This window comes from Luteibacter rhizovicinus DSM 16549, assembly GCF_001887595.1.
Taxonomy (GTDB): domain Bacteria; phylum Pseudomonadota; class Gammaproteobacteria; order Xanthomonadales; family Rhodanobacteraceae; genus Luteibacter; species Luteibacter rhizovicinus.
In genome coordinates this window covers 509,940-621,439 of sequence record NZ_CP017480.1, presented here as the reverse complement: position 1 = coordinate 621,439, position 111,500 = coordinate 509,940, and the positions used below count along the sequence as shown (strand labels likewise).

The window sequence follows — 111,500 nt, the reverse complement described above, 5'->3', positions numbered from 1 at the left end:
ACGGCGGAGCTGAAGCTTCCGGCGATCGTCAAATCCGGCGATCGTCGCGAGCCTTTCGACGAACACAAACTGCGCGTCGGCTTCGAGCGCGCGTTGCAGAAGCGCCCCGTCGCCAGCGACGCGGTGGACGGCGCCGTGCGCGCCGTGGTCAACGACCTGCGTCGCTGCGGCGAGCGCGAAGTTCCGTCGCGACAGGTGGGTGAACTGGTGATGCGCGAGCTGAAAGCGCTCGACCAGGTCGCCTACGTGCGTTTCGCCTCCGTGTACCGTCGGTTCGAAGACGTCCATGCCTTCCGCGAGGAGATCGAGAAGCTCGAACGCGACCTGCCGTCGCTCGAGGGTCTGCAACTGCCGCTGCTCGACGCAGCCAGGCGCGGGCGCAAGAGCTGACCATGTCGCGGCCGTTCTTCCCCGCCATGGACCACGTACACATGGCGCACGCCCTGCGCCTGGCCGAGCGCGGCCTGCATACCACCCAACCGAACCCCCGCGTGGGCTGCGTCATCGCGCGCGGCGACACCGTGCTGGGCACCGGCTGGCATCCGCGCGCGGGACAACCGCATGCGGAAATTTTCGCGCTTCGCGAAGCGGGTGACGCCGCACGCGGCGCCACCGCTTACGTCACCCTCGAACCCTGTGCCCACCACGGCCGGACACCGCCCTGCGCCGACGCCTTGATCGCCGCGGGTGTCGGTCGTGTGGTGATCGCGCACGAAGACCCCTTCGACAAGGTCGACGGCGCCGGCATCGCGAGGCTGCGCGACGCGGGCATCGGCGTACAGGTAGGCCTGATGCGTGACGCCGCGCGCGAGCTGAACATCGGTTTCTTCAGTCGTATCGAACGGCAACGTCCCTGGGTACGTGTGAAGCTGGCGATGAGCCTGGACGGGCGCACCGCGCTCGCCGACGGCTCGTCGAAGTGGATCACCGGTGACGCGGCGCGTGCCGACGTACAGCGTTGGCGCGCCCGTTCATCGGCGATCCTTTCCGCGAGCGGCACGGTGCTTGCCGACGACCCGCACCTCACCGTACGGCTGCCGGAAGGCGAGGCCTTCGTGCCGCCGTTGCGTGCGATCGTCGATACGCGCCTGCGTACGCCGGCAGGCGCACACGTGCTGGACGACAGCGCCCCGACCGTGCTGTTCCATGCGGACGATGCGTCAGTGCCCACGCACCTGTCCGGGGTACGTCGCGCCGCCATTCGTCGTGACGATGGCGGTGGCCTCGATCTTCGCGCAGTCCTTCACTGGCTGGCACGCGAGGACGTCAACGAAGTGCATGTCGAGGCCGGGCCGGTGCTCTGTGGCGCGCTACTCGCCGCGGGCCTGGCCGACGAGCTGCTCGTCTACATCGCGCCGATCCTGCTGGGTCATACCGGCCGCCCCATGCTGAACCTGCCGCCGCTGGACGACATGGCCTCGCGCTGGAAGCTGCACACCGTGGACCGCCGCCAGGTCGGCGACGATATGCGCCTGCAGCTTCGCCCCACCCGGTGAGTACGCTGTCCCACGTGCGTTGGGGCATCATCGGCTGCGGCGCGGTGACCGAGGTCAAGAGCGGTCCGGCGTTCTCGAACGTGCCCGATTCCTCCCTGGCCGCGGTGATGCGCCGTGACGGCGACAAGGCGCGTGATTACGCTCAACGCCATGGGGTGCCGCGTTGGTACGACGACGCGGCGGCGCTCATCGCCGACCCGACCGTCGACGCCGTCTATATCGCCACACCGCCTTCGAGCCATCGCGACTACGCGCTGATGGCGATCGCCGCCGGCAAGGCGGTGTACGTCGAGAAGCCGATGGCGATCGACCACGCGGAATGCATGGCGATCGTCGAGGCGGGCAGGGCGGCCCGCGTACCGGTGTTCGTCGCCTATTACCGCCGTATGCTGCCGCGGTTTCGCCGGATCGCGGCACTGCTCGCCGAAGGTGCCATCGGCACGCCGCGACTGGTCAACGTGCTCCTCCATCATCCTTTCGAGGCGCGCTACCAGGACCCGGCCAACCTGCCGTGGACCGTACGCCCCGAGCTGTCCGGTGGCGGGATCTTCGTCGACATCGGCTGCCACACGCTGGACATCCTCGATTTCCTGCTCGGTCCGATTGTCCAGGCGCGTGGCATGGTCTCGCACCAGATGGACGCCTATCCGGCCGAGGACACCGTGGCCATGGCCTTCGCGTTCGGCTCGGGTGTGCTCGGCACAGGGCTGTGGAATTTCTGCGCGGACCGGCGGGAGGATCGGGTCGAGATCGTCGGTGACCGTGGTCGGCTGGTTTTCGCCACCTTCGGCGAAGAGGCCATTCGCCTCGAGGCCGGCGGCCATGTGGAAGACATCCTTTTGGCCAATCCCCGGCACATACAACAGCCATTGATCGAATCCATCGTGGCCGAACTCACCGGAAAGGGCGTGTGTCCCTCGACGGCCGAGAGCGGCGCGCGGACGAACTGGGTGATGGACCAGGTGCTGAAAGCCTGACGGGGGTAGGCCGATTTATCGGCGATGGGTGCTTGCCCTGACCTGGCCCGCTGCCGCGGGTTCGCCGATGAATCGGCTCCTACACAGGGCGGGTGGGTTCGGTTGTTGCAATTGGGCTGGCGGACCCCATGCTATTCTTCGCCGGCCGGTTTCCCTTGGGGAACCAGTCTCCACAGCGTCTTCAGGGCGGGGCGAAACTCCCCACCGGCGGTAGGTTTCCGCAAGGAAACGAGCCCGCGAGCGCTTCCGGTTTCGGCCGGAAGGTCAGCAGATCCGGTCCGATGCCGGAGCCGACGGTTACAGTCCGGATGAAAGAAGACGGCGATCGCACGTTCCCCTGGGGGACGCTCGACGCCATGCGCCTTGGGGCGTTTTTCGCTCATTACCGCGGGAAACGTTTCATGAAAAACCAGATCGCCATCGTGCTCTCCCTGCAGGGAGGCCACTGACATGTTTACCGGCATCATCCAGGCCGTCGGCCGCATTGCGCGGCTGGAACCGCGTGGTGGCGACGTACGCCTCGTCGTCGATACGGCGGCACTCGACATGGCCGATGTGGCCCTTGGCGACAGCATCTCGGTCTCCGGCGTCTGCCTGACCGTGATCGACTTCGACGCGACGAGCTTCGCCGCCGACGTCTCCAATGAAACCCTCGCCCACACTACGCTCGGCAAGCACAAGGCCGGCGACACCGTGAATCTGGAAAAGGCGCTCCGCCTTGCCGACCGCCTCGGTGGCCACCTGGTTTCCGGCCATGTGGACGGGGCGGGCAAGGTCGTCTCCGTCGTTCCGGACGGCCGCTCGCTGCGCTGGACCTTCGAGGTACCCAGTGACATCGCGCGCTACATCGCTCACAAGGGCTCGGTCTGCATCGACGGCACCAGCCTCACCGTGAACGAAGTCAACGGCAATCGCTTCGGCGTGAACCTTATTCCCCATACGGTGGAACACACGACGTTCGCCGCGCGTCGCCCCGGCGACGGCGTGAACATCGAAGTGGACGTGGTCGCCCGTTACATCGAACGCCTGCTTTCCGCTGGTGACACCCCGCGCCTCGACGAGGCCTTCCTGAAGCAACACGGCTTCGTCTGACCCGGACCTCCCATGCCTTTCAATACGATTCCCGAGATCCTCGAAGACTTCCGCCAGGGCCGCATGGTCGTCATCCTCGATGACGAAGACCGTGAAAACGAAGGCGACATCGTCATGGCCGCCGAGAAGGTGCGCCCGGAAGACGTCAACTTCATGGTCCGCGAGGCACGTGGCCTGCTGTGCCTGACGCTGACCGAAAAACACACGCGGCAGCTCGGCCTCAAGCCGATGGTCAGCGACAACAACTCGCCGTACCACACCAACTTCACCGTCTCGATCGAAGCGGCGGAAGGCGTCACCACGGGCATCTCCGCCCACGACCGCGCGCGCACCATCCAGGTCGCCGCGGCGGCCGATGCGAAGCCCGCCGACATCACCATGCCGGGGCACATCTTTCCGCTGACAGCGCAGGCCGGTGGCGTCCTCAGCCGGGCCGGGCATACGGAAGCCGGTTGCGACCTGGCCACCCTGGCGGGCATGCAGCCCTCGTCGGTGCTGATCGAGATCCTGCACGACGACGGCTCGATGGCACGCCGTCCGGAGCTGGAGATCTTCGCCGCGAAGCATGGCCTGAAGATCGGCACGATTGCCGACCTGATCCGCTACCGCCTCGAGACCGAGAAGACGATCGAGCGCGTGCACGAAGAAGACGTGGACACCGAGTTCGGCCCGTTCAAGCTGGTCGCCTATCGCGACGGTATCCGTCGCGGCCTGCACTTCGCCCTGGTCCGTGGCGATGTTGCCAACGGCGAGCCCGTGCTGACCCGCGTGCATGTGCGCAATACGCTGTCCGACGTGCTCCACCTCAAGCGCGACGATCTCGGCCAGACCGTCACCGAGGCGCTGCGCAAGATCGACGCGGAACAGCGCGGTGTCCTGGTGGTGCTTTCCGGCGAAGACACGCCGGACGCGCTGCTGGCGCGGCTCAGGCGTGACGTGGCACCGATGCCGGCACCGAAGGACGACCAGGAATGGCGCCAGACCGGTCTCGGTGCGCAGATCCTCGCCGACCTGGGCGTGAAACGACTCCGCGTCATCGGCACCCCGCGTAAGCTGGTCGGTATCGCGGGCTTCGGCCTGGAAGTGGTGGAGCAGGCCGGTTGATGACCCCGACATACGATATTCGCCTGATCGCTCCTTCCGGCTACCCGCACAACCCCGAAGCCATGGCTCGCGGCATCGCGCGACTGGAAGAGGCTGGCCACACGGTGCAGGGCAAGGACGTCCTCGAGCGCCGCCAGCTCCGTTTCGCGGGCAGCGATGCCGAGCGCGCCGCGGACATCAATGCGCTGGCCGATACGTCGAAGCCCTTGCCCGATGTGGCCCTGGCCATTCGGGGTGGCTATGGCGCGCATCCGTTGTTGCCGCTGCTCGATTACGAGGGGTTGCGCGACCGCCTCGGCGCTGCGCCGCTTGCCCTTGTCGGGCACAGCGACTTCACGGCCCTGCAATGCGCGCTGTTCGCCCGGAGTGGCCTGGTGACCCTGGGTGGGCCGATGCTGGGCGCGGATTTCGGTGCGCCCGAACTCGATGCACAGACCTGGGCACACTTCTGGGACACGCTGGCGGCCGACGAAGGCCGCGCCACATGGGCCACGGCGGATGCCGTCGACCTGGACGTCGAGGGGACGGTATGGGGTGGCAACCTGGCCATGCTGACCAGCCTCATCGGGTCGCCGTTTTTCCCTGAGATCGATGGGGGCATCCTCTTCGTCGAGGACATCGCCGAGCCGGCCTACCGGGTCGAGCGCATGCTCTACCACCTGGTCCACGCCGGCGTGCTGGCCCGGCAGAAGGCCCTGGTCATCGGCGATTTCACCAGCTACCGGACCACCGAATACGACAACGGCTACGACCTGGACGCCACCTTCGAGCGGATCGCCGCCGTGGTGGGCATCCCTATCGTCCGTGGGCTGCCGTTTGGCCACGACGCCGCCAAGTTCACCCTGCCTTTTGGTGCCCCGGGACGGCTGGTTGTCGCCGATGGGACCGCCGTGCTTACCTTCAGCGGCCACCCCAGGCCGAAAACCCCGTAAAATAACCGGCCGCCAGCGGCCCGCCCGCCACAGGACTACCCATGAAGATCATCGAAGGCGATTTCGCCACCCCCAAGGGCCGTTTCGCCATCGTTGCCGGCCGTTTCAATGCGTTCGTCGTCGAACCCCTGGTCGAAGGCGCGCGTGACGCGCTGGTTCGCCACGGTGTGAAAGAAGACGCGATCGACCTGATCCGCGTGCCCGGCGCGTTCGAAATCCCGCAGGCCGCCTACAAGATCGCCGGCTCCGGCAAGTACGCCGCCGTGCTCGGCCTGGGCGCGGTCATCCGGGGTTCGACCCCGCATTTCGACTACGTCGCCGGCGAAGCCGCCAAGGGTCTCGGCCAGGCCGCGTACGCTTCCGGCGTGCCGGTGTCGTTCGGCGTCCTCACGACCGACAGCATCGAGCAGGCGATCGAGCGCGCCGGCACCAAGGCCGGCAACAAGGGCGTGGATGCGGCCATGGTCGCGATCGAGATGGTCAACCTCTACGCGAAGCTCGGTAAATGAACAACACTCCTCCGCACGGCATCGACCTCGCCGCCCGTTCGCGCGCGCGTCGCCGCGCCCTGCAGGCGCTGTACGCCTGGCAGATCGGCGGCAGCAAGATGGGTAACGTCATCGAGCAGTTCCGTCACGAGCAGGACATGGTCGTGGCTGACCTCGAGTACTTCGAGGACATCCTGCGTGGCGTGGAAAAGCACGTGAAGGAACTCGACGACGGCATCAAGCCGTTCGTCGATCGTGAAGTGTCGCAAATCGATCCCATCGAGCTGTCGGCCCTGCGCATGGGTGCCTACGAGCTGAAGTACCGCCCGGACGTGCCATATCGCGTGGTCATCAACGAAGCCGTCGAGGCGACCAAGCGCTTCGGTGCGGATCATGGCCACAGCTATGTGAACGGTGTGCTCGACAAACTCGCGACGCATTGGCGTACGGCCGAGAAGCGATCCTGATCATGCCGCGAATCCTCGCGGGCTAAGGAAGCTGCATGGAATTCGACCTGATCGACCGCATCCGCCGGCATACGGACGTCCACCGCGACGACGTACTGACCGGCATCGGTGACGACGCCGCCGTGGTCGCCGTCCCGGCCGGCCGCGAACTGGCGGTTGCCGTGGACACCCTCGTCGAGGGGGTCCATTTTCCCGTCGGGACCGCTGCCGCCGATATCGGCTGGAAGGCGCTTGCGGTAAACCTGTCCGACCTCGCGGCCATGGGCGCGACGCCGGCCTGGGCTCTGCTGGCGCTCACGCTGCCGGATAGCGACGAAGCTTTTGTCGATGGCCTCGCACGCGGGTTCGCCGAACTGGCGACACCGCTGCGTCTTGCCCTCATCGGTGGCGACACCACGCGTGGCCCCTTGACCGTCACGGTGGTCGTGCATGGCTTCACCGCGCCGGGAGACGCGCTGCTGCGTTCCGGCGCGCGGGCAGGCGATGCGATCATGGTCACCGGTACGCTCGGCGACGCCGCCGCCGGCCTTCGCTGCCTTGCCGAGGCGGACGCCTCGCCGTACGCGGCACTCATCGAACGTCTCAACCGGCCAACGCCACGGGTGGCCGCCGGGAACGGTCTGCGTGGCATCGCCACGGCGTGCATCGATGTTTCCGACGGGCTCGTCGCCGACCTCGGCCACATCTGCAAGGCCAGCGGTGTCGGTGCGGAAATCGATGCCGCCATGCTGCCACGTTCGTCCGCGCTCCTCACCCATTTCGAGGATGCCGACACGATCGACTTCGCGCTGTCCGGTGGCGACGACTACGAACTCTGCTTCACCGTGCCGGCCGATCGCGCTGGCGAAGTGTCGGCCAACATGGCCCGCCTCGGTGGCGGTGCGACACGCATCGGGCGCATCGTGGAAGGTGCCGGCGTGCGCGTGCTCGGCCTCGACGGTGCGGAGATGGTGCTGTCGCGCGCTGGCTGGAACCACTTCGTCGCATGAGCACGAAATACGTCCTCGATCCCGCAGACCGCCGTCGCCTGATGGCGTCGCCGGCGGGGTGGATCGCCTGCGGTTTCGGATCGGGCTTTGCGCCGAAGGCGCAGGGGACGTTCGGTTCACTCGCCGCTATCGTGCCTTGGTTGCTCCTGCGCGGCCTTTCCGTGCCCGCGTGGATCGCTGTCATCGTCGTCGCCTTCGTGATCGGTGTATGGGCCTGTCACGTGGCCGGGCGCATCCTTGGCGTCGACGATCATCGCAGCCTGGTGTGGGACGAATTCGTCGGGCTCTGGATCACGCTCCTGCCCGCGCTGGTTGCACCGTGGTGGGCCGTCATTCTCGGCTTTGCCCTGTTTCGTCTTTTCGACGTGTGGAAGCCGTGGCCGATCGCGTGGTTCGACCGACGCGTGAAAGGCGGCCTCGGCGTCATGCTCGATGATGTGATTGCCGGACTTTTCGCCGGCATCGTCCTCTATCTGGTCCTGTTGATCGTTCGCTAAGGAATCGCCATGGAATACCGTCGCCTGGGTTCAACCGGCCTGAAGATTTCCGCGCTGTCGTATGGCGCGTGGGTCACCTTCGGGCGCCAGGTCGGCCGCTCCGAAGCGCGTGACCTGATCGCGCTGGCCTACGACAACGGGGTCAACTTCTTCGACAACGCCGAGACGTACAACGCAGGCGATGCTGAGCGCTTGATGGGCGATGTGATCGCCGACCTGCGCTTGCCGCGCGATGCGTACTGCGTGTCGAGCAAGGTGTATTTCGGTGCCGTTACCGATCCGAAACCAACGCAGCGCGGTCTTTCTCGCAAGCACGTTTTCGACGCCTGCCACCAGGCACTCGAGCGGCTTCGCGTCGACTACCTGGACATGTACTTCTGCCATCGCCCCGACCCGGATACGCCGGTGCTGGAAACCGTGTGGGCGATGGATACGCTGATTCGCCAGGGCAAGGTGCTCTACTGGGGCACGAGCGAATGGCCGGCCGAGCTCATCGCCGAAGCGCATCGTGTCGCCCGCGACAACCATCTCATCGCGCCGTCGATGGAGCAGCCGCAGTACAACCTGCTGCATCGTGAGCGCGTCGAGCGCGAGTACGGATCGCTGTACGAGCAATACGGCATGGGTACGACGATCTGGTCGCCGCTGGCGTCGGGTCTGCTCACCGGCAAGTACAACGACGGCGTGCCCGGCGATTCGCGGCTCGGGCAACCCGGCAACGCGTGGTTGCGCGATGCGCTTCTTGAAGACGACGGTGCGAAGTTGAAGGCGGTTCGCGCGCTGGCACCGATTGCTGCCGACCTCGGTCTGCCGATGGCGCGCTTCTCGCTCGCCTGGTGCCTGAAGAATCCGCACGTTTCGACCGTCATCCTCGGTGCGAGCAAGACGGCGCAGCTGGAAGAAAACCTGAAGGCGCTCGACGCGGTCGCGTTGTTCGACGATGCCGTGATGCGCCGGATCGACAAGGCCCTGACCGCGTCCTGACCGCGTCCTGACCGTGTTGTTGGCTGTTGTGGGAGCCGATTCATCGGCGATCCCGCGGTAGCGGGCCAGGTTACGGCGAGCACCCATCGCCGATGAATCGGCTCCCACAGTCGCCGATGAATCGGCTCCCACAAGACCTCTACATATCGCCGTAGAGGGCTTGCAGCGCCGCAATCGCGGCGAGGCCGGCGGTTTCGGTACGCAGGATGCGCGGACCGAGCTTCAGTCCGATGAAACCGGCGGCATCCAGCGCCGCGCGATCGCGCTCGCCGAATCCACCTTCAGGGCCGATGGCGAGGATGGCGGTGCCGCTCAGCTGGAGTTCGCCGGGACGCTTCGCGCCCTCGGGCAGCAAGGCCAGACGCATGGGGCCGCCTTCGCCCAGTGAACCGAGCCACGCCGCCAACGGCTGGGCCGCCTCGATCACCGGCACGCGCGCCCGGCCCGATTGCTCGCACGCGCTCGACGCCACCGCGCGCCAGTGAGCGAGTCGCTTTTCGCTGCGGGCGGCGTCCAGTTTCACTTCCGAGCGTTCCGTCAGGACCGGGACGATGCGGGCGATGCCGAGCTCGGTTGCCTTCTGCACGATCAGGTCCATCTTCTCGCCGCGGGCGACGCCCTGGACGAGGGTGAGCGACAGGGGCGATTCGTTGGCGACCACACGGCCTTCGCCGACCGAGGCGACCACCTCGCGCTTGCCGACCGACGCCAGCGTCGCGTCGAACTCCATGCCGTCGTCGCCAGCAAACAGCACCACGGGCGCGCCGACCTCCATACGCAGCACGCGGGCCACGTGCTCGCCGGCCTGGGCGGGCAGGGTGACCTCACGGCCACTGGCCAGCGGCGTGTCAACATGGATGCGGATCGTTCGCATGAATGAGTCTCGTGTCACGGAATGTCCATTGTAGCGAGCGGCGGGCCTCGCTATCGTCAAGCTATTCACGACGGAGCCGCGTGCATGCCGATCGCCTGGTACTTCGATTTCGTTTCCATGTTCAGCTGGCTGCAGTGGCCGGCGGTGCGCGAGCTGTGCAAGACCCGGGACGTGTCGCTACGGCCGATCCTGTTCGGTGCCCTGCTCAAGCAGATGGAGCAGCGCGGCCCGGCGGAGATCGACGGCAAGCGCGAGTTCACTTACCGCTATGCCCTGTGGCGGGCGCGCCAGGCCAATGTGCCGTTGAGGTTTCCGCCGACCCATCCCTTCAATCCGCTGCCGGCCCTGCGGCTGTGCATCGCGGCGGGCGGCACCGTCGAAGCGGTGGGTGCGATCTTCGAATGGATCTGGGCCCACGGACGCGCGGCGGATACGGCGGAGGCCCTTGCACCCCTGGCGGCCTCGCTGGGGATCGCCGATGTGCGTGCCGCGTTGTCGACGCCCGAGGTCAAGGCCTCGCTGCAGGCCAACTTCGAGCTGGCCATGCAGCAACGGGTGTTCGGCGTGCCGACGCTGGCCATCGGCAGCGAATTGTTCTGGGGTGCGGACGCCCACGATTTCGCCATGGACTTCCTCGCTCATCCCGATCTGTTCGACGACCCGGAGATGGCCCGGCTGGGCGATCTCCCGGTGGGGCTGTCGCGTATCTAGCGCACGGCCTTTTCGATGCCCGCCATCGCGGTCTCGACCATGAAGTCGATCTCGCGCTCGGTGATGACGTAGGGCGGCATGAAGTACACGATGTTGCCGAGCGGCCGCAGCAAGGCGCCGTGCTCGAGTCCATGGCGATAGACGCGCAGGCCACGGCGATCCGCGGCGGGGAAGGGCGCGCGGGTCTTCTTGTCGGCGACCAGTTCGATGGCCGCGATCATCCCGGTCTGGCGGACGTCGGCGACATGCGGATGATCGACCAACGGGGCGATCCGCTTCGCCATATGCGCCGCGAGCACGCGATTGCGCTCGAGCACCGGGTCGTCGCGGAAGATCTTCATCGTGGCGGTGGCGGCACGGCAGGCCAGCGGATTGCCGGTGTAGCTGTGCGAATGCAGGAAGGCCTTGCCCGCCGCGTATTCGGCGTAGAAGGCCTGGTAGACATCGTTCGTGGTGACGACAGCGGAGAGTGCCATGAAGCCACCGGTCAGTCCCTTGGACAGGCACATGAAGTCCGGGGAGATACCTGCCTGTTCGCAGGCGAACAAGGTGCCGGTGCGACCGAAGCCCACGGCGATTTCGTCGGCGATGAAATGCACCTGGAACTCGTCGCAGAGTGCGCGCAGGCCGGTGAGGTACGAGGCGTCGTACATGCGCATGCCGCCGGCACATTGCACCAGGGGTTCGACGATGACCGCGCAGGTTTCGTGCGCGTGCCGTTCGAGCAGGCTGCGCATCTCGCCAAGGCGCCGTATCGCGATGTCCTTCGGTGTTTCGCCCGGCTCGCCTTCGTAGGTGTCGGGCGAGGGCGCCAGCTCCGGCGTCAGCAACAGGGGCGCATAGGTCTTGCGGTAAAGCGCGACATCGCTGACCGAGAGGGCACCCAGTGTCTCGCCGTGGTAGCTGCCGGTGAGCGCGATGAAGCGGGTCTTCTCGCCATGGCCCTGGTTGAGCCAGTAGTGGAAGCTCATCTTCAGCGCGACTTCGATCGCGGCCGAGCCGTTGTCGGCCAGGAAGACGCGATCCAGACCCTTCGGGGTGATCCGGACCAGCTCCTCGGCGAGTTCGACCGCCGGTTCATGCGTGAAGCCCGCGAAGATCACGTGCTCGAGGCGGTCGAGCTGGTCTTTCAGGGCGGCGCCGATGCGCGGCTCCGCGTGCCCGAACAGGTTGGTCCACCAGGAACTGACGGCGTCGAGGTAGCGTTTGCCATCCGCGCCGACCAGCCATGCCCCTTCGCCGCGTACCACGGGTACCATGGGCAGGGTTTCGTGGTCGTGCATCTGGGTGCACGGGTGCCAGAGGACGGATCGGTCGCGCGCGACGAGCGTGTCGGCTGCCGGTGGAGCGAAAAGGGCATCGGTCATCCGCCCATGATCTCCCCCTGCCGTCCGGTCCTCAAGTCGCAGGTGAGGTGATCGTTTGAAGTGTTTTCGTCGGATCGGCCTGGTCGTCGTCCTGCTGGCGTTCGCCGCCGGCCTGTTCTACTGGTTCATGCCCGCCGGCGTGGCCGCATCCCTCCTGGCCCGCCGGGCGCACGGCTTCGTGCTCGGCGATGTCTCCGGCACCGTCTGGAACGGCCGTGCCGGCAAGGTCACCACCATCGACGGACGCGAGCTGGGGGCTTTGACCTGGCGTCTGGGTCGCGATGCGATCCTCGGACGTACGCATCTGGATCTGAACCTGGACGGCCGTGCAGGCAGGTTCCAGGGGCACCTGGAGCGGCCCGACCCGGATCACTCGATCTGGACCGGCATCGACTTCCGCCTTGATGCCGCGGCGCTGACCGGTCCGGCGCTGCCGCCAGAGCTCATTCCCGTCGGGGTCATCGAAGGCAAGGTGCCGCGCGCCGAACTGCAGGGTAACTGGCCCATCGCGCTGGACGCGGACGTGCTCTGGCGCGCCGCCGCGGTGAAGACGCCCGAAGGCCACATCACCCTGGGGAGCATCGCGCTCAAGGCGGCCAGCCAGGGCGGTATCCTGCGAGCGACCCTCGCGGACGATGGGCAGGGCTCGTTGCTGGTCCACGCAGCGCTCGCCGCGACTCCGCTGGGCTGGCGACTCGATGGTCGGCTGGTGCCGCGCATCGAGGACACGGCATTGTCCCATCTCATCGCGCGTTTCGGCCCGCTGGGCCGCGACGGCGCCGTCAATCTTCAACGCAAGGCGGGGCTCGCGCCCTCGATCACGACGCCATGACCGACACCCTCGACAAGGCCCTCGCCGCCGCCCGTGACGCCGCCGGCGCCGCGGCGGAGATCATCCTGCATTACTGGCGCACGGGAGTGGACGTCATCGTCAAGGGCGACGATACCCCGGTGACCGTTGCCGATCGCGAAGCCGAAATGGCCATCCGCGCGATCCTCGCCAAGGCACTCCCCGACGCGGGTATCTACGGCGAGGAGTACGGCGCGGACGATACGTCGCGCGAGTACGTCTGGCTGGTCGATCCGCTCGACGGGACGAAGAGCTTCGTTCGCCGGACCCCGTTCTTCTCGACCCAGATCGCGCTGATGCATCGAGGCGAACTCGTGCTTGGCGTCTCCTCGGCACCTGTCTACGGCGAGCGCATGTGGGCCGTGCGCGGACGCGGGGCCTGGCTCGATGGCGAGCCTGTCCGCGTTGCCGCCACGGCATCGATGACCGATGCCTCGATTTCCACCGGCAACGTCAAGACGCTCACGGCCGACGCGCGCTGGAACGCGCTCGGGGCCATGATTCGCGAGAGCAATCGCATTCGCGGATACGGCGACTTCTGTCATTACCACCTGCTCGCCCGGGGCGCGCTCGACCTCGTGATCGAGTCCGACGTGAATATCCTCGACATCGCCGCACTGGCGGTCATCGTGCGTGAGGCCGGTGGTGTCTTCACCGATCTCGACGGTGCGCCTCCCGGCCTGGAAACACGCAGCGTGCTGGCAGGGACGCCGGCCGTCCATGCCGCGGCACTGGCGAGACTGACCGGGGCTACAATCGACCGATGAACAAACGTCCGAAGATCCTGGCGACGCGCGACGCGCCCGACAGCCATTTCCGCCGCGTCGAAGAGGTGGACCTGGAATTCTCCAACGGCGAACGCCGTACCTACCAACGCCTCAAGGGCGGCGGCTTCGGCGCGGTCCTGATCGTCGCCATGCGCGATCCGGAAACCGTGCTTCTCGTGCGCGAATACGGCGTCGGCGTGGATCGTTACGAACTGGGCGTCCCCAAGGGTCGTCTCGATCGCGATGAAACCGCGGAGCAGGGCGCCGACCGCGAACTAAAGGAAGAGGTAGGCTTCGGCGCGCGCAAGCTGAAGATCCTGGGGACGCTCTCCTTATCGCCGTCGTACATGACCCACCTGGGTTACGTCGTGCTCGCCGAGGATCTGTACCCCGAGCGCCTGCAAGGCGACGAGCCCGAAGAATTGGAAGTGGTGCCCTGGCGCATGGACGCCCTGCACGAACTGCTCGCCCGCGACGATGTCACGGAAGGGCGATCCATTGCCGCACTCTTCATGGCCCGCGAGTACCTCGCCGGTCGCTACAAGCCAACGTGACCGCCGCACCCTGCGCTCGTTGGCTAGACCCCGTCTGCGCTATCGCGCAGCGCGCGGCCGAGGCGATCCTCGCCGTCTACGCGCAGGATTTCGAGGTCATCTGCAAGGATGACAACTCGCCGGTCACTGCCGCGGATCTCGCTGCGCAACGCGTGATCGAAGAGGGCCTGCGCGAACTCGCTCCTGGCGTGCCGGTGATTTCCGAAGAAGCGCTGGCGGCGCCCTGGTCCGAGCGTCGCACCTGGCGTCGCTACTGGCTGGTCGATCCGCTCGACGGCACGCGCGAGTTCGTCAAGCGCAATGGCGAGTTCAGCGTGAACATCGCGCTGATCGAGGATCATCGCAGCGTGCTCGGCGTCGTGCTCGCACCGGTCACCGGTGACCTCTACGCAGCAGCGCAGGGCTGCGGTGCGTGGCGGCAGAACTCGCCCACGGCCGAACGGGTCGCGATACGCGCGCGTCCCGCGACTGGCCTGCTCCGCGTGACGGGAAGCCGGTCGCATACGGGCGTGCGCGCGGCGACCCTGCTCGACCGCCTCGGCGAACACGAGACCTTTGCGCTCGGCTCGTCGTTGAAGTTTTGCGTCATCGCGCGCGGCGATGCGGACATCTACCTGCGCCTGGGTGCGACCTCGGAGTGGGATACGGCTGCCGCACAGTGCGTCCTGGAGGAAGCCGGCGGCGCCGTGCTCGATCTTGCCGGCCGACCATTTCGCTACAACACGCGTGATTCGCTGATCAATCCCGAATTCATTGCCTGCGGTGATACGTCCATCGACTGGGCAGCACGTCTCATCGATCCGGAGGACATCGCGTGACGCGACCCGTGGACGAACTCATCGCGATCATGGCGCGTCTGCGCGATCCGGAAAACGGTTGCCCCTGGGACGTGAAGCAGAGCTTCGCGACCATCGCGCCGTATACGATCGAGGAAGCGTACGAGGTCGCCGATGCGATCGATCGCAACGATATGGTCGACCTTCGCGACGAGCTCGGCGATCTACTTCTGCAGGTGGTGTTCCATTCGCGCATGGCCGAAGAGGCAGGTCACTTCGCCTTCGGTGATGTGGTCGCCGGCATTTGCGACAAGATGGTCCGTCGTCATCCGCATGTGTTCGAAGACGTCACGCACGAAAACCTGGCGGCGCAGTCGCGTGATTGGGATCGGCTGAAAGCCGAGGAGCGCGCAGCAAAGGGCGGTGAAGACGCCAGTGCGCTGGCCGGCATTTCGCATGGCCTGCCGGAGTGGCAGCGTGCGGTGAAGCTGCAGAAGCGCGCCGCCAACGTCGGCTTCGACTGGCCCGATCATCGGCCGGTGCTCGACAAGATCGTCGAAGAGATCGAAGAAGTCAGGCACGAGTTCGAGAACGGTGCCGACGAGGAGCGGCTCGCCGACGAAATCGGCGATGTGCTCTTTGTCGCGGCGAACCTGGCGCGGCATGCGAAGGTGGATGTGTCGCGTGCGCTGCGCGGAGCGAACGCGAAGTTCGAGCGCCGGTTTCGTGCGATGGAGGCGATCGCGGCGTCGGAAGGGCGGTCGTTGGCTTCCTATCCGCTCGCCGAGCAGGAAGCGTTGTGGGTTCGCGTCAAGCGCGAGGGCGGCTGAAAGCGCGCGGTGGCGTGGCCTTTGGCGCTGCGCGCCATCGCCGCTGAAGCGGCTCCCACACTAAGCCACGACACTGTGGGAGCCGCTTCAGCGGCGATGGGTACTCTCGATAACGCACAGAGAAACGGGGCCCCACGGCCCCGTTTCCGTTTCACGACGTACGTGACGCTTGGAACTTACTTGGCAGTGGAAGCCGGACCCGCCGCGGCACGCTGCTGCATGCGTGCCTTGAACGCCTCCATGTCCTGGTGACGCTTCTGGTCCTGGGCGAGGTTCTCGTCGAGGCTCTTGCGCAGGGTGGCGATCGCGGCGTCGGTGTTGGTCGGCTGCATCTGCGCACGAGCGAGGTGGCGGTAGGCGTAGTCGCGCACGCGCGGGTTCTGCGACTTGGCGAGAACCTCGTTGTACAACGCGGGCAGTTCCTTGCTGCGGCCGGTCATGACGTACAGGCGCTCGAGGCTGTGCAGGTCGCCGATGACGCCGCCTTGCTCGTGGCCGCGGCCGTGGCCACCCCATTCACCGCGGCCATGTTCGCCACCGCGACCGTCGCGGCCATCATGGCCCCACTTCGGGCCACCGGCGGGGGCGCCTGCCTGGGCGGAACGTGCGGACGGAGCGGACGGGGGCTGCGGGGCGGCATCCTGCGCGAACGCGAAGGCGGTGGAGCCGGCGAGGAGCAGGGAAGCGGCACTGGCGATCAGGGTCTTGCGTTGCATAGGTTGTCTCCCGGTTAGGTGGTGCACGGGGAAAAACGTGTCGCCTCGCCGCCGGTTGACCGGTCCGTTGCCTGCCGGTCAGCTTCGTGTGAAGAAATGAGAACGTTGCAACCCTTTCCGGGTGGCCGGCATCCATCACCGGTACACCGAATCACTACCGGAGCAAAATCATGCGCCACCTGATCCTCGCCGCCCTCCTTCTGGCGCCGGCCGCCGCCATGGCCGACAGCAGCGACTGCAAGTTCCACGCGGACCGCAACCTCGACCTCGATCTCTCCGGCGTGCGCAGCGTGACCTTCGTCACCAATTCGTACGACCTTCACGTGGAAGGGGGCGCCGCGGCGGGCAAGGGCACCGTGCATGGCAAGGCCTGCGCATCCAGCCAGGATGTCCTGGACACCCTCGTCGTCACCCAGCGGCGCGACGGCGACACCTTGCTGGTCGAACTGACCAGTGACCGCCACGGCGGCTGGGGTTTCGGTTCCCATTACAGCGACCTCAAGGTCGACGCGGCCGTGCCTTCGTCCATCCCGGTGAAGATCAACGTCGGTTCGGGTGAAGCGAAAGCCCGTGGGATCGCCTCGCTCGAATCGACCGTGGGTTCCGGCGAGCTCGAGGCCCGCGAGATCAAGGGCGCCGTCAGCACGACGGTGGGCTCGGGCGAAGCGACCTTCGAAAACACCGGCGCGGTCGATGTCAGCACGGTCGGCTCCGGTTCGCTCTCCGCGTCGGGTATCCATGGCGGCGTGCGCATCGCCACGGTCGGCTCGGGAGAAGCGAAGCTGCGCGACGTCACGGGTGATGTGAGCGTCGGCACGGTCGGTTCAGGCGAGATCGATGTCGACGGCGTCAAGGGCAACCTCACGGTCAACACCAAGGGCAGCGGCGACGTCTCGCAGCGTGGCGTCACCGGCAAGGTCGATGTGCCCCGCGATCGCTGAGGCGAGAGCGCCGTCGTTCCGCCGCGTCGCCGGGGCCTGCACGCCCCGGCGACGCGCGCACCCGATATGATCCAGCCCTGGCTGGTGGGATCCTATCGATGAAGTGGTTGCCCGAATCGTTGCGCGCCCTGCGCCGCGACGTATTCTTTCTCGTTCTTCTGGCGGTGCTGGTCCTGTTGGCCATCGCCAAGCCCGCGCGCATTCCCGACTGGCCCTCCCTCGTGGACTGGCCGACCATCGCCGCACTCGCCGGCCTGTTGTTGTTGACCAAGGCCGTGGAAACCAGCGGCGCGCTCCATGTGGCCGGCCACTGGCTGATCGAACGGACGTCGACGAGGCGGATTGCGGCGCTCGGACTGGTCGCTGCGACGGCATTGCTGTCGATGCTGCTCACCAACGACGTGTCGCTCTTCGTCATGGTGCCGCTGACCCTGAGCATGTGTCGTATCGCGCGCATGCCCGCGACGCGCCTGGTGGTCTTCGAGGCGCTTGCGGTGAACGCGGGATCGATGCTCACGCCGATCGGCAATCCGCAGAACCTGTTCCTCTGGCAGCAGTGGAACAACGGCTTCGGTGCCTTCGTCTGGGCCATGCTGCCCTTGGTGGCGATCGCGCTGGTCCTGCTGCTGGCAGTCACGGCACTGGCCTTTCCGGGCACGGCGCTCCAGGTGCACGAGGAGAACGAGCAAGGCGTCGACCGGTCGCTGCTGATCGTCGCTGCGGTGCTCTACGTGCCCTTCCTCTTCCTTGCCGATTTCCATCATGCGGAGTGGGGTTTGCTCGGCGTGCTGGCTGTGTTCCTTGTCTTTCGCCGTCGGATCATCGCGAGCATCGACTGGGGCCTCCTGCTCACCTTCGTGCTGATGTTCATCGACCTGCGCATGCTGGCCGGCCTCGACAGTGTGAAGCAGTTCCTGGGCGGCCTTGGGTTGGACCAGCCGTCGCATCTTTACGCAACGGGCGCACTCGCCTCGCAAGTGGTCAGCAATGTGCCGGCGGCGATCCTGCTTGCGGAATATTCGAAGGACTGGCGCACGATCGCCTGGGGTGTGAACGCCGGCGGCTTCGGTTTCGTACTGGGTTCGCTGGCGAACCTGATCGCCTTGCGCCTCCTCGGCGAGCGCAAGGCCTGGGCAACCTTCCATCTCTGGTCGTTGCCGTTTTTTCTGGTCATCGGGCTGATTGGCTGGGCGCTGCTCTGATAGATACATGTGGGAGCCGCTTCAGCGGCGAAAAGCCAACGGAGCGGTGACGCCGAGCGCTCAATCGCCGATAAATCGGCTCCCACATTTAAAGATCAGGCCTTGCGGTTGCCCTTGGCGCCGGTGTTGCTGTTGCCCTTGTCGAACTTCGCGATGAAATCGCGGACGTCCGGGTAGACCACATCGCGCCAGCGGCGGCCGCTGAAGATGCCGTAGTGGCCGGCGCCTTCCACGGTGATGTGCTTCTTCAGCTTCTTCGGGATGCCTTTGCACAGGCCGTGCGCGGCTTCGGTCTGGCCGAGGCCGGAGATATCGTCGAGCTCGCCTTCGATGGTGAGCAGGGCGGTGTTCTTGATCTTCGCCGGCAGGACGCGCTCGCCGTGCACGTCCCACGTGCCCATTGGCAGGCGATGTTCCTGGAACACCGTTTCGATGGTGTCGAGGTAATACTCGGCCGGCATGTCGAGCACGGCGTTGTACTCGTCGTAGAACTTGCGATGCTGCTCGGCGTCGTCGAGATCGCCCTTGCGCAGGTTCTCGTAGAAGTCCCAGTGCGACATGACGTGGCGGCTCGGGTTCATCGCCAGGAAGCCCGCGTGCTGCAGGAAGCCGGGATAGACCTCACGGCCCGCGCCGGGATACTGATACGGCACCTTGTGGATGAGCTGGTTGCGAAACCACGACAGCGGCCGCGTCGTCGCCAGGTTATCCACGCTGGTGGGGCTCTTGCGCGTGTCGATCGGCCCACCCATGAGGGTGAGCGTCAGCGGCGTGTCTTCACCGCGGGCGGCCATCAGCGAGACGGCGGCGAGCACCGGCACGGTGGGCTGGCATACCGAGACGACGTGGGCGCGATGGACGCCGACGTGGCGGATGAACTCTTCGACGTACGAGACGTAATCGGCCAGCGAGAATGAACCCTCGTCGGTCGGGATCATGCGTGCGTCGACCCAGTCGGTGATGTACACCTTGTGGTCGCGCAGGAGCGTGCGCACGGTGTCGCGCAGCAGGGTCGAGTGGTGACCCGACAGCGGCGCCACGACGAGGACCGCCGGATCGTTCTTCATGCGGTCGACCGTGGCCTGGTCGTCGGAGAAGCGCTTGAAGCGCTTCAGCGTGCAGAATGGCTTGGCCATCGCGACCTGTTCGACGATGGCGACGTCGTGACCGTGCGCTTCCACCGTGTGGATGCCGAACTCGGGCTTTTCGTACGCCTTGCCCAGCCGGAACATCAGCTCGTAGCCCGCGGCGGCGCGGTCGGCGCCAGGCATGCGGGCGAACGGGCTGGCGATATCGCCAAACATCTTCGCGCTCGCTTCAGCCCAGTAGGTCAGGGGGCTGAGCATCGAGCGTTGGAATTCGTGCATGAGATAGAGCATGCAGGGTCCGGGGGGCGGGGAGGTGGCGCATCATAACCACTTGCGCCGCGTCATGTGTAAAGCCCCTGTTTTTGCTCGATTTAAGCTTGGGTCTTGCGGCAGACCAGCAGGACTTCGTCCACGCCCGGCCCGGGCGCGAAGCCCGGCGTGAAGGCCAGGGGCTTCTGGAAGCGCACGCCGAGGGGCATGAAAACCTTGTTGTACCACCACATGGCGCGGGCCCGTTGATGGGTGAGGTACCACTGGCCGATGTCGAGCAGCTTCGAGGATTTGGGCTGCATGCCGTAGACCGCGCTGCGCTCGATGGTGAAGCCGTGCCGCGCCAGCAGGGCCCGGATAGCTTCGGGCTCGTAGCGACGGTAGTGGCCGACGAAGTCGTCGAAGGCGGTCCAGGCCTCGGGATGGAGGGGCACCGAGAGCAGCAGCCGGGCGCCGGGCTCGGCCACGCGCGCGAGTTCGCCCAGCGCGCCTTCGTCGTCGACCACGTGCTCGAGGATGTCGAACGCGCAGACGAAGTCGAAGCTGGCATCGCGGAACGGTAGCGCGCCGATCATGGCGTTGGCGACCCTGGCCCCGTGCCGGGACAGCTCGGCCAGGGCCGGCCGGCTGAGGTCGACGAACTGGGTGTCCGCCAGCGGGAGCCGCGGGCGCAGGCCGGGGGCGACTTCGAGCCGGCGGGAGGTCTGCGCCGCCAGTTCCGACACCAGGGGCCAAGTGTTGAAGCGGTCCGGTGCGAACAGCTTCGCTTCCGACCAGAGCGCGTCATAGAAGCGCTTGTTGCTGCCGATCAGGTCGGCGTCGGTGCGTGGGGCAGGTGGGCCCGAGGTAAAGGATGCGACAGTCATGCGGTACCTCGGGCGGTGGAAAACGGCGAATCAGCGTAGGCGGGCGAACTCGCGAAGCAGGGGCAGGCGACGCACGCGTACGGCCGTGGCACGGAACACCGCGTTGGCCAGGGCCGGCGCCGCCGAGGGCACGCCGATCACACTGGCGCCCGTCGGGTCGGCCGTCGAGGGCACGATGAGGGTTTCGATCTCGTAGGGCAGCGGCTGGGTGGTGGCGATCGGGTAATCGCGGAATCCCGTCTGCTGCACTTTGCCATCCTTGATCGTGATGGCGAGGTTGAGGGCGGTGGACAGCGCGTCCATGGTCGCCCCCTGCAGCTGGGCCTCGAGACCCAGCGGATTGATGGCGCGGCCGACATCGGCCACGCAGACCACGCGGTGGATATCGATGCCATCGGTCGTGGGAGCCACTTCGATCGCGTGCGCCACGTAGGCGCCGAAGACGTAGGCACAGGCGATGCCCAGGCCGTTTTCGCTGCGCAGCCAGCGGCTCCAGTCGATCTTGTCGGCAGCCAGCTTGAGCACATTGGCCATGCGCGCGGTGTCGATCGGGCCGCCGCGGCCGCTATAGGGCAACTGGCGTGCGTCGCCGAGCATGGCGAGGCGGAAGTCGAGCGGGTTGGCCTTTACGGCGTGAGCCAGCTCGTCGATGAAGCTTTCCGAGGCGAAGGTGGGCGTCACGTGTGGCGAGCCGCGCCATTCGCCACGGGCGAGCTTCGAATCCAGGGGATACCAGTCGCTGCGGAAGTTCGGCACCAGACCGGCCGGCAAGGCGTCCGCGACCAATTCGGACTGCCACAGGCGGTTGTCCGGCGTGGCACGGCCCACGAGGGCGGACGGGCTGGCCATGCGCTGGTGCCAGCCGACGATCTTCTTGCCCTTGTCGAGCGAGGCATTCAGGCGATGCACGGCCATGGGCCGGTAGTAGTCGCGGGCGAGGTCGTCGTCACGGGTCCAGAGGACCTTCAGCGGGCGATTCCGAATCGCGTCGTCTTTCTTGGCCAGGGCGATCGCCATCGCTTCGGCGATGTAGTCATGCTCGAGCCGACGGCCGAAGCCGCCTCCGCCGCGCGGCACCTGGATATCGATCTGGTCCGGGCGGAACCCGGTCATTCGCTGTACGACGGCATACGCCTGACGCGGCGACTGGGTCGCGGCGATCACGGTCACGCTGGTATCCGGGTCCAGGCGGACGACGCAGTTGGGCGTTTCCGCCGTCGCATGCGCCACCCACGGCTGGAAATACGTGGCCTCGAGCGCTCGCACCGCTTTCTTGCGCGCGACGGCGATGTCGCCGTCCTCGCGCACGATGGTCGGCGTGAAAGCATCGTCGCCGAAGCGTTCCAGGGCTTTCTGCTCGAGCACGGAAGCGGATGGTTCGGGGTTGTCCCCGGCCTTCCAGGTGGCCTTGAGGGCAGCCCGGCCGGCCAGGGCCGACCAGGTGTCCTGGGCCAGCACGGCCAGCGCCGGCGCCTGGGCGGTCGTGCCTGGCGCCTGGCCCGGCTCGGGCGTGATCTCGATGACGGCGTAGACGCCAATGATCGCCTTTGCGGCGTCGCGGTCCGCGGTATCGAGCGAGCCGCCGGGGTAGGGGCAGCGTGCAAGCACGGCGATCACGGGATTGCCGAGACTGTCGTCCAGCGCATAACGCAGGTTGCCCGTGACCACGGCCGTCGCATCCACGTCGCCCGCGGGCTTGCCGATCAGCGTGTAGCGCTCCGCCGGCTTGAGGGGGGGCAGGGTCGTCGGTGCGTCGATACCCGCAGCGGCGCTGGCGAGATCGGCATAGGAGATCTTGCGACCGTCGGCGGCGACGGCCATGCCGTCTTCTCCGCGAAGCTGGTCGGCAGGCACGCCGAGGCGCCGCGCCGCCGCCTGCAGGAGCAGCCACCGCGCCAGTGCACCAGCCTGGCGCAAATCGGCCCAGGCGGCGGGAATGCTGGTGCCGTCGCCGCTGCGCTGGCGACCGTAGAGGAAGCGTGGCTCGCCGTTACCCTGCTCGACCCCGAGGCCGAGCGGCTCGACGACGACACGGTTCCAGTCCGCACCCATTTCTTCGGCGATGATCCGCGCCAGCGACGTCGATGTGCCTTCACCGTTGTCCGGATCGCGTACGCCGATGAAGATGCGACCGTCCGCGGCGACGCGCAGGTACGGACCGACCTGGCTCCAGGCGTCGCCCAGCAAGGCAACCGGCGTGGGCCGGTCGAGTGCTTCGGCACTACCGATGCCAATCACCAGGGCGCCCGCGGTACCGGCTGCGTACCTCAGGAATCGGCGACGGGAAAGCCGGATTTCACCGCTCATGCCTTGGAATCCTTCATCGTGCCTGCGGCGCGCTTAATCGCCTTGCGGATGCGGCCATAACTGCCGCAGCGGCAGAGATTGCCGATCTTGTCGATATCCGCGTCCGACGGATTTTTCTGGCGCGAGAGCAGATCCACCGCGGCCATGATCTGCCCCGGCTGGCAGAAGCCGCACATGATGGCGTCTTCGTCGATCCAGGCCTGCTGCACGGGATGCAACTTGCCGTCCGCGTCCGCCAGCCCTTCGACCGTGGTCACGCGCTTGCCGCTCATCTTTTCCATCTTCGTCTGGCAGGCGGCGACCGCCTTACCGTCGACGATCACCGTGCAGAAACCGCAATCGCCCTGGTCGCAGCCGTATTTGGCGCCGGTGAGGCGAAGCACGTCACGCAGATACCAGAGCAGGGGCATGCCCGCCTCGCCGGTGTGGCGATAGCGTTTGTCGTTGACGATGAGGTCGATGCCTTCGCGTACGGGTGTCGCCGGTTGACTGGCGTCCTTGGTGGGGACGGGTACGGGAGACGTCGGGCCTTGCTGTGCCATCTGCTTTCCTCAGCTGAACCGAGCCATTGTGGCATCGGTGCCCTTGTTCAGCGAGTCACTTTACTGAACAGGCGTCGCCAAACCGCATACACCGGCAGGCCGGCGAGGACGACGAGGCAAACCACGCCTGCGCTGAGCGGCTTGTCCAGGCTGTAGGCCACGACCACGCCGATGACCGCCACGAGGAACAGCAGTGGCAGCAACGGATAGGCGGGCGTGGCGAAAACCGGGCGTTCCTTGCTGCGTCGGCGATACCAGAACAGCGTGGCGATGGTGACCGCGTAGGCGGCCCAGTCGCCAAAGGTGGCGAAGTCGAGCAGCTGGCCGTAGTTGGCGGCGAGAACCAGCACGATAGCCCAGGCCGAGAGCATCATCAGCGCGATGTTCGGCGTGCGGTAGCGCGGATGCAGCCGCGCCACGCTGCTGAAGAACAGGCCGTCCTGACCCATGACCTGGAGCACGCGCGCACCGGCGACCAGGGTGATGTTGCAGAAGCCCAGCGTGGAAATGGCGATGCCGATCGCGATCAGCTTGGCACCCGGCGCGCCGAACACGCGGCTCATCACATCCGCCGCGGGCGCATGGCTGTTGGCCAGCCCATCGTGGCCGAGGACGGCCAGGTATGCGTAGTTGACCAACACATAGGCGGTGATCACCACGAGCATGCCGACGACCAGGGCGCGCGGCAGGGTGCGCTGCGGATCGCGTACCTCGCCGGCGAGATTGTTGAGGTAGCTGAAGCCGGAAAAAGCGAAAAGCACCGGGAGCAGGGCACCGGCGAGCGAGCCGGTCACTTCCGTCGGGCTGCTGGCCAGCGCCTGCGTGCTGCGCGCGCCGGCGAAGGCCAGGCCCGTGACGACGAGCACGGCGATAGCGGCCAGCTTGAGGATGGCGAAGACGTTCTGCACCTGTGCGCCGAAGCGGATGCCGAACAGGTTGATGCCGGTGACGAAGACCAGGGCGCCGACCGCGAGCGGCTTGACCAGGTCGGGCGAGAGGCCGAATACGGAGGTCGCATAGCTACCGAAGATGGTCGCCACGGCGGCGGCGCTTCCGCTGTAGATCACCAGCAACATGGTCCAGCCGAAGAGGAAACCGGCCAGTTTGCCGAAGGCCTCGCGCAGGTAGACATAGCTGCCACCGGCTTCCGGCCGTCGCGCGCCCAGCTCGGCGTAGCAGAGGCAGCCGATCAGGGTGAGCAGGCCGCCCGCCACCCACAGGCCGAGCAGCAGCCAGCCCGAGCCGGTGCGCTGCGCGACGATGCCCGGATTGAGGAAGATGCCGCCACCGATAATGCCGCCGACGACGATCAGCGCGGCGTCCATCAGGGTCAGGCGGCGGGCGTATCCGGGATTTTCCATGGGGTGCGGGGGCCTTCGTATAAGAAATGAAATAATGCCATGTGGGAGCCGCCTCAGCGGCGATGAGGACATGTAGGAGCCGATTCATCGGCGAAAAGCCAAAGGAGCGGCTTAGCGGGGGAGTCCATCGCCGGCATGGCCGGCTCCCTCCGTGAGCCACGACCCTGCCCCCCCATTCAGCCCCACATTGCCTTTTTCGCGTTGCAGCGCAACACTTCGGGGGTTTTTCACTGCAAAGAATCCCGTGAGCGAAAACGCAAACGCGACGTTGCCCGACAACGCGCCCTGGATCGTCATGAAGTTCGGCGGCACCTCGGTGGCCACCGCCGCACGCTGGCGCAATATCCTCGAGCTGGCTGCCAGCCGCCGCGCCGAAGGCGCGCGCGTGCTGATCGTGGTCTCGGCCTTGTCCGGCATCACGGACGGCCTGAAACAGCTTTGCACGCATGCGGATTCAAAACGCCGCTCGGACGCGGCCGCCGCCCTGGCCGATCGCCACCATGCCCTGCTCGGGGAGATGTCCCTGGCGATGCCGGACACCCTCGGCGCACGCCTGTCCGACCTTTCCGGCCTCGCGGAAGCGGGCGCGGCCGAGTTGGGTGAGCTGGCCTGGCAGGCTCGCGTGCAGGCGCACGGTGAACTGATGTCCAGCGCGCTGGGTGCGGCTTTCCTCAGTGCCAACGGCTTGCCGACCGCCTGGCTGGACGCGCGGGAATGCCTGCACTCGGTGGCCCTGCCCAACCAGAATGAGCGCACGCGCCTGCTCTCGGCGATGGTCGAGCCGCATCACGATCCGGCCCTGTCCGCAGCGCTTGCCGCACGCGGCGAGGTCTTCATCACCCAGGGCTTCATTGCCCGGGACGAGGCCGGTCGTACGGTGTTGCTCGGTCGCGGCGGCTCGGACACCTCGGCGGCGTACTTCGGCGCGTTGCTGGCCGCGTTGCGGGTGGAAATCTGGACCGACGTGGCCGGCATGTTCAGTGCCAACCCCCGTCAGGTCGCTGGCGCGCGCCTGCTCCAGCGCCTCGATTACGAAGAAGCCCAGGAAATCGCTTCCACCGGCGCGAAGGTGCTGCATCCGCGCTGCCTCTCGCCACTGCGCGAGCCGCGCGTGCCTTTGTTGATCAAGGACACCAACCGGCCCGAACTGGAAGGCACCTCGATCGGTCCCGAGGTGCGTGAGCACGCGCCGAGCATCAAGGCGATCAGCGCGCGTAAGGGCATCACGCTGGTGTCGATGGAGTCGGTCGGCATGTGGCAACAGGTCGGCTTCCTCGCCGACGTGTTCGATGCCTTCAAGCGCCACGGCCTGTCGGTGGACCTGATCGGCTCGGCCGAGACCAACGTCACCGTATCGCTGGATCCCACCGAGAACCTGCTCGATTCCGACGCGATCGCTGCCTTGGCGGCCGACCTGGCCCGCGTATGTCGGGTGAAGGTGATTGCACCGTGCGCGGCGATCACCCTGGTCGGTCGCGGCATGCGTTCCATGCTGCATAAGCTGTCGGGCGTGCTGGCCGAGTTCGGCCAGTTGCGCGTGCACCTGATCTCGCAGTCGTCGAACAACCTCAACATCACCTTCGTCGTCGACGAAGACGTGGTCGACGACATGCTCCCGCGCCTGCACGAACTGCTGATCGGGGCCGGCGCCCTGCGTACCGACGACAGCATGGTCTTCGGACCATCCTGGCAGACGCTTTACGGTGCCGGCGATCCGGTACTGCCCGCCGCGGCGTGGTGGCAGGGTGAGCGCGCGAAGCTGGTGCAGCTGGCCGAAGAGCGCACGCCTCGCTACGTCTATCACCTGCCGACCGTGCGCGCGCAGGCGCGCCGCGTGAAGTCGCTGCGTGCGGTGGATCGCGCGCATTACGCGGTGAAGGCAAACACGCATCCGGGCATCCTGAAGGTCCTGGCCGAGGAAGGCTTCGCGTTCGAGTGTGTGTCGCCGGGAGAACTCGCCGCCGTGTCGGCCGTGGTGCCGGACGACGTCCCTCTGCTGTTCACGCCGAATTTCGCCGCGCGTCGCGATTTCGAAGCGGCCCTGCGGACGCGCGCGACGATCACGATCGATGCCCTGCATCCCATCGAACACTGGGGCGAGATGTTCGCCGGCCGCGAGATCATGCTGCGCGTGGATCTCGGTCGTGGTCTCGGTCACCACGACAAGGTGAAAACCGGTGGCACCGGCAGCAAGTTCGGTGTCCCCATCGAGCATCTGGATCGCTTCCTCCGCCTGGCGGACCTGGCCGGTGCGCGGGTGATCGGACTGCATGCCCACCTGGGCTCGGGCATCCTCGATGCGGCTCACTGGGGCGAGGTCTACTCGCAGCTCGCCTCGCTGGCGGAGCGCATCGGGACCATCCGCGTGCTCAACATCGGTGGCGGCCTGGGCGTGCCTTCGCATCCCGGTGAGACGGCGCTGGACATGTCGGCACTCGATCGCGTGCTCACGGCGGTGCGTCAGGCCTACCCGCAGTTCGACCTGTGGATGGAGCCGGGACGTTACCTCGTGGCGGACGCGGGCGTACTGCTGGCCAAGGTGACCCAGGAGAAAGAGAAGGGCGCCGGCATGCGCTATCTCGGCCTCGACACGGGCATGAACAGCCTGATCCGCCCGGCGCTGTACGATGCCTGGCACGAAATTACCAATCTCAGCCGCTACGGCGAGGCCGCCACCACGATGTACCAGGTGGTCGGGCCGATCTGTGAGTCAGGCGATATCCTCGGTTCGGACAGGCGTTTGCCCGAGTCGAAGGAGGATGATGTGGTGCTGGTGGCGCAGGGTGGCGCTTATGGCGCCGCGATGTCCTCTCGCTACAACCTGCGTGATGAAGCCGACGAGGTGCTCCTGCCGTGACCGATGTGACCCTTAAGGACAGCCCCATCGATCCGCGCGCAAGCCAGCGCTTTCGCTTCGTTCGCCATGGCTTTGCCGATGGCGTCGCCGAGCTCGTCTACGCCTTCGATGACGGTCCGGAACTGATCGAGCGCGTGACCTTCCCCGGTGCACCCACGGTGCCGGCGGAGCGCGAGGCCGCGTTCGCCGCCGCCCTGCGCCTGCTCCATCTCGTCGCCGGCGTCAGCTACTACAAGGCGGGTATCCCGGAGACGATCATCGTCGAAGGCGAGTCGCTCGATGAAGACAGCGCCTCGATGCTCGATGCGCTGTATTTGCACGGCCTGGCCGAGTTCGCCTATCGCAACCGGCTCGATCTGCGTTCCCGTATCGCCTTCCCGTTCGAAAGCAAGGCGGCCGCACGCGCGCCGGCGATCGGACTGCCGCGCCGCTCGCTGCTGCCGATCGGCGGCGGCAAGGATTCGGTGGTGGCCGTCGAGGCGGTGAAGTCGATCGGCGCCGATGCGACGGCGACCTGGGTCGGCAACTCGCCGCTGATCGCCGAGTGCGCGGCGCGGACGGGCTTGTCCACGTTGAATATCTCGCGCGAACTCGCCCCGGGGCTGTTCGAGCTCAATCGTCTTGGTGCATGGAATGGCCACATTCCCGTCACCGCGATCAACTCGGTGATCCTCACCGTGGCCGCGGTGCTGTACGGCTACGACTCGGTGGTCTTCGCCAACGAACGGTCCGCGTCCGTCGCGACCCTCGAGTACGAAGGCCAGGAAGTGAATCACCAGTGGAGCAAGGGCTTCGGTTTCGAGAAGACCCTGCACGACTACATCCACACGCATGTGGCCGCCGATCTCGACTACTGCTCGCTGCTTCGTCCGTGGTCCGAACTGGCGGTGACCAGTGCGTTTGCGCGCCTGGGCGGCGCGTATTTCGACGTCTTCTCCAGCTGCAACCGCAATTTCCGCATCCTCGGCCCCAAGCCGGCGGATCGCTGGTGCGGGCAGTGTCCGAAGTGCCATTTCGTCTTCCTCGCGCTGGCGCCGTTCATGGCCAAGCCAAGGCTGGTGTCGATCTTCGGGCGCAACCTGCTCGATGACGACGCGCTGGCCGGTGCGTTCGACGCGCTGCTGGAATACAAGGATCACAAGCCCTTCGAGTGCGTGGGCGAAGGTGCCGAAGCGCGCGCCGCGCTGGCTTCGCTGGCTGAGCGTCCGGAGTGGCGTGAGGATGCGCTGGTCTCCCGCTTCCGCCGCGAGATCCTGCCGCAACTCGATCGCGAGGAACTCGCACTGGAGCCGTGGCTGAAACCGGGTGCGTCGCATCTTGTGCCACAGCGGCTGCTCGGAGCGCTGGATGCATTGGGCTGATCTCGCAGGGCGACGGCTTGCCGTCTGGGGTTTCGGTCGCGAGGGTCGCGCTGCGCTGAATGCGCTGGCGCGGCACTTGCCGGCGCAGGCGGTCAATCTCTACTGCGCGGCGGATGAAGTCGACGCAGCCCGTGCCGCGTTTCCTGGCCTTGCCGTTCATGGCGTGGCGCCGGATGCCGAGGCACTTGCGTCGTATGACGTCGTCATCAAGTCACCGGGCATTTCCGCGTACAAGCCGGAACTACTCGATGCGCAGGCGCGCGGTACCCGCTTCACCTCCGGCACTGCGCTGTGGTTCGCTGGTCACCCGATGGCGAAGACCATCGCGGTGACGGGAACCAAGGGTAAGAGCACGACGTCGGCCTTGATCGCCCATCTCGCTCGTTCGATCGGGGTGCGCACCGCGCTCGTCGGCAACATCGGCCTTCCGTTGCTCGAGATGGACGACGATACGGCCGACCTCTGGGTGATCGAGCTGTCCAGTTTTCAGACGGCCGAAGCATCGGGCGTGAACCTCGGTGTCGTGACCAGCCTGTACGAAGAACATCTGGACTGGCATGGCTCGCGCGAGCGTTACGTCGACGACAAGCTAAAGCTGCTTGCTTCGTCGGAGGAGGTGCTCGTCAACGCGATGCAGCCTGCGCTGCTTGTCCGCGCTGCCGATCATCCCGCGTTGCATACCTTCGGGGATATCGCGCACTGGCATGTGGCGGACGGCTGGATTCGTCGTGGCGACGAAGACGTGATTCGCGCCGATCGTGTATCCGCTCCGGGGCTGCACAATGCGATCAATGCGTGTGCTGCGCTGGCAGCGCTCGAAATTATGGGCCTTGACGCTCGCGCCGCCGCGCCGGCCTTGTCGAGCTTTGCACCGCTGCCGCATCGCCTGCAGCCTCTGGGTAAACGTGACGGTCTCGACTGGATCAACGATTCGATCAGCACGACGCCATTGGCTAGCCTTGCTGCGTTGGAAACGGTCGGTAACGTGCGCACCGCGTTGATTGTCGGCGGTCACGATCGCGGACTCGACTGGGCGCCGTTCGTCGACGCCATGCGCCATCATGCGCCCGAAGCGATCGTTTGCCAGGGACGCAATGGGCCGCGGATCGCGGATGCGCTGGAGGCGGCGGGTGTGCCCAACGTCTATCGCGCGATGGATCTCGCGGCAGCCGTAGGCGCTGCGCGCGATGCGCTACGCGGCGATGGTGTTGTCGTGTTGTCGCCCGGTGCGCCGAGCTTCGATCAGTTTCGCGACTATGCGGAGCGTGGGAAGCGTTTTGCTGAACTTGCCGGCTTCGAATCCGACGCCGCGCATATTCTAGGTCTCGGCATCGGCTGATTGTTTATCGAGCGAGGCCTGGACAATCTCGGTGTGTCGCTACGTCCTCCGAGTACCTTCGCCTGCATAAGTCATGGGATGCCCTTCTTTAGTCTGGATGAACCATTCAGGAGGAAGGGCCATGAAGCGAAAGCGTTATTCGTCCGTGTGCGCGCTACTGGCGTTGTCGCTGCCAACGGCGGCTTGTGCTGGTTCAGTCATCGTCGATCCCCTTAGTGCCGGGACTGTCACTCAGGCGGCGCCCGTCGCGGGGTGTACCGAGGCACAGATCGGGCCAGCGTACGACGCGGTAGTGGAATCAAGCGCCATGACGGAATGTTTCCAGTTCGTCACGGAAGCGGCGGAGCAAGCCGCCAAGCTCAACGTGGTCGTCGCTGGACTCCCGGTGGATGGCGCGCACGATGTGCACCTGATCAGGGTCAATGATGACGGAACGACGGTGGCCGCCGCATCCGATGTCTCCGGCGGTACCTATTCACTGTTGCAAGCGATAGCGCCGCCTCTCACGCGTTGGCTGCTGATGCTCGGTGGTCAAGGCATTCAGCCGGGCGTTCCGTTCCAGTTTCAGGCGGAGGTCGTCGCGAACCCCGACATCTACGAGCCGAACGACACCCCGGAGCACCCCTCGGTTCTCAAGGGAAACCAGCATATCGAGGCCACGCTGGACTCGGCGTCCGATGTGGACCTCTACGTCGTCTCGGTAGGTAAGCAACAGTCGTCCGCCCGGCTGAGCTGCGGTGGATCAGGGGATGTCGTGTGCGAAGTTCTCTCGAGGGGCCGTTGGGTCGTTGTCCCACAGAGCGGGCCTATCGAGGTTTCCGCATCAATGACCGTTCCCCTGATTCTTCGTGCGCGATGGAAAGAGGGTAGTACACAGACGGTAGGGAGCTACACACTGCATACCTTCGATCCTGCATCACGGAGCATTATCGCCACTGCGGGCAGCAGTGAAAACATTAGTCACCTCGCTCCCGGTAAGGAGACGCCGTTCCCGGTGCCTGAAGGGGTGACGCCGGTCCCCGGAGGGGCAAATGCGGCGCGCCAGATCGATGTCACGGCGGTTGTTTTCGACAGTGACGAGACGACGCGTGCTCCCGCCGGAGAGCACGTTAGGTTGGTCGCCGTAGACTACGACCCCGCCACGAAGAGAAGGATCACTCTGGCGACGGTCGACGGTCTCACCAATGCGCGAGGCGAATTCAGTGCGCGGCTGCCTATAGGTCCATGCGCAGGCATTGGGATGGTGGGCCCCATCCGGATGAATCGCCCTTCCAATCATCCAGACTATTGGGACATTACTTACGTTCCCACTGCGTATGTCATGGCCTTGCTGGATGGCAAGAGTGCCACGGTCTCGGCTTCGGCTTTCCAGCATGTCTGCCAGGAGACATATCGGGCATATCGGAAGCCTCTGGATCTTGCGAAGCCTCGGAAACATCGTCCATGACGAGGATCGATGCCACGACCTTGTTTCTCTCGATGCGGGCGGCGCCAGAGATGGCGCCGCAAATCGAAGCGCGCTCCGAAAGCGCGTTCGTCCCGCATGTCGAACATAGCGACTACGACGGCATTGCATCCGTCTTCGGAAAGATGGAGAACATCGCCGATGTCGGTGAAGCCTTCGAACGGCTCGCGCGCCCTCTCGCTTTCACGTTGACTTGCATGAGGCGAGCAAGGCCGGATGTCATGGCTGAACCGTTCGATCTGGTGAGCCATAGGGGCATCTTGTCCGTCGTGGACACGAAGCTGGGGGCCGAGGATCGTGCGTGGATTGAACAGGTTCTCAATGCGGGTGGCTCGCTCGGGAGACTCGCCGACGGGTTCAATCAGCAGGTCGTCCGATCCTACGATACCGATCACGGCATCCGAAGTGCAGATGGCACCCTGATAGGTAGGCAAGCGTTCGACGACCCTAAAATGCCGACTATCGACTATGCGGGGCTTTCCGACACCGTCGACGATTCAGTGAAGCTGATGTCGCTTCTCCACGACGTCGAGACGACCAGCCTCACCGGCTGGCGGAGTGCGGAGCATCCCTACCGCATGGGTGGCTGGTTGGTGCAGCGCTACATACAAGGTGAGATTACCGAGTATGTCCCAGGACCCAATGGGGTTGAGACATTGCGCTCGACGCGAGGTTATCTGCTGAGAAACGATATCTGGTGGTGAGTCTTTTGGCCGTGCGCTAAAGCATCGCCGATGAATCGGCTCCTACATTGCTGCGCAGGTTTTGCGTAGGAGCCGGTTCATCGGCGATGGGCGCTGGCGATCAATCGTGTGCGCTAGCGAGCGGCTCTGGGTGCCAGCAATCAATCCCGCGTCGCGCTCAACAACGTCCCGACCACGGCGGCCAACGCCGCATACAACTCCGGCGGCACATCGTCCCGCAACCGCACGGCGGCAAGCAAAGTCGCGATCTGCGGGTCGAGCTGCGGTGCGAGGCCAAGCGCCTGCGCGCGCTCCAGCATCGACTTCACGCCGGCGGCATCGATGCGCTGATTGCTGCCGTTGCTGGTGGGTGAGGCGAGGCGCAGGGTGACGCTGCGGCGTGGTGACGGAAGGGACTGGGTCATGCGCGTGCTTCGAGAAGGACGGCGCTGTAAGCGCTGGTCGGAACGGGAAGGCCGTGCATGCAGGCGAAGTGGTCCAGCTGCAGGCCGCTCTTTTCGAGTTGCCTGCGCAACGACATGAATTCGGTTTCGAGGCGCGACACGGTTTCGCCGTGCTGTGCCCACAGACGTACCGACACGCGCGGTACGCGAAGCTGGATCTCACCTTGCACGGCGCCCAGCGTCGGCGGATCGATGGCAAAGCCGACCGTCCACATGCCCTCCGGCTCGGAGGGACTCGGCTTGCCTTCTTCGATGCGAAGTTGCAGCACGTCGTAGCCGCGCACACCGGCTAGCGGAATCTCGATCATCCAAAGGCCGGCCTGCGGATGCGACTCCAGCTGGCCGATCTCGACGCGGGAGAGAGCCGCGCGCACGTCGCCACGCAACTGGCCGACGAGCTCATCGACGTTGTCTTCGGTCACCGCAAGTTCGGCGAGCGCGGCGGCGCGTGGCTGGGCCACGAGGGCACGCTGTGCCAGCGGCGGCGGTGTGTCGCTGAGCGGACGCCCCGGCATGCCGTCCGCGCCGGGACGGGGCGCGGGGCGAGCGGCCGGCAGATCGGTGAGTGCGCGGCGAAGCGAAAGCAGTGCCGCCTTGAAATCGTCGGCCGCCGGCGTTTCTTCCTTCGGCTCGGCCAGATGCGCTTCGAGGAACGCGCCACTCCTGGCGATGGCTTCCTTCATGCCCAGCGGCGTGCTCACGTCGTCCGGCTTGCTGATCGCCGCTTCCAGCGTGGCCAGCGCTGCGCGCAGGGTCGCCGGCAGTGTCCGGGCGATCGGTCGGCTGGCCAGGGCGGACAAGACGCCGAGCAACTGGGCGTAGCCGTTCTGCAAGGGCAGGCGCTCGCGCAGGCCCTGCATGGCGACGCGGTCGTCCACGACACCCGGGAGCACCTCGAGCTGTGGCTGGGTGCCCTGGGTCAGCACGCGAACCTGGAATTGCTGGGGGAGGGATGTCCCTGCGGCGTCGGCTTCGACGGTCAGGCCGCCGATGTCGAGGAGGAGCTTGCCGATGTCGGTCTGCCCCATGATCCGAGCCGTCAGCAGGGTGCCCACGCGCCACGTATCCGCGGCGGCGGTGGTGCCCGAGACCGCGCCCGCCCACAACTGGGCAGCGATACTGGTCGGCTGGATGATCAAGGGCAGGTCCTCCCGAGGGCCTGGGCGAGTCCGGCTGGACGCGCTCCTGTGGCTTAGGAGATCGGCGGAAACTTACGAAACTTTAGGGGCTCGCCATCTGTGGGAGCCGATTTATCGGCGATCCGGCGGCAGCCGGCAGGGATGGGGCCAGCACCCATCGCCGATAAATCGGCTCCTACCGGGCGCGAGACTGCTCACTGAGTGGGTCCAAGGTAGAATGGGCGGATGACCCAGCTCCCTTTCGACCTCCTCGCCACCGATGGCGCGGCCCGGCGTGGCCGTCTCCGATTCGGCCGTGGCACCGTGGAAACCCCGGCGTTCATGCCGGTGGGCACCTACGGTTCCGTCAAGGCCATGACCCCCCGCGACGTGCTCGACACGGGCGCGGAGATCATCCTCGGCAACACCTTCCACCTGTTCCTGCGTCCTGGCCTGGAGATCGTCGGCGAATTCGGCGGCCTGCATAAGTTCATCGGCTGGGACAAGCCGATCCTTACCGATTCCGGCGGCTTCCAGGTGTTCTCGCTGGCGCACAAGCGGAAAATCACCGAGGAAGGGGTGACCTTTGCCTCGCCGGTGGATGGCTCCAAGGTGTTCCTGTCGCCCGAGGAGTCCATGCGTATCCAGAAGGTCCTGGATTCGGATGTCGCCATGATCTTCGACGAGTGCACGCCGTATCCGGCCACCGAGAAGGTCGCCTCCGATTCCATGGAGCTCAGCCTGCGCTGGGCGGAACGCTCGCGCCAGGCCTTCGACGACCTGAAGAACCCCAATGCGCTCTTCGGCATCGTCCAGGGCAGCACCTACGAGAACCTGCGTCACCGGTCGGCGGAGCGCCTGATCGAAATCGGTTTCGACGGGTATGCGGTGGGCGGTCTCGCCGTGGGTGAGCCGGAGGCCGAGCGCAACCACACCCTCGACCTCACGCTGCACGTGCTGCCGAAGGACCGCCCGCGCTACCTCATGGGTGTGGGCCGTCCCGAGGACATCGTGGAGGCCGTCCGTCGAGGCATCGACATGTTCGACTGCGTCATGCCCACGCGGAACGCCCGGAATGGCTTTCTGTTCACCCGGGAAGGCACGTTACGCATCCGTAACGCGAAGTTCTCCATGGATACGCGCGTGATCGAGGAAGATTGCGACTGCTACGCCTGCGCCAACGGCTTCAGCCGGGCGTATCTGCGTCATCTGGACCGCTGCAACGAGATCCTCGGCAGCCAGCTGGCGACGATGCACAACCTGCGTCACTACCAGCGGCTCATGGCCGGCCTGCGCGGCGCGATCGAGACGGGCACGCTCGACGATTTCGTCGCCGACTTCTACGCGGCACGGCGCAAGGCCGAGGTCGACGGCTGACCTGGCGGGCTTGCGGGCGTCGCATGGCGCCCCCAAGCCTTGGCGGGGCGCGGTACATAAGCACCGGGGTGCGTGGCATAATCCACGATCTTTTTACGTGAGCAGCCGCTTTTCCGTGGCTGTTCCATGACTTGCGAGAATTGACGATGAGCCTTCCGACCTTCGCCGCCATTGCACAGGCCACCGCTCCCGCTGCCGGGGCCTCCCAGGGTGGGGCACTGGGCCTCTCGCCGCTGATCATGATGGCGGTGCTGTTCGGCATCTTCTATTTCATGATGATCCGCCCGCAGATGAAGCGTCAGAAGGAACACCGCAACCTGTTGTCCGCGCTCGCCAAGGGCGACGAAGTGGTGATGGGCGGCGGTCTCGCCGGCCGCATCGAGGAAGTGGGCGAGTCCTTCGTCCGCGTGGAGATCGCCCCGGGCACCGTCGTCCAGGTGCAGAAGGGCTCGATCACCCAGGTGCTGCCGAAGGGCAGCCTCAAGAAGTCCTGAGCTTTGTCTCAACGGCGTCAGCCGCGGCCGCTTGTGGCCGCTTTTCATGGAATGGCAAGGCATGAGTGATTTTCCACGCTGGAAATACGCGCTGGTCGTGATCGTGTTGCTGCTCGGCATCGTTTACGCGTTGCCGAACGTCTTCCCGCCCCAACCGGCGGTGCAGATTTCGGGTAACCGCGGCGCAACCGTCGATGCGGCATTGAAGACCAAGGTCGAGGGCATCCTCGCCACGGCGAAGACGCCGGCCTCGGTGATCGACGTCGATGAGAAGACCAGCCGCCTGCTGGCACGCTTTGCGACGGCTGACGCACAGACCAAGGCATCGGACGCCCTGCGGACGACGCTGGGTGAGAATTACACCGTCGCGCTCAACCAGGCGTCGACGGTGCCGGCGTGGCTGCAGTCGATCAACGCCTTCTCGATGCCGCTCGGCCTCGATCTGCAGGGCGGCGTGCACTTCCTGATGGAAGTCGACCAGGGCGCGGTCGTCGATGCGCAGGAAACGCGTTATTCCGACGACATCCGGGCGTTGCTGCGCGAGAAGAAGGTGTCCTACGACGCCGTCAATCGCAATGCACGCGGCCAGGGCGTCAGCGTGGTTCTGCGTACGGATGCCGATCGCCAGGCCGCGGCCACGCTCATCGCCACCGATTATCCGGAACTCACCGTCGCCGATGGCGCGGCCACGGGCAATCGTTTCATCCTCAACGCGGTGATCAAGGCGACCAAGCTGCGTGAGCTCTCCCAGAGCATGATCACGCAGAACCTCACCACGCTCCGTCAGCGCGTCAATGCGCTGGGCGTCTCCGAGCCGCTGATCCAGCAGCAGGGCGCCAACCAGATCGTGGTGGAGCTCGCCGGCGTGCAGGACACCGCCGAGGCGAAGAAGATCATCGGTGCCGTGGCCACGCTGCAGTACCGCGCCGGCCTGTACACGCCGCAGCAGGCGGCGGATGCCGCCCGTTCGGGTAGCGTGCCGCCGGATGCCAAGCTTTACTACGGCCGTGAAGGCCGCCCGTACCTGCTCAGCAAGACCATCATCGCGACGGGTGACGAGCTCACCTCGGCGGTGTCCGGCCGTGACCAGCAGAACGGCACGCCCAATGTCAGCGTCTCGCTGAACAGTGCCGGCGCACGCAAGATGCAGGACTTCACCAACGGCAACGTTGGCAAGCCGATGGCCGTGCTCTACATCACGCGGACCACCGACACGAAGATGGTCGACGGCAAGGAAGTGAAGACGCCGAAGATCACCGAAGAGGTGATCAACTACGCCAATATCAGTTCGCCGTTCGGCAAGCAGTTCTCGACGAACGGCCTGCCCAGCGATTCGGAAGCGTCGGAGCTGGCGCTGCTCCTGCGCGGCGGCTCGCTCGCCGTGCCCATCGACATCGTCGGTGAAAGCGTGATCGGTCCGAGCCTCGGCGCGGACAACATCGACAAGGGCTTCAAGGCGGTCATGCTCGGCCTCGGCCTGGTGCTGGTTGCCGCCGCCATCTACTACAAGCTGTTCGGTCTCGTTGCCGACGTCGCCCTGTTCTTCAACCTGGTGCTGCTCATCGCCGTCATGTCGATGATCCACGTCACCCTGACGATGCCGGGCATCGCGGGTATCGTGCTGACACTCGGTATGGCGATCGATGCCAACGTGCTGATCTGCGAACGCATCCGTGAGGAACTGCGCAACGGTTCCTCGCCGCTGGCTGCGATCCGCACCGGCTACGACAAGGCCTGGGCGACGATTCTCGACGCCAACGTGACCCACCTGCTCGCCGCGCTCGGCCTGATGACCATGGGTTCGGGCCCGATCAAGGGCTTCGGTGTCACGCTCTTCATCGGTATCCTCACGTCGATGTTCACGTCGGTGACGGTCACTCACGCCATCACCGCGCTGATCCACGGCGGCCGCAAGCTCAAGACCCTGTCGGTCTGAGGAGGAAGCCATGGAAATCTTCAACCACAATTCGAACTTCAACTTCCTCGGCCTGCGCCGTTTCAGCATCGGTCTCGGCATCCTGCTGATGATCGGCTCGATCAGCCTGATCCTGACCAAGGGCTTCAACTACGGCCAGGACTTCGTCGGTGGTGTCGCCGTCGAGGTGGAGTACCAGGCCCCGATCGATCCGGCCGACGTTCGCGCGGCACTGGAGAAGTCCGGCCTCGAGAACCCGCTGGTCCAGGCTGTCGGCGGCACGCGTGACTTCACCATCCGCATGCAGCCCAAGGACGACAAGAACTCGGTCTCGCTGACCGGCGATGAAGCCGCTGCCAAGGTGGCAGGCGACGTCGTCGCCGCACTCAAGGTCACCCGTCCGGACGTGATCCAGAAGAGCCGCTCCTTCGTCGGCCCGCAGGTCGGTGAAGAGTTGCGCAGCGACGGCGTCGTCGCCGTGGCCTTCGTCATCATCGGCATCATGGGCTACCTGTGGCTCCGCTTCGAATGGCGTTTCGCCCTCGCGGCGCTGGCTACCGAAATCCACGACGTCCTGGTGACCCTGGGCATCTTCGCGATCACCCAGCGCGACTTCGACCTGACCGTGCTCGCCTCGGTGCTCGCCGTGGTCGGTTACTCGATCAACGACAAGGTGGTCGTGTTCGATCGTGTCCGCGAACTGTTCCGCGCCAGCCGCAACGCGACGCCGGAAGAAGTGCTCAATCGTTCGATCAACAGCACGTTGTCGCGAACGATCATCACCTCGCTGTTCACCGGCATCACGATGGCGGCGCTGTTCTTCATCGGTGGCCCGGTCGTGCACGGCTTCGCGATCACGATGCTCATCGGCATCCTGGTCGGCACCTTGTCCTCGATCTTCATCGCCAGCCCGATCCTGCTCTGGCTGGGCGTGTCGAAGAAGGACCTCATGCCGCGCAGCAAGGAAGACCCGGAGTTGGAGCGTCGTCCGTAAATCGATGCCCGACATCCGACGAAAGAACCCGCCTTTATTGGCGGGTTTTTTTTGGTTCTTAGAACAATTCCGAGATGGGCGGTGCCTTGTTCGCGGGCTCGCCCTGCTGCCTCACGGGGGGGGGGGGGGGCTCGGCTTCGCCGTCGCCGTCGCTGCGTACACTTGGGCGTCGCGCGCAGGAGACCTTGGTGCCCACCCTCGCTGCTCAGACAGGTCCTCCGCGTTCCGTAAAGGAAAGGCCGCTAACGCGGCCGTGTACTTATCTGGCCTACGGCCGCTGCACTTGTGCGGAACTCGCCTCGAGGGTGGACACCAAGGTCTCTCACGACGATACGGTTAGCGGGACGGCGAGCCGTTAGCGTCGGTGTAGCCGCCGACACCGGCCGTCACAGCAGTCGTACTGGGTACGTAGTCCGGCTCGGTGAACGCCTTCCTCGCCGCTGCGCGGTCTCGCGCGGACGATCGCGATCAGCGCGCAAGGTCGACCGTTTGGCGATGGCGACGAGCCAGCAGCCAAAGCGGCCTTGCTTCGTCGGCTCGACCCGCACGAACCTCAAGGATGGGGAGAGTCTTCGGTGCCCACCCTCGAGGCGAGTTCCGCACAAGTGGAGCGGCCGCAGGCCAAATAGATACATGGCCGCGTTAGCGGCCTTTCCGATACGGAACGCGGAGGACCTGTCTGAGCAGCGAGGGTGGGCACCGAAGGCTCTTTGCCTCAAGCCCCCCAGCGAGGGTGGGCACCGAAGGCACTGCGCCTTACATCCCCACGCAAGCGGCAGTGCCATCGCCGACGAACAGCAAAAAAAACCCGCCAACATCGGCGGGTTTTTCTGTCACACCCCATCCCTGAGATCAGAATTCGTCCCTGTCCTCGATGGCGCCTTCAGCGTCGTTGGCCAGCGTCAGTACCACGTAGGCGGAGCCCACGAGTGACGCGCAAAGCCAGGCGTAGACCATCTGTATCGCCGTCTTCGGAATCGCGGCGGCGACCCGTGGCGCGAGCGCCAGGCCGATGATGCCGGCGATTGCTAATACGGCCGAGACGGTCCACGCCAGACGCCGGGAAGGCGGCGTGGTGGTGATGACGTTCATGCGGATACTGCCCCTGTTACCCCTGTTTCGCGGCCATCGTGAATTCTGTGTGAGGCCGCTTGATGTAGGAAATACCCTACAAGATCCTACGGAGCAAGTGCCCATTGGCTGAATGAAGGGTGTGATGGCTTTCACAGTTTCCAGATAAAGCCTGCAAGGTCCCGGCTGGGCTAGAATTTCCACCCCTGATGAGGTTCCACCCATGGCAGAACGCGAATTTCCCGGCTTCACCCTGCGCAGTAGCGCCACCAAGGACGGCTCTCGCTTTGCTGCGCTGTTGTCGTCGCATCCGGCCTCCGGGGGCTTCCCGAGCTACTTTTCGGTCTACGACAACCGCAGCTTCCGCGACGAGGCGAGCGCCGCCACGGCGGCGGAGAAGGCGCTAGGTCTGGTCGAGGGTGTGGATGAAGAGGGTGCCCCGCGTTTCGCCGAAGGCGAAACCGGTTTCGACGACGACAAGCCGGGCTATGAGAAGCCGGGCGAGGAGCGTGCCGAGGCTGACGAAGACGAAGACGATGAGGACGACGACTACCGCCACGCGTGATGCACGGTCAATGGGGCATGGCGTCGCCGACCGCCTTCAACAAGCTGCGGCGGTCGTAGGGCTTGGCCAGGAACGCAGCTAGCTGACCCAGCCGTTCCGTGGCGTGCAGGGCATCCCCTGACACCACCACGTACCTTACCCGGTTGCCCTGCCGGTGCAGTTCGCGCACGAGGTCGATTCCGTCCATGTCGCCGGGCATGTTGACGTCGGTGAGCACCAGGTCCACCTCCCGGTGGGTGCCGAGGAGGGTCAGGGCCTCGTTCGCGTTCATCGCGGTGAGTACCTGGTAACCCTCCAGCTCCAGCATGTAGCTGGTGATGTCGAGCACGTGGGGGTCGTCTTCGACGACTAATACATGTCCGGTGGCGGTCATGGGTAATCCGTCAGGGCGATGACCGACAATTTCCGCTTGCTGTCGTGGCGGCGACGTGACAGATATGCCTTGACACGAAGGCATGTCGCGGCGCGTCATAGCAAGGCACAGGCTAGGGGACAACGGGCGCGCCATGAGCAATGGGGACGGGCGGTACAGGCAGTTTGTCGAGGCTTCCGCCGATTGCATGAAGGAACTCGACCGCGACGGCGTCATACGCTTCGTGGCAGGTCTTGGCTGCGCGGCACTGGCACCCGATGGCGTCGATCACCTGCTGGGAATGCGGTGGCTGGATCTTTGGCCGGTGGAGGCACGCGACATGGTCGCGCGGGCGCTCGATCGGGCGGCGGCAGGCGAGCGGGTGGATTTCGTCAGCTCCCGGCGCACCGCGGCGGGTACCTCGCGCTGGTGGGAGGTGATGGTCGCCCCCGTGGTCTGCAACGACACCCTCGACCACTTCATCGTGATCAGCCGCGACGTGACCGAGCGGGTGGCCCTGCAAGCGGCGCTGGAGGCGATCAACGAGCTGCTGCAGGATCGCCTGAACGAGTCGGTGGCCCGTTCGGCCAGCGCCACGACCCAGTACGGCAGTCTGCTCGAGCGATGGGAGGCCGAACATGGCGCCCGGCGCGAGGCGGAGACGTCACTGGCGGGTGTCAGCGAACAGCTGGCCATGGCTGACCGGGCTCGCGATCTCGCCGAGGCGAGCGCGCGCCAGGCCCAGAAGCAGCAGGCGATCGGGCAACTGGTCAGCGGTATCGCCCACGACTTCAACAACATGCTGCAGACGGTGATCGTCAGCCTGTCTGGCTTGCAGGACGACGTCGACGAACTCGCACCGCGTCACCGGCGCATGCTGACCTACGCCGTCGAGGGCGCCCGTCACGCGACGGCACTGACCCGGCGGCTGCTTGCCTTTGCCAGGAACCAGCAGGCCCGTCCTGAGCCCTTCGACCTGGGCGACCTCGTCGAGGGCTTCGCGGATTTCGCCCGGCACGGCATGAGTGGGCGCATTGCCATCGAGGTCTTTCGCCAGCCGGGACCGCTGCCCGTGTGGATGGACCGACACGGGCTCGAGCAGGCCTTGATGAATGTCTGCCTCAACGCGCGCGACGCCATGGAAGGTATGGGTAAGATGGTGATCGAGGTCGGCGAGCGCATGGGTGGCGCGTCCACCGGCGAGGTCATGCGCGAACGTGCCGCTTCCCGGCAAATCTTCGTCAGCGTGACGGATACGGGCGGGGGTATGGCGGAAGATGTCCGGCAGCGCCTCTTCGAGCCGTATTTCACGACCAAGGAAGGCGGTTCGGGACTGGGCCTGGCCCAGGTCTATGGCACGGTGGCGCAGGCCGGTGGAGGCATCGAGATCGAGAGCGAGGCGGGCGTCGGTACGCGAATCCGCCTGGTGTTTCCGCGTTACCCCGAGCCGCTCGACTTGCCTGAGTGAATCGTTCAGAAATCGTGACGAAGTTCCTTAATTTCTAGCCAAGCTGGCCGATAAGAAAAACGACTGGAAGGAAGTACGTCATGTTGGTGATCTTCGGTTTTATCGTCGTCCTGGTTTCCGTACTTGGCGGCTACGTGCTGTCGCACGGATCCATCGGCGCCCTGTGGCAGCCGTACGAACTGCTGATCATCTTCGGTGCCGCCGTGGGTGCCTTTGTCAGCGCCAACTCGATCGACATCGTGAAGGGTGCGGGGCGCGATGCCATCGGTCTGTTCAAGGGGCCGCGCTACCGCAAGCAGGACTACATCGACCTGCTGTCCCTGCTGTATGACATCTTCACCAAGATGCGTAAGGAAGGGCAGTTGGGCATGGAGTCCCACATCGAGGACCCGGCCAACAGCAGCCTGTTCTCGGCCTATCCGCGCCTGATCGCCGAGCACCACCTCATCGATTTCATCACGGACTGCCTGCGCCTGATCGTCGGCGGCAGCATGGATCCTCACGAGCTCGAGCAGTTGCTCGACGTCGAACTGGAAACCCATCACCACCAGGCGCTGGCACCGGCGCTCGCCGTGCAGAAAATGGCCGACGCCTTGCCGGGCTTCGGTATCGTTGCCGCCGTGCTCGGCATCGTCATCACCATGAAGTCCATCGACGGCGACGCGGCGGTGATCGGTGAACATATCGCCGGCGCCCTGGTCGGGACCTTCCTCGGCATCCTGCTTTCCTATGGCTTCATCGGCCCGCTGTCTGCGGCGATGGAAGCACGGGTGAGCACGGACGGTCGTGCATTCGAGTGCGTGAAGGTGGGCTTGCTGGCCAACCTGCGTGGCTACAACCCGATGGTTTCCGTCGAGTTCGCCCGCAAGTCGCTGCAGACCACGTCGCGGCCGTCGTTCCAGGACCTCGAAGCGCATCTGAAGAGCGCCCGGTAAGTCCTCATGAGTGACCTGAAGCAAGTCATCATTGTTCGCAAGAAAAAACGTGGTGGTCACGCACATCACGGCGGCGCGTGGAAAGTGGCGTACGCCGACTTCGTCACCGCCATGATGGCCTTCTTCCTGGTCATGTGGCTGGTCGGCGCCGGCACCAAGCAGCAGCGCGCGGCGATCTCCGAATACTTCAAGAATCCAAGCATGACCCAGGGCCAGTCCACCATGGCGCCCTCGGGCAAGATGGGGCCTGGCGGCGCGAGCACCAGCATGATCAAGCTCGGCGGCGCCCTGGATCTGCCTAAGGGTCCAGGCGACAACCAGGCTTTCGCCAAACCCAGCGCCTCGGACATCGACAAGCTGGCCAAGGAAAAGGAAAAGCGTCGCCTCGAGCAGCTCATGAAAGACCTGACCGAGGCGATCGCCAAGAGTCAGGCCATGGCGCCTTACAAGGACCAGCTGCTGATCGATATCACCTCCGAAGGCCTGCGCATCCAGATCGTCGACAAGCAAAACCGACCGATGTTCGACACCGGTAGCGGCGCGCTCAAGTCGTACACCGTGCAGATCCTGCACGAACTGGCCGGCTTCGTGAACCAGGTGCCGAACAAGATCAGTATCTCCGGACATACGGACAACGCGCCGTATATTCGTGCGGACAGTGCGTACGGAAACTGGGAGCTTTCCGCCGATCGTGCGAATGCCGCCCGTCGTACGCTCACCGATGGCGGCATGCAGCCGGACAAGGTGGCCCGCGTGGTCGGACTCGCAGCGTCGGTGCCGTTCGACAAGGCCGATCCGTCCTCGGCGATCAATCGCCGCATCAGCATCGTGGTGATGACGAACGAGGCCGCCAGGGCGGCCTTGTCCACGGAAGTGGCAAACGAGGAGAAGGTGCTTCCCGCCGTACCGTCGCTGCACTCGGCCGAAGCCGAGCATGTGAATGGTGGTGTTCCCGGCGCGCCATCCGTGACGCCGTCGTCAGCGGTCGGCAGCGCCATGCCGGTTGCCGTTGAAGCTGCACCGGGCGGGTAATCCGGGTCACTTGCAACCGTCACCTTCCCCGGTCAGTATCGGGATACAGGGGAAGGAAAAGCGCAATGGAAAATCACAGTAAGTTCAGAGTGGTGGCCAAGGCGGTGAAGTATCACGACGACGGCGGTGGGCAGGTTTACCGGTCGAGTTACCGGATCCTGGATCACGTCGGCGAAGAGATCGAAACCAACACCGGCACCAATGACTTCGACGACATCACCAGTGCATTCAACGAAGCGTTCGCCATGGGCCATGAGCGACTACGTGCACTGAGCACCGAAACGATCCAGTAATCCTCAGCCGATCACGTACGTCTGATCACGCGCGTCGGGAATCCAGGTTTTCGCGCAGCTCATCGAGCTGCGCTGGCGTCCCGACGTTGCGCCAGAAGCCCTCGTACTTTTCACCTGAAAGCCGGCCCGCCTCGATGGCCCGCTGGTACATCGGCAACAGCTTGAAGCGTCCTGCGACTTCGTTCTCGACGATCTCGCGGCGATAGACGCCGACGTTGCCAAAGGTCAGGCGCTCCGCGCCGGCCGGGCCGTCGCCTTCATATAGACGTCCATCCTCGAGTGCGAAGTCACCCTTGGGGTGGAAATCGGGATTGCCGACCATGACCAGGTGAGCCACGCCCGCGGGTTCGCGGGGCAGCGTGGCATAGTCGATCTCACTCCAGATATCCGCACTGACGACGAGGAACGGTTCGGGCCCCAGCAGGGGCAGGGCCTTATGCATGCCGCCGCCGGTTTCCAGCGGCACGGGGCCTTCGTACGAGTAGCGGATACGCACGCCCCAGTGCGAACCGTCACCCAGGACGTCGGGAAACTGTTCCGCCAGGTGCGAGGTGTTGATGACGATGTAGCGTACATCGGCGGCGACGAGCTTTTCGATGTGATGCACGATCAGCGGCTTGCCATGAACCTCCAGGAGCGGCTTCGGCGTATGCGTGGTGAGCGGACGCATGCGCTCGCCGAGTCCGGCGGCGAGGATCAGCGCATGCCTCATGCGGTCACCGGGATACGGATGTCACGCGGGCCGATCTTCGCTTCGATGAGGTCCGCCAGCGGCGCGATGTCGGCATGCCGGCGCGCCGTGTCCAGGACGTAACGCAGGACACGCGGAAGGTCATCGAGATAACCGGGCTTGCCGTCGCGATAGCACAGCCGGCAGAACAGCCCGAGGATCTTGATGTGGCGTTGCAGGCCGGTCAGATCGAACCAGCGACGGAAGCGATCGGTGTCGACCCTTTCGTCGAGCAGGTGCGCGTCGAGCAGGCGCAGGCGATAGGCCTCCACCCAGCCTTCCACGCGTTCGTTGTCCCAGACGATATAGGCGTCGCGCAACAGGGAGGCGAGGTCGTAGGTGATCGGGCCGGACATGGCGCCCTGGAAGTCGATCACGCCCGGCGAGCGCTCGGCGGTCACCAGCAGGTTACGACTGTGGAAATCACGATGCATGAAGGCGCGCGGCTGCTCGGCGATGGCGTGCATGATGGCCGTGAACGCGTTCTCGACGACATCCCACTCGCCACAGGCCAGCGTCACGCCGAGATGCCTCTCGAGCAACCATGCCGGCATGATTTCCATCTCCATGGTCTGCCATGCGTGATCGAATGCCGGTAGTCCTTCGGTGCTCACGTGCATCTGCATGCGCAGCAGCGCGTCGAGTGCGTCGCCATACAAGGCGTCGACCGTGCGATCGTCGAGTTCCGGGAGGTAAGTGCGCGTGCCAAGGTCTTCGATGAGCAGGAAACCCTGCTCCAGGTTCGCGATCATCACGGTGGGTACGTGCAGGCCGGCGTCCGCCAGCCGCTTGCCGATGGCGACCCAGGGTGCGGGATCTTCCTTGTCTGGCGGCGAGTCCATGACGATGACCGGTTGGCCGTCGACGTAGCCGCGCCAGTAACTGCGGAAGCTGGCATCGGCCGAGGCACTTTCCAGCGCGAGATCGTGCTGGCCGGTGACATGGCGCGCCCAGGCAAGGCGCGCGGCGGAACGGTCTTCGGTGAGGTTCATACAGGCTCGGGGCATCGATGCTGCCGATGAGCTTAGAGGGTTTGAGCCGGCCTGTCATAGCACCCGATTGGTGCACGCCGATGGCAGTTGTTGTGCAGTGCAACGTGTGGTTATCTTGACCGCACGGGGTAGCTTCGGGGATGGGTGGATGGAAGACGACGGTAAGTCCGCGTCCATGACGCGTCGTGATCTGCTTCGGATGATCGGCGTTGCCGGGGGTGGCGCGCTGATGTACCAGGCCATGAATAACCTGGGTTTCGCAGCGGAGTCACCTTATCGACGGCCGGCGAGCCTGCAGGGCACGGGGAAGGGAACGGTGCTGATTCTCGGTGCCGGACTGGCTGGCCTGGTGGCTGCCTATGAGTTGGGCAAGGCGGGGTACACGGTCCAGGTACTCGAGTACAACGCGCGCGCCGGCGGTCGTAACTGGACGTTGCGCGGCGGCGATGTCTACACCGAGCTGGGCGGATACAAGCAGGTCTGCGAGTTCGACAAGGGGCTGTACTTCAACCCGGGGCCGTGGCGGATTCCTTACCACCATCATGGCGTGCTCGATTACTGTCGGCAGTTCGGCATTCCGCTCGAACCCTTCGTGCAGGTCAATCACAACGCCTACCTGCACAGCGCCACCGCGTACGGTGGCAAGCCGCAGCGGCTGCGCGAAGTGCAATCGGACCTCAACGGCGGCATCGCGGAGCTTCTGGCCAAGGCGAGCGACAAGGGCCGCCTCGACGACCTGGTGAGCAAGGAGGATCGCGAAGCCCTGCTCGAAGCGCTGCGCGTGATGGGCGGACTCGACAAGGACTTTCGGTACGTCGAGGGGCATGCCAGCAGCGAGCGTCGCGGCTTCGCTAAACATGCGGGAGGCGGCCCGGATGGCAAACCGCAGTTTTCCAAGCCTAATGGCTTGTCCGACGTGCTCCAGGCAAAGCTCTGGGGCTCACTGGGCATCAACGAACAGCAGGAATACCAGACGACGTTGATGCAGCCGATCGGCGGCATGGACGCCATCTCGAAAGCCTTCGTCGAGCGCATCGGCAAGGTCGTGACCTATGACGCGAAAGTGACGGCGATCGCCCAGGACGAACACGGCGTCAGCGTGACCTACGAGGACGCCAGATCGCCGGGTCAGTCCCGGCAGGCAAAAGCCGACTGGTGCGTCTGCACGATCCCGCTGTCCATCCTCAGCCAGATTCCGATCCAGGTGTCCGCGGCCAAGGTCGAGGCGATCTCGGCCGTACCGTATTGGGCATCGTCGAAGATCGGCCTGCAGTTCGATCGCCGCTTCTGGGAAGAAGACGAAGCCATCTACGGTGGCATCACCGGTACCGACCTGCCGATCGGCATGATCTCGTACCCCAGCCACGGGTTCGGCACGAAGAAGGGTGTGTTGCTGGGGTCGTATACCTTCTCGACCGAGGCCTTCGAGTTCACCGCGCTCACGCCGGCCGAGCGCGTGCGCAAGGGTGTCGAGTACGGCGCGATGATCCACCCTCAGTACAAGGGCTCGTTCGAGAACGGCATCGCCGTGGCCTGGCATCGTTCGCCCTTCACGCTGGGCTGTTTCGGTGGCTGGAACGATGCGAGTCGCGCAAAGCACTACGCGGACATCTGCTCGATGGACGGTCGCATCGTGCTCGCGGGCGAGCATGCTTCCTACCTGCCGGCGTGGCAGGAGGGCGCGATTCTGTCGTCGCTGTCGGCGATCGATGCCTTGCATGCACGCGCTGCCGCGGGAGGTCACTCATGAGGCGCTACGTCACGACACTCGCCCTGATGGCGGCGAGCGCGGCACGCGCGCAGGTCAGCGATCCCGACTTCATCGCCAACAAGGACATCCCGCACGCCACGGGCGAACAGCTATTCACCCACATCTGCCAGGGCTGCCACATGCCCGACGGCAGGGGTGCGGTGGGTGCGGGGCATTACCCGGCGCTGGCGAACAATCCGAAGCTTGCCGCCGCGGCCTATCCGGTCGTGATGGTGGTCAATGGGCGCGGCGCGATGCCATCGTTCGGCAGTGGGCTATCCGATGCGCAGATTGCCGACGTGGTGAATTACGTGCGCACGCACTTCGGCAACGCGTACACCGACACGCTTCGCGCCGAAGACATCAAGCCGTTCCATCCCGCCAAGCCGCCCGAGGAGGGCATGTGAGCATGATGAAGAGAGTGATCCTCGTCCCCCTGTTGCTCATGGCCGCGATGCCCGCGTTTGCCGCCGACGTGGTTCGCCACAAGATCCCGAACAGCACGTTCCCGATTTCGGCGGCGGTGGAGGTGCCGGCGGGCAAGACCCTGGTCTTCCTCAGTGGGGCCGTGCCTCCCGTGGCCGACGCCAGTGCGCCGAAGGACACGCCGCAGGCCTACGGTGACACCCGTACCCAGACCGTCGGCGTCCTGACCTCGATCGACAAGCAGCTCAAGGGTATGGGCCTGTCATTGGGCGATGTGGTGAAGATGCAGGTCTTCCTGGTGGGTGACCCGGCCAAGGGCGGCAAAATGGACTTCGCCGGCTTCATGGCGGGCTACACGCAATTCTTCGGTACCCCCGCCCAGCCGAACCTGCCCTCCCGGTCTGCGATGCAGGTCGCCGGGCTGGCAAGCCCGAATTTCCTGGTCGAGATCGAGGTGACTGCGGTCCGTCCCTGAGGTCGAGGGCGGAGCGGTGGTACTACGCCGCCGCTCCGCCGTGTACGCTTCGTTTCTTTTGGACGCCCGGGCGCCCCATGGCTCTTACTCCTGATCCACGGATCGGCATCATCGGTCTCGGTTACGTCGGCCTGCCCCTGGCGGTCGAGTTCGGCCGGCACTTCGACACGCTTGGCTTCGACATCGATCCGCACCGGCTCGAGCAGCTCCGTGCCGGTCGCGACCACACGATGGAAGTCACCGGCGACGCCCTCTCGGCCGCCGCCCGCCTGCGCTACAGCGGCGACGTCACCGACCTGGCGGACCGCAACGTCTACATCGTCACCGTACCCACGCCGATCGACGAGGCGCAGCGTCCGGATCTCGAGCCGCTGGAAAAGGCCTGCCGCATGCTCGGCGGAGTCATTCGCGCTGGTGACCTGGTGATCTTCGAGTCCACGGTGTATCCGGGGACGACCGAAGAGATCTGTGTGCCGATCCTCGAAGCCGGCTCAGGCCTGGTCTTCAACGTCGACTTCCATTGTGGCTACAGCCCTGAGCGCATCAATCCGGGCGACCACGCACGCCGCGTCGTCGACATCCGCAAGCTCACCTCGGGCTCCACGCCCGAGGCCGCCGATCGCGTGGACGCGCTTTATCGCACGATCATCCACGCGGGCACGCACAAGACCTCGTCGATCCGTATTGCCGAGTCGGCCAAGGTCATCGAGAACGTGCAGCGCGACGTCAACATCGCCCTGGTCAACGAGCTTGCGTTGATCTTCAACCGGCTTGGCATCGACACCGGCGAAGTGCTCGAGGCGGCGGGTACGAAGTGGAACTTCCTGCCGTTCCGGCCTGGTCTCGTCGGCGGGCATTGCATTGGCGTCGACCCGTACTACCTCACGCACAAGGCGGAAGTCACCGGTTATCACCCGGAGCTGATCCTCGCCGCGCGCCGTATCAACAGCCGGATGGGCACTTACGTGGCAGACCGCGTCATTCGCCTGATGAGCGAGCGTCGGCTGCACATCGTCGATGCGCGCGTGCTGGTTCTCGGTTTCGCCTTCAAGGAAAACTGCCCGGACCTCCGTAACACGCGTGTCATCGATATCGTGCGCGACCTTAAGCAGTCGATGGCGCATGTCGATGTCTACGATCCATGGGTCGACAACGAGGAGTGCGCGCGCGAATACGGTGTGCGTACGATCGATGCGATCGAAGAGGGTGTCTACGACGCGGTGATCATCGCCGTCGCGCACGACGAGTTTCGCGCCTTCGGCCCGGAAACCATTCGTGGCTTCGGCAAGCAGGGCGCCGTCGTCTACGACGTCAAATCCGTCCTTCCCCAAGACAGCGTCGACGGTCGCCTGTGAGAGGGTCCATGCTGCGGCAGCCCTGTAGGAGCCGATTCATCGGCGATGGGTGCTAGCGACAACGCAGCCAGCAACAGCTACAGAAAAGCGCAATAACTTGCGCTATTTCGCCTCGCATGAACATAGCTGAATGCAGCAAAGCATGCGCATTCCGTAAGTATTGACTCGTCACACAAGAACAGCGACGTTGAGCTCCCACAGAGGAGACCAGCATGACTATCAAAACCGCCGGAACCACCACCCGCCATCGCTCGCGTATCGTGGCATTACTCGTGATGGGCGCCGCGATCATGGCACCGCTGGCCGCCAACGCCGACGATCATCATCCGCCGCATCATCGCCACCAGGTTTGCCACAACGTGCGCGTGTCCGACCACCACGGCCATTACCACAACACCCGCCAGTGCCATTGGGTCAACCGCTGATCGCCTGAGCGGATAAGAAAAGAGCCGGCACTTAGCCGGCTCTTTTTTCGCTTCCTGTAGGAGCCGATTCCTCGGCGATCGGGTACTTGCCGACACCCGGCCCGCTGCTGAGGGATCGCCGATGAATCGGCTCCCACACAACATCAGTTCAAGACAGGTTGTAACCCCGCTCCTCGTGCAACGCGAGGTCCAGACCGATCTGCTCCTGCTCCTCGTCCACGCGCAAGCCCATCGTCACCGCAATCGCCTTGAAGATCACGTAGCTGAGCACGGCGCTGTAAACCACGGTGAACGACACGCCCTTGAACTGGATCCACAGCTGCAGCCCCAGATCCGTCACCGTGCCGAAGCCACCCAGCGTCGGCGCGGCAAGCGGGCCCGTGAGCAGGGCGCCGATGATGCCGGCCACCGCGTGCACACCGAAGACGTCGAGCGAGTCGTCGTAGCCGAACTTGCGCTTGAGAGTCGTGGCGCTGAAGAAACAGACGAAGCCAGCGATGAGGCCGAGCACTAGTGCGCCGCCCGGACCACACGTACCCGCTGCCGGTGTGATCGCGACGAGGCCGGCGACGGCGCCCGAGGCGATGCCGAGCACGCTGGCGCGGCGGTGGATGATCCACTCGATCGCCGTCCAGCCGATAGCCGCCGCGGCCGTGGCGATCTGCGTCACCAGCATGGCCATGCCGGCGCTGCCGTTAGCGGCGACCGCCGAACCCGCGTTGAAGCCGAACCAGCCCAGCCACAGCATGCTCGCACCGACGAGCGTGTAGCCAAGGTTATGCGGTGGCATCGCGGTGGTCGGGTAACCGCGACGCTTGCCGATGACCAGGCAGCCGATCAGGCCGGCGATACCGGCGTTGATGTGCACCACGGTGCCGCCCGCGAAATCGAGCACGCCGAGGTCGCCGAGGAAGGATCCGGGTCCGCCCCAGACCATGTGCGCGACAGGCAGGTAGACGAAGGTGAACCATAGCGCCGTGAAGACGAGCAGGGCGGAAAACTTCATGCGCTCGGCAATCGCGCCGACGATGAGTGCGGGCGTGATGATCGCGAAGGTCATCTGGAACATCACGAACACGGCCTCGGGCACGGTCTGGTAGAGGCTGCCCGGCGTCAGGCCGGCGAGCATGCCGTGGCCGAGGCCGCCGATGAACGAGTGCAGGTTGGTCGTGCCGGCGGTCATGCCGGTGGTGTCGAACGCGAGGGAGTAGCCGTAGACCACCCACAGGACGGTGACCAGCGCCGTGATCGCGAAGCACTGCATCAGCACGGAGAGCAGGTTCTTCGCGCGGACCATGCCGCCGTAGAAGAGCGCGAGGCCCGGAATGGTCATCAGCAGCACGAGCATCGTGGCCGTGAGCATCCAGGCTGTGTCGCCGGAGTCGAGCTTCGCGGGCGCGGTGGCCTGGGCGAAGGCGGTACAGGGCAGTGCGGCGAGCGCCGCCGCTGCGGCGACTCTAGGGAAGAGGGCGTCAGAGCGCATCGGCATCGACCTCCTGCGTGCGGATACGGATCGCTTGCTCCAGATCGATGACGAAGATCTTGCCGTCGCCGATCTTGCCCGTCTTTGCCGCATTCATGATCGCCTCGACGGCCCGTTCGAGCTGCTCGTCAGTGACGGCGATCTCGATCTTCAGCTTGGGCAGGAAGTCGACGACGTATTCGGCACCCCGGTACAACTCGGTATGCCCGTGCTGGCGCCCGAACCCTTTGACCTCGGTCACGGTCATGCCCTGCACCCCGGCTTCGGCAAGGGCTTCGCGGACGTCGTCCAGCGTGAACGGCTTGATGATGGCGTTGATCCACTTCATGTGCCGCGGTTCCCCTTTTGGTTGTATGAGGGGAAAGAGCAGGATGCGTGCCAGTGGGTAGTGAGACGCTACAGCCCTTGTGCGGTGCGGCAGAGGGCAGCGTTTTCCTGACGCGACCAACGGCATTGCACCAACATCGGGCTATATAGTCCCGGAAAAGGTGCGATTGACCGCCGGGGCAGGCGGTTAGCTGACCGCACTGATGATCGGTAGCCGCACGCAGACGCGGAGGCCGCCTGACTCACGGCTCTCCAGTGAGATGTCCCCGCCATGCCCGCGCACCGCCGAGCGCGCAGCGGCCAGCCCCAGGCCAACACCGCCCGTCTTCCGGTTGCGCGAGCTCTCGACACGGAAGAACGGGCGGAAGACATCTTCGCGAAGATATTCCGGGATGCCGTTGCCGTCGTCGTCGATCGTGATTTCGACCCACTCGGCTTTCGAAGCGAGGTGCACGTTGGCGCGAGTGCCGTACTTGATCGCGTTCTCGACGAGATTCGCGATCGCGCGACGCAGCGTAAGCGGACGGCCCACGTAGGCGATGCTTTCCCCAGCGTGGAATGTGACGTCGTCGCCAGCGTCGCGAAAGTCGTCCAGTACCGTGTCGACGAGTTCGGATAGGTTGAAACGCGTCGCGACCTCCTGCTCGCTGTCGTCACGGAAGAAGTTCAGCGACGCGTTCACCATCGCCTGCATTTCGTCCACGTCGCGGAACAGCTTTCGCTGCTGCTCCTCATCCTCGATGAACTCTCCACGCAGCCGCATGCGCGTGAGTGGTGCGCGCAGGTCGTGCGATATCGCCGCAAGCATGTGGGTCCGGTCGGCGACGTAACGCTGCACCCGCGCCTGCATTTCGTTGAAGGCCTGGCCGACGAGGCGGATCTCCAGGGGGCCGGTCGCCTCGACGGGCGGCGCGTTCACATCCGTGCCGAAGCGCTGGGCCTGTCGCGCGAAGCGCTCCATGGGTCGCGCCAGGCGCCGGCTGGCGAGGGCCGCCACGACCAGGCTGCATGCCACGATGAAAGCAGCGGTGAGCAGGCTGCGCTTCCCACCGCCCAGTCCCCAACTGCGCTCGGAGGTGACGAAGAGGACCCATGATCGATCCGACAGGCTGATCGCTAGTCCGTAGTGATCTTCCGGTCCATGCAGGCCGGGGTCGCCGGGCTCGTAGGCCAGGACGCGGGCGTCTGGGCGTCGGAGCAGTGTCCTGACCTTTTCCCTGCCGATATGAAATGTCGACGTGGCGATCGGTATCGGAAGCGCCGCATCGTTCGGCAGCCACGTCGCGCGGTAGGTCGGATTGTTCGCCGAGGCAGCAAGTTGCGGTCGCAAGGCGGGAGGCATGCCGTCGAGAACGCGGACGATGGCCACGGCCTGGTCGACGATGCCGGTCTCGTCGATGCCCGGCTTCGCCCATACGCCCGCGACGGCGACGAACGCCGCATTCATGCCCGCCGCGATGATCACCGCGACGACGATGTTGATGGCGAACCATCGTCCGATGGTGTCGGACGCCCAGCGCCCGGGGCGGATCACTGGCGTTCCACGGTGGAGGCGAACAGATAGCCCACATTGCGCACGGTGCGGATGATTTCCGGATCGCCGGGATCCTCCTCGATTTTGCGGCGCAGCCGGCTTACCTGCACGTCGATGCTGCGATCGAAGGCTTCGTGAGCGGGCCCGCGCGACATGTCGATAAGCTGCTCGCGCGTGAGGACACGTTGCGGGTGCTGTGCGAATGCGACGAGAAGTTCGAACTCTCCGCCGGAGAGCGGCGTCAACGTGAAGTCGGACGAACGAAGCTCACGACGCACGATATCGAGCCGCCAGCCGCTGAAACACAGCGTGGGCGAATGACTGGCGAGCGACTCCCGTGCGAGCGACGTCTCACTGCGACGGAGCACGGCGCGCACGCGGGCGAGTAGTTCGCGGGCGTCGAAGGGTTTGGTCACGTAATCGTCGGCGCCGAGTTCGAGGCCGACGATGCGGTCGGTCGCTTCGACGACACCCGTGACCATGATGATCGCCATCCGTCCCGCTGCCCGGATCCGTTTGCACAGGCTGAAGCCGTCCTCGTCGGGGAGCATGACGTCGAGCAGGACGAGATCGTACGACGCCCTCGCGAGCCGGGTGTCCATCTCCTTTCCCGAGGCGGCCATATCGGTTTCGAACCCGTTCCGGAGGAAGAACCGCTGCAGCAGCGAGCGGATTTCCTCGTCGTCGTCCACGATGAGAAGGCGTTGCATGGGTGGGCCGGATTCTGTTGTGCGTGACGCTATATATATCGGGTCGAGGGCGTGTTTTGTCATTTATTTCCGGTTGGAAACACTATGTCCGGCCAGACGCGAATTGGAAAAACGCGATACGCAAACGGTGGTCACTCTCAGGCTAAGCCCGCCACCCGAGAGATTCCGATGCCTGCTTCCCTGCGTTCGACCCCGACATTCCTGGCCCTGTTCTCCACGCTGGTGCTGTCGGCCTGTTCCCATGGTGTGAGGAAGGACGAAGCGGGCACGGCCGCCCCCATCGCGAGCGACGAGCCGATCAACCGGAAGGTTTTCGCCTTCAACGAGGCGGTTGACCACGCCGTCCTTCGCCCGGTAGCGCGGGGCTATTCCCATCTGGGCAAGCCGGTGCGCAACGGTGTGCGCAACTTCGCGCAGAACCTCCAGGAGCCCCTGGTCTTTGCCAATGACCTGCTCCAGGCCAACTTCCTGCGATCGCTCAACACGGCCGGCCGCTTCGTCGTGAACAGCACCGTGGGCGTGGTCGGCATCTTCGACGTCGCGAACCATTGGGGCATGCCTCACCACGCCGCCGACCTGGGCCAGACCTTCGGTGTCTGGGGGATGGGGCCTGGCCATACGGTTGAGCTCCCGGTGTTCGGCTCGTCGAACGTGCGCGACTCCGTCGGGCGCATCCTGACCCTTGCGTTCAACCGGTTGGGCGACAACTCAGATACCGTGGGCGACCTCCAGCTGGCCGGGACGGCGGGCGGCATCGTCGACGGGCGTTCGCGCGCGCTGCCCCTGACCGACAAGCTGGAGCAGTCGCCCGACTATTACGCCGCACTGCGCGATGCCGCTGCGTCGCGCCGAGTTGCACTGGTCGAGGACGGGCGAGTGGGCACGGTCCACCCTACCGTGCCGAACAGCGACGGGCGGGCTGCCACCGGCCTGCCGGTCAACCCCTGAGGTTGCCCTCATGTCCGTTCGCGTGCTTTGCGATACCGCTCGGGTGCTGGCCGCCGCGCGCCGCATCGAGCCAAACCGCGCCCGGCGTCGGGCCTGGTATGTCGAAGATCCCATTGCCGAACTGGGGTTCCGCACCGCGGAGGATCTGGTGGAGGCGGGCGAGACCTCGCGTCTGATCGCCATGATCGAGGCGATCCGAACCCACGAACGCAACCGCTGATTTCCCACCCCTTGTAGGAGCCGATTCATCAGCGATTGTGGGAGCCGCTTCAGCGGCGATCCCGCGGCAGCGGGCCAAGGTTTGGCGAGCACCCATTCGCCGCTGAAGCGGCTCCCACATAAATCGGTTCCTACGGGGGTGTGTCGGGGCCGTTCGCATTGCACAGTCGGCCGGAAAACAGTACCATTTTGGTCCGGTATTGAATGTCCCCTTCCCCGATGCTCCGTGTCAGCCGTTTGACCGATTACGCGACCGTGGTGATGACCTGCATCGCCGCGCACCCTGCCGACGTTCTGAGTACCGCTCAGATCGCCGACGAGGCGCGCCTGGAGCTGCCCACGGTGTCGAAGCTGCTCAAGCTGCTCGGCCACGCGGGGCTGGTGGAATCGTTTCGCGGCGTCAACGGCGGTTACCGCCTGGCGCGTCCGGCTGAGGCGATCAGCCTCGCCGACATCGTCGAGGCGATGGAAGGGCCGATCGGGATGACGGAATGCAGCGTGGCCCAGGGCCAGTGCGACCGTCAGTCCCAATGTGGTGTCAGCGATAGCTGGCGCTCGGTTTCCGGGGCTATCGGTGGCGTGCTGCGCGCCATGACCCTGGCCCAGATGCTGGCCGGGCGCCCCACGGCGCCGGCAAAGGACGCGACCCAGGTCGCGCAGGCGAACGCATGAACGAGAGTGAGAACATGACACGCGACGTGGCAGCCCCGGTGCGCGACAACGCTGAAGTCGTAGAGGCGCTCAACCGCCGCTACGAGGCCGGTTTCGTCACCGATATCGAATCCGACAGCCTTCCGCCGGGCCTGAGCGAGGATACCGTCCGCCAGCTCTCCGCGATCAAGGGCGAGCCGGAGTGGATGACCGAATGGCGCCTGGCCGCGTATCGACATTGGCTGACCATGCCGGAGCCGGATTGGGCCAAGCTCGATATCGCGCCGATCGACTATCAGGCCGTCAGCTATTACTCGGCGCCGAAGGCCGGCCCGAAGTCGCTCGATGAAGTCGACCCGAAGCTGCTCGAGACTTACGAGAAGCTCGGCGTGCCACTGCACGAGCGCGCCCGCCTTGCAGGCGTAGCCGTCGATGCGGTGTTCGATTCGGTTTCCGTCGGCACGACCTTCCGCAAGGAGCTGGCCGAGGCCGGGGTGATCTTCTGCTCGATGTCCGAGGCGATTCGCGAGCACGGTGACCTGGTGCGCCAGTATCTGGGCAGCGTGGTTCCGACCGGCGACAACTACTTTGCCGCGCTCAATTCGGCGGTCTTCTCGGACGGCAGCTTCGTCTTCATTCCCAAGGGCGTGCGTTGCCCGATGGAACTGTCGACCTATTTCCGCATCAATGCGATCAACACCGGGCAGTTCGAGCGCACGCTGATCGTCGTCGAAGACGACGCTTATGTGTCCTACCTCGAAGGCTGCACGGCGCCGATGCGCGACGAAAACCAGCTGCATGCGGCCGTCGTCGAACTGGTCGCGCTCGAACGTGCGCAGATCAAGTATTCCACGGTGCAGAACTGGTACCCGGGCGATGAGAACGGCGTCGGCGGCATCTACAACTTCGTGACCAAGCGCGGTGACTGCCGCGGCGCGGATTCGAAGATCTCCTGGACCCAGGTCGAGACCGGTTCGGCGATCACCTGGAAGTACCCCAGCTGCGTGCTGCGCGGCGACCGCTCGGTGGGTGAGTTCTACTCGGTGGCGCTCACGCACCACCGCCAGCAGGCCGACACCGGCACCAAGATGATCCACATCGGCAAGAACACCAAGTCGAAGATCGTCGCCAAGGGCATCAGCGCCGGCCGCAGCTCGAACAGCTATCGTGGCCTGGTGAAGATCGAGAAGGGCGCCGATGGCGCGCGTAACTACACGCAGTGCGATTCGCTGCTGATCGGCAAGAAGTGCGGTGCCCACACCTTCCCATACATGGAAGTGAAGAATCCCAGCGCCATCGTCGAGCACGAGGCCACCACCTCGAAGATTTCCGACGACCAGCTGTTCTACTGCCTCTCGCGCGGTATCGGCGAGGAAGACGCGGTCTCGATGATTGTCGACGGCTTCTGCAAGCAGGTGTTTCGTGAGCTGCCGATGGAATTTGCCGTCGAAGCCAAGAAGCTGCTCGAGGTCTCCCTCGAAGGCGCGGTGGGCTGAGCATGGGTATCGCCGGCTCCGCCCCGGGCCTGACCGATCTGCGCGCCTTGCTGGCTGCGCTCGATCCGGAACTCGACCCGGTGCCCAAGCGATTTCTGCACGCCTCCCACGAGAAGGCGCGGGAACGCATGGCCGATGCCCTGATGATGTTCCGCGAAGCCGAGGGCACCACACTGATCGTCGACGTGGACGACGAGATCCCCGGCAACGACCGCATGCTCTGGGCGCGCATCACCCTGCGCGTGCAGTCGAGTCTTACCGCGGTCGGCCTGATGGCCGCCGTTTCCGCCGCGCTGGCCAAGCGCGGCATTCCCTGCAACCCCGTTTCCGCGTTCCTGCACGATCATCTGTTCGTGCCCTGGGATCGCCGCGATGACGCGCTCGACGCGCTGTCGCACCTCACGCCCTGATGGATAGCACCATGCACATGCTTACGATCGACAACCTCCATGCCCGTGTCGAAGGCAAGGAGATCCTCAAAGGCCTTTCGCTCGCCGTGAAGCCCGGTGAAGTGCACGCGATCATGGGGCCGAACGGCGCGGGTAAATCCACGCTGGCGAACGTCCTCTCCGGACGTGACGGTTACGAGGTCACCGAGGGCTCGGTGAGCTTCGATGGTCGCGACCTGCTGGCACTGGAGCCGGAAGAGCGCGCTGCCGTCGGCATGTTCCTCGCCTTCCAGTACCCGGTGGAGATTCCCGGCGTCAACAACACCTACTTCCTGCGTGCCGCGCTCAACGCGCAGCGGAAGTTCCGTGGTGAGGAAGAGCTGGACTCCATGCGCTTCCTCAAGCTGGTGCGCGAGAAACTCAAAGTCATGCAGATTTCCGACGACCTGCTGCATCGCGCCGTGAACGAAGGCTTCTCCGGTGGCGAGAAGAAGCGCAACGAGATTTTCCAGATGGCCGTGCTCGAGCCGAAGCTGGCGATCCTCGACGAGACCGACTCCGGCCTCGATATCGATGCCCTGAAGCAGGTCGCCGAAGGCGTCAACGCCCTGCGGTCGCCGGACCGGTCGTTCCTGATCGTCACCCATTACCAGCGCCTGCTGGACTACATCGAGCCCGACTTCGTGCACGTGCTTGCCGGCGGACGGATCGTGGAGAGTGGCGACAAGAGCCTTGCGCTCAAACTCGAGGAGCAGGGCTACGCCTGGTTGGCGGATCACCATCCGGAACTGCGCAAGGCCGATCTGGCCGGAGCTCCGGCATGAATCTCGCGCCGTCCCCGTTCGTGCGGGCGGCACTGGATGCCGCCGCGGCCGTGCCGCCCAGCGGCATTGCCTGGCTCGACGCCGCGCGCCGCGAGAATCTCGAGACGCTCGCCGAGACGGGCCTGCCCGAAGCCCGCAATGAGGCCTGGAAGTACACACCGCTCCGAGCGCTGTCGCAGCGCGCGTTCGCGCTGGCCGACGCCGGTGTCGCGAACGGTGTCGTCGTCGAACCGTCGCGCTATGCGCTGCCCGGTGTCGACGGCCCGCGCATCGTCTTTGTCGACGGCGTGTTCCGTGCGGATCTTTCGTCGCTGGACGCAGGCGAGGGCGTCTCGCTCTCGCCGCTCGGCGTCGCGCTTGCCGCACAGCCGGAGCCGCTTCGCTTCGCACTCGCGAATCGCTATCGCCGTGGCGCCGCCGATGCCTTCGCCCACTTGAATGCGGCGCTTGCCGTCGATGGCGTTGTCCTGCATATCGCCGGCAACGCCATGATCGCGAAGCCGGTGCATATCGTTCACGTCTCCAGCGGCGTGCAGGCCGACACCGCCTGGCATGTTCGCGTGCTGATCGATGTAGGGCAGGGTGCCCGCGCCGACGTGGTCGAGCATTTCGTCTCGCAGGGTGAGGCCGCCCAGTTGGGCACCGTCGTTGCCGACGTCGTCGTGCGCGATGGCGCGACGCTGGGCATGGTGCTCCTGCAGGACGCGTCCGCATCGACGACGCTCGTCCGTCGTAGCCACGTACGCGTCGAGGCAGCGGCCAAAGCGACCGTCCATGCGCTGGAACTCGGTGGCGCGCTCGTGCGCCACGAACTCACGACCGAGCTGGTTGGTGACGGCGCACGCTTCGACTCGCGCGGCGTTTTTGCGCTGAGCGGCCGCCAGCACACCGACACCCAGCTCGAAGTTCGCCACAATGCACGCGATACCGCGTCGGATGCCCTCTGGCGTGGGATCGCGGATGGTCGCGCACGTGGCGTCTTCCGCGGTGCCATCGTGGTAGCGGAAGGTGCCGACGGCAGCGATGCGTCGTTGAGCAACAAGAATCTTCTGCTTTCGGCCCAGGCCGAGATCGACACCAAGCCGGAGCTCGAGATCTACGCCGACGAGGTCAAGGCCGCGCACGGTGCGACCATTGGCCAGCTCGACGAACGCTCGCTGTTCTACCTGCGGTCGCGTGGCATTCCGCTGGCACAGGCGCGGAGCCTGCTCACGCTGGCGTTCTGCCGCGCCGCGCTCGAATCGCTGCCGAACGAGGCCTTGCGCGAGCATCTGGGCGACCTGCTGGTCGGTCACCTGCCGACCGGTCCCGCCGAGGCGCTCGCCTAATCCCATCGCACACCGAATACCGGAGCCAAGCCATGAACGCCAAGCCCGAGCCAGCGGTGTTGCCGCTCGATGTAGAGCGCATCCGCGCGGATTTTCCGCTGCTGTCGCGCACCGTCCACGGCAAGCCACTGATCTACTTCGACAGCGCCAACACGAGCCAGAAGCCGCTGTCGGTGATCGAAGCGGTGGACCGTCACTACCGCCAGCACAACGCCAACGTGGCGCGCGCGGTGCATACGCTGGGCGAAGAGGCGACGGCCTCGTACGAAGGTGCACGCGACGCCATCGCGCGCTTCATCAACGCGTCCTCGCGCGACGAAGTGATCCTGACCTCCGGTACGACGCAGGCGATCAACCTGGTCGCTTACAGCTACGCGCTGCCGCGCCTGAAGCCGGGTGACGCGATCCTCACCACGGTGATGGAGCATCACGCCAACATCGTGCCCTGGCAGCTGGTCGCCGAGCGTACGGGCGCGACGGTCAAGGCGGCGCCGATCGACGCGAATGGCGACCTGATCCTCGAACGGTTCTTCGAGATGCTCACGCCGGAGGTCAAGCTCGCCTGCGTCGGGCATGTATCGAACGTGCTGGGTACGGTCAACCCGATCCGCGAGATCGCACGCGAATGCCGCAAGCGTGGCATTCCGCTGCTGGTCGACGGCTCGCAGGCGGCACCGCATCGTCGCATCGACGTACAGGCCCTGGGCTGCGACTTCTATGCGATTACCGGGCACAAGATGCTGGCGCCGACCGGTACCGGCGCACTCTGGGCCAGGCGTGAACACCTGATGGCGATGCCGCCGTTCTTCGGCGGTGGCGAGATGATTCGCGAGGTGCGCTTCGAGGGCACGGTGTTCGCCGATCCGCCGCATCGCTTCGAAGCGGGCACGCCGAATATCGCCGGCTTCGCGGGCATGGCGGCGGCCATCGGCTATATCGAAGACCTTGGCTACGATCGCCTCAAGGCCTACGAACAGGACCTGTTGGCGTATGCGACGAGCGCGGTGGAGAACCTGCCGGGCGTGCGGATCTTCGGTCGTGCGAAAGAAAAGGAACCCGTTATCTCGTTCCTGATCGAGGGCGCCCACGCCAACGACATGGCGACGCTTCTGGACCTGCAGGGCGTGGCTGTACGCTCGGGCCATCACTGTGCGCACCCGTTGATGCATTTCTTCGGTGTGCCCGCGACCCTTCGTGCGTCGCTGGCCTTCTACAACACGAAGGCCGAGGTGGATGGTTTCATCGAGGCGATCGGCAAGGTGCGCAAGCTGTTGCTTTGAGGCAGCCTTCGCTCTGTGTGGGAGCCGCTTCAGCGGCGATTCCTGCGGAGCGGAATTTTCGCCATGATCGCAAGCACCCCATCGCCGATGAATCGGCTCCCACACAAGCCAGTTCCCACATGAGCCATTGCTGCCCGCCCATGACACCGACGCATACGTTCCGAACCGCCACCGCTGCCGATGCCCCGCGGATCGCCGCCCTGGTCGAGTCCGCTTATCGCGGTGACGCCAGTCGTGCCGGCTGGACCACCGAGGCCGACTTCCTGCATGGCCGGCGTACCGATGTCACCGAGATCGACGAGCTCCTGACCGGCGAGAACGGCCGCTTCGTGCTGTTCGAGCGCGATGGCGTCATCGGCGCTTCCTGCTACATCGAGCACCAGGGGCCGGTCTGCTATTTCGGCATGTTCTCCGTGCACCCACCACTGCAGGGCGCAGGCATCGGGCGTCTGGTCATCGAGGAAGTCGAGCGCATCGCCCGCGAGGAATGGGGCAGCGAGAGGATCGAGATGACCGTGATCGACATCCGCGCCGAATTGATCGCCTGGTACGAGCGTCGTGGTTATGTCCGCACGGGTCGCACCAAAGCCTTTCCGTACGGCGACGAGCGGTTCGGCCTGCCGCAGCGCGACGATCTTCGGTTCGAGTACCTGGTCAAGGACCTGGGCCGATGAGCCACTGGATTCGCGTCGGCACGCGTAGCGAGCTCCTGCCGGGCGAGTTCAGGGTCGTCTGGGATGGCGATACGGCCATCGCCGTCTACAACATCGACGGCGCCCTGTATGCGATCGAAGACGTCTGCACGCACGACGGTGGTGAACTGGCCGGCGGTCCCGTCGTCGGTTTCGAAGTGGAGTGCGTGCGTCATGGCGCGCGGTTCGACCTGCGCACGGGCGAGGTAACCTGCCCACCGGCGTACGAGCCGGTCACGGTGTTCCCGGTCCAGGAGCGCGACGACGCCATCTGGACCCGCGACGACCGCTGAGCTGCGTGGCGAGTCTTGTCCACAGGCTATGGCGCGCAACGCGTTCACGCCCTAAGCTTGGCTCCGGCGACACTTGTACCGGGGAATCCATGTTATCGAACGGCCGTAGGCGCATTGCGCTCGCGTTCGCGCTCCTGTTCGTCCTGTACCAGGCCGCCGAAGGGTTCGGTGCTCGCCTGCTCGGTAGCGTGGCCGTCCAGGCGGCCTTCCTGCTCGCCATGCTCGGGGCCGCGTGGCCGCTAGGTCGCTGGCTTGGTTTCCGCGGCTACGAGGCGTACGCGCTCGAATGGCGTCGCACCGCGCCGCTCCTGCTGGCAGGCGGTCTCGCGCTGGCTTTGCTGATGAAGTACGTCGCGGTCTGCGTGGGCATGGCGTTGAACGTCTATGCGGCACGGGCGCCCGAGGCGGCGCCTGTCGCGGCGGTGTCCTTCCTGTCGTCGATTCCCTGGGCGCTCCTGGTGACCTTCATCCCCTCGCTGGCCGAAGACATCATCACGCGTGGATTTCCCTATCGTGCCGCCCGCATCCACTGGCAGCCGTGGGTGTTCGTGCTCGTGTCGAGCGTGCTGTATGTCCTCGACCATATCTACCGGCTGCAGCGCGGACCGACGGAATGGGTGACGCTGTTTGTTTTCGGCCTGGCGTACGCGACCGCCGTAGCGCGCACAGGCTCGCTTTGGCTGGCGGTCGGTATGCATTGGGGCTGGAACCTGGCCAACGTGCTGATCGGGGATATCCTGCCGCACGATGTGCTCTCCACCACGTGGGCACCGTGCCTTTCCGCGGCGGCGCACCTGGTCATGCTGGCGGTGCTGTTCGCGCTTCCCTCGCCCTTCGAACGGGATGGCCTGGACGCCGACCTGGCCTGACGCAACGGCTCAGAAGTGATAGACGAAGGCGAGCGTTTCGGTGACCTGACGCGTGGATCCAAAGTGGCTGACGAGCGGACTCGATCCGGCTCCGCCATAGAGTTTCCCGTAGCTCACGGCCAGGGCAAAGCCGGTCTGCAGCGACGTCGGAATGAACGCGTCGTACTCGATATCCGCCGACTGCCCGCCGGCCCCCGGGCTCCATGCGCGCGTGCCGAGATTGGCCGCCTCGGCGGGAGTGACGCCGAAGAAGCGACGCATGGCCGGACCATTCATTCCCTGCACCTGCAGCTCGAGCGAGTGCTGGATGTACCAGACATCGGGTAGCTGGTAGTCGGCGTAAAGGGCGCCATAGGCACCGGCACCGTCGGTATCGTGCGCGACATGGCCACCCACGGTGAACTTCTTCGTGAACGCGTATTCGAGGTAGCCGCCCCCCTGGAAACGCGGCGAAAGCGAGGCGACCTTGCCGCCGAGCGGCCCCAGGGCATCGCGCGTGCGGCCCCATAGCCAGCTGCCGTAAGCGCCGCCGTGCCAATGTTCACCGTGGAGAAGATCGATCTTGAGGCCATCCGAGGTCGACAGCTCGCCCACGCCGGGGATCTCGATGTCGACATAGGGGATGGCCTGATTGCGATGATCCTTCGAGCCCTGCCAGGCAGGCAGACGCTGTGCGCCCGCCCCGAAGGCATACGTCGGTGCAGTGTCGTCTTCGGCATGGACGGCCGCGCAGGCCACGAGCAGGAACAGGGCGGCAAAACACGGACGGCGCATGCGAAAAGCCGGGATGGGGAGGTGCGAAGGATGCCACAACCGCCTTAGCTCACGCTGTCGTCACGGGAAAGGGGTGGGAAAGGGAGGCCACGTAGCCTGCGCAGCATCCCGAAAAACGGCTGCTTACGTTGTGCTGAGCTCACCTGACTGGAACATCCTTTGCGACTTCGACGGCACGATCGCCGTCGAGGACGTCATCGACTCATTACTGGACCGCTTCGGTCGTCCGGGCTGGGAAATCCTCGAGCGCGACTGGCGCGCCGGCGTGATCGGTTCGGCCGTGTGCATGGCCGGCCAGGTCGCCCTGTTGGACATGAGCCGCGCCGAACTGGATCGCCACCTCGACGGCCTGCACATCGACCACGGTTTTGCCGCGTTCGTGAAGGCGACGATCGAATACGGCATTCCCATGGAGATCGTCAGCGACGGCCTCGACCATGCGATTCACGCCATTCTCGCCCATCACGGCATCGACAGCCTGCCGACCGTGGCCAATCACCTGAACCAGGTCGACACGCGCGCGTGGAACCTCACCTCGCCCTTCAGTGCCAGCGGTTGCCGCAGTGGTACGTGCAAGTGCGCCCGCGTCGAAGTCGCGAAGGCGCGTGGCGGCAAGACCCTGCTGATCGGTGATGGCGCATCGGATTTCTGCGCTGCCGATCGCGTGGACTTCGTCTTCGCCAAGAACCGCCTCATCGAGCACTGCCGCGCCGCCGGTATTCCTTACGTGCCGATTGCAAGCTTCGACGAAGCCGTCGAACTGCTTCCCGCCCTGATTGACGGCACGCTGCTGCCGCAGACCGCTATGCCCATGACCGCGACGAACGTCCAGGAAATTTCCGTATGACCATCCTCTCCAAGACCCCGCAGGTCGTCATCGACGACGCGACCCTTCTCGCCGACGAAGCGAAATACTGTTCCTTTGGCGATACCGTGCATTACGTGGACCCGCCGAAGATCTTCCGTCACGCTGAAGGAAGCTACATCTACGACAGCGAGAACATCCCGTTCCTCGATCTGCAGATGTGGTACTCGGCCGTGAACTTCGGTTACGGCAACAAGCGCCTCAACGACACCCTGAAGGCGCAGATCGACCTGCTGCCGCAGGTGGCCAGCCAGTACCTGCACCAGGGCAAGATCGAGCTCGCCAAGACCATCGCGGTCGACGCCAAGCAGAAGTTCGGTCTCGACGGTCGCTGCCACTTCAACGTCGGCGGCGCACAGGCCGTGGAAGACTCGCTGAAGATCGTGCGTAACGCGCGTGGTGGCAAGAGCCTCATGTTCGCCTTCGAAGGCGGCTACCACGGTCGTACCCTCGGCGCCTCTTCGATCACCTCCAGCTACCGCTACCGTCGTCGCTTCGGCCACTTCGGCGAGCGCGCGCAGTTCATCCCGTTCCCGTATCCGTTCCGTCGCCCGAAGGGCATGACGCCGGAAGAATATTCCGATGCCTGCGTGCGTCAGTTCGAGCGCCTGTTCGAAACCGAATACAACGGCGTGTGGGACCCCAAGGTCGGCGAGGCCGAATACGCCGCATTCTACGTCGAGCCGATCCAGGGTACCGGCGGTTACGTGATCCCGCCGAAGAACTTCTTCATCGACCTCAAGAAGGTCCTGGACAAGTACGGCATCCTGATGGTCGTCGACGAAATCCAGATGGGTTTCTGGCGCACCGGCAAGCTGTGGTCCATCGAGCATTTCGGCGTGAATCCGGACGTGCTGGTGTTCGGCAAGGCGCTGACCAACGGCCTCAATCCGCTGTCCGGTATCTGGGCGCGCGAAGAGCTGATCAACCCCGAGATCTTCCCGCCGGGTTCGACCCATTCCACGTTCAATTCCAACCCGCTCGGCACCGCGCTGGGCCTGGAAGTGATCAAGATGGGCTACGAGCTCGACTACGGCACGCGTGTCGCGGAGAAGGGCAAGCACTTCCTCGACGGCCTGCGCGACCTGCAGAAGCGCCACAAGGAAATCGGTGACGTCGACGGCCTCGGCCTCGCGCTGCGTGCCGAGATCTGCACCGACGACGGCTTCACGCCGAACAAGGCCCTGCTCGACCGCATGGTCGACATCGGTCTGGCCGGTGGTCTCACCCATAACGGCAAGAAGATCGGTCTCGTGCTCGATGTCGGTGGCTGGTACAAGAACGTGATCACGTTCGCCCCGTCGCTCGACATCTCGCACGATGAAATCGACCTGGCCATCGCGTTGCTCGACCAGCTGCTGACGCTGGCCAAGCGGGGCTGATACCCGGCAGTCCATGTGGGAGCCGATTCATCGGCGATGCTTGATGGTTTGTGTGGGAGCCGATTTATCGGCGATTAGCCTTGCGGCGTCACCGCCCTGTTGGCTTTTCGCCGCTGAAGCGGCTCCCACATGTGCCTCATTCGCCGCTGAAGCGGCTCCCACATGTGCCTCATTCGCCGCTGAAGCGGCTCCCACATTTCTTTGTTACCAGCGCCCGATAAGGTGCTGCACCAGCAGGCTTGTCAGGGCGACAGCCGCCCAGACGCCGAGGCCCAGCAGGATCGGCCGCGGCCCGGTGGATGCCATGCGCCGCAGGTCCGCCGACAGGCCGATGGCCGTCAACGCCACGATGATCAGGCACTCCGCCACGAAGTGAATGACGGGCAGGGCGACTTCGGGAACGAGGCCGGCCGTACGAATGCCCGAGGCGACGAGAAACCAGAGGATGAACCAGGGAAAGATCTTCGCCAGGCTGAAGTCGGTCGCCCCGCTGCGCTTCTCGCGCCAGGCGACGATGAGGGCGATGCCCAGGCTGATCGGGATGATCAGCGTCGCCCGCGTGAGCTTGACGATCGTCGCGAAGTCACCGGCGGCGTGACTGTAGCTGTAACCGGCGGCGACCACCGAGGAGGTGTCGTTGATCGCGGTGCCCGCCCAGAGGCCGAAGCCTAGGTCGGACAGGCCCATCCAGTGGCCGAGGGCCGGAAAGAGCAGTACCGCGACGAGGTTGAACAGGAAGATCGTCGAGATGGCGAAGGCGGTGTCGTGCTCGTCCGGCTTGATGATCGGCACCACGGCGGCGATCGCCGAGCCACCACAGATGGCGGTGCCCACGCCGATCAGTAGCTTCAACTTGTCGTGCACGCGGAGTACGCGACCGAGGATCCACGCCGCGAGGCCCGCTGCGGCCACCGTAGCCAGGGTGACTGACAGCGACTCCATGCCGGTGTGGGCGACCTGGGTGAGGCTGAGACCGAAGCCCAGGGCGATGATCGACCACTGCAGCACCTGCTTCGAGGCAAAGCGGATGCCTGGCTGGAAGCGTTCTTCCGGCGGGGCGAAGTGGCGGACGAGGATGCCCAGGACGATGCCGCAGACGGCGCCACCGATCAGCGGCATCAGCCGGCCGAGCCCGAAGGCCACGGCAGCGACGGACAGGGCCAGAAGGATGCCGGGAAGGCGGGGTGCGGAGGGGGGCGGGACGGTGACAGCGGACACGGCGGCGTTTCCTTCAGGCGATACGCCATTGTCCGGCGCCTGGTTAGATAAGGATATTGAGAATGCCTGATCACGTGTATAAGAAAGACTTATGCATGCCGTCAGCCCTCGCCAGCTAGAAGTCTTCGTCGCCGTCGCCACGCTGGGAAGCGTACGCGCGGCCAGTGAGCGACTGTTCCTCAGCCAGCCGGCGGCGAGCATGGCGCTCGCCGAACTGGAACGACAAATCGGTTCGCCGCTGTTTGCGCGTGAGCGTGGGCGACTCCGCCTGAACGATCGTGGACGCGAGCTGCTGCCGTTGACGCGGGAGCTGGTCGAACGCCACGCCGAGTTCGGTCGCCGGGCCGAGGGCTCGGTGGCGGAGCTCACCGGCGATATCGGCATCGGCGCAAGCAACACGGTCGGGAATTATCTGGTCGGCGACCTCATCGGCCGCTTCGCTACCGAGCACCCCGGCGTGGCGTTGCGGCTTGGCGTCGCCAACACGGCGCGCATCGCCCAGGGCGTGCTCGATCACGATTTCGACATCGGCTGCGTCGAAGGGCCCGTCAATCACCCATCGATCGAAGCCCGGCCATGGCGCGAGGATCGCCTCGTCGTATGTGCCCGTCCCGATCATCCGCTCGCCGGGAAGGCCCGGCTCAGGCGCGAACATTTTGCGGGCGAGCGCTGGGTGCTGCGCGAACGAGGCTCGGCGACGCGTGCACTCAGCGAGCAGGCGCTGGCCGCGCTACCCGAGGGCAAGGTCGTGCTGGAGCTGGATCAGTCCGAAGCGATCAAGCAGGCCGTGATCGCCGGCCTCGGCCTGGCGTGCCTGCCCGAGGTGGCGATCGTGGACGCCGTGCAGACGGAACGGCTCGTGGTCCTGCCGACGCCGTTCCTCGACCTGAAGCGAACGCTGTCGATCCTCTTGCATCGGCAGCGCTATCGCGGGGCGGTACTGGAAGCGTTCCTGGCCAGCCTCTGATTCAGCCGAGCACGCAGCGATTCTTGCCGGATCGCTTGGCGTCGTACATGGCCGTATCGGCGGCGACCACGAGGCGGTCGTAAGCGTCACCCGGAAGGAAGAGTGTCACGCCGATACTGGCGCCGATCGTGACTCCCAGTCGTGAGTCATTGACGTCGAGCGTGTATGGCTCGGCGATCGCATCGCATAGCGTCTGGCAGCGGGCCAGGGCGGCGTCCGCATCGGCTGCATCGTTCAGGAGTACGGCGAACTCGTCACCGCCCAGGCGCGCCACGGTATCCGTATCGCGTGTGCGGCCACCGAGTCGCCCAGCGATCGCCCTCAGCAAGGCATCGCCGGCCGCGTGGCCATGACCGTCGTTGACGCCCTTGAAGCCGTCGATGTCGATATACGCCAGGGCGAACGAACCGCCATCCGCATCGCCGGCGACGATGGCATCTTCCAGGCGCTCGCGGAAGAGAATGCGATTGGGCAGGCCGGTCAGTGCATCGTGGGTCGCCTGGTGGCGAACCAGCTGTTCCATCCGCGTGCGCTCGGCGACTTCGGAAGTGAGCTGCTCGTTACGCGTCGACAGCTCGTCCAGCGCCTGTTGCAGCAAGGCGCGGGCGCGGTAGAGCTCCAGGAAGATTTTCACCTTCGACTGCAGGATGACGTCGTTGATCGGCTTGGCGATGTAGTCGACCGCGCCCGCCGTATAGCCCTTGATGCGGTTGATGTCATCGGCGTAAGCCGCGGTGACGAAAATGATCGGCGTCTCGCTGAGGTGGTCGGTCTCGGAGATGAACTGGGCCACCTCGAAGCCGTCCATCTCCGGCATGTTGACGTCCAGCAGTACGAGTGCGAACTGATGGTCCAGGCACAGGGCCAGCGCTTCATTGCCGCTGGCGGCTTCGAAGATGTCGGCATCCGCGCGTGCGAGCAGGCGGCGCATGGCAACGAGGTTGGCGGGGGTGTCGTCGACGACGAGGATCTTGGGGCGATTCGTATTCATGAAAGGCATAGTTCGTTGAGCTTGGCCGCAATGGCTTCCAGTGGCAGGCAGGCATCGGCGCCCGCGGCCTCGAGGCCGGCAAGGGGCATGACATCCGATTCCGCGGTAAGGGGGTCCTGCACGATGGCGTATCCACCGGCATGACGGACGGCGACCAGTCCCTGGGCGCCGTCGGAGTTGGCGCCGGTCAGGAGCACGGCGATGAGTCCATCGCGCCACGCATCCGCCGCGGTTTCGAAAAGCACGTCGATCGATGGTCGCGCGTAAGCGACTTTCGCATCGACGCTGAGCGAGAAATGAAAGTTTGGTTCGACCATCAGGTGATAGCCGCTCGGCGCGACGTGGATCACGCCGGGATCGGCGGGAGCCCTCTCGTTGGCCTCGACGACCGGCAGGCGCGCGTAGCGGCCCAGCAAGTCGACCAGGATGGTGACGTCGGCTGATGCGGTATGACAACAGATCACGACCGGCACACCCAGCTGCGTGTCGAGACCGGGCAGCAGGCGTTGCAGGGCGGTGAGCCCCCCGGCGCTACAGCCGATCACGATCGCCTGGCGCGCCTTCATCGGCTGAGTGCCCGCGCGCCGGTACCACCGACCTGGTAGATGCGCAGCGCGTGCTCCACATCGGTGAAGCCGGCGCCGGCCGGCGAGAAATCGATGTTCTCGCGCGTGCCCAGGCAAAGGAATCCGCCGCGGACGAGGCTATTCCGGAACAGGCCGAGCGTCCGGTCCTGCAAGGGGTTGCTGAAGTAGATGAGCACGTTCCGGCACAGGATGAGATGTGCCTCGCAGAACACCTCGTCGGTGACCAGGTTGTGGTTGAAGAAGGTGACGTTGCGACGGAGACGCTGGTCGAGTTTGATGAAGTCGTAGCGTGCGCTGTAGTAGTCGCTCAGCGAGTGGCTGCCGCCAGCTTCCATGTAGTTGCGCGACCAGTCGCGCGCCTCGCGGGTGGCGTAGATGCCATCCGCGGCGATGGCCAGCGCGGCGTCGTTGAAGTCGGTGGCGTAGATGCGCGAACGTTCGTACAGCCCGGCTTCCTCGAGCAGGATAGCGAGCGAGTAGACCTCCTGGCCGTGTGCGCAGCCGGCCTGCCAGATGTTGATCTCGGGGTACGAGGCCAGCACCGGGAACACCTTGTCGCGCAGGGCGCGGAACACGGGCGGATCGCGGAACATTTCCGACACCGGTACCGACAGACCCTCGATCACGCGGGCGACGAAGCCATCCTCGTGGAGCAGTCGGCTATTGAGCTCACTGATCGACGCGACGCCGTGGGTGCGGACCAGCTGCTGCACGCGCCGCTTCAGTGAGGCGGGCGCGTACTCACTGAAGTCGTAGCCATGCCGCAGTTGCATGGCGCGGACGAACAGCTGGACCTCGATGTCTTCGATATCCACTTCAGCTCCGGGTCGGCAGCCAGACGCGGATCATCGACAGGAGGCGGTCCACGTCGATCGGCTTGGATAGATAGTCGTTGGCGCCGGCTTCCAGGCACTTCTCGCGGTCACCGCGCATCGCTTTGGCGGTCAGCGCGATGATCGGCACCTTGGCGACTTCGGGCCGCGCGCGGATCGCGCGCATCGTGTCGTAGCCATCCATCACCGGCATCATGATGTCCATGAGGACCAGCTCGATGCCCTTGTCGCTGTCCATGGTGTCGAGCGCTTTCTGCCCGTCCTGCGCCATGACCACATCGATGCCCTTGGCACGCAGCACCTTCGATAGCGCGAACAGGTTGCGCATGTCGTCGTCGACCAGCAGCAGGCGCCGACCGCGCAGGCCAGCTTCGTCGACGCCGCCGGCCGCGGTGGCGGCTTCGTCGCGCGCGCCGCCGCCATGGCGGATCGAGTGCAGGAACAGGCTCACCTCGTCGAGGAGGCGGTCCGGCGAGCGCGCGCCCTTCACCACGATGCTGTCGGTGTACTGGCGGATCTTCATGCTCTCTTCGCGGCTCAGGTCGCGACCCGAGTAGACGACGACCGGCGGCGTATGGCCGCCACGCGAGAGGTGCTCGAGGAAGTCGATACCGGACATGCCCGGCAAGCCCAGATCGAGCACGATGCAGTCGAAGACCGTGTGCGAGGTTTTCGACAGGGCTTCTTCGCCCGATGAGGCTTCCTCGATCACGACCGAATCGTCCTTGAGGAGGGTACGCACGGCCGTGCGTGCGCTGGCGTCGTCATCGACCACGAGCAGGTGCCGCGTGCGGCCGGTGGCGAAATGCAGCATGCGGTCGAAGGCGTTGGCGATGGACTCGCGACTGACCGGCTTGGTCAGGAAGCCGACGGCCCCCAGTTCCATGCCGCGCGTCGCATCGTCGGTCGCCGAGATGAAGTGGACCGGGATGTGCCGCGTGGCGACGTCGCCCTTCAGGCGCTCGATCACGGTCCAGCCGTCCATGCCCGGAAGCATGACGTCGAGCAATATGCCGGTGGGGCGATAGCGCTTGGCCAGGGCGAGTCCGGATTCGCCATCGCCCGCGGCAAGCACGCGGTGGCCCTTGCGGTGGACCATGTCGGCCAGGATCCGGGCGAACGCGGGATCGTCCTCGATCACCAGGATGACGGTGTCACCGGCAGCGAGCGATGCACGGTCGTCGTCGATGGTCTCGGCGATCAAGCCGGGCGAGAGCGGCAGCGTTGCTTCGGCGGCCGCCTGCTGCAAGGGTACCGGGTCCGCAAGGCGGCCGGTGTCGGGTGCGTCTTCGGGCAGGTAGACGGTGAACGTGCTGCCTTGCCCCGCTTCGCTGGCCAGTACGATGTCGCCGCCGAGCAGCATGGCGATGCGTCGCGAGATAGCCAGGCCCAGCCCCGTACCGCCGTACTGGCGGCTGGTGCTGGCATCCACCTGTTCGAAGGCATGGAAGACGCGCTGCATCTTGTCGTCGGGAATGCCGATGCCGGTATCGCTGACCGCGAAGGCGATCGTCGTCTCGGGAACCAGGCCATCCGGGAGCACGCTACCCGCCGGCGGGCGCGAGACGTGCAGGCGTACGGTGCCCCTGGCGGTGAACTTGAAGGCATTGCTCAGCAGGTTGTTGGCGACCTGCTCGAGCTTGGCGCCATCCGTGCGGATGGTGGCCGGCAGGCCCGCATCCATGTCTACGGAAAAGGCGAGTTTCTTTTCCTGGGCAACATGGTTGAACGTGCGGGTGAGCGTGCGGGCGAGGTCGGCCAGGGGGAAGGTGTCGACCACCAGGTCCATCTTGCCGGCTTCGACCTTCGAGAGGTCGAGGATGTCGTTGATCAGCCGCAGCAGGTTGGATCCGGCGTCGTGGATGATCCTCGCCGATTCCACCTGCTCGCCCGAAAGGTTTTCCTCGTCATTGTCGGCAAGGCTGCGCGAGAGGATCAGCAGGCTGTTCAGCGGCGTGCGCAGCTCGTGCGACATGTTGGCGAGGAACTCGGACTTGTACTGGCTCGCGCGCGCCAGCTCCTCGGCCTTGCCCTGGGTGTCCTTCTGCAGCGTCTCGAGGGCGTCCTTCTGCTCGTTGAGGGTGACGCTCTTCTCGCGCAGTTCCTCGTTCGAGGCGTGCAGCTCCTCGGTCTGCACGCGCAGCTCTTCTTCGGAAGCAACCAGCCGCTGCGACTGTTCCTGCAGCTCGGTCGTCTTGGTCTTCAGTTCTTCATTGGTCGAACGCAGGTCTTCCTGCTGGCTGCGCAAGGCCTCTTCGGAGGCGCGCAGCTCATCGGCCTGGCTCTGCGTCTGTTCGAGCAGCGCGCGGGTACTGATCGCGCGGCCGAGGTTTTCCAGCGACAGCGCAACGATCGGCATCAGCTCTTCGAGCAGGCGGTCCTCGATGGCGGTGAGGTGGGCGAAGCTGCCGATTTCCACGACGCCGAGCAGGTTCTCGCGCGAGGTGACAGGCAACACCACGATGCTGCGCGGCGCCCCTTCGCCCGTGCCCGAATGGATGCGGGTGTAGTCCTCGGGAACGTCCTGCAGGACGATCGTGCGGCGCTCCGCCGCCGCCTGGCCAACCAGGCCTTCGCCGAGCTGGTATTCGGACGTGACATGGCGGCGCTCCTTGAAGCCATACGTGCCCAGGCGCTCCAGGCGCGTGGTGTCCTCGTGGTACAGGTAGAAAACGCCCAGGCCGGCCTTCATCACCGGAACCAGTTCGGTCACCAGCACGTCGGCGAACTCGCGATACGTCGTCGCACCCTGCAGCCTGTTGGAGATCGAGGTCACCGTGGACTTCAGCCAGGTCTGGCCCGCGGTCTCGATCGACATTTCCTTGAAGACCTGCAGGGCGCGCGCGATCTCGCCGATCTCGTCGCGGCGGGTGAGCTGGCGCACCTCGATGCTGTGGTCATGGGCGGCCAGGCGCGACATCAGCTCGGTCATGCGCACGATCGGGCGGGTGATCAGGCGGAAGGTCATGCTGATGACGAAAAGGCCGAAGGCCAGGCAGGCCAGCAGCGAAACGATGTCGATGTACTTGGTCGCAACGAGGACGTCGTCCAGCGCGCCGTTGCGGGTGTCGAGCAGGACGCGCTCCGTCGCCGACATCTCGTCGATCAGCTTGCGCACGTCGGCCATGATGACGGTGCGGTGACTGAGGTAGTCGTGGCGGATGGACTCGCGCGCGAGTGCGCCTTCCGGCGTGTCCGCATTGCCAATGGCCCGCATGGGCTCGAGGGCGTACTTGGTGACCTCGGCCTTCCAGCGGTCGAGCATGTCCTGCAGGCGGTCGATGCGCGACTGCTGCAAGGGGTTGTCGGCGGTGAGCTGGCGCAGGCTGGCCAGACTCCGGACGAGGTCCCGGTCCGCGGTCTCGAAATCGGCGTACTCGGTGTCGGACTGGGTGAGCAGGAATCCGCGCGAAGCGACCTGGCGCATCTGCGCGTCATTGTTTACATCGGCGAGGGTGAGCAACACCACATAGGTGTGCTTGGACCAGTCCCGCGTGTCGTTTTCCCGCCACAGCGACCCGAGGTTGGCAATGCAGGCCGCGACGAAGAGGGCCAGCAAGGCGCCGATGGCGATGACGATCTTGCGCTGTAGCGGCTGGTCGGCGAGCCAGTTGCGCTGCTTTTCGTTGGAGGACATGCGATGACCGGTCAGGGGTTCAGGAGGTAACAATGCCACCGTTACGTGGCGTTCTGCACTTTAACGGCCTTTGCTCAGCCAGGTTGAGTGCCGGGTCTTCTCCACGGCGGCGGGACGAGGCTGCCGCGGCGGATCGCCACGGCAAGACATACGGAGGTGGCGAGCGAACAGATGCACAGGGCGACGACGGAGGCTTCGGCGCCGAAGGCGCCCCCCGTGAGCCAGGTGGGTCCCTGCATGTGCGAGGCGAGCAGGCCACGTTGCTCGAAGCCCGAGACGGGGATGCCGTAGAACGGGCCCTGGGCGACGTTCCACGCGGCATGGGCGCCCATGCAAACCCAGAGCGAGCGGGTGACGTGGTAGAGGAGGCCGAACAGCAGGCCTGCCTCGAGGGCGATGGCGACGACGCTCCAGGCGGTCGCATTGGGGTTCCAGGCGTGCAGGCCGCCGAAGACCGCGGCCGAGACCAGCAAGGCGGCCCAGGTGCCGAGGCCTTCCTCGATGATGCGGAAGATCACGCCGCGACTGACGATTTCCTCGCCGATACCCGCCCCGACCCCCATGACGAGGATGCGTCCGACCCAGTCGACGTCGCGGTTCACGCCGTCGACGACGAAGGCGCCCAGCGCCCACAGGGTCGCCACGATCAGGGAGAAGCACAGCGCGCCTCCCATCAGGCCGAGGAGCAGGTGGGGCGCGGCCTTTGCCGGCGCGAGTTCGTCGACCCGGCGCCGCTCCAGCAGCCCCACCAGCAAGGCATAGGCCAGCACGATGGGCCCCAGTCGCAGCAGTTCCATCACCAGCGTGGTGTCGCGAAAGGGAACGAATCCCGGGGGCAGTCCCAGCGCGGTCCACGCCTCGCCGGCGACCCATTGGAACAGCTTCAGCAAGGTGAAGAAAACGACCAGCCTGGCGATCGGCGATCGAAGCAGGCGGGCCGGGCGGCCCGGTGGTGTGACGACGGTCTCGGCAGCGAACATGGATCTCTCGGCGTGGGACTTGCGGCCGCAGTCTACGCAGGCATGATGGTGCTCCGATACAAGAAGGCCGGCGGCACGTCCGCTAACGTGACAGCCGCGGGCTGTCGCGCCCGATACCCACTGGAATTGCACGATGGCCATACCGTCCGAAAACGATCCGTCGAGCCCGATGAATCGCCGTGAGCAGACCTTCCCGCACCTCAACGAGGAGATGTCCGCTCGGCTGGTGAAATACGGGGTGGAGGAGGTCGTGCCCGCCGGCACGATGCTGTTCCGTCGCGGTGAGCGCCGCGTCGACTATTTTTTCGTGATCGAGGGCTCCATCGAGGTTTACGACACGGCCGAGGACGGCACGCCGAACATCTTCGTCGTGCACGGTCCCAACCAGTTCACCGGTGAAGTGGACCTCTTCAGCGAACGCAAGATCATGGTCAACGGGCGGGCGGGCACGGAGACCCGCCTGGTGCGCATGAATCCGGCCAGTTTCCGCAAGCTGGTTTCGGGCGAGCCGGACATCGGCGAAATCATCATGCGCGCCTTCATCCTGCGGCGCGTGGGGTTGATCCAGAGCGGCCAGGGCGGGGTGATCCTGGCGGGCTCGGCGCACGCTGCGGACACCGCCCGGCTGCGCAGCTTCCTGATCCGCAATGGCTACCCGTACCGCCTGCTCGATACGGATATCGACGAGGACGCCCGGCACCTGCTCGACGGCTTCGGACTCGATCCGAGCGAGTGCCCCGTGGTGATCATGCCGGACCGGCGCGTGCTGCGCTGCCCGACCAATGGCGAACTCGCTGACGACCTTGGCATCAGCATCGAACTGGACAAGGACCACGTCCACGACGTCGTGGTGGTCGGAGCCGGTCCGGCTGGACTGGCCGCCGCCGTCTACGCGGCCTCCGAAGGGCTCGACACCCTGGTCATCGAGTCGCTCGCGCCCGGCGGGCAGGCCGGTACCAGTTCGAAGATCGAAAACTATCTGGGCTTCCCGACCGGCATTTCGGGTCAGGCACTGTCGGGTCGTGCCCAGGTGCAGGCGATGAAGTTCGGCGCGCATATGGCGATCGCGCGCACCGTGGAAAGCGTCGATTGCGGTGGTCACCCTTACCGGCTCACCCTGGACGACGGCAGCGTCGCATCGGCCCGCGCCATCGTGATCGCCACAGGGGCGCGCTATCGCAAGCTCGAGCACGTCGACTACGAACGTTTCGAGGGCCAGGGTATCCACTACGCGGCCACCGCGATGGAAGCGCAGCTGTGCGCGGGAGAAGAGGTGGCCGTGGTCGGCGGTGGCAACAGTGCGGGCCAGGCGGCGATGTTCCTCGCACGCACGGTCGCCCACGTGCATATCCTGGTTCGCGGCAACGGACTGGCCGCGACCATGTCGGACTATCTCGTGCAGCGCATCCTGCAGTCCCCGCGTATCACCCTGCACACGCACTGCCAGATCGATCACCTCGATGGCGATGCCTACCTGCGTGAAGTGGGCTGGTCGTGCAGCGCCGGTGGTGCGCAGGAGCGCAAGAAAATCGGTGCGTTGTTCGTGATGATCGGCGCCGAGCCGAATACCTCGTGGTTGCAGGGCTGTCTGGACCTGGACAAGAAGGGCTTCGTACTGACCGGTCGCGATGCGGACGGTTACGCCACGCCGTCGCCTTATGCGACGACGCTACGTGGTGTCTTCGCCGTCGGTGACGTGCGCTCGGGCTCGGTCAAGCGCGTGGCGTCCGGTGTGGGCGAGGGCTCGGTGGTCGTCCAGGCCATCCACCGGTTCCTCAACCCACCTCTTTAATCGGTGTTACACGTCGACTGAGGCGGCGTGTTCGCGGGTGGCGGCGAAGCGCACGGTCGGCCAGCGTTCCTGGGCGAGCTGCAGGTTCACGCGTGTCGGAGCCAGGTAAACCAGCTCGCCCGCGCCGTCGATCGCCAGGTTGCCGGCGTTCTTCTCGCGGAATTCCTCGAGCTTTTTCGGGTCGTCGCAGTGGATCCATCGCGCGGTGGAGACCCCCACCTGTTCGAACGCCGAATCCACGTTGTATTCGTCCTTCAACCGATAGGCGACGACGTCGAACTGCAGCACGCCGACGGCGCCCAGGATGAGATCGTTCGACATCAGCGGGCGGAAGAACTGCGTGGCGCCTTCTTCGGACAGCTGCGCGAGACCCTTTTGCAGGGCCTTCATCTTCATCGGGTCGCGCAGGCGTGCACGACGGAACAGCTCCGGCGCGAAATTGGGGATGCCGGTGAACGAGAGTGGCTCGCCTTCGGTGAAGGTGTCGCCGATGGTGATGCTGCCGTGGTTGTGCAGGCCGATCACGTCACCGGGGTAGGCGCGCTCGACGATCTCGCGATCGGAGGCCATGAAGGTCAGTGCATTGGCGATGCGCACTTCCTTGCCCGTGCGCGTCTGCTGCATCTTCATGCCCGCGGTATACGTGCCTGAGCACACGCGCATGAAGGCAACGCGGTCGCGATGCGCCGGATCCATGTTCGCCTGGATCTTGAAGACGAAGCCGGTGAGCTTCTCTTCGTCGGGCTTCACTTCGCGCGTGAGCGTGTCGCGCGAGCGCGGCGACGGGGCATGTTCGACGAAGAAGTCGAGCAGCAGCTGCACGCCGAAATTGTTCACCGCCGAGCCGAAGAAGACAGGCGTCTGCTTGCCTGCGAGGTAGGCGTCGATGTCGAACGGATTCGATGCGCCGATCACCAGTTCGAGTTCCTCGCGCAGTTCGTCCAGCGCGGCCTGGCCGATGCGCGCGGCGAGATCCGGATGGTCGAGACCCTTGAAGATGGTCGAATCCTGGCGGGTGGCGTTCTTGCCCGGTTCGAAGACATGCACTTCGTCGAGAAGCACGTGGTAGACACCCTTCAGGCGCGAACCCATGCCGATCGGCCAGGTGAGTGGTGCGCAGGCGATGCCGAGCACGGACTCGACTTCATCGAGCAGTTCGATCGGTGAACGGCCTTCGCGATCGAGCTTGTTGATGAAGGTCATGATCGGCGTGTCACGCAACCGGCAGACTTCCATCAGCTTGATGGTGCGTTCCTCGACGCCCTTCGCGCAGTCGATCACCATCAGGGCCGAGTCGACCGCGGTGAGCACACGATAGGTATCTTCCGAGAAGTCCGCGTGGCCCGGGGTGTCGAGCAGGTTCACGATGGCGTCGTCGTACGGGAACTGCATGACCGACGAGGTCACCGAGATGCCGCGTTCCTTTTCCAGTGCCATCCAGTCGGAGGTGGCGTGGCGCGCCGCCTTGCGGCTCTTCACCGAGCCGGCCATCTGGATCGCGCCGCCGAACAGCAGCAGCTTTTCGGTCAGCGTCGTCTTGCCGGCGTCAGGATGGCTGACGATGGCGAAGCTGCGCCGGCGGCGGGTTTCGGTGAGGTGTGAGGACATGGTCTGGGCCGGAATGGATAGGCTAACCGCTTATTCTATCAGCGAATTGGCCTGTGGGAGCCGATTCATCGGCGATCCCGCGGCAGCGGGCCAGGGTGTGGCATGCACCCATTCGCCGCTGAAGCGGCTCCCACATGAATCGGCTCCTATCGGTCCGCGGCGGCCGGAAAGGCCTCGTCCAGCCACGTCGGCACGGGGATGCCCTTGCTGCGCAGGAAGTCCGGATTGAACAGCTTGGCCTGGTAGCGCATGCCGCCGTCGCAAAGGACGGTGACGATGGTGTGGCCGGGGCCCAGTTCGCGGGCCAGCCGCAGGGCGCCGGCCACGTTCACGCCGCTGGAGCCGCCGACGCAGTAACCCTCGCGGCGGAGCAGGTCGTGGAGCACGGGGACCGACTCGTCGTCCGGGATGGAGTAAGCGACGTCGATCGGCGCTCCCTCGAAATTGGCGGTGATACGGCTGTTGCCGATGCCCTCGCTGATCGAGCTGCCTTCACCGACCAGCTCGCCCGTTTGAACGTAGCGGGCGAAGATCGAGCCCGCGGGATCGGCCAGCGCGATCCGGATATCGGGGCGGTGGCGCTTCAGGGCCCGGCCCACGCCGGCAATGGTGCCCCCGGTGCCGGCGGCGCAGACGAAGCCGTCGATCTGGCCGCTGGTCTGCTCCCAGATCTCCCGGCCGGTATGGGCCTCGTGCCAGTCGCGATTGGCGGTGTTGTCGAACTGATTGGCGAACCAGGCGCTGCCGGGGTCCGTCGCGTTCATTTCCTCGGCCAGCCGGCGGGCGGTCCGCGCGTAGTGGCCGGGATCCGTGAACGGAACCACGGGGACGAGGCGGACCTGGGCACCGGCGACGTGAAGCGCGTCGATCTTTTCCCGGCTCTGGGTGTCAGGCATGACCACCAGGGTGCGGTATCCGCGGCTGGCACCCAGCAGGGCCAGGCCGATGCCGGTATTGCCAGCCGTGCCCTCGACCAGGGTGGCGCCGGGGCGCAGCAGGCCCTGCCGCTCGGCATCCTCGAGCAGGCCGAGCGCCGTGCGGTCCTTGACCGAGCCGCCCGGATTCAGGAATTCGGCCTTGCCCAGGATCTCGCAGCCGGTGGCCTCCGAGGCATGCCGCAGGCGGAGGAGGGGCGTGTTGCCGACGGCGGCGGCGAAGCTGGCGTAGGTGGTCATAGGCCAATGCTAGCGCCTTCCGGGGGTCGTTGTCGGTGGGTCGCGCTCTATGTAGGAGCCGATTCATCGGCGATAAGGCCCGTCTACGTAGCCACGCCCTATCGCCGATGAATCGGCTCCTACAAGGGCTTCTGCGGCCTACTCGCAGTGTTCATGCGAACAGCCTTCTGGACATCTGGACGTCTAAACGGCTGTTGACAGGTCTCGGGTCCGGGCGTATCGTCGGTTTCACTCATCGAGACCGGCTGAGGGACAGGCCCTTTGAAGCCGGGGCAACCTGCGGATTTCCGCGACGGTGCCAACTCCTGCGGGGCGTGTCTTCACGTCAGCCGATAGATGGGATGTCCTAAGCGGGCATGCGTTCGCGCATCCGCTGCAGGGCACCTCCGACTGACGGTTCCCCGCGGGGCTCGATCCCGAACGCAGGAACCCGGACATGTCAGCAGAGCCACACATCGTGATCTCCCTCACCGAAGCGGTCGTCTCTCCCGCGCCGCGCACCGCGGCCGATCTCACCGAGCAGCGCGGCACCCGCCAGGTCTCGTTCACGCCGAAGTACGGCAGCGACGCGGTCCAGGTGGACGTCCACTACCTGTGGTGTGGCGCGGCGCACGCACCGACGATCATCGTGCAGGGCGGTATCTCCGCCGACCGCGATGTCTGCACCGGTCGGGAGCGGTCCAGCGGCTGGTGGCAAGAGCTGGTCGGTCGTGGCGCTGCCCTCGACCTCGATCATTACCGCGTGCTGTCGATCGACTGGCTGGTGCCGGCCGACCTCGGCGGCGCCGACTCGGTCTCGAGCGAAGACCAGGCGGCGGCGCTGGCGGCACTCGTCGACGAGTTGGGCATCGGTCGCGTGCACGCCTTCGTTGGCTCGTCCTACGGCGCGATGACCGGTCTCGCGTTCGCGGCGAATCACCCGGACAAGCTCAGGTCGCTCGTCCTTCTTGCAGGCGCCCACCGTCCGCATCCGCTCTCCACCGCACAGCGCTCGATCCAGCGCAGCATCGTCCGGCTCGGCGTGGAGTCAGGCCGCACGGACGAGGCACTCGCCCTCGCACGGCAGCTGGCCATGACGACGTACCGGGGCAGCGAAGAGTTCTCGCGTCGTTTCGCTGCCGGTCCGGAGCTGCGCGACGGTCGCTTCCACTTCCCGGTGGAGGATTACCTCGAGCACGCCGGGCGCCGTTTCGTCGAGCGTTTCGAGGCGGAGCGTTTCCTCGCCCTGTCCGAATCGATCGACCTGCACGACGTGGCGCCGGAGCGTGTCGCCGCACCGACGACCCTGGTCGGTTTCCCGTCCGATCGACTCGTTCCCCTGGCCGACCTGTGCGAGCTGCAGCGTCGCCTCGCTGGCACCGCCACCCTCGAAGTCGTGGAATCGCCCTATGGCCACGACGCCTTCCTGAAAGAAACCGTGCAGCTCGCTCCCGTGCTGCGTCACGCACTCAACGACTGTCGCGGAGACCACTAAGTCATGACCGATTCCCGCCTTTGTACCCGCGCCGTGCGCGCCGGTATTGAATCCGACACGCAGCACGGCGCCGTCGTGCCGCCGTTGCACCTGTCCACGAACTACGCGTTCGAGGGTTTCGGTCGCAAGCGTGCTTATGATTATTCGCGCAGCGGAAATCCCACGCGCGACCTCCTTGGCGAAGCACTGGCCGAGCTCGAGGAGGGCGCCGGTGCGGTGGTGACCGGTAGCGGCATGTCGGCCGTGGCGCTCGCCCTCGAGCTCGTTCCGGCCGGAGCCCTCGTGCTCGCCGCCCACGACTGCTACGGCGGCACATGGCGCCTGCTCGACGCCTGGGCGAAGAAGGGTCGTTTCAGCGTTCGCTTCGTCGACTTCACCGACCCCACGGCGCTCGCCGATGGCCTGGCTGCCCGGCCGGCGCTGGTCTGGATCGAAACGCCGTCCAATCCGCTGCTGCGGATCACCGACGTGCGCCACGTCTCGCAGGCGGCTCATGCGGTCGGTGCGCTCGTCGTCGTCGACAACACGTTCCTCTCGCCCGCCCTGCAGCAGCCGCTGAAACTGGGCGCCGATATCGTCGTGCACTCGACCACGAAGTACATCAACGGCCACAGCGATGTCGTCGGCGGTGCCGTGATCGCGGCGGACCAGGCTGTCGCCGAACAGCTGAAGTGGTGGGGCAACTGCAACGGACTGACCGGTTCACCGTTCGACAGTTTCCTCACGCTGCGTGGCGTGCGTACGTTGGCCGTCCGCCTGCGTGCGCATGAAGAGAATGCCCATCGCATCGCCGAGCGCCTGGACAAACACGATGCGGTCTCGCGCATTTACTATCCTGGTCTTGCCTCGCATCCCGGTCACGCCTTGGCTCAACGTCAGCAGAAGGGCTTCGGCGCGATGCTGAGTTTCGAGATCGCCGGCGGTAACGACGCGATCGAAGCCTTCGTCGACGGCCTGCGCTATTTTTCGCTGGCCGAGTCGCTCGGCGGCGTGGAAAGCCTTGTCGCTCATCCGGCAACGATGACGCACGCATCGATGGCTCCCGAGGCTCGCGCGGTAGCGGGCATTTCGGACAGTCTTCTGCGTCTGTCGGTTGGCATCGAAGACGGTGATGACCTGCTGGCCGACCTCGACGCGGCACTGGCCCGTGCCGCAGCGGTCGCCTCCGTTACCTCGAAACGCAAGGTCGGCGCATGAGCGCGGTGGTCGTGGCTCCTATCGTCGATGTGCCGCCGCGCACGGCTGTCGTACTGCTGGGCACGGGTGTCGTGGGCCGCGCGCTGCTGACGCTGTTGGCCACACCAGCGGCACGCTCGCTACGGCTCGTCGGTGCCGCCAATTCGAAGCGGCAGCACGCGTTCGCCGGCGGTGTTGTCGCGGGTGAAATCGCCGAGCGGCTGAGCAAGGGCAGGGATGGGCGCGAGAATGCGTCGCTGCTCGCCGCGCTGGACGAGACGGGTGCCGAACGTAAAGTGGTGATCGACGCCACGGCCTGCGCGATCGAGGCGAGCCGTCATGCCGAATGGCTTTCGGCGGGATATCACGTCGTGACGGCAAACAAGGCGCTTGCCGGTGGCCAGCTTTCCGGCTGGCGTGCGCTTCAGGCAGCATCGGCTAACGGTAGTGTGTACGGCGACGCCGCCACTGTCGGAGCCGGCCTGCCGGTCCTGTCCACCCTGCGTCGCCTGCGCCAGTGCGGCGACAGCCTGTTGACTCTCGAAGGCGTTTTCTCCGGGTCGTTGTCCTGGTTGTTCAACCAGTACGACGGCAGCCGCCCGTTCTCGGCCTTGCTGCGCGATGCCCGTCGCCTCGGTTTCACCGAGCCCGATCCTCGCTCAGATCTTTCTGGCGAAGACGTGGCACGCAAGCTGCTGATCATTGCTCGCAACGCGGGTTTTTCGCTCGGTAGCGAGGAAGTGGAAATCGAGAGTCTGGTGCCGGAGGCACTGCGCGCATTGGATACGAAGTCTTTCCTTGAACGCCTCGAAGAACTCGACAAACCGCTGCTTCAACGGCAGGAGGCGGCGAGCGCGAACGGCAAGGTGCTTCGCTATCTCGCGCGACTGAATCAGCGCGGTCGCGCCCGCGTCGGCCTGTTCGAAGTTGGCCCAGAGCATCCCGCATCGCGTCTGTCTGGCACGGATAACCAGTTTGCTCTCACGACCACGCGCTATCACGCGACGCCGCTCGTCATCCAGGGTCCAGGCGCCGGGCCGGAGATCACGGCGCAAGCACTGCTCGGCGACGTGCTGGCTATCTAGCGCGACGGCTCCCACAAAAAAACCGCCCCGAAGGGCGGTCGATTCGATCAGCGCTGGCCAGTGACCCTGGCCGCTTCGTCCGCACTAGGCGGCACCACCGGCTCATCCCCGTGCATCTCGTCGTGGTTGAAGCGCGCTGCTTCGACCATCGGCGTCCGCCAGCCGGCGGAAATGCCCCAGAAATAGAAGACGATGCCGATCACCGCGACGACGGCCAGGTCGTAGCCGTACGGAATGTAGTTGTGGCCGCCGAAGGTCGAGCTGCCCGCGTACGACACGAGTGCAATCGTCGGCAGGTAGGCGATCAGCCACCAGGCGCCGGCGAGGTGACGGCGGAAGTCGTCCCAGCCACTCTTGGCGGTGTAGTAGAAGTACAAGGGCAAGGCGATGACCATCAGCAGGATGATCTCGCCGGTGAGCGGCCACTTCGCCCAGTACAGCAGTTCGGTGGCGAAGATGAAGGCGAGCGCGGCGAGCAACGGCAGGCCGGGGATGCGCAACGGACGCTTCATCTCCGGTGCCGTGCGACGCAGGGTCATGACGCTGACCGGGCCGGTGAGATACGAAATGATCGTCGACACCGAGATCACCGCTGCCAGGGTGCCCCAGCCACGGAAGAAGAACAGGAACAGGAAGCTCACCACCAGGTTCAGCCACATGGCCGGGCGCGGAATGCCGAAGCGCGGGTGGATATGGCCGAAGATCTTCGGCAGCTGGCCGTTGCGCTCCATGGCGTAAATCATGCGCGCGGTGGTGGCCGTGTAGGTGGCGCCGGTGCCACTGGGGCTGACGAAGGCATCCGCGTACAGCAGGATCGCCATCCAGTTGATCATCAGGGCCGTGGCCAGCTGGGCGAACGGCGAGGCGTACTCGAGGCCGGCCCAGCCCTTGCCGAGCTGGTCGGGCGGGACCGCGCCGATAAAGGCGATCTGCAGCAACACGTAGACCACGGTCGCCAGCAGGATCGAGCCGATCACCGCAAAGGGCACGCTGCGCCCGGGATTGCGTGCTTCGCCGGCCAGGTTCACCGGACTCTGGAAACCGTTGAAGCTGAAGACGATGCCCGAGATCGCGACGGCGGTGAGGATCGACGAGATGTCGATCGCGTGGGTGCCGCCGGTGGCGCCGATGTGGAAGTTGCCCGGGTTATAGCTCGTGCAGATAAGCGCGATACCCGTGGCGGCCGGAACGACGAGCTTGAAGACGGTGATCGCCGTATTGCTCTTGGCGAACAGCTTCACACTCCAGAAGTTCAGGAAGAAGTAGACCATCACCAGCACGGCGGCGATCGCCAGACCCGGCGGCGTCAGCTCGCCGTGGCCGGCGGTCACCACGTAGAGGCCCTTGGTCCACTGCGCCCATTCCCACGGCCAGGAGGCCATGTACTGGACGGAGGCTTCGGCCTCGACGGGGATCACCGAGACGATGGCGATCCAGTTGGCCCAGCCGGCGATGAAGCCGACCAGCGACCCGTGGGAGTAGTGGCCATAGCGCACCATGCCGCCGGACTCGGGGAACATCGCACCCAGTTCCGCGTAGGTCAGGGCGATGAAGAGGATGATGACGGCGCCGATGATCCAGGCGTAGACGGCGCCGGGACCAGCGAGCTGGGCGGCGTGCCAGGCGCCGAACAGCCAGCCTGAGCCGATGATCGAGCCCAGGCCGGTCAGCATCAGGGCGAAAGCGCCGACGTCGCGGCGGATAGCGTGGTGGGACATGATGACTCCGGTCGGACGGGACGGGGGAACCCGGCCCATGGCGGCACAAGGGCGGGATCATGACAGCCCCGGCCGCGCATGTCAGCCAGCGCGCGCCGTCGCCCAACCGGGCTCGCGTCGATATACACTGGCCGACGCGGTAGGGCTAAAGGGGTTCGGATGCGTTCGAAGGTGGTCGCCAGCGGCGTGTTGTTCATTGCGATTTCGGTATGCGGCGTTGCCGCAGCCGATGAGCAATGGAACGACAAAGGCCGGCTGATCGATTCAGAGTCCTACGACCGTACTGCCAAGGGTTTTTACTTCACTCTCTACCCTGGCGAAGACCCGGTCCAATCCGTGCGGCGCTGCGCCATTACGATGCGCGAGATGGGCCATCTGGCCTCGGTTTCGTGCTTCGCCTATACCAGCAAGCAGCGCTTCGACACTCGCCGGGGCAAGCTGCGTATCTGCTACACGGCGGTCGCGAACTGGTGGGGACAGGACGAGCCGGTGCGTGTCGAGACCGTCGACCGGCTACCCCGGATGTGCCCGACGCGCTGAAAGTGCCTCGCCTTGGGTAGGAGCCGATTCATCGGCGAGCTCTTTCGTGGGTCGGGAGTGCGCTTCGACGGGGACTGAGGCCAGCAACCAGCGAGGAGCGCTGCTGCGCAGCGGGGTTACTTGCCATTCGCCGATGAATCGGCTCCCACAACCGCCGGATTCGCCGCTACCTATCAGCACTCGATGACGTTGACGGCCAATCCCCCGCGCGAGGTTTCCTTGTACTTGTCCTTCATGTCGCGGCCGGTGTCGCGCATGGTGGCGATGACCTTGTCGAGCGACACGTGATGCTTGCCGTCGCTCTTGAGCGACATGCGGCTGGCATTGATCGCCTTGACGGCGCCCATCGCGTTGCGCTCGATGCAGGGAATCTGCACCAGGCCGCCGATCGGGTCGCAGGTGAGACCGAGGTTGTGTTCCATGCCGATCTCGGCGGCATTCTCCACCTGGCGAACACTGCCGCCGAGCGCGGCGGTGAGGCCGCCGGCAGCCATCGAACACGCGACGCCCACTTCACCCTGGCAGCCGACCTCGGCGCCGGAAATGGAGGCGTTCTCCTTGTAGAGGATGCCGATGGCGCCTGCCGTGAGAAGAAACTCAATCACGCCGTCTTCCGAGGCGTTCGGGCAGAAGTGACGGTAGTAGTGGAGTACGGCGGGAACGATGCCTGCGGCGCCGTTGGTCGGTGCGGTGACCACGCTGCCGCCTGCCGCGTTCTCTTCATTCACCGCCAGGGCATAGAGGTTCACCCAGTCGAGGATCGTAAGCGGGTCGCGCAGGGCGGCTTCCGGCTGCGAACGCAGTTCGGCGACCATCGACGGCGCGCGGCGCTGGACCTTGAGGCCGCCCGGCAGCGTGCCCGGCGAGCGCAGGCCCCGCGACACGCAGTCCTGCATGGCCTTCCAGATGACCAGCAACCCAGCCCGGGTTTCGGCCTCGGGGCGCCAGATGCTTTCGTTGCGCATCATCAGTTGCGCGATGGTCAGGCCGTGCTCTTCGCATAGCGAGAGCATCTGGTCGCCGCTGCTGAAGGGGAACGGCTGCTCACTGGTGTCCGCCACGATACGGTCTTCGGCCGCCTCGTCGGGATTGACCACGAAACCACCGCCGACCGAGTAATAGTCGCGCGTGGCCAGCTCGTTACCGTCCGCATCGTAGGCTGAAAACCGCATGCCGTTGGTATGGAACGGAAGCTTCTGGCGCTTGTTGAAGACCAGGTCGGCCTTCTCATCGAAGGTGATCTCGTGACGGCCGAGGATGCGGATGCGCTTGCTCGAGCGTATGCGCTCCAGCGTGGCCGGGATGGCGTCCGGGTCGACCTTGTCGGGCCACTCGCCTTCGAAGCCCAGCAGCACGGCTTTATCCGTGCCGTGGCCGCGACCGGTCATCGCCAACGAGCCGAACAGTTCGCAGCGCACGCGCGCGACGCGCTCGAGCACGCCTTTCTCGGCCAGCCAGTGCTCGGCGAAACGCGCGCCTGCGCGCATCGGCCCGACGGTATGGGAGGAAGACGGACCGATACCGATCTTGAAGAGGTCGAAAACGCTGACTGCCATGGCTTGGGGAGTTGGCTACGGGGAGTAGCCGGTTATTCTACGCCTGCCTGCCACTGACCCCATACACCTGCGCATGTCTGAGTTCACCCTGTTCCAGCGCGACGATTGCCACCTTTGCGACCTTGCGCTGGATGTCCTGGCGCAGGCGCGGCTTCCGGAGTTAACGTCCGTCTGGATCGATGAGGACGATGGGCTCGAGGCGCGCTATGGAGCGCGGGTCCCGGTGTTACGGCGCGGCGACGGGGCGGAGCTGGACTGGCCGTTCGATGCCGAGGCGGTGAGGGCATTCGCAGGCGCGGACCGCTCGCTGTAAGAGCCGATTTATTTGCGGAGGAGGCGGAGGATCTCCTCGCGTGCTTCGCGGAGGATGGAATCGCGGTCCAGGCTGGCCACGATGTCGGCGACGGCGCGCTTGGCGCCGTGCTCGCCCCAGGACTTACCCGTGATGAGGTAATGCTCCGCCGCGCGTCCAATCAGTACCGTGGCATACCAGCCCAGTGCGCCCTGCGCCGCCGCCGTGACGACAACGGATAGGCCGCCGCTGAGCCCCTTCAGGGCGGACGCCACCAGTTGCACGCCCCAGACCGCACCCATCAGGGCAGCGAGCTGGGTGGTGATGACGGCGACGAGCCGGCCGGATTCGCCGCGGGTCAGTGGTAGCCCGTACACGCGGCCCAACTGGACGACCATAGCCGCATCGAGCCCGCCCGCCAGCAGCAGATCGGCAACAGGAACAGGGTTGAGCGCCACCGCGACCGACTTGGCAATGCAGTACTGACGTATCACGCCCGAGGCTACGTCGCGGCGCGTGGCGGCGACCCGCCCGGTCACCTGGTCGGTGAGGCGTCCGGCGAACAAGCCGGCGTTGATGGCCGACAAGGTCTTGCCTTCGCGCTCGGCGATCGCGAGCAGTCGCGTCTTCAGCGCCAGGACGTCAGCAGGCGCGGCCTCGGAGGTCCGTTTTTCGCGCTCGTGCGCATCGATCTCGATGACCTCGCGTGCGCTGGGTCGTGCTGCGACAGCAAGCACGTCTTCGCGGCGGACCAGGCCGGCGGCATGCTGGCGCAACTGCTCGAGCAGGCCCTCGCGCTCCTCATCGGAATAGCGGTCCGCCTTGTTGAGTACGAGCAGCAGGGGGCGTCGCGTCGCTGCCAGCGTGCGCAAGGCATCGCGTTCTTCGCGCGTGAGGTCGCCGTCGGCAACGAACACGATCAGGTCGCTGACTTCGGCCACCTCGAAGGCGAGTTTTTCGCGCGCTTCGCCGCCGAGTTCGTTGATGCCGGGGGTGTCGATGAGCACCAGGCCCGCACTGCTCGCCTCGTCCAGTCGCGCCGCGTCCGCTTCGGTGGTCGTGCCGTGGAGCACGCCTACGGCGAAGGCATCGCGTCCCAGCAGGGCATTGCCTAGTGCCGACTTGCCGGCGGAGACGCGACCGAACACGGCAATGTGGAGTTCTTCGCGCTCGAGACGGTCGAGCATGGTTTCGACGCGGCGGAAATCCGCGGCCATGGCTTCGCGCACGCTGCCGGGAATGGTGGGGTCGTCGAGCAAGCCGCGCAGGCTCGCGGCCACAGGGCCGCCACGCGCATCCGTTGCAGGTGCGCGGGGCGCACTGCGACGGAAGCGGTCGGCGAGACCGCGAAAGCGTTCGCGGAAACCCGCCACGGTGGCAATTACTTCGGCAGCAGGTTCAGCGAGCCATTCACCAGAACCTCGTCGGCAATGGTCGAGGTGTCCTTGTACTCGCCGCTGCCGACGCCGAAGTCGAGACGCTTCAGGGTGCCCGTCACGGAGAGACGGGCACCGCCGGCGTTCGGCGAGAAGACCACCTTGAGCGCGACGGGCTTGGTCACGCCATGCAGGGTGAGGTTGCCGTTGGCGATCACGTTGCCCTTGGCGTCCTTGCTGAAACCGGTCGTGACGTAGTGCGCGGTGGCGAACTTCTTCGTATCGAAGAAGTCGGAGCCGGGCAGGGCATTGTCACGGTCGCCGTCACCGGTTTTCGCCGTCGACGTGTCCACGGTGACATCGAACTTCGAGGCGGCCAGGTTAGCGGCGTCGTAGCTGATCGCGGCGTCGAACTTGCCGAACGTACCGTCGAACTGCTGGCCCTGGAACTTGCCACTGAAGCCCAGCGTGCTGCCCGGGCCGACCTTGTAGTCCGCGGCGGAAGCGGCCAGGGGAAGGGCGAGGGCAAAAGCGAGTGCGGAAAGGCGGCGGAAGGTCGGGGTCATGGCGTGTCTCCGGAAGAGGTGGGGGGCATCCGCTTCGCACGGCCGAACGGCAGCATGCGTCGGAGCGTGTCGTCGCGATCGATGAAGTGATGCTTGAGCGCGCCGCCGACATGGGCGACGAGGACCAGCAGCAGGAACCAGAACAGGTAGACGTGGACCATGCTCAGCGTATCGGACAACCCAGGGTTCTTTTCCACCAGTGCCGGAAGATTGAACTGCTTGAAATACTGAAGCGGGAAGCCGTGCGCGGAGTTGAACGCCCAGCCCGACAGCGGGATCGCGGCGATCAGTAGATAGAGAAAGCCGTGGACGGACTTTGCGGCGAGGTGCTGCCAGCGCGGTGCGGGCACGTCCGGTGGCCGCCGGTCGATGGCTCGCCAGAGCACGCGCAGGAGGAACAGGGCGAGCACGGTGAGGCCGATCGACTTGTGCAGGGCGAACATGTTGATCTTCGCCAGCGAAGGCTTGAGACCATCCATCCAGAATGCGAACGCACCGTTACCCAGGATCAACAGCGCCATGAGCCAATGGAAGGTCTTGGCGGCCGTGCTCCAGCGGGTGTGGTCACTGCGCAGGGGCATCGGGGGTTTCCTTGTCGGTGGAGGGTGTGCGTTCGCCGCCACGGATGGCCTCGATTTCGAGCCAGACGGATACGTTAGTGCCGATCGAGTTGCGATTGGATGTCATGCCGTAAGTCGTCCGGTCGATCGATACCTGGGCGGAAAAGCCGGCGACGGTGTGCAGGCCATAGATGGTCTTGCCGACCCGGTTGACCCGGAACGGAATGTCGAGGGGCAGGGTCACGCCGCGGAGGGTCAGCTTGCCGTGCACGATGCCCTCGTCGTCGTTCTTCTTTTCCACGCTATCGCTGACGTAATGCGCCGTGCGTGCGCGGCCGGCGTCGAGCAGATCGCGACCCTGGACGACCTTGTCCCAGTCGGCGTCGCCCATGTCGACCGAGGTCAGGTCGATCGTCGCGTCGACGGAGGATTTCGACCAGTCGTCACGATCGAAGCGGATCGTGCCGTCGGTGACACGTAGTCGGCCGAATGAGCGCGAGAAACCGTTGTGCTCGACGTTGAAGACGACCTGGGTGTGTACGGGGTCGATGTGATAGCTGAGCGCTTCGGCGCTGGCCGCGACCGGCGCGACAGCCATGCCGAACAGGAGAAGGAAGCCGGCGGGACGCATGCGTAAAGGCCTGTTCCAACGGGGCCGTGAGGCCGCCAATGACGAGCAGTGTGGCCGACGGCGGGCGCCTTGTCAGCCCGTCTGCGGGGAACGCATCGTTCACTCAGCGATCCCGTAGCGCCTCGCCGGTCAGTTCGGCCAACTGGCGCAGGCGGGAGCTGCCGGCGTCCGCGAGGAGATCGCGCATGCGCGCGCCCGCGTCGGTCTGGTCCAGTGCCTGGCGTTCCGCGAGGCTCGCGGCGAGGGCCCGACCAAGACTGTCGAAGATCAGCGCGTAGGCGAAGGCGTGCAGTACGCCCCCGCCCAGGGTGCCCAGCCCGGGGAAAGCTTTTAGCGCGTTGCCGGCCACCGCCAGCACCACGGAGGTTCCCGTGCGCAGGGTCAGTCGCGCCTGCCGTAGCAGCCCCTCGATTTCTACATCGGTGACGCGAACGCCGTACAGCCCCGCCAGGGCGCGGACGAGACCAGCCGCCAGGGCGCCCTGGATGACCAGGTCCGTCCCCGGCGCCACGGCGGCCATCGCGCCGACGATGGCGCGCCGCGCGTAACGGCGCACGATGCGCTCGGCCTCCGCCGCGCGCCAGGCGACTTCTTTCTCGCTGGTGCGCTCGTGCAGACTGGCTAGCACCGCATTTTCACGCTGGCCTTCGAGCGCCACCGCGCCCGGCGCGATCAGGCGACGGAGGGCGTCGGGCAGCTGGCCCAGGTCGGTCCGCCGTGTTCGCCGCACCTCCTCGCGGGAGCCGTCGGCAAGGACGCGTGTAAATCGTTCTTCCCCACCCGCGCTGACCAGCACGATCGCATCGGGTATGCCTTCGCTGCGTTCGCGCAGGCGCGCGACCAGGTGCTCGCGTTCCTCGTCCGTCCACTGGTCCGCCTTGTTCACGACAAGCACCAGGGGTTTGCCGAAATCGCCGAGCCAATGAAGCTCCGTGGCCTGCGTCCGGGTGAGGTCGCCGGCGCAGACGTAGAGCACCGCATGCGCGCGCAGCGCTTCTTCGCGTGCCACGCGTTCGCGGTCGTCGCCGCCCGCCTCGGCGGAGCCCGGCACATCCGCCACGGTCCAGTGCTCGCCCGCCGGGGTATGGCCTTCGTAGTGGGTGACCTGCCGTGTCGTCCCGCCGCGTACATCGCTTACCGGTGCGGACCCTGGCACGAGCGCGGCGATAAGCGTGGACTTGCCCGTCGAAATCTCGCCGAAGACGGCCAGATAAAGCGAAGCGGACGCGCGCCGGCGATCCAGTTCGTCGAGTTCGTTACGAAGTTCCTCAACCCCAGTGTCCGAATCGCGGAGCGCGGCAAGGCGCGATTCGAGCGAGGCGCGATCGGGCGCGGTGACCGGTGCACGCCGTTTGCGTGGGCGCAGCAACCACACGGCCGATCCCGCACCGGCGACGACCACGACGGCCAGGAGGCCGCCAATCAGCCAGCGCAGACCTTCCGGCAGGCTCATGAAGCGCTGCGCCAAGGCTAGCGCGCGCTCGAGCGTGGCAAAGAGCAGCCAGGCGAGGGCGGCGATGCCGATGGCCGCGGCCAGGGTACGAAGTCGGCGTGACATGCCTGCATTCTAGACGTAACCGCCCCCGACGAATGCCTACGCAAGGCCGGCGCGTCGCGCCTGTTCCGCCCCGACGACGGTATGGCATGATCGGGATCGAACAAGGAATAAAGCGTATGCGCCACACGCTCTTCACGAGATGGATTCTCGTGACCACGGTCTTTCTGGCCGCGGTCACGCCGGTGATAGCCAGTACGGCCATGCCGCCGGTTCCCACGCCCCAGTTCCGCGGCTTCGGACTGCACGAAGGCCTGCCCAGCAGCAAGGTCAAGGCAGTCGCCCAGGACGCCCATGGCTTCATCTGGGTGGCGACCGCCATCGGCCTCGCCCGCTTCGACGGCGTGGAGTTCACCGTGCCAGGGATCGGTGCCGAACGCGACCACGCGATGCCGGCCGGTGCGCTGTCCGCGCTCTACATCGATCGCGACGATCGCATCTGGATCGGTGGCCCCGACATCGGCCTTGCACGCTACGACCCCGTGACCGGCGGCTTCGTGCAATGGCGCGATGGTCTGTCGGATGACGACGTGCGTGCGGTGACGCAGGCGGGCGACGGATCGATCTGGGTGGGCACGTCGAAGGGTCTCGACCGCATGCGGCCGGACGGTAGCGGGTTCGAACATCGGTCGATCCATCGTGGTGGCGTGTCTTCCACGACGATCCGGGCACTGCATGCAACGGACGATGGGCGCGTCTGGGTCGCGGGGGACGCCGGCGTGGACGTGATCGACCGCGATGGGCAGCCGCACGCTGTTCCGTTCGCCGACGGCGCGACACCACGGGTCACGCGGATTGCCGGCGTCGGTGGCGAGTTGCACTTCGCGACCGACGCCGGGCTGTACCGTCTTACCGCTGACGGGCGCATCGCGCGCGATCCGCGGGTGGCGCCGCAGCACATCCGCGGTTCGCTGGCCGACAGTCACGGCAGTCTCTGGATCGCAGCGCTCGATGGGCTGTCGATGATCGATCGTCTCGGACGACGCCACGCCATCGCCGACTCGTGGACCGCGCCGGGCGGTCTTCCCGGGCGCACCGTGAGCGACATGATCGAGGATCGCGAACACGGACTGTGGTTCGCCCTCAGTGATGGCGGATTGGCGTATCTCGGACCCGGTTGGGAAGACTTCACGCGCTTCGCGCACGTGGCGACCGATCCCTGGAGCTTCCCCGGCCGTGCCGTGACGGCGGTCGCGGCGCGCGGCGATCGCGAGTTGTGGGTAGGCGGTTTCCGCGGTTGGATCCGTCGGTTCGATCCGTCGACCGGCCGTGCCTCCGGCGGATTCGACCTCGGGCCGTCACGCGTGCAGAGCCTGCTGGAAATGGCGGATGGCCGCCTTCTCGCGGGTGGCGTGGACGGTCTCACCATCGCATCCGGTCGCATCGCCCATCCCCTGTTTCGCGACACCATCGATCACCCCGTCACGGAGATGGCCGCTGCGGCGGACGGCACCGTGTATGTCGCGGCGGTCGGTCAAGGCCTGTTTTCACTCGACCCGGCACTCGCTGAGGCCGTCGCCGTGCCTTTCGCGGAGGCGCGACGTGGTGCGTCCGATACGCGGCAAATCGAAATGGTCGATGGCCATCTCTGGCAGGCGAGCGTCGCGGGCCTGGCGCGTCTCGATCGCGCGTCCGGCAGCATGCGTTACGTCGAAGGGGTCGCACCTGGCCGTGTCAGTGCGTTCGAGCCCGAAGGCGACGGCTTCTGGATCGTCCGTCCCGCCGCGTTGGAGCATTACCGGTGGGACGGCAGCCGCGCCCGGTTGGAACGAAGTCTTGGCGGCGCGCAGGGTTTTCCCTCGGCGGACATCCTCAACGTACGCAAGGACCTGATGGGGCGGCTATGGCTGTACGGACAGACCGGCGTTTGGCGATTCGACCCCGTGCCGGGAAACTTTCGTCCATTCGGGCTTGCCGATGGGCTCGCGAATGGCGAATTCACCAACGCGACGACCGTCTTGTTGTCCGACGGCACGATGTATGGCGCCACCCTCGGTGGGTTGGTCGGATTCCGGCCGGACCAGCAGCGTGATCGCCCCCGCCGGCCTTTCATCGTCCTGCTCGGCGCCAGTGTGTCGCGCGCCGGTACGCGGCGCTCCCTGCCTGTCATCGGCAACACGCTGCACCTGGGCTGGAACGACCGTGATCTGATCGTGCGTACGCGTGCGCTGTCCTATGTGAATCCCGAGCGGAACGATATCGACTTCGCCCTCGACCACGAAGGCACGATTGCCGTGCTGCGAACGGGCAAGCAAGGTGAGCGGACGTTCGGTCCGCTCAGTCCGGGGACACACCGCCTGACGATCTCGGGCGCGGGACACGACCTGGAGAGTGGTCCGTTGTCGCTGATCCTTGTCGTGGATGCCCCGCCGTGGCTGCGTTGGTGGGCGTGGATGTTCTACGTCGTGGGTCTCGTCGTGCTCGTGTGCGGCGGCATCGTTGCCGCGCGGCGTCGCGTGCGGCAGGCGCTGCGTCTTCGGCTGGCCGAGCAGCAGAAGCGCCTTGCCGAAGAAGCCAATGCCGCGAAGACCGAATTCATGGCGACACTGGGTCACGAGATCCGTACTCCCATGACCGGTGTGCTGGGCATGGCCGAGCTGATGGCGCAGACGCGGTTGGACGACACGCAACGCAGCTATGTCGACGCGGTACGTCGCTCGGGGACGACGCTGCTGCGTCTGGTCAACGACGCGCTCGACCTCGCACGGATCGAGTCACGCCGTCTGCTGCTGGAAGTCGAATGCGTGATGGTGCGTCCGCTGGCCGATGAAGTCATCGCCCTGGCCTCGGGCAGCGCACGGGAAAAGAGGCTGGCGCTTTCCGTGCACGTCGAACCCGATGTGCCTGCGACGATTCGCGGGGACGCCATCCGCCTGCGGCAGATCTTGCAGAACCTGGTCAACAATGCGGTGAAATTCACCCGCGCCGGCTCGGTGAGCGTTCACCTGCGCTGCGACGACGAAACCCTGTCGATGTCGGTAACCGACACGGGCCCGGGTATTTCCGAGGAACTGCGTGGTCGCCTCTTCGCACGCTTCGAACAGGGTGGCTCACCGGAGCGTGCCCAGGGCTGTGGACTGGGGCTGGCCATCTGCCATGAGCTATGCACGCTCATGGGTGGCAGCATCGATGTCGAGAGCGCTGTGAACGCAGGCACCACCTTCATCGTGAGGCTTCCGCTTCGCGCCTGCGGCTGTGAAGGGCGCTCGTGCGCGGTGGCGGCGTCGACGGTGCGGCGACCTGCCAGCCGTCGCCTGCTTCTTGTCGAGGACGATGCGGTCATCGCCGCCGTCATGACGGCCTTGCTCGACCAGCGTGGACATGCCGTCACGGCGGTGGGCGACGGGCTCGCGGCGATGGCCGAAGTGTCCAGGCACGACTACGACGTCGTCCTGCTCGATCTCGACCTGCCGCTGGTCGACGGCTTTCAGGTGGCGCGCATGCTGCGTCGCATGGAGCGCTTCTCCAGCCTTCCCATCGTCGCCGTCACCGCGCGGTCGGCAGGTGACGAGGCGAAGGCGATCCGCGATGCCGGCATGAATGCGCTGTTGCGCAAGCCGATGACCGGCGAGCAACTGGACGCGGTACTCGAAGCGGTGACGATGCCGGAGCGGGCTAGCCGAATCGCCTGAAATAAGTGAGCGCACCGACCACCAGCAAGCTTGTCGGTAGCAGGTTCGCCAAAAGCGGTGGCAGTCCGTACACGGTGCCGAAGTTGACCATGGCACCCTGCAGGAAGTACCAGCCGATCGCCATGATCACGCCGAGGAACAGGCGCTTGCCAAAACCGCCCGAGCGCAGCGAGCCGAAGGCGAAGGGCATCGCGCACAACACCAGGATCAGCGTATTTGCCGCGAACAGCGCGCGACCCCAGAAGGCGACCGCGTAGGCCCCGGGATTCTGTCCGTTGGCCTGGAGGTAGCGCATGTTTCGGCGCAGGTCGGCCATCGACAGGTATTCGGGGTGAATGACCGACTGCTCGAGCACGTGCGGGTTGAGATGCGAGGCCCAGGTCTGCGTCGCCTGCTCGGTGGCATGCGTGCCCTTGGCGTCCAGCGTGGTGGTGCGGACGTTGGTCATCACCCAGCGGTTGCCGTCGTGGATGGCACTGTCACCGTGCGAAAACTCCAGCACCTGGCCGTCGGCGGTGAACGTGTAGACGCGCACGTCCACCAGCTTCACCGTGGTGCGATCGTCTTCCTGCAAGGCGATGGCCGACTTGGCATTGATGATCTTGCCGCCGTCGCGTGCCCACAGGCCACTGGCGGTCGCGCCCAGGTTGCTCGAGCGCATGCGCACCTGGATGGCCTGCGCGTGCTGGTCGCCATAAGGCGCCACGGTCTCGCCCATCACCACCACGCCGAGGGTGAGGACGGCGATGACGCCGGCCGCCGACGCGGCGATGCGCAGTTTCGACATGCCCGCTGCCCGCAGTGCGGTGAGCTCGCCGGTGGCGGCCAGGCTGCCGAGGCCGAGCAGGCCGCCGATAAGGGCTGCATTGCTGAACATCTGGTAGAGGCGCCGCGGCACCGTCAGCATGATGTAGGCGATGGCGTCGTAGAGCGTGAAACCGCTCTTGCCGATGTTGCCGAGCTGGCGGACGAACTGGGTCAGGGCATCGAAGCCGGTCAGGACCAGCCAGACCAGCAGCAGGGTGCCGAGGACGGTCATGCCGATGAGACGGTCGGCCCGCTTGACGGTCAGCGTGGCCATTACGCGGTTCCCTTCACTTGCCGTGGCGAATTCTGGCGCCAGAAGAACCAGGCCGCCACGCCGAAGACGATGATGTGGAGGAGCCAGATCGGCACCGAGGTATGCAGGTTGCTCTTGATGATCTGGGTGCGCGCGATCAGCTGCCAGATCACGTAGAGGAAGTAGGCCAGCACGGCGATCAGCAGGCGGCCATAGCGCGCGTCGCGGGGTGCCTGCCGGGACATCGGCAGGACCATCATCATCAGTACCAGGGTGCTGACCGGGGCGGCGAAGCGGGAGACCAGTTCGCCCAGGCCTTCGGCCGTGGGCGTCCTGAACAGGTCGCTGGTGGTCGATTCATGCGCCGGATCCGAATCGTCGTCGTCGTCGGAGATGTTCGACAGCGACACGTCGTTACGTTCGTATTTCATCCGCCGCCAGTTATCCATGCCCAGCGGGATTTCGAACTGCCAGCCGTCGTACAGGGCGAGGAAGCGGTTCACGCCGTCGCTTTCCTGGTACATGCGGCCGCTCTTGGCGTTGACCACGCGCACCTGCGGCCGATTGTCGCTATCCACGCGGTCGGTGGCGATGAAGGTCTTGCCCAGGACGGTACCGTCGCGGCTGAGCGTGTCGACGAAGATGATGCCGCCTTTACCCGGCAGCTCGGTGAAGCGCCCGGCGTCCAGGCCGGCGGCGATCACGGACTTGTTCGCCGTCGCGATGATCGTATCGGCCGAGCGGGCGGAGAGTGGCCCGAGCCAGAGCGAGACCAGACCGACCACGATCGTGGCGATCACGGCGAGCAGGGTGACCGGGCGCAGCAGGCCCCGCGGGCCCATGCCGGACGAGGCCAGCACGTGCATCTCGCTTTCGCGGTACATCCGGCCGAGGGCGGTGAGCGTGCCCAGGAAGACCGACATGGGCAGCAGCGTGGAGAGCAGGTCGACCATCTGCAGGCCGAGCACCTCGAACATCACGCTGGGCTGGATACTGCCATTGGCCACCTTCTGCAGCACCGTGGCAAAGGCGCCGCCCGCGAAGATGACGAGCAGGACCACGGCGGTCGCAATGACACCGTAGGCAAGTTCGCGCAGGAAGTATCGGTCGAGGATGCTGAGCATTTGGTAGAATTGGCGGTTCGTGCCGCGTCAGTCCTGGCCGGCAAACCACAAGTCTAGCCTGTCCGGGCCCCGGCGGGCTTTTGCAGGACAGTTAGCTATGACGGTTCAGTTCAGCCTCGGTTCCAACGCTCCCGAATCCACCACGACCCCGGTCGCGGTGGTCGGTGTCTATGAGAACGGTGTCCTGACCAGCGCCGCCGCGCGGATCGACACCGCCGCCGGCGGGGCGATCAAGCGCCTTGTCGAGGCGGGCGATATCACCGGCAAGGTCGGCAACGTCGTCACCCTGCTGCACCCGGCCGGCGTCGCCGCCGCCCGCGTACTGGTGGTCGGCCTCGGCGCGCAGAAGACCTTCGACGCTGCCCGCTACCAGCGCGTGACCCTGGAAGCCGCGCGCGCCGTGGGCCGGTTGCCGGTAACGGAAGCCGTCAACTGGCTGCCTGAGGTCGAGGTCCCCGGCCGCGATGCCGCCTGGCGCCTGCGCGTCGCGGCCCTGGCCACGGACCATGCCGCCTACCGCTACACCGCCACGGTGAAGCCGCGCGACAAGTCCCTGCCGGAACTGGCCACGATGACCCTGGTCGGCCCGGCCGATGGCGAGGCCGGTCTGGCCGAAGCCCGGGCGATCGCCGAAGGCGTCCGCTATGCGAAGGAACTCGGCAACCTGCCGCCGAACATCTGCAACCCCGACTACATCGCCGACCAGGCCAAGGCTTTCGCCGATGCCCACGAAGGCGTGACCTTCGAGTCCCTCGACCGCGCCGATATGGAGCGCGAGGGTTTCGGCTCGCTGCTGGCCGTGGCCCGCGGCTCGGCCAACGCGCCGCGCCTGGTCATCCTGCAGTGGAACGGCGGCAAGGACGGTGAACGTCCCTACGCCTTCGTCGGCAAGGGCATCACCTTCGACACCGGGGGCATCAGCCTGAAGCCGGGTCCGGGCATGGAGGAGATGAAGTTCGACATGTGCGGCGCCGCCGGCGTGCTCGGTGCCTTCGTCGCGGCCGTGAAGCTCAAGCTGGCGGTCAACCTCGTCTGCGTGGTCCCTGCCGTGGAAAACATGCCGGACGGCGACAGCTACCGTCCCGGCGACGTCCTGACGAGCCTGTCGGGGATCACCATCGAAGTGCTCAACACCGATGCCGAGGGTCGCCTGATCCTTTGCGACGCACTGACCTACACCGGCAAGCGCTTCGATCCGCACACCATGATCGACGCCGCCACCCTGACCGGTGCCTGCGTCGTCGCCCTTGGCAAGCATGCCAGCGGCCTGATGACCAAGGACGAGTCGCTGTCGGCCGAGCTGCTCGCCGCCGGCGAAGCCACGCTGGATCGCGCCTGGCGCCTGCCTCTCTGGGACGACTACCAGAGCCAGCTCGACTCGGGCTTCGCCGACGTGGCAAACCTCGGCGGCAAGTATGCCGGCGCCATCACGGCGGGCTGCTTCCTTTCGCGCTTCACCGAAGGTCGTCGCTGGGCTCACCTCGACATCGCCGGCACGGCGTGGGACGAGGGTCGCAAGGGTATGGCCACGGGTCGTCCGGTGCCCCTGCTGACGCAGTGGCTGCTCGACCGCGTCGCCGCTGGCTGATCCGGCCCGTATGCCTCGCGCCGACTTCTACCTGATCGACAAGCCGCGGTTTCGCGAGGATCCCCTGTTGCTGGTCTGCGAACTGGCCAAGCGCGCCTTCGGAGCCCAGAAGCCGACCCTGATCCTCACCCGCGACTTCGAGCAGGCCGAGGCGATCGACGAATACCTGTGGTCCTTCGACGAGGACAGCTTCATCCCGCACCAACTCGCCGGTGACGACGATGATGCGAACACGGCGGTGCTGATCGTGCCGCCGGGCGTCGAGGTGGCGGACCGGCCGATGGTGATCAACCTCCGCGAGGTTTGTGCACCCGGCCGCTTCGATCGGGTGCTCGAAGTGGTCGCGGCGGATCCGGCGGAGCGCGTGGGTTCGCGTAGCCGCTGGACCGAGTACAAGAAGAACGGCTTCGAGGTGAACAAGCACGATATGTGAGGCCTGCGTCTCGCACAAAAAAATCCCGCCATCTGGCGGGATTTTTTTTTGCCTGGAAGGAGCCGATTCATCGGCGAACCCGCGGCAGCGGGCCAGGGTGCCGCAAGCACCCAATCGCCGATGAATCGGCTCCTACCCAAGGCGCGCTTGGGCTTCAGCCGCCCAGCTTGAGTGCCTGCTCGCGCATGGCCTGGGCCTGCTGGTTCCAGTCGGCGATGCGCTGGCGCTCCTGCGCCACCACCTCGGCCGGTGCGTTCGCGACGAAGTTGGCGTTGCCCAGCTTGGCCTCGCACTTGCGGACTTCGCCTTCCACGCGGGCGATTTCCTTGGCCAGGCGAGCCTTCTCCGCGCCCAGGTCGATCAGGCCTTCCAGCGGAATCAGCACGCGCATGGCGCCGACCACGGCGACGGCCGAGGCCGGCTCATCACCGTTGACCCAGACCGGGCTTTCCACCCGGCCGAGGAAGGCGATCTGCGCGGCGAACTTGCTGGCGCGTCCCCGATCGGCATCATCGCCATCGGCGAACAGCAGCGGAATGACCTTGCCCGGTGCGATGCTCATCTCGGCACGGATGCGGCGCACTCCCGTGAGCACATCCTTGACCCATTCGATCTCGGCCGTGGCCGTGGCGTCGCTTTCGACGTCCGTGGCCTCGGGGTAGGGACGCAGCATGATCGTGTCGCCTTCGATGCCGAGCACCGGGCGCACGTTCTGCCAGATCTCTTCGGTGACGAACGGAACGATCGGATGCAGCGCGCGCAGCAAGGTTTCCAGCACGTGCACGAGTGTGTACCGCGTGGACGCTGCCGCAACCGCGTCGTCACCGTTCAGCGCCGGCTTGGACAGCTCGAGGAACCAGTCGCAGAACTCGTTCCAGGTGAACTCGTACAGCGCCTGCGCGGCGAGGTCGAAGCGATAACCCGCCAGCTGCTCCTTCACCGTGCCCAGCGTGTCATGCAGGCGGGTGAGGATCCAGCGCTCGGCTTCGGTCGTCGGTTTCGTCGGCGCGAGCTTCGCGTCCTCGCCAAGGTTCATCAGCACGAAACGCGAGGCGTTCCAGAGCTTGTTGACGAAGGCCTTGTAGCCGGCTGCGCGCTCGAGATCGAACTTGATGTCGCGACCGTGCGTGGCCAGCGAGGCGAACGTGAAGCGCAGCGCGTCGGCACCGAACGCGGGGATGCCTTCGGCGAATTCCTTGCGCGTCGCTTTCTCGATCTTCTCGGCCATCTTCGGCTGCATCAATCCGCGCGTGCGCTTGGCCAGCAGCTCGTCCAGCGTGATGCCATCGATGAGGTCGAGCGGGTCGAGCACGTTGCCTTTGGACTTCGACATCTTCTGGCCATCCTTGTCGCGGATGAGGCCCGTGACATAGACGTCCTTGAACGGGACTTCGCCGGTGAAGTGGTCGGTCATCATGATCATCCGGGCGACCCAGAAGAAGATGATGTCGAAACCGGTCACCAGGACGTTCGTCGGCAGGTAACGATCGAAGCCGCGCTCGGCCTGCGCCTGCGGATCGGGCCAGCCGAGGGTGGAGTGGCTCCACAGCGACGACGAGAACCAGGTCTCGAGGACATCGAGGTCACGACGCAGTGCACCGGTGTAACCGAGCGCGGCGGCCTTCGCCTTCGCCTCGGTCTCGTCATGCGCGACGACGATGTTGCCGTCGGCGGTGTACCAGGCCGGGATCTGGTGGCCCCAGGTCAGCTGACGGCTGATGCACCAATCCTGGATGTTGGCCAGCCAGTGGCGATAGGTATTGATCCAGTTCTCGGGGACGAACTTCACGTCGCCCTGTTCGACCAGCTGCAGGCCGCGGGCGGCGAGCGTGTCCATCTTCACGAACCACTGCCAGGTGAGATACGGCTCGATGACCTGGCCGGTGCGATCGCCGCGCGGCACCTGCAGCTTGTGCTTCTTCGTCTCGACCAGCAGCTCGGCGGCTTCCAGATCGGCCAGCACGGCCTTGCGCGCGACGTAGCGGTCCAGGCCGCGATACTTCTCAGGCGCCGCGTCGTTGATCTTCGCGTCGTCGGTGAGGATGTTGATCATCGGCAGGTTGTGGCGCTGGCCGATGGCGTAGTCGTTGAAGTCGTGGGCCGGGGTGATCTTCACGCAGCCGGTGCCGAAATCCTTTTCGACGTACTCGTCGCCGATGATCGGGATCTGGCGATCGGACAGCGGCAGGTTGAGCAGCTTGCCGATCAGGTGGGCGTAGCGCTCGTCGTCGGGATGCACGGCGACGGCGACGTCGCCCAGCATGGTTTCCGGGCGCGTGGTGGCGACGACCAGTTCACCCGAGCCGTCGGCCAGCGGGTAGCGGATCGACCACATGGAACCGTCTTCCTCCTCGCTGACCACTTCGAGGTCGGAGATGGCGGTCTTCAGCACGGGGTCCCAGTTGACCAGCTTCTGACCACGGTAGATCAGGCCTTCCTCATGCAGGCGCACGAAGGTTTCGACCACGGCCTTCGACGGGCCCGGGTCCATGGTGAAGACTTCGCGGCTCCAGTCGCCCGATACGCCCATGCGGCGCATCTGCCGGCCGATGGTGTCGCCGGACTCGGCTTTCCATTCCCAGACACGGCTGATGAAGGCATCGCGGTCGAGATCCGAGCGCTGCTTGCCTTCGGCGTTGAGCTGCCGGGTGACGACCATTTCGGTGGCGATGCCGGCGTGATCGGTGCCGAGCTGCCACAGCGTGTCGTAGCCACGCATGCGGTGATAGCGGACCAGGGTGTCCATGATCGTGTGCTGGAACGCATGGCCCATGTGCAGCGTGCCCGTGACGTTGGGCGGCGGCAGCATGATCGTGTAGGGCGTGCCCTTGCCCGACGGCTTGAAATAGCCGCTGGACTCCCACTGGGCGTACCACTTCGACTCGATCTGGCTGGGCTCGAAACTCTTATCCATGCGTGGGCTCTCGGCTCGCGCCGCGAAGGGGCGCGCTTTGGAAGACGAAAAGACCGCCATTGTAGGCGATACTTGAGGGATGACTGCATCCGATGTGGCCGCGATCCTCGGCGCGGAGGGCCCGTTTGCCCGTGAAGTACCCGGATTCGCGCCCCGCGAGGCGCAGGAGCGCATGGCGGGGGCGGTGGCTACCGCCATCGAGGACCGCGATGTCCTGATTGCCGAGGCCGGCACCGGTACCGGCAAGACGTTCGCCTACCTTGTCCCCGCCCTGATGTCGGGGCGCAAAGTGATCATCTCCACGGGCACCAAGGCCCTGCAGGACCAGCTGTTTTTCCGCGACCTGCCGCGCGTGCACGCCGTGCTGGGCAGCCGGGCGAAGACCAGCCTGCTCAAGGGCCGGGCCAACTACCTGTGCCTCTACCGGCTGGACCAGGCGGTTCGCGAGGGCAACCCCGATCGCCAGCTGGCCAGCCAGCTTTCGGCGATCCGTGCCTGGTCGGCGCGAACGCGTCGCGGCGACCGCATGGAAATGATCGATATCCCGGAGGATTCCCCGGTCTGGCCACGCGTCACCTCCACGCCTGAGAATTGCCTGGGCACGGAGTGCCCGTTCTTCGATGACTGTCATGTGGTCAAGGCGCGTCGCGAGGCGATGGAGGCCGATATCGTCGTGGTAAATCACCACCTTCTCATGGCCGACCTTGCGCTGAAGCAAGAAGGCTTTGGGGAGATTCTTCCGTGCGCGGACGCCTTCATTCTCGACGAGGCGCATCAGATTCCCGAGCTGGCCGGCCAGTTCTTCTCGCAGAGCGTCAGCGCGCGGCAGATGACCGATCTTGCCCAGGACGCGCTGGCCGAAGCCCAGGGGGTGACCGGCGCGACCAGCCAGCTTCTCGAGCCGGTGGAAGTGGTGCAGGACCTGATCAAGCGCCTGCGCCTGGCCATGGACCCGCTGCCCGCCCGTGGTCCGTTCGGCGCGCTCGATCGCGACGAGACGGTCCATGAGCTGCTCGGCGAACTGCGCGATGTCATGGCCGCGCTCTCCGACCTGCTTTCCTCGCTGGGCGAGCGCTCGCGCGGATTGGCCAACGTCTTCGAGCGGGCGCAGATGCTCAGCCTGCGCCTGGACCGGATTGCCGAGGAACATTCGGCCGCCGACGTGCGCTGGTACGAAACCTGGCCACGCGGGTTCGCCTTGCACGCCACGCCGCTGGACCTCGCCACACCACTGCGCGCGATGCGCATGGCGACCGATGCCGCCTGGATCCACACCTCGGCGACCTTGTCGATCGCCGGCGACTTCGCCCACTTCGCTCGCCAGCTCGGCATCGAGGACCCGCAGACGCTGCATGTCGAAAGTCCGTTCGACTACCCGCGTCAGGCACTCGCCTATCTGCCGAAGGATCTCCCGGATCCGGCGGCGCGCGATTACACCGATCGCGTTGTCGCGGCGATCCGTCCCGTGCTCGATGCATCCGACGGCCGGGCCTTCCTGCTCTTCACCTCGCATCGCGCGCTGCGGCGTGCCGCCGAGTTGCTCGAAGGTCGTGTGCCGTGGCCGTTGTTCGTCCAGGGCACCGCGCCACGGCATCGCCTGCTCGAGGAATTCCGTGCCAGCGGGCGCGGCGTGCTTCTCGGTGCCGCGAGTTTCTGGGAAGGCGTCGACGTGGCCGGCGAAGCGTTGAGCGTGGTCGTCATCGACAAGCTGCCCTTCGCCATGCCGGACGATCCGGTGCTCCAGGCGCGGCTGGAAGCGCTCGAAGAAGCCGGCATCAATCCCTTCATGGGCTGGCAGGTGCCCACGGCCGTCATCGCCCTCAAGCAGGGCGCGGGACGCCTGATCCGTGACGTGCACGATCGCGGTGTCCTGGTCCTGTGCGATCCGCGGCTCAGTACCAAGGGCTACGGGCGGCTGTTCCTGGCCAGCCTGCCGCCGATGCCGCGCACGCGCGAGCTCGCCGATGTCACGGCCTTCTTCGCGCCGGTGTCCTCCCCGACCTGATCCTTTCCTTGGGACTGGGCCGCGTTTCGCCCCTCCTTGCCCGCACTTCGCCCTGGTGGGCGCCGCTGGCGCACCCATCGGGCACCGAGCATCGTTCCCATCTATCAGGAAGGGAGAGACCGATGTTTCGCTGGATGCAATCGATAACCGCCAAGGTGCTCGGCATCGGGCTGCTGGCCCTGCTCATGCTCATTCCGCTGACACAGGCCGATGGCCTCGTGCGCGAGCGTCAGGCCATGCGCGACACCGCCGTGGCCCGCGTGGCGGATGGCTGGGGTGGACCGCAAGTGATCGGCGGCCTGGTGCTCGCCGTGCCGACGCAACGGGAGAGCCACGATGCCGCGGGTGCCGTAGCCAAGGTGATCGACGGTACGGAGATCGTCCTGGCCGATGACCTGGATACCGTGGCCGACCTCACCGTCGACAAGCGGTCGTCAGGGATGTACGTGGTGCCGACCTATACCGGCGAAGTCACCGTTCATGGTCACTTCCTTCCTGCCGACCTGCGCCGTTTCGCGACCGAGACAGGGGCGACCTGGTTCATCGGCAAAGCGGAGGTTCGCGTGCTGATCGCCGATACGCGCGGACTGCAAGGGATCACCTCGGCCATGGTCGACGGTCATGCGGTGCGCCTGTCCTCGTCCACCGCACGCATGGGTCCGTACACGGTGCTGTCGGCACCCATCATCATCGAGCCGGATCGCGAGGCGCCGATCGAATTCGAACTCAAGCTCAGTGTCGCCGGCACGGAATCGTTCTCATCGCTGCCGCTGGCGCGTACGAACAGCGTGCAGATGCGCTCGTCGTGGCCCGACCCCAGCTTCACCGGTTCGCTGTTGCCGACAAGGCGCAGCGTGACGCCGGCAGGTTTCGATGCGTCCTGGAAGATCCTCGACCTCAATCGCGCCTATGGCCAGCACTGGGATGCGACCAGTCAGGATGTTGCCGAACGCCTCGCACCTTCGTCCTTCGGCGTGAAGCTCTACCAGCCCGGCGGCGTGTACCAGCAGAACGATCGCGCGGGTAAGTACGGCCTGCTGTTCATCGCGCTGACCTTCGTCGCATTCTTCCTGTTCGAGGTGCTGAAAGGCCTGCGCCTGCATCCGGTGCAATACCTGCTGGTCGGCGCCGCGATGACCAGCTTCTACGTGCTCCTGCTCGCCCTGTCCGAACAGATCGGCTTCGGCCCGGCCTACGCCGTCGCCGCTGCCGCGGTCGTGCTCATCGTGGGTGGTTACGCCATGGCGGCGCTTCGGGCGCGCACGGCCGGCCTGGCGCTTGGCGGCGTGCTCACCCTGGTTTACGCCATACTGTATGGCCTGATCGGCGCGGAACAGTACGCGCTGCTGATCGGGTCGGTCGTCCTCGTGGCAGTGATCGCGCTGCTGATGTACCTGACCCGCCGGATCGACTGGTACGCCCAGGGCGTGCCGCTCAACACCACGTCGGAAACGCCATGAACTTCCTCGCTATCGAAACCTCCACGGAAGCCTGCTCGGTCGCCCTCGTCCACGGCGACGAAGTGATCGAGCGCAGTGAAATCGCACCGCGCCGGCATGCCGAACTCGTGCTGCCGATGGCGGACGCCTTGCTCGCCGAGGCGGGTCTCAGTCGCGAAGCGCTCCATGGCATCGCGGTCGGTCGCGGCCCGGGTGCCTTCACCGGCGTGCGCCTGGGTGTGTCGCTGGCGCAGGGCATGGCGATGGCGCTGGACGTGCCGGTGGTCACGGTCTCCTCGCTCGAAGCACTGGCACTGGAAGCGCCCGAGGATGATGGAGCGATCCTGTCGGTGATCGACGCGCGGATGGGCGAGATCTACGTGGCCGCGTGGCGTCGCGAGGACGACGGCAGCATCACGCTGATCGATCGCGAGCGCGTCGATACGGCAGCGGCGCTGGAGCTTCCTGACGCCGCCGCATGGCACGTTGTCGGCACCGGATGGGCGACCTACGAGGCCATTCTCCGGCAACGCATACGCGGATCCATCCGCTCGGCGGATGGTGCACGTTTCCCTCAGGCCAGACACGTCGCAGAAGTGGCGGCGCGGCGTTTTCGTGACGGTCTGGCGGTGGCGCCGGAACTCGCGCTGCCCGTCTACCTGCGTGACAAGGTGGCGCTCACGCTGGTGGAGCAAGGGCGGGCCTAGCTCGCCCCTACAACCTTTGACGTATGGCGCACGTTGCTCGCGGGATCTACGGTTTCAATCCGTCCCAGGTCAGGCGGAATCCCGGGGCGAACGGATCGCTGCCGGATGACATGGACAGTTATTCGACGAAAGGAATCGGTCATGAGCGGACTCGGCACGCACAAGCAGGGCGATATCGACACTTCCTTCGGTATCGATGGCACGTTCGAGCTCAAAGTAGAAGGCTATGTCATCGAGCCTGGCGCGAATGAGCGCCTGCGCGCGCTGGCACGGGCCGACGACGGCAGCATCATGCTCGCCATGGGTTGCAGTCCTCCCGAGGGCGGATGGCGATACGGTCTGGCGAAGATCACCCGCGACGGGCAGTTCGACCCCTCCTTCGGAAATCAGGGAGTCGTCGTCGAACCGCCGTTGTCGGGGGAAACCTTGCAGGGTGCGCAACCGTTTCCGGTCGACGGGAACGCGACGGTCCTGGTGCTCAGGTCGCAAGGAAGCGATACATGGATGCTGACGCGCCGGGATGGTGCGGGTGCGATCGATACGTCGTTCGGCATCGATGGCTACGTGAACCTGGACGGCATTCGGCCCCCCGGCGAGCCGGGGGTCGTCAAGGGTTTCGTCATCCCTGCAGGTGGTGGTGAATTTTTCTTCGTCGGAACGACGCAAAACGCCGAACAACGATACGGTGGCATCGTGTTGCGCTTCGATGCGTCCGGTCATCTGAGTCCCGCCTTTGCCGGGAAGGGGTACGCGCTGGTTGATGTCCCGCTCGGAGCGAGGGGGAGGATCACCGATGCGGTCGTCCAGGATGACGGAAAGATTCTCCTCAGCACGGCAACCGTCGCCGGTAATTCTCGCATCGTGCGCCTTCTTCCCACCGGTGAACCTGACCCTGCCTTCGGGACGAATGGAGCGTTCGTGGTAGAGAGCGACGGCGCTCATCGCAACGAGATTGAACGACTGTTCTGGTCGGAAGAAGCTGGCATCTGGGCGGCAGGTACGATCATGAGCCGCCCACCTGCCGCCGGCTTGCTCCTTACGCTGGATGACGACGGAACGATCCCCGTCGGCTTCAACGGTGGACGGTACCTCGAACTCAATTACGGTGGGGCCGATGACGGAGGCATATTCGCGTACCCGATGCACATCGAAGCCTCGGGCCAGGGAGTCACGCTGGTGGGGCGTGCCGACTACGATGGAACGCTGATCAAGCGCGTCATCGTGGGGCGCCACGATCGAACGGGCGCGCTGGATCCGTCGTTCAGTGATGACAACGGCTTTTTCATCATCGATGTCGACCTCAAAGGTCTGAACTTCCTGTTCTTCGGCATCGATGTGACGGACGCTCACCTGACCTTTGAAATCCTGACGGGTAACGGCGCTGGCGGAACACCCCCCGAGCGAGTGCTGGTGCAGCGCTATACCTCGTGGGGAGCAAGATGATTCTTGGCTGCCTCGCCACTACCCTCGGCGAACGCAAGGCACACGATACCGGTGACGATAACCAGCGCTCCGACGACCTGTGTCGTCGTCACCGGTTCGGCGAAGACCCACCACGAAAGCGCCATGGCAGTGACCACTTCGAGATGGGAGGCGGCGAAGGCCGGCCCGATCGGCGCGTGCTTGAGCAGGCTCATCCAGGTCACGAACGCGCCGATGTAACCGGCGATCGCGCCGTAGACCCATGGATGCGAAAACACGCGAGCGAGCCATGCCGTGCTCATCTCCAGCGGTAAGGCATGTGCGCCGGCCGCCTTGAAGCAGAGCAGGTTCAGCGTGTCGAAGGCCAGCAGCAGCGTGAAGCCGATGAGGTAGAAACGCTTCATGAGCCGACGCCGACGATAGCGACACCCGCCGCCACCAACAGGATGCCGGTGACTCGCAACGGCGTCAGCCGTTCGCGGAAGAGGATGCGCCCCGCGACCATGATCGCGACAATATTGATTGCCGCGAGAAGGACGCCTTCGGACAGCGGCACCAGCGAAAGAAAAGCGATCCAGTCGACGAACACGGCGACATAGCAGGCGATGCCAACCCAGATCCAGGGCCGTGCGAGCATGTAACGCCATCGCGCCAGCCCGTCCCCGGCGCGCTCGTCCCCGGCAGCTGCCTTGAAGGCCAGCTGGCCACCGGTATCGAGCAGGACGTAAGCGATCCACAGCGCCAGGGCCAGGCCGTGCATCCGGATCAGGCAGCCATGCGTGCAGGTCGCGCGTCGCGGGCGACGCGGCTGAAGAAGTCGGCGGTGCGCTCGATCAGCATGCGGCGTTCGCGATCGATCGTGATCATGTGATAGCTGTCGCCCAGCAGGAGCATCTCGATCGGTCCGCTCACGCGGCGTGCGACGAGGTCCGCATTGGCGACGCTGGCGACATCGTCGTCGGCCGCATGGGCCACGAAACACGGCGCCACCACATCGGGCAGGCGGCGACGCACATCGCGCGACAGTTTGACCATTTCGGCCAGCGCATCCCAGGGGTTGCCCGGAAGGCCGGCCGCCTCGCTATCGCCCGAAAACATGGCAGCGCTCACCTGTGCGCGGAGGCGCTCATCGCGGATGCCGTAGGGCGGTTGCTCGATGAAAACGCGATTCTTGCCAATGCCGAGTCGCTTGAACAGCGGCAGCATGAATGAAAACACTCCCGTCCACGGAATCGACCAACCGTCATAGCGGAAGGTGGCGCCGAAGACGCCGACGCCGTCGACCCAGTCGGGGCGAACCGCGGCCAGGCGCAGGGCGAGCAGGGCGCCCATCGAGAGGCCGGCGACGAAGACCCGGTCCACCCGGCCGCGAAGCTCTTCAGCGGCCGCCTCGACGCTGGCGTACCAGTCTTCCCACGTCGTGGCGAGGAGGTCTTCCTCGGTGCCGCAATGACCGGCCAGGCGTACGCCGACCACGGTGAAGCCGGCGCGGTTGAGCCCCTTGCCGAGGATGCGCATTTCGGTCGGCGTGCCCGTCAGACCGTGGATCAGCAGGACGCCATCGCGCCCTCCTTCAAACCGGAATTCTGTCGGGTTGCTCACGCCGAGGCCTCGTATCCTGGATTGCTCATGGAGAGCATGGTCTCAGTGCGTGGTTTCAGTTGGCTTTCCTGTCATCGCGGGGAACCGTACCTCCACCCGCAACCCGCCCGCGGCCGCGTGCAGGAAGGCGACCTGGGCGGCGTGACGCTCGGCGATGCTTTCGACGATGGCCAGGCCCAGACCGGTCCCGTCCTCATCACCGCCAGGCA

At 65.6% G+C, this 111,500-nt stretch carries 107 protein-coding genes and 2 riboswitches (2 of these 109 cut by a window edge); of the genes, 66 read left to right on the top strand and 41 right to left on the bottom strand.

Annotated features, from left to right (window positions below):
* The 12 genes from nrdR to BJI69_RS02925 form a co-directional block, all read left to right on the top strand.
* A protein-coding gene (nrdR, locus tag BJI69_RS02975; protein WP_046969470.1) for a transcriptional regulator NrdR crosses the window boundary here: on the top strand, window positions 1-390 show its 3' portion. Its footprint begins 126 nt before the window's first position; only the last 390 of its 516 coding nucleotides appear in the window; its start codon lies beyond the left edge, outside the window; the stop codon is at window positions 388-390.
* 41 nt (window positions 391-431) lie between these two features.
* Window positions 432-1,496 (top strand): bifunctional diaminohydroxyphosphoribosylaminopyrimidine deaminase/5-amino-6-(5-phosphoribosylamino)uracil reductase RibD, encoded by a 1,065-nt coding sequence (gene ribD / locus BJI69_RS02970; RefSeq protein WP_046969493.1) that lies wholly within the window; start codon window positions 432-434, stop codon window positions 1,494-1,496.
* A complete protein-coding gene (locus BJI69_RS02965; RefSeq protein ID WP_211258547.1) occupies window positions 1,493-2,473 on the top strand; it encodes a Gfo/Idh/MocA family protein in 981 nt (326 codons plus the stop codon). The genes ribD and BJI69_RS02965 overlap by 4 nt, the downstream gene beginning before the upstream one ends.
* A gap of 173 nt (window positions 2,474-2,646) precedes the next feature.
* A riboswitch (FMN riboswitch) is annotated at window positions 2,647-2,797 on the top strand.
* Window positions 2,782-2,922: a hypothetical protein gene (locus BJI69_RS22480; protein WP_154670737.1), complete on the top strand. Its 141-nt coding sequence runs from the start codon at window positions 2,782-2,784 to the stop codon at window positions 2,920-2,922. It overlaps the preceding riboswitch by 16 nt.
* A 1-nt stretch (window position 2,923) precedes the next feature.
* Complete coding sequence (locus tag BJI69_RS02960) at window positions 2,924-3,565, top strand: riboflavin synthase (protein ID WP_046969469.1); 642 nt, start codon at window positions 2,924-2,926, stop codon at window positions 3,563-3,565.
* 12 nt (window positions 3,566-3,577) lie between these two features.
* Window positions 3,578-4,669: a 3,4-dihydroxy-2-butanone-4-phosphate synthase gene (gene ribB, locus BJI69_RS02955; RefSeq protein WP_046969468.1), complete on the top strand. Its 1,092-nt coding sequence runs from the start codon at window positions 3,578-3,580 to the stop codon at window positions 4,667-4,669.
* Window positions 4,669-5,601, top strand: a complete 933-nt coding sequence (gene ldcA / locus BJI69_RS02950; RefSeq protein ID WP_046969467.1) for a muramoyltetrapeptide carboxypeptidase — start codon at window positions 4,669-4,671, stop codon at window positions 5,599-5,601. Before ribB ends, ldcA begins: the two co-directional genes overlap by 1 nt.
* Window positions 5,602-5,642: 41 nt before the next feature.
* Window positions 5,643-6,110, top strand: coding sequence for a 6,7-dimethyl-8-ribityllumazine synthase (gene ribH, locus BJI69_RS02945; protein ID WP_046969466.1), 468 nt, complete (start codon window positions 5,643-5,645; stop codon window positions 6,108-6,110).
* Window positions 6,107-6,556, top strand: a complete 450-nt coding sequence (gene nusB, locus BJI69_RS02940; protein WP_046969465.1) for a transcription antitermination factor NusB — start codon at window positions 6,107-6,109, stop codon at window positions 6,554-6,556. Before ribH ends, nusB begins: the two co-directional genes overlap by 4 nt.
* A 35-nt stretch (window positions 6,557-6,591) precedes the next feature.
* Window positions 6,592-7,545, top strand: coding sequence for a thiamine-phosphate kinase (thiL, locus tag BJI69_RS02935; protein ID WP_046969464.1), 954 nt, complete (start codon window positions 6,592-6,594; stop codon window positions 7,543-7,545).
* Entirely contained in the window at window positions 7,542-8,042 is a 501-nt protein-coding gene (locus tag BJI69_RS02930; RefSeq protein WP_046969463.1) for a phosphatidylglycerophosphatase A family protein, read from the top strand. Before thiL ends, BJI69_RS02930 begins: the two co-directional genes overlap by 4 nt.
* 9 nt (window positions 8,043-8,051) lie before the next feature.
* Window positions 8,052-9,026, top strand: a complete 975-nt coding sequence (locus BJI69_RS02925; RefSeq protein ID WP_046969462.1) for a potassium channel beta subunit family protein — start codon at window positions 8,052-8,054, stop codon at window positions 9,024-9,026.
* Between the two features lie 139 nt (window positions 9,027-9,165).
* Here the strand turns inward: BJI69_RS02925 and BJI69_RS02920 are convergent, their stop codons facing one another.
* On the bottom strand, window positions 9,166-9,900 hold the full coding sequence (locus BJI69_RS02920; protein ID WP_046969461.1) for a 16S rRNA (uracil(1498)-N(3))-methyltransferase: 735 nt from the start codon (window positions 9,898-9,900) through the stop codon (window positions 9,166-9,168).
* Between the two features lie 84 nt (window positions 9,901-9,984).
* On the opposite strand from BJI69_RS02920, the gene BJI69_RS02915 reads away from it, so the two are divergent.
* On the top strand, window positions 9,985-10,611 hold the full coding sequence (locus BJI69_RS02915; protein ID WP_046969460.1) for a 2-hydroxychromene-2-carboxylate isomerase: 627 nt from the start codon (window positions 9,985-9,987) through the stop codon (window positions 10,609-10,611).
* On the opposite strand, the gene BJI69_RS02910 is transcribed toward BJI69_RS02915, so the two are convergent.
* Window positions 10,608-11,978, bottom strand: coding sequence for an adenosylmethionine--8-amino-7-oxononanoate transaminase (locus BJI69_RS02910; RefSeq protein WP_046969459.1), 1,371 nt, complete (start codon window positions 11,976-11,978; stop codon window positions 10,608-10,610). The genes BJI69_RS02915 and BJI69_RS02910 overlap by 4 nt on opposite strands.
* Before the next feature lie 55 nt (window positions 11,979-12,033).
* Between BJI69_RS02910 and gspN the strand changes: the two genes are divergently transcribed.
* Genes gspN through mazG form a run of 5 tightly spaced genes read left to right on the top strand, consistent with a single transcriptional unit; the run spans window position 12,034 to window position 15,755 of the window.
* Window positions 12,034-12,810 (top strand): type II secretion system protein N, encoded by a 777-nt coding sequence (gene gspN, locus BJI69_RS02905; RefSeq protein WP_046969458.1) that lies wholly within the window; start codon window positions 12,034-12,036, stop codon window positions 12,808-12,810.
* On the top strand, window positions 12,807-13,595 hold the full coding sequence (locus tag BJI69_RS02900; protein WP_046969457.1) for an inositol monophosphatase family protein: 789 nt from the start codon (window positions 12,807-12,809) through the stop codon (window positions 13,593-13,595). Before gspN ends, BJI69_RS02900 begins: the two co-directional genes overlap by 4 nt.
* Complete coding sequence (gene nudE, locus BJI69_RS02895) at window positions 13,592-14,149, top strand: ADP compounds hydrolase NudE (RefSeq protein ID WP_046969456.1); 558 nt, start codon at window positions 13,592-13,594, stop codon at window positions 14,147-14,149. Before BJI69_RS02900 ends, nudE begins: the two co-directional genes overlap by 4 nt.
* Window positions 14,146-14,967 carry a 3'(2'),5'-bisphosphate nucleotidase CysQ gene (gene cysQ, locus BJI69_RS02890; protein ID WP_046969455.1) on the top strand — a complete coding sequence of 274 codons (822 nt, stop codon included), beginning with the start codon at window positions 14,146-14,148 and terminating at the stop codon, window positions 14,965-14,967. The genes nudE and cysQ overlap by 4 nt, the downstream gene beginning before the upstream one ends.
* A gap of 29 nt (window positions 14,968-14,996) precedes the next feature.
* The gene (gene mazG / locus BJI69_RS02885; RefSeq protein ID WP_046969491.1) at window positions 14,997-15,755 is read left to right on the top strand and encodes a nucleoside triphosphate pyrophosphohydrolase; all 759 of its coding nucleotides are present in this window, start codon (window positions 14,997-14,999) and stop codon (window positions 15,753-15,755) included.
* Between the two features lie 176 nt (window positions 15,756-15,931).
* Here the strand turns inward: mazG and BJI69_RS02880 are convergent, their stop codons facing one another.
* Complete coding sequence (locus tag BJI69_RS02880) at window positions 15,932-16,471, bottom strand: hypothetical protein (RefSeq protein ID WP_046969454.1); 540 nt, start codon at window positions 16,469-16,471, stop codon at window positions 15,932-15,934.
* Window positions 16,472-16,641: 170 nt separating this feature from the next.
* On the opposite strand from BJI69_RS02880, the gene BJI69_RS02875 reads away from it, so the two are divergent.
* Window positions 16,642-17,412, top strand: a complete 771-nt coding sequence (locus BJI69_RS02875) for a head GIN domain-containing protein (protein ID WP_046969453.1) — start codon at window positions 16,642-16,644, stop codon at window positions 17,410-17,412.
* A 98-nt stretch (window positions 17,413-17,510) separates the two neighbouring features.
* Window positions 17,511-18,614, top strand: coding sequence for an SLC13 family permease (locus BJI69_RS02870; RefSeq protein ID WP_046969452.1), 1,104 nt, complete (start codon window positions 17,511-17,513; stop codon window positions 18,612-18,614).
* A 95-nt stretch (window positions 18,615-18,709) separates the two neighbouring features.
* Here the strand turns inward: BJI69_RS02870 and BJI69_RS02865 are convergent, their stop codons facing one another.
* The 5 genes from BJI69_RS02865 to BJI69_RS02845 form a co-directional block, all read right to left on the bottom strand.
* Window positions 18,710-19,993, bottom strand: a complete 1,284-nt coding sequence (locus tag BJI69_RS02865) for a polyhydroxyalkanoate depolymerase (RefSeq protein WP_046969451.1) — start codon at window positions 19,991-19,993, stop codon at window positions 18,710-18,712.
* Window positions 19,994-20,073: 80 nt separating this feature from the next.
* A complete protein-coding gene (locus BJI69_RS02860; protein WP_046969450.1) occupies window positions 20,074-20,838 on the bottom strand; it encodes a class I SAM-dependent methyltransferase in 765 nt (254 codons plus the stop codon).
* Window positions 20,839-20,868: 30 nt separating this feature from the next.
* On the bottom strand, window positions 20,869-23,145 hold the full coding sequence (locus BJI69_RS02855) for a xanthine dehydrogenase family protein molybdopterin-binding subunit (protein ID WP_046969449.1): 2,277 nt from the start codon (window positions 23,143-23,145) through the stop codon (window positions 20,869-20,871).
* Window positions 23,142-23,687: a (2Fe-2S)-binding protein gene (locus BJI69_RS02850; RefSeq protein WP_078022984.1), complete on the bottom strand. Its 546-nt coding sequence runs from the start codon at window positions 23,685-23,687 to the stop codon at window positions 23,142-23,144. The genes BJI69_RS02855 and BJI69_RS02850 overlap by 4 nt, the downstream gene beginning before the upstream one ends.
* A gap of 47 nt (window positions 23,688-23,734) precedes the next feature.
* Window positions 23,735-25,048, bottom strand: a complete 1,314-nt coding sequence (locus tag BJI69_RS02845) for an APC family permease (RefSeq protein WP_046969448.1) — start codon at window positions 25,046-25,048, stop codon at window positions 23,735-23,737.
* A 295-nt stretch (window positions 25,049-25,343) separates the two neighbouring features.
* Between BJI69_RS02845 and BJI69_RS02840 the strand changes: the two genes are divergently transcribed.
* The 5 genes from BJI69_RS02840 to BJI69_RS02820 all read left to right on the top strand — a co-directional run bounded on the left by BJI69_RS02840 (window position 25,344) and on the right by BJI69_RS02820 (window position 32,774).
* A complete protein-coding gene (locus BJI69_RS02840; protein WP_046969489.1) occupies window positions 25,344-27,905 on the top strand; it encodes a bifunctional aspartate kinase/diaminopimelate decarboxylase in 2,562 nt (853 codons plus the stop codon).
* Entirely contained in the window at window positions 27,902-29,266 is a 1,365-nt protein-coding gene (murL, locus tag BJI69_RS02835) for a UDP-N-acetyl-alpha-D-muramoyl-L-alanyl-L-glutamate epimerase (RefSeq protein ID WP_244465341.1), read from the top strand. The genes BJI69_RS02840 and murL overlap by 4 nt, the downstream gene beginning before the upstream one ends.
* The gene (gene murD, locus BJI69_RS02830; RefSeq protein WP_046969447.1) at window positions 29,253-30,605 is read left to right on the top strand and encodes a UDP-N-acetylmuramoyl-L-alanine--D-glutamate ligase; all 1,353 of its coding nucleotides are present in this window, start codon (window positions 29,253-29,255) and stop codon (window positions 30,603-30,605) included. Before murL ends, murD begins: the two co-directional genes overlap by 14 nt.
* Before the next feature lie 307 nt (window positions 30,606-30,912).
* Window positions 30,913-32,052, top strand: a complete 1,140-nt coding sequence (locus BJI69_RS02825) for a hypothetical protein (protein ID WP_181016737.1) — start codon at window positions 30,913-30,915, stop codon at window positions 32,050-32,052.
* Window positions 32,049-32,774 (top strand): hypothetical protein, encoded by a 726-nt coding sequence (locus BJI69_RS02820; RefSeq protein WP_046969446.1) that lies wholly within the window; start codon window positions 32,049-32,051, stop codon window positions 32,772-32,774. The genes BJI69_RS02825 and BJI69_RS02820 overlap by 4 nt, the downstream gene beginning before the upstream one ends.
* A gap of 140 nt (window positions 32,775-32,914) precedes the next feature.
* Here the strand turns inward: BJI69_RS02820 and BJI69_RS02815 are convergent, their stop codons facing one another.
* Together BJI69_RS02815 and fliK are read right to left on the bottom strand one after the other, a co-directional pair.
* Window positions 32,915-33,178 carry a hypothetical protein gene (locus BJI69_RS02815; protein ID WP_046969445.1) on the bottom strand — a complete coding sequence of 88 codons (264 nt, stop codon included), beginning with the start codon at window positions 33,176-33,178 and terminating at the stop codon, window positions 32,915-32,917.
* On the bottom strand, window positions 33,175-34,356 hold the full coding sequence (gene fliK / locus BJI69_RS02810) for a flagellar hook-length control protein FliK (protein ID WP_046969444.1): 1,182 nt from the start codon (window positions 34,354-34,356) through the stop codon (window positions 33,175-33,177). Before fliK ends, BJI69_RS02815 begins: the two co-directional genes overlap by 4 nt.
* Window positions 34,357-34,581: 225 nt before the next feature.
* On the opposite strand from fliK, the gene tgt reads away from it, so the two are divergent.
* The 4 genes from tgt (at window position 34,582) to secF (ending at window position 39,115) form a co-directional block, all read left to right on the top strand.
* A complete protein-coding gene (gene tgt / locus BJI69_RS02805; protein WP_046969443.1) occupies window positions 34,582-35,712 on the top strand; it encodes a tRNA guanosine(34) transglycosylase Tgt in 1,131 nt (376 codons plus the stop codon).
* Window positions 35,713-35,858: 146 nt separating this feature from the next.
* Window positions 35,859-36,206: a preprotein translocase subunit YajC gene (yajC, locus tag BJI69_RS02800; protein WP_046969442.1), complete on the top strand. Its 348-nt coding sequence runs from the start codon at window positions 35,859-35,861 to the stop codon at window positions 36,204-36,206.
* 61 nt (window positions 36,207-36,267) lie between these two features.
* On the top strand, window positions 36,268-38,142 hold the full coding sequence (gene secD / locus BJI69_RS02795) for a protein translocase subunit SecD (RefSeq protein WP_046969441.1): 1,875 nt from the start codon (window positions 36,268-36,270) through the stop codon (window positions 38,140-38,142).
* A 10-nt stretch (window positions 38,143-38,152) separates the two neighbouring features.
* Entirely contained in the window at window positions 38,153-39,115 is a 963-nt protein-coding gene (gene secF, locus BJI69_RS02790; protein WP_046979717.1) for a protein translocase subunit SecF, read from the top strand.
* An 852-nt stretch (window positions 39,116-39,967) separates the two neighbouring features.
* Here the strand turns inward: secF and BJI69_RS02785 are convergent.
* Window positions 39,968-40,207 carry a hypothetical protein gene (locus BJI69_RS02785; protein ID WP_046966004.1) on the bottom strand — a complete coding sequence of 80 codons (240 nt, stop codon included), beginning with the start codon at window positions 40,205-40,207 and terminating at the stop codon, window positions 39,968-39,970.
* A gap of 202 nt (window positions 40,208-40,409) precedes the next feature.
* On the opposite strand from BJI69_RS02785, the gene BJI69_RS02780 reads away from it, so the two are divergent.
* On the top strand, window positions 40,410-40,751 hold the full coding sequence (locus BJI69_RS02780; RefSeq protein WP_071924864.1) for a hypothetical protein: 342 nt from the start codon (window positions 40,410-40,412) through the stop codon (window positions 40,749-40,751).
* A 7-nt stretch (window positions 40,752-40,758) separates the two neighbouring features.
* Here the strand turns inward: BJI69_RS02780 and BJI69_RS22585 are convergent, their stop codons facing one another.
* Window positions 40,759-41,124: a response regulator gene (locus BJI69_RS22585; protein WP_046966003.1), complete on the bottom strand. Its 366-nt coding sequence runs from the start codon at window positions 41,122-41,124 to the stop codon at window positions 40,759-40,761.
* 187 nt (window positions 41,125-41,311) lie between these two features.
* Here BJI69_RS22585 and BJI69_RS02770 point away from each other — a divergent pair, with 187 nt between their 5' ends.
* The 4 genes from BJI69_RS02770 (at window position 41,312) to BJI69_RS02755 (ending at window position 44,831) form a co-directional block, all read left to right on the top strand.
* Window positions 41,312-42,571, top strand: coding sequence for a sensor histidine kinase (locus tag BJI69_RS02770; RefSeq protein WP_046981084.1), 1,260 nt, complete (start codon window positions 41,312-41,314; stop codon window positions 42,569-42,571).
* 80 nt (window positions 42,572-42,651) lie between these two features.
* A complete protein-coding gene (motA, locus tag BJI69_RS02765) occupies window positions 42,652-43,506 on the top strand; it encodes a flagellar motor stator protein MotA (protein ID WP_046966001.1) in 855 nt (284 codons plus the stop codon).
* Window positions 43,507-43,512: 6 nt separating this feature from the next.
* On the top strand, window positions 43,513-44,538 hold the full coding sequence (motB, locus tag BJI69_RS02760) for a flagellar motor protein MotB (RefSeq protein ID WP_078022980.1): 1,026 nt from the start codon (window positions 43,513-43,515) through the stop codon (window positions 44,536-44,538).
* Between the two features lie 65 nt (window positions 44,539-44,603).
* Window positions 44,604-44,831 carry a hypothetical protein gene (locus BJI69_RS02755; protein WP_046966000.1) on the top strand — a complete coding sequence of 76 codons (228 nt, stop codon included), beginning with the start codon at window positions 44,604-44,606 and terminating at the stop codon, window positions 44,829-44,831.
* Window positions 44,832-44,856: 25 nt separating this feature from the next.
* Here BJI69_RS02755 and murU read toward each other — a convergent pair whose 3' ends face one another.
* Both murU and BJI69_RS02745 read right to left on the bottom strand, forming a co-directional pair.
* Window positions 44,857-45,543, bottom strand: coding sequence for an N-acetylmuramate alpha-1-phosphate uridylyltransferase MurU (gene murU, locus BJI69_RS02750; protein ID WP_046965999.1), 687 nt, complete (start codon window positions 45,541-45,543; stop codon window positions 44,857-44,859).
* Window positions 45,540-46,553, bottom strand: a complete 1,014-nt coding sequence (locus BJI69_RS02745; RefSeq protein ID WP_046965998.1) for an aminoglycoside phosphotransferase family protein — start codon at window positions 46,551-46,553, stop codon at window positions 45,540-45,542. The genes murU and BJI69_RS02745 overlap by 4 nt, the downstream gene beginning before the upstream one ends.
* A 175-nt stretch (window positions 46,554-46,728) precedes the next feature.
* Here BJI69_RS02745 and BJI69_RS02740 point away from each other — a divergent pair, with 175 nt between their 5' ends.
* The 5 genes from BJI69_RS02740 (at window position 46,729) to BJI69_RS02720 (ending at window position 50,984) form a co-directional block, all read left to right on the top strand.
* On the top strand, window positions 46,729-48,303 hold the full coding sequence (locus BJI69_RS02740) for a flavin monoamine oxidase family protein (RefSeq protein WP_046966013.1): 1,575 nt from the start codon (window positions 46,729-46,731) through the stop codon (window positions 48,301-48,303).
* Window positions 48,300-48,710: a c-type cytochrome gene (locus BJI69_RS02735; RefSeq protein ID WP_046965997.1), complete on the top strand. Its 411-nt coding sequence runs from the start codon at window positions 48,300-48,302 to the stop codon at window positions 48,708-48,710. The genes BJI69_RS02740 and BJI69_RS02735 overlap by 4 nt, the downstream gene beginning before the upstream one ends.
* A 2-nt stretch (window positions 48,711-48,712) precedes the next feature.
* On the top strand, window positions 48,713-49,204 hold the full coding sequence (locus BJI69_RS02730) for a RidA family protein (RefSeq protein ID WP_046965996.1): 492 nt from the start codon (window positions 48,713-48,715) through the stop codon (window positions 49,202-49,204).
* Window positions 49,205-49,281: 77 nt separating this feature from the next.
* Window positions 49,282-50,559: a nucleotide sugar dehydrogenase gene (locus tag BJI69_RS02725; RefSeq protein WP_046965995.1), complete on the top strand. Its 1,278-nt coding sequence runs from the start codon at window positions 49,282-49,284 to the stop codon at window positions 50,557-50,559.
* A 212-nt stretch (window positions 50,560-50,771) separates the two neighbouring features.
* Entirely contained in the window at window positions 50,772-50,984 is a 213-nt protein-coding gene (locus tag BJI69_RS02720; RefSeq protein ID WP_046965994.1) for a hypothetical protein, read from the top strand.
* Window positions 50,985-51,132: 148 nt separating this feature from the next.
* On the opposite strand, the gene BJI69_RS02715 is transcribed toward BJI69_RS02720, so the two are convergent.
* The 4 genes from BJI69_RS02715 to BJI69_RS02700 form a co-directional block, all read right to left on the bottom strand.
* Window positions 51,133-52,467 carry an ammonium transporter gene (locus BJI69_RS02715; RefSeq protein WP_078023440.1) on the bottom strand — a complete coding sequence of 445 codons (1,335 nt, stop codon included), beginning with the start codon at window positions 52,465-52,467 and terminating at the stop codon, window positions 51,133-51,135.
* Entirely contained in the window at window positions 52,457-52,795 is a 339-nt protein-coding gene (locus tag BJI69_RS02710; RefSeq protein ID WP_046965993.1) for a P-II family nitrogen regulator, read from the bottom strand. The genes BJI69_RS02715 and BJI69_RS02710 overlap by 11 nt, the downstream gene beginning before the upstream one ends.
* Before the next feature lie 186 nt (window positions 52,796-52,981).
* The gene (locus tag BJI69_RS02705) at window positions 52,982-54,328 is read right to left on the bottom strand and encodes a sensor histidine kinase (RefSeq protein ID WP_211258450.1); all 1,347 of its coding nucleotides are present in this window, start codon (window positions 54,326-54,328) and stop codon (window positions 52,982-52,984) included.
* Entirely contained in the window at window positions 54,325-55,038 is a 714-nt protein-coding gene (locus BJI69_RS02700; RefSeq protein WP_046965992.1) for a response regulator, read from the bottom strand. Before BJI69_RS02700 ends, BJI69_RS02705 begins: the two co-directional genes overlap by 4 nt.
* Before the next feature lie 168 nt (window positions 55,039-55,206).
* On the opposite strand from BJI69_RS02700, the gene BJI69_RS02695 reads away from it, so the two are divergent.
* The 11 genes from BJI69_RS02695 (at window position 55,207) to BJI69_RS02645 (ending at window position 64,027) form a co-directional block, all read left to right on the top strand.
* Window positions 55,207-55,986: an MlaA family lipoprotein gene (locus BJI69_RS02695; protein ID WP_046965991.1), complete on the top strand. Its 780-nt coding sequence runs from the start codon at window positions 55,207-55,209 to the stop codon at window positions 55,984-55,986.
* Between the two features lie 10 nt (window positions 55,987-55,996).
* Window positions 55,997-56,206, top strand: a complete 210-nt coding sequence (locus BJI69_RS02690) for a hypothetical protein (protein ID WP_046965990.1) — start codon at window positions 55,997-55,999, stop codon at window positions 56,204-56,206.
* A gap of 218 nt (window positions 56,207-56,424) precedes the next feature.
* Entirely contained in the window at window positions 56,425-56,877 is a 453-nt protein-coding gene (locus BJI69_RS02685) for an SUF system Fe-S cluster assembly regulator (protein ID WP_046965989.1), read from the top strand.
* A 14-nt stretch (window positions 56,878-56,891) separates the two neighbouring features.
* Window positions 56,892-58,352: a Fe-S cluster assembly protein SufB gene (gene sufB, locus BJI69_RS02680; protein ID WP_046966010.1), complete on the top strand. Its 1,461-nt coding sequence runs from the start codon at window positions 56,892-56,894 to the stop codon at window positions 58,350-58,352.
* A gap of 2 nt (window positions 58,353-58,354) precedes the next feature.
* Window positions 58,355-58,762, top strand: a complete 408-nt coding sequence (locus tag BJI69_RS02675) for an ACT domain-containing protein (protein ID WP_046965988.1) — start codon at window positions 58,355-58,357, stop codon at window positions 58,760-58,762.
* Between the two features lie 17 nt (window positions 58,763-58,779).
* Entirely contained in the window at window positions 58,780-59,565 is a 786-nt protein-coding gene (sufC, locus tag BJI69_RS02670) for a Fe-S cluster assembly ATPase SufC (protein ID WP_046966009.1), read from the top strand.
* Complete coding sequence (gene sufD, locus BJI69_RS02665; protein WP_046965987.1) at window positions 59,562-60,893, top strand: Fe-S cluster assembly protein SufD; 1,332 nt, start codon at window positions 59,562-59,564, stop codon at window positions 60,891-60,893. Before sufC ends, sufD begins: the two co-directional genes overlap by 4 nt.
* A gap of 32 nt (window positions 60,894-60,925) precedes the next feature.
* The gene (locus tag BJI69_RS02660; protein WP_046965986.1) at window positions 60,926-62,173 is read left to right on the top strand and encodes an aminotransferase class V-fold PLP-dependent enzyme; all 1,248 of its coding nucleotides are present in this window, start codon (window positions 60,926-60,928) and stop codon (window positions 62,171-62,173) included.
* A 140-nt stretch (window positions 62,174-62,313) separates the two neighbouring features.
* Window positions 62,314-62,847, top strand: coding sequence for a GNAT family N-acetyltransferase (locus BJI69_RS02655; protein WP_046965985.1), 534 nt, complete (start codon window positions 62,314-62,316; stop codon window positions 62,845-62,847).
* Window positions 62,844-63,158 carry a non-heme iron oxygenase ferredoxin subunit gene (locus tag BJI69_RS02650; protein WP_046965984.1) on the top strand — a complete coding sequence of 105 codons (315 nt, stop codon included), beginning with the start codon at window positions 62,844-62,846 and terminating at the stop codon, window positions 63,156-63,158. Before BJI69_RS02655 ends, BJI69_RS02650 begins: the two co-directional genes overlap by 4 nt.
* A gap of 89 nt (window positions 63,159-63,247) precedes the next feature.
* Window positions 63,248-64,027, top strand: coding sequence for a CPBP family intramembrane glutamic endopeptidase (locus tag BJI69_RS02645; protein ID WP_046965983.1), 780 nt, complete (start codon window positions 63,248-63,250; stop codon window positions 64,025-64,027).
* 9 nt (window positions 64,028-64,036) lie between these two features.
* Here BJI69_RS02645 and BJI69_RS02640 read toward each other — a convergent pair whose 3' ends face one another.
* Window positions 64,037-64,801, bottom strand: coding sequence for a MipA/OmpV family protein (locus BJI69_RS02640; protein WP_046965982.1), 765 nt, complete (start codon window positions 64,799-64,801; stop codon window positions 64,037-64,039).
* A gap of 133 nt (window positions 64,802-64,934) precedes the next feature.
* Between BJI69_RS02640 and BJI69_RS02635 the strand changes: the two genes are divergently transcribed.
* Window positions 64,935-65,648, top strand: a complete 714-nt coding sequence (locus BJI69_RS02635; protein WP_046966008.1) for an MtnX-like HAD-IB family phosphatase — start codon at window positions 64,935-64,937, stop codon at window positions 65,646-65,648.
* Window positions 65,645-67,048, top strand: a complete 1,404-nt coding sequence (locus BJI69_RS02630) for an aspartate aminotransferase family protein (protein WP_046965981.1) — start codon at window positions 65,645-65,647, stop codon at window positions 67,046-67,048. Before BJI69_RS02635 ends, BJI69_RS02630 begins: the two co-directional genes overlap by 4 nt.
* A 204-nt stretch (window positions 67,049-67,252) precedes the next feature.
* Here the strand turns inward: BJI69_RS02630 and BJI69_RS02625 are convergent, their stop codons facing one another.
* Window positions 67,253-68,266 carry a YeiH family protein gene (locus BJI69_RS02625; protein ID WP_046965980.1) on the bottom strand — a complete coding sequence of 338 codons (1,014 nt, stop codon included), beginning with the start codon at window positions 68,264-68,266 and terminating at the stop codon, window positions 67,253-67,255.
* 91 nt (window positions 68,267-68,357) lie between these two features.
* On the opposite strand from BJI69_RS02625, the gene BJI69_RS02620 reads away from it, so the two are divergent.
* On the top strand, window positions 68,358-69,233 hold the full coding sequence (locus BJI69_RS02620) for a LysR substrate-binding domain-containing protein (RefSeq protein ID WP_046965979.1): 876 nt from the start codon (window positions 68,358-68,360) through the stop codon (window positions 69,231-69,233).
* Between the two features lies 1 nt (window position 69,234).
* Here BJI69_RS02620 and BJI69_RS02615 read toward each other — a convergent pair whose 3' ends face one another.
* From BJI69_RS02615 to BJI69_RS02595, 5 genes are all read right to left on the bottom strand, one after another.
* Window positions 69,235-70,224: a diguanylate cyclase domain-containing protein gene (locus BJI69_RS02615; protein ID WP_046965978.1), complete on the bottom strand. Its 990-nt coding sequence runs from the start codon at window positions 70,222-70,224 to the stop codon at window positions 69,235-69,237.
* A complete protein-coding gene (locus BJI69_RS02610) occupies window positions 70,221-70,790 on the bottom strand; it encodes a chemotaxis protein CheB (RefSeq protein ID WP_046965977.1) in 570 nt (189 codons plus the stop codon). Before BJI69_RS02610 ends, BJI69_RS02615 begins: the two co-directional genes overlap by 4 nt.
* Complete coding sequence (locus BJI69_RS02605) at window positions 70,787-71,626, bottom strand: CheR family methyltransferase (RefSeq protein ID WP_046965976.1); 840 nt, start codon at window positions 71,624-71,626, stop codon at window positions 70,787-70,789. Before BJI69_RS02605 ends, BJI69_RS02610 begins: the two co-directional genes overlap by 4 nt.
* Before the next feature lies 1 nt (window position 71,627).
* Window positions 71,628-75,281, bottom strand: coding sequence for a response regulator (locus BJI69_RS02600; protein WP_046965975.1), 3,654 nt, complete (start codon window positions 75,279-75,281; stop codon window positions 71,628-71,630).
* 74 nt (window positions 75,282-75,355) lie between these two features.
* Complete coding sequence (locus BJI69_RS02595) at window positions 75,356-76,261, bottom strand: CPBP family intramembrane glutamic endopeptidase (RefSeq protein WP_046965974.1); 906 nt, start codon at window positions 76,259-76,261, stop codon at window positions 75,356-75,358.
* Window positions 76,262-76,394: 133 nt separating this feature from the next.
* Between BJI69_RS02595 and BJI69_RS02590 the strand changes: the two genes are divergently transcribed.
* A complete protein-coding gene (locus BJI69_RS02590) occupies window positions 76,395-78,053 on the top strand; it encodes an FAD-dependent oxidoreductase (protein ID WP_046965973.1) in 1,659 nt (552 codons plus the stop codon).
* A 6-nt stretch (window positions 78,054-78,059) separates the two neighbouring features.
* Here the strand turns inward: BJI69_RS02590 and BJI69_RS02585 are convergent, their stop codons facing one another.
* Together BJI69_RS02585 and BJI69_RS02580 are read right to left on the bottom strand one after the other, a co-directional pair.
* Entirely contained in the window at window positions 78,060-79,661 is a 1,602-nt protein-coding gene (locus tag BJI69_RS02585) for a peptide chain release factor 3 (RefSeq protein WP_046965972.1), read from the bottom strand.
* 146 nt (window positions 79,662-79,807) lie between these two features.
* Entirely contained in the window at window positions 79,808-80,836 is a 1,029-nt protein-coding gene (locus tag BJI69_RS02580) for a cysteine synthase A (protein ID WP_046965971.1), read from the bottom strand.
* A 229-nt stretch (window positions 80,837-81,065) separates the two neighbouring features.
* A riboswitch (SAM riboswitch) is annotated at window positions 81,066-81,179 on the top strand.
* Between the two features lie 93 nt (window positions 81,180-81,272).
* Between BJI69_RS02580 and metX the strand changes: the two genes are divergently transcribed.
* Genes metX through BJI69_RS02565 form a run of 3 tightly spaced genes read left to right on the top strand, consistent with a single transcriptional unit; the run spans window position 81,273 to window position 84,571 of the window.
* Entirely contained in the window at window positions 81,273-82,310 is a 1,038-nt protein-coding gene (gene metX, locus BJI69_RS02575; RefSeq protein WP_046965970.1) for a homoserine O-succinyltransferase MetX, read from the top strand.
* Between the two features lie 3 nt (window positions 82,311-82,313).
* Window positions 82,314-83,507: a cystathionine gamma-synthase gene (metB, locus tag BJI69_RS02570; protein ID WP_046965969.1), complete on the top strand. Its 1,194-nt coding sequence runs from the start codon at window positions 82,314-82,316 to the stop codon at window positions 83,505-83,507.
* Complete coding sequence (locus BJI69_RS02565; protein WP_046965968.1) at window positions 83,504-84,571, top strand: homoserine dehydrogenase; 1,068 nt, start codon at window positions 83,504-83,506, stop codon at window positions 84,569-84,571. Before metB ends, BJI69_RS02565 begins: the two co-directional genes overlap by 4 nt.
* A 47-nt stretch (window positions 84,572-84,618) precedes the next feature.
* Here the strand turns inward: BJI69_RS02565 and BJI69_RS02560 are convergent, their stop codons facing one another.
* A complete protein-coding gene (locus BJI69_RS02560) occupies window positions 84,619-86,289 on the bottom strand; it encodes an APC family permease (protein ID WP_046965967.1) in 1,671 nt (556 codons plus the stop codon).
* 159 nt (window positions 86,290-86,448) lie between these two features.
* Here BJI69_RS02560 and BJI69_RS02555 point away from each other — a divergent pair, with 159 nt between their 5' ends.
* Window positions 86,449-86,829 carry a hypothetical protein gene (locus tag BJI69_RS02555; RefSeq protein WP_046965966.1) on the top strand — a complete coding sequence of 127 codons (381 nt, stop codon included), beginning with the start codon at window positions 86,449-86,451 and terminating at the stop codon, window positions 86,827-86,829.
* Window positions 86,830-87,002: 173 nt separating this feature from the next.
* Here BJI69_RS02555 and BJI69_RS02550 read toward each other — a convergent pair whose 3' ends face one another.
* A complete protein-coding gene (locus BJI69_RS02550) occupies window positions 87,003-88,385 on the bottom strand; it encodes an L-serine ammonia-lyase (RefSeq protein WP_046965965.1) in 1,383 nt (460 codons plus the stop codon).
* A 73-nt stretch (window positions 88,386-88,458) separates the two neighbouring features.
* Between BJI69_RS02550 and BJI69_RS02545 the strand changes: the two genes are divergently transcribed.
* Window positions 88,459-88,698: a glutaredoxin family protein gene (locus BJI69_RS02545; protein ID WP_046965964.1), complete on the top strand. Its 240-nt coding sequence runs from the start codon at window positions 88,459-88,461 to the stop codon at window positions 88,696-88,698.
* A gap of 8 nt (window positions 88,699-88,706) precedes the next feature.
* Here the strand turns inward: BJI69_RS02545 and BJI69_RS02540 are convergent, their stop codons facing one another.
* From BJI69_RS02540 to BJI69_RS02520, 5 genes are all read right to left on the bottom strand, one after another.
* Entirely contained in the window at window positions 88,707-90,050 is a 1,344-nt protein-coding gene (locus BJI69_RS02540) for a GTP-binding protein (RefSeq protein WP_244465191.1), read from the bottom strand.
* A gap of 8 nt (window positions 90,051-90,058) precedes the next feature.
* The gene (locus BJI69_RS02535; RefSeq protein ID WP_046965963.1) at window positions 90,059-90,619 is read right to left on the bottom strand and encodes a YceI family protein; all 561 of its coding nucleotides are present in this window, start codon (window positions 90,617-90,619) and stop codon (window positions 90,059-90,061) included.
* The gene (locus tag BJI69_RS02530; RefSeq protein WP_046965962.1) at window positions 90,616-91,200 is read right to left on the bottom strand and encodes a cytochrome b; all 585 of its coding nucleotides are present in this window, start codon (window positions 91,198-91,200) and stop codon (window positions 90,616-90,618) included. The genes BJI69_RS02535 and BJI69_RS02530 overlap by 4 nt, the downstream gene beginning before the upstream one ends.
* Window positions 91,184-91,810 carry a YceI family protein gene (locus BJI69_RS02525; RefSeq protein WP_052767006.1) on the bottom strand — a complete coding sequence of 209 codons (627 nt, stop codon included), beginning with the start codon at window positions 91,808-91,810 and terminating at the stop codon, window positions 91,184-91,186. The genes BJI69_RS02530 and BJI69_RS02525 overlap by 17 nt, the downstream gene beginning before the upstream one ends.
* 103 nt (window positions 91,811-91,913) lie before the next feature.
* Entirely contained in the window at window positions 91,914-93,368 is a 1,455-nt protein-coding gene (locus tag BJI69_RS02520) for a GTPase (protein ID WP_046965961.1), read from the bottom strand.
* A 116-nt stretch (window positions 93,369-93,484) separates the two neighbouring features.
* Here BJI69_RS02520 and BJI69_RS02515 point away from each other — a divergent pair, with 116 nt between their 5' ends.
* The gene (locus BJI69_RS02515; RefSeq protein ID WP_046965960.1) at window positions 93,485-96,997 is read left to right on the top strand and encodes a hybrid sensor histidine kinase/response regulator; all 3,513 of its coding nucleotides are present in this window, start codon (window positions 93,485-93,487) and stop codon (window positions 96,995-96,997) included.
* Here the strand turns inward: BJI69_RS02515 and lptG are convergent.
* Window positions 96,981-98,078 (bottom strand): LPS export ABC transporter permease LptG, encoded by a 1,098-nt coding sequence (gene lptG, locus BJI69_RS02510; RefSeq protein WP_046965959.1) that lies wholly within the window; start codon window positions 98,076-98,078, stop codon window positions 96,981-96,983. The genes BJI69_RS02515 and lptG overlap by 17 nt on opposite strands.
* On the bottom strand, window positions 98,078-99,181 hold the full coding sequence (gene lptF / locus BJI69_RS02505; protein WP_046965958.1) for an LPS export ABC transporter permease LptF: 1,104 nt from the start codon (window positions 99,179-99,181) through the stop codon (window positions 98,078-98,080). The genes lptG and lptF overlap by 1 nt, the downstream gene beginning before the upstream one ends.
* 97 nt (window positions 99,182-99,278) lie before the next feature.
* Here lptF and BJI69_RS02500 point away from each other — a divergent pair, with 97 nt between their 5' ends.
* Together BJI69_RS02500 and BJI69_RS02495 are read left to right on the top strand one after the other, a co-directional pair.
* A complete protein-coding gene (locus BJI69_RS02500) occupies window positions 99,279-100,769 on the top strand; it encodes a leucyl aminopeptidase (protein WP_046965957.1) in 1,491 nt (496 codons plus the stop codon).
* A 10-nt stretch (window positions 100,770-100,779) separates the two neighbouring features.
* Window positions 100,780-101,202, top strand: coding sequence for a DNA polymerase III subunit chi (locus BJI69_RS02495; protein ID WP_046965956.1), 423 nt, complete (start codon window positions 100,780-100,782; stop codon window positions 101,200-101,202).
* A 154-nt stretch (window positions 101,203-101,356) separates the two neighbouring features.
* Here the strand turns inward: BJI69_RS02495 and BJI69_RS02490 are convergent, their stop codons facing one another.
* Complete coding sequence (locus BJI69_RS02490; RefSeq protein ID WP_046965955.1) at window positions 101,357-104,116, bottom strand: valine--tRNA ligase; 2,760 nt, start codon at window positions 104,114-104,116, stop codon at window positions 101,357-101,359.
* A gap of 79 nt (window positions 104,117-104,195) precedes the next feature.
* Between BJI69_RS02490 and yoaA the strand changes: the two genes are divergently transcribed.
* The 4 genes from yoaA to BJI69_RS02470 all read left to right on the top strand — a co-directional run bounded on the left by yoaA (window position 104,196) and on the right by BJI69_RS02470 (window position 109,710).
* Window positions 104,196-106,121: a DNA repair helicase YoaA gene (gene yoaA, locus BJI69_RS02485; protein ID WP_046965954.1), complete on the top strand. Its 1,926-nt coding sequence runs from the start codon at window positions 104,196-104,198 to the stop codon at window positions 106,119-106,121.
* A gap of 134 nt (window positions 106,122-106,255) precedes the next feature.
* Window positions 106,256-107,581, top strand: a complete 1,326-nt coding sequence (gene creD, locus BJI69_RS02480) for a cell envelope integrity protein CreD (RefSeq protein ID WP_244465190.1) — start codon at window positions 106,256-106,258, stop codon at window positions 107,579-107,581.
* Entirely contained in the window at window positions 107,578-108,267 is a 690-nt protein-coding gene (gene tsaB, locus BJI69_RS02475) for a tRNA (adenosine(37)-N6)-threonylcarbamoyltransferase complex dimerization subunit type 1 TsaB (protein ID WP_046965952.1), read from the top strand. The genes creD and tsaB overlap by 4 nt, the downstream gene beginning before the upstream one ends.
* A gap of 141 nt (window positions 108,268-108,408) precedes the next feature.
* Window positions 108,409-109,710 carry a delta-60 repeat domain-containing protein gene (locus BJI69_RS02470; RefSeq protein ID WP_046965951.1) on the top strand — a complete coding sequence of 434 codons (1,302 nt, stop codon included), beginning with the start codon at window positions 108,409-108,411 and terminating at the stop codon, window positions 109,708-109,710.
* Here BJI69_RS02470 and BJI69_RS02465 read toward each other — a convergent pair.
* The 4 genes in view from BJI69_RS02465 to BJI69_RS02450 are tightly spaced (at most 42 nt apart) and all read right to left on the bottom strand, a layout consistent with a single transcriptional unit that may run on beyond the window.
* A complete protein-coding gene (locus BJI69_RS02465; protein ID WP_046965950.1) occupies window positions 109,686-110,093 on the bottom strand; it encodes an EamA family transporter in 408 nt (135 codons plus the stop codon). The genes BJI69_RS02470 and BJI69_RS02465 overlap by 25 nt on opposite strands.
* On the bottom strand, window positions 110,090-110,449 hold the full coding sequence (locus BJI69_RS02460) for a DMT family transporter (protein ID WP_046965949.1): 360 nt from the start codon (window positions 110,447-110,449) through the stop codon (window positions 110,090-110,092). The genes BJI69_RS02465 and BJI69_RS02460 overlap by 4 nt, the downstream gene beginning before the upstream one ends.
* Window positions 110,450-110,454: 5 nt before the next feature.
* Entirely contained in the window at window positions 110,455-111,291 is an 837-nt protein-coding gene (locus BJI69_RS02455) for an alpha/beta hydrolase (protein WP_046965948.1), read from the bottom strand.
* 42 nt (window positions 111,292-111,333) lie between these two features.
* Window positions 111,334-111,500, bottom strand: partial view of a sensor histidine kinase gene (locus BJI69_RS02450; RefSeq protein ID WP_046965947.1) — the 3' portion only. The gene runs 1,261 nt beyond the window's last position; 167 of the gene's 1,428 nt are visible here — the last part of the coding sequence; the start codon falls outside the window, past its right edge; it ends in the stop codon at window positions 111,334-111,336.

What these genes read in the sequence shown, in the direction of transcription:
- BJI69_RS02595 (WP_046965974.1), bottom strand. Translation starts at nt 76,261, where the DNA reads ATGTTCGCTGCCGAGACCGTCGTCACACCACCGGGCCGCCCGGCCCGC.
- BJI69_RS02720 (WP_046965994.1), top strand. Translation starts at nt 50,772, where the DNA reads ATGACTATCAAAACCGCCGGAACCACCACCCGCCATCGCTCGCGTATC.
- BJI69_RS02925 (WP_046969462.1), top strand. Translation starts at nt 8,052, where the DNA reads ATGGAATACCGTCGCCTGGGTTCAACCGGCCTGAAGATTTCCGCGCTG.
- murU (WP_046965999.1), bottom strand. Translation starts at nt 45,543, where the DNA reads ATGAGGCATGCGCTGATCCTCGCCGCCGGACTCGGCGAGCGCATGCGT.
- yoaA (WP_046965954.1), top strand. Translation starts at nt 104,196, where the DNA reads ATGACTGCATCCGATGTGGCCGCGATCCTCGGCGCGGAGGGCCCGTTT.
- BJI69_RS02500 (WP_046965957.1), top strand. Translation starts at nt 99,279, where the DNA reads ATGACGGTTCAGTTCAGCCTCGGTTCCAACGCTCCCGAATCCACCACG.
- BJI69_RS02840 (WP_046969489.1), top strand. Translation starts at nt 25,344, where the DNA reads ATGAAGTTCGGCGGCACCTCGGTGGCCACCGCCGCACGCTGGCGCAAT.
- BJI69_RS02855 (WP_046969449.1), bottom strand. Translation starts at nt 23,145, where the DNA reads ATGAGCGGTGAAATCCGGCTTTCCCGTCGCCGATTCCTGAGGTACGCA.
- sufC (WP_046966009.1), top strand. Translation starts at nt 58,780, where the DNA reads ATGCTTACGATCGACAACCTCCATGCCCGTGTCGAAGGCAAGGAGATC.
- BJI69_RS02650 (WP_046965984.1), top strand. Translation starts at nt 62,844, where the DNA reads ATGAGCCACTGGATTCGCGTCGGCACGCGTAGCGAGCTCCTGCCGGGC.
- sufB (WP_046966010.1), top strand. Translation starts at nt 56,892, where the DNA reads ATGACACGCGACGTGGCAGCCCCGGTGCGCGACAACGCTGAAGTCGTA.
- BJI69_RS02960 (WP_046969469.1), top strand. Translation starts at nt 2,924, where the DNA reads ATGTTTACCGGCATCATCCAGGCCGTCGGCCGCATTGCGCGGCTGGAA.
- BJI69_RS02690 (WP_046965990.1), top strand. Translation starts at nt 55,997, where the DNA reads ATGTCCGTTCGCGTGCTTTGCGATACCGCTCGGGTGCTGGCCGCCGCG.
- nusB (WP_046969465.1), top strand. Translation starts at nt 6,107, where the DNA reads ATGAACAACACTCCTCCGCACGGCATCGACCTCGCCGCCCGTTCGCGC.
- tsaB (WP_046965952.1), top strand. Translation starts at nt 107,578, where the DNA reads ATGAACTTCCTCGCTATCGAAACCTCCACGGAAGCCTGCTCGGTCGCC.
- BJI69_RS02860 (WP_046969450.1), bottom strand. Translation starts at nt 20,838, where the DNA reads ATGACTGTCGCATCCTTTACCTCGGGCCCACCTGCCCCACGCACCGAC.
- BJI69_RS02745 (WP_046965998.1), bottom strand. Translation starts at nt 46,553, where the DNA reads ATGAACCTCACCGAAGACCGTTCCGCCGCGCGCCTTGCCTGGGCGCGC.
- BJI69_RS02785 (WP_046966004.1), bottom strand. Translation starts at nt 40,207, where the DNA reads ATGAACGTCATCACCACCACGCCGCCTTCCCGGCGTCTGGCGTGGACC.
- BJI69_RS02490 (WP_046965955.1), bottom strand. Translation starts at nt 104,116, where the DNA reads ATGGATAAGAGTTTCGAGCCCAGCCAGATCGAGTCGAAGTGGTACGCC.
- BJI69_RS02525 (WP_052767006.1), bottom strand. Translation starts at nt 91,810, where the DNA reads ATGCGTCCCGCCGGCTTCCTTCTCCTGTTCGGCATGGCTGTCGCGCCG.
- sufD (WP_046965987.1), top strand. Translation starts at nt 59,562, where the DNA reads ATGAATCTCGCGCCGTCCCCGTTCGTGCGGGCGGCACTGGATGCCGCC.
- yajC (WP_046969442.1), top strand. Translation starts at nt 35,859, where the DNA reads ATGAGCCTTCCGACCTTCGCCGCCATTGCACAGGCCACCGCTCCCGCT.
- BJI69_RS02545 (WP_046965964.1), top strand. Translation starts at nt 88,459, where the DNA reads ATGTCTGAGTTCACCCTGTTCCAGCGCGACGATTGCCACCTTTGCGAC.
- BJI69_RS02640 (WP_046965982.1), bottom strand. Translation starts at nt 64,801, where the DNA reads ATGCGCCGTCCGTGTTTTGCCGCCCTGTTCCTGCTCGTGGCCTGCGCG.
- metB (WP_046965969.1), top strand. Translation starts at nt 82,314, where the DNA reads ATGACCGATTCCCGCCTTTGTACCCGCGCCGTGCGCGCCGGTATTGAA.
- BJI69_RS02700 (WP_046965992.1), bottom strand. Translation starts at nt 55,038, where the DNA reads ATGCAACGCCTTCTCATCGTGGACGACGACGAGGAAATCCGCTCGCTG.
- ribB (WP_046969468.1), top strand. Translation starts at nt 3,578, where the DNA reads ATGCCTTTCAATACGATTCCCGAGATCCTCGAAGACTTCCGCCAGGGC.
- lptG (WP_046965959.1), bottom strand. Translation starts at nt 98,078, where the DNA reads ATGGCCACGCTGACCGTCAAGCGGGCCGACCGTCTCATCGGCATGACC.
- BJI69_RS02495 (WP_046965956.1), top strand. Translation starts at nt 100,780, where the DNA reads ATGCCTCGCGCCGACTTCTACCTGATCGACAAGCCGCGGTTTCGCGAG.
- murD (WP_046969447.1), top strand. Translation starts at nt 29,253, where the DNA reads ATGCATTGGGCTGATCTCGCAGGGCGACGGCTTGCCGTCTGGGGTTTC.
- BJI69_RS02645 (WP_046965983.1), top strand. Translation starts at nt 63,248, where the DNA reads ATGTTATCGAACGGCCGTAGGCGCATTGCGCTCGCGTTCGCGCTCCTG.
- BJI69_RS02735 (WP_046965997.1), top strand. Translation starts at nt 48,300, where the DNA reads ATGAGGCGCTACGTCACGACACTCGCCCTGATGGCGGCGAGCGCGGCA.
- BJI69_RS02675 (WP_046965988.1), top strand. Translation starts at nt 58,355, where the DNA reads ATGGGTATCGCCGGCTCCGCCCCGGGCCTGACCGATCTGCGCGCCTTG.
- BJI69_RS02710 (WP_046965993.1), bottom strand. Translation starts at nt 52,795, where the DNA reads ATGAAGTGGATCAACGCCATCATCAAGCCGTTCACGCTGGACGACGTC.
- BJI69_RS02590 (WP_046965973.1), top strand. Translation starts at nt 76,395, where the DNA reads ATGGCCATACCGTCCGAAAACGATCCGTCGAGCCCGATGAATCGCCGT.
- BJI69_RS22480 (WP_154670737.1), top strand. Translation starts at nt 2,782, where the DNA reads ATGAAAGAAGACGGCGATCGCACGTTCCCCTGGGGGACGCTCGACGCC.
- BJI69_RS02585 (WP_046965972.1), bottom strand. Translation starts at nt 79,661, where the DNA reads ATGTCCTCACACCTCACCGAAACCCGCCGCCGGCGCAGCTTCGCCATC.
- BJI69_RS02610 (WP_046965977.1), bottom strand. Translation starts at nt 70,790, where the DNA reads ATGAAGGCGCGCCAGGCGATCGTGATCGGCTGTAGCGCCGGGGGGCTC.
- BJI69_RS02535 (WP_046965963.1), bottom strand. Translation starts at nt 90,619, where the DNA reads ATGACCCCGACCTTCCGCCGCCTTTCCGCACTCGCTTTTGCCCTCGCC.
- creD (WP_244465190.1), top strand. Translation starts at nt 106,256, where the DNA reads ATGCAATCGATAACCGCCAAGGTGCTCGGCATCGGGCTGCTGGCCCTG.
- BJI69_RS02685 (WP_046965989.1), top strand. Translation starts at nt 56,425, where the DNA reads ATGCTCCGTGTCAGCCGTTTGACCGATTACGCGACCGTGGTGATGACC.
- ribD (WP_046969493.1), top strand. Translation starts at nt 432, where the DNA reads ATGGCGCACGCCCTGCGCCTGGCCGAGCGCGGCCTGCATACCACCCAA.
- BJI69_RS02460 (WP_046965949.1), bottom strand. Translation starts at nt 110,449, where the DNA reads ATGCACGGCCTGGCCCTGGCGCTGTGGATCGCTTACGTCCTGCTCGAT.
- tgt (WP_046969443.1), top strand. Translation starts at nt 34,582, where the DNA reads ATGACCCAGCTCCCTTTCGACCTCCTCGCCACCGATGGCGCGGCCCGG.
- BJI69_RS02725 (WP_046965995.1), top strand. Translation starts at nt 49,282, where the DNA reads ATGGCTCTTACTCCTGATCCACGGATCGGCATCATCGGTCTCGGTTAC.
- metX (WP_046965970.1), top strand. Translation starts at nt 81,273, where the DNA reads ATGTCAGCAGAGCCACACATCGTGATCTCCCTCACCGAAGCGGTCGTC.
- secD (WP_046969441.1), top strand. Translation starts at nt 36,268, where the DNA reads ATGAGTGATTTTCCACGCTGGAAATACGCGCTGGTCGTGATCGTGTTG.
- ldcA (WP_046969467.1), top strand. Translation starts at nt 4,669, where the DNA reads ATGACCCCGACATACGATATTCGCCTGATCGCTCCTTCCGGCTACCCG.
- BJI69_RS02880 (WP_046969454.1), bottom strand. Translation starts at nt 16,471, where the DNA reads ATGCAACGCAAGACCCTGATCGCCAGTGCCGCTTCCCTGCTCCTCGCC.
- BJI69_RS02930 (WP_046969463.1), top strand. Translation starts at nt 7,542, where the DNA reads ATGAGCACGAAATACGTCCTCGATCCCGCAGACCGCCGTCGCCTGATG.
- BJI69_RS22585 (WP_046966003.1), bottom strand. Translation starts at nt 41,124, where the DNA reads ATGACCGCCACCGGACATGTATTAGTCGTCGAAGACGACCCCCACGTG.
- BJI69_RS02875 (WP_046969453.1), top strand. Translation starts at nt 16,642, where the DNA reads ATGCGCCACCTGATCCTCGCCGCCCTCCTTCTGGCGCCGGCCGCCGCC.
- BJI69_RS02910 (WP_046969459.1), bottom strand. Translation starts at nt 11,978, where the DNA reads ATGACCGATGCCCTTTTCGCTCCACCGGCAGCCGACACGCTCGTCGCG.
- BJI69_RS02655 (WP_046965985.1), top strand. Translation starts at nt 62,314, where the DNA reads ATGACACCGACGCATACGTTCCGAACCGCCACCGCTGCCGATGCCCCG.
- secF (WP_046979717.1), top strand. Translation starts at nt 38,153, where the DNA reads ATGGAAATCTTCAACCACAATTCGAACTTCAACTTCCTCGGCCTGCGC.
- BJI69_RS02660 (WP_046965986.1), top strand. Translation starts at nt 60,926, where the DNA reads ATGAACGCCAAGCCCGAGCCAGCGGTGTTGCCGCTCGATGTAGAGCGC.
- BJI69_RS02870 (WP_046969452.1), top strand. Translation starts at nt 17,511, where the DNA reads ATGAAGTGGTTGCCCGAATCGTTGCGCGCCCTGCGCCGCGACGTATTC.
- BJI69_RS02845 (WP_046969448.1), bottom strand. Translation starts at nt 25,048, where the DNA reads ATGGAAAATCCCGGATACGCCCGCCGCCTGACCCTGATGGACGCCGCG.
- BJI69_RS02615 (WP_046965978.1), bottom strand. Translation starts at nt 70,224, where the DNA reads ATGAATACGAATCGCCCCAAGATCCTCGTCGTCGACGACACCCCCGCC.
- ribH (WP_046969466.1), top strand. Translation starts at nt 5,643, where the DNA reads ATGAAGATCATCGAAGGCGATTTCGCCACCCCCAAGGGCCGTTTCGCC.
- BJI69_RS02815 (WP_046969445.1), bottom strand. Translation starts at nt 33,178, where the DNA reads ATGACCCAGTCCCTTCCGTCACCACGCCGCAGCGTCACCCTGCGCCTC.
- BJI69_RS02820 (WP_046969446.1), top strand. Translation starts at nt 32,049, where the DNA reads ATGACGAGGATCGATGCCACGACCTTGTTTCTCTCGATGCGGGCGGCG.
- BJI69_RS02865 (WP_046969451.1), bottom strand. Translation starts at nt 19,993, where the DNA reads ATGCTCTATCTCATGCACGAATTCCAACGCTCGATGCTCAGCCCCCTG.
- BJI69_RS02565 (WP_046965968.1), top strand. Translation starts at nt 83,504, where the DNA reads ATGAGCGCGGTGGTCGTGGCTCCTATCGTCGATGTGCCGCCGCGCACG.
- BJI69_RS02850 (WP_078022984.1), bottom strand. Translation starts at nt 23,687, where the DNA reads ATGGCACAGCAAGGCCCGACGTCTCCCGTACCCGTCCCCACCAAGGAC.
- BJI69_RS02465 (WP_046965950.1), bottom strand. Translation starts at nt 110,093, where the DNA reads ATGAAGCGTTTCTACCTCATCGGCTTCACGCTGCTGCTGGCCTTCGAC.
- BJI69_RS02755 (WP_046966000.1), top strand. Translation starts at nt 44,604, where the DNA reads ATGGAAAATCACAGTAAGTTCAGAGTGGTGGCCAAGGCGGTGAAGTAT.
- BJI69_RS02470 (WP_046965951.1), top strand. Translation starts at nt 108,409, where the DNA reads ATGAGCGGACTCGGCACGCACAAGCAGGGCGATATCGACACTTCCTTC.
- lptF (WP_046965958.1), bottom strand. Translation starts at nt 99,181, where the DNA reads ATGCTCAGCATCCTCGACCGATACTTCCTGCGCGAACTTGCCTACGGT.
- nudE (WP_046969456.1), top strand. Translation starts at nt 13,592, where the DNA reads ATGAACAAACGTCCGAAGATCCTGGCGACGCGCGACGCGCCCGACAGC.
- BJI69_RS02780 (WP_071924864.1), top strand. Translation starts at nt 40,410, where the DNA reads ATGGCAGAACGCGAATTTCCCGGCTTCACCCTGCGCAGTAGCGCCACC.
- BJI69_RS02920 (WP_046969461.1), bottom strand. Translation starts at nt 9,900, where the DNA reads ATGCGAACGATCCGCATCCATGTTGACACGCCGCTGGCCAGTGGCCGT.
- BJI69_RS02900 (WP_046969457.1), top strand. Translation starts at nt 12,807, where the DNA reads ATGACCGACACCCTCGACAAGGCCCTCGCCGCCGCCCGTGACGCCGCC.
- BJI69_RS02915 (WP_046969460.1), top strand. Translation starts at nt 9,985, where the DNA reads ATGCCGATCGCCTGGTACTTCGATTTCGTTTCCATGTTCAGCTGGCTG.
- BJI69_RS02740 (WP_046966013.1), top strand. Translation starts at nt 46,729, where the DNA reads ATGACGCGTCGTGATCTGCTTCGGATGATCGGCGTTGCCGGGGGTGGC.
- motB (WP_078022980.1), top strand. Translation starts at nt 43,513, where the DNA reads ATGAGTGACCTGAAGCAAGTCATCATTGTTCGCAAGAAAAAACGTGGT.
- BJI69_RS02600 (WP_046965975.1), bottom strand. Translation starts at nt 75,281, where the DNA reads ATGTCCTCCAACGAAAAGCAGCGCAACTGGCTCGCCGACCAGCCGCTA.
- BJI69_RS02530 (WP_046965962.1), bottom strand. Translation starts at nt 91,200, where the DNA reads ATGCCCCTGCGCAGTGACCACACCCGCTGGAGCACGGCCGCCAAGACC.
- BJI69_RS02715 (WP_078023440.1), bottom strand. Translation starts at nt 52,467, where the DNA reads ATGCGCTCTGACGCCCTCTTCCCTAGAGTCGCCGCAGCGGCGGCGCTC.
- BJI69_RS02520 (WP_046965961.1), bottom strand. Translation starts at nt 93,368, where the DNA reads ATGTCACGCCGACTTCGTACCCTGGCCGCGGCCATCGGCATCGCCGCC.
- BJI69_RS02620 (WP_046965979.1), top strand. Translation starts at nt 68,358, where the DNA reads ATGCATGCCGTCAGCCCTCGCCAGCTAGAAGTCTTCGTCGCCGTCGCC.
- BJI69_RS02730 (WP_046965996.1), top strand. Translation starts at nt 48,713, where the DNA reads ATGATGAAGAGAGTGATCCTCGTCCCCCTGTTGCTCATGGCCGCGATG.
- BJI69_RS02825 (WP_181016737.1), top strand. Translation starts at nt 30,913, where the DNA reads ATGACGGAATGTTTCCAGTTCGTCACGGAAGCGGCGGAGCAAGCCGCC.
- BJI69_RS02695 (WP_046965991.1), top strand. Translation starts at nt 55,207, where the DNA reads ATGCCTGCTTCCCTGCGTTCGACCCCGACATTCCTGGCCCTGTTCTCC.
- motA (WP_046966001.1), top strand. Translation starts at nt 42,652, where the DNA reads ATGTTGGTGATCTTCGGTTTTATCGTCGTCCTGGTTTCCGTACTTGGC.
- BJI69_RS02555 (WP_046965966.1), top strand. Translation starts at nt 86,449, where the DNA reads ATGCGTTCGAAGGTGGTCGCCAGCGGCGTGTTGTTCATTGCGATTTCG.
- BJI69_RS02515 (WP_046965960.1), top strand. Translation starts at nt 93,485, where the DNA reads ATGCGCCACACGCTCTTCACGAGATGGATTCTCGTGACCACGGTCTTT.
- BJI69_RS02630 (WP_046965981.1), top strand. Translation starts at nt 65,645, where the DNA reads ATGACCATCCTCTCCAAGACCCCGCAGGTCGTCATCGACGACGCGACC.
- BJI69_RS02560 (WP_046965967.1), bottom strand. Translation starts at nt 86,289, where the DNA reads ATGTCCCACCACGCTATCCGCCGCGACGTCGGCGCTTTCGCCCTGATG.
- BJI69_RS02550 (WP_046965965.1), bottom strand. Translation starts at nt 88,385, where the DNA reads ATGGCAGTCAGCGTTTTCGACCTCTTCAAGATCGGTATCGGTCCGTCT.
- thiL (WP_046969464.1), top strand. Translation starts at nt 6,592, where the DNA reads ATGGAATTCGACCTGATCGACCGCATCCGCCGGCATACGGACGTCCAC.
- BJI69_RS02770 (WP_046981084.1), top strand. Translation starts at nt 41,312, where the DNA reads ATGAAGGAACTCGACCGCGACGGCGTCATACGCTTCGTGGCAGGTCTT.
- mazG (WP_046969491.1), top strand. Translation starts at nt 14,997, where the DNA reads ATGGCGCGTCTGCGCGATCCGGAAAACGGTTGCCCCTGGGACGTGAAG.
- BJI69_RS02580 (WP_046965971.1), bottom strand. Translation starts at nt 80,836, where the DNA reads ATGACCACCTACGCCAGCTTCGCCGCCGCCGTCGGCAACACGCCCCTC.